Origin of the sequence: Lentzea sp., from assembly GCF_036380075.1 — a bacterium.
In the GTDB taxonomy this organism is placed as follows: Bacteria; Actinomycetota; Actinomycetes; order Mycobacteriales; family Pseudonocardiaceae; genus Lentzea.
In genome coordinates this window covers 1-103856 of sequence record NZ_DASVFL010000104.1, presented here as the reverse complement: position 1 = coordinate 103856, position 103856 = coordinate 1, and the positions used below count along the sequence as shown (strand labels likewise).

The 103856-nt window shown below is 72.3% G+C and carries 94 protein-coding genes and 1 pseudogene; 52 read left to right on the top strand and 43 right to left on the bottom strand.

Annotated elements, in window-relative coordinates; genetic code table 11:
- Together VF330_RS13140 and VF330_RS13135 are read left to right on the top strand one after the other, a co-directional pair.
- Window positions 1-256 (top strand): annotated as a pseudogene (locus VF330_RS13140) (MFS transporter); the annotation flags it as partial.
- Between the two features lie 26 nt (window positions 257-282).
- Complete coding sequence (locus VF330_RS13135) at window positions 283-468, top strand: hypothetical protein (RefSeq protein ID WP_330851732.1); 186 nt, start codon at window positions 283-285, stop codon at window positions 466-468.
- Between the two features lie 6 nt (window positions 469-474).
- On the opposite strand, the gene VF330_RS13130 is transcribed toward VF330_RS13135, so the two are convergent.
- The 3 genes from VF330_RS13130 to VF330_RS13120 all read right to left on the bottom strand — a co-directional run bounded on the left by VF330_RS13130 (window position 475) and on the right by VF330_RS13120 (window position 4069).
- Complete coding sequence (locus VF330_RS13130) at window positions 475-1083, bottom strand: RBBP9/YdeN family alpha/beta hydrolase (protein ID WP_330851840.1); 609 nt, start codon at window positions 1081-1083, stop codon at window positions 475-477.
- Window positions 1080-1592: a CGNR zinc finger domain-containing protein gene (locus tag VF330_RS13125; protein ID WP_330851839.1), complete on the bottom strand. Its 513-nt coding sequence runs from the start codon at window positions 1590-1592 to the stop codon at window positions 1080-1082. The genes VF330_RS13130 and VF330_RS13125 overlap by 4 nt, the downstream gene beginning before the upstream one ends.
- Window positions 1593-1660: 68 nt before the next feature.
- Window positions 1661-4069, bottom strand: coding sequence for a penicillin-binding protein (locus VF330_RS13120; RefSeq protein WP_330851838.1), 2409 nt, complete (start codon window positions 4067-4069; stop codon window positions 1661-1663).
- 233 nt (window positions 4070-4302) lie between these two features.
- Between VF330_RS13120 and VF330_RS13115 the strand changes: the two genes are divergently transcribed.
- The 5 genes from VF330_RS13115 to VF330_RS13095 all read left to right on the top strand — a co-directional run bounded on the left by VF330_RS13115 (window position 4303) and on the right by VF330_RS13095 (window position 7432).
- Window positions 4303-5037 carry a hypothetical protein gene (locus VF330_RS13115; protein WP_330851837.1) on the top strand — a complete coding sequence of 245 codons (735 nt, stop codon included), beginning with the start codon at window positions 4303-4305 and terminating at the stop codon, window positions 5035-5037.
- A gap of 71 nt (window positions 5038-5108) precedes the next feature.
- The gene (locus VF330_RS13110; protein ID WP_330851836.1) at window positions 5109-5564 is read left to right on the top strand and encodes a hypothetical protein; all 456 of its coding nucleotides are present in this window, start codon (window positions 5109-5111) and stop codon (window positions 5562-5564) included.
- Window positions 5561-6790, top strand: a complete 1230-nt coding sequence (locus VF330_RS13105; RefSeq protein ID WP_330851835.1) for an NRAMP family divalent metal transporter — start codon at window positions 5561-5563, stop codon at window positions 6788-6790. Before VF330_RS13110 ends, VF330_RS13105 begins: the two co-directional genes overlap by 4 nt.
- 2 nt (window positions 6791-6792) lie before the next feature.
- The gene (locus VF330_RS13100; protein WP_330851834.1) at window positions 6793-7167 is read left to right on the top strand and encodes a hypothetical protein; all 375 of its coding nucleotides are present in this window, start codon (window positions 6793-6795) and stop codon (window positions 7165-7167) included.
- The gene (locus tag VF330_RS13095; protein ID WP_330851833.1) at window positions 7154-7432 is read left to right on the top strand and encodes a PRC-barrel domain containing protein; all 279 of its coding nucleotides are present in this window, start codon (window positions 7154-7156) and stop codon (window positions 7430-7432) included. The genes VF330_RS13100 and VF330_RS13095 overlap by 14 nt, the downstream gene beginning before the upstream one ends.
- Window positions 7433-7484: 52 nt before the next feature.
- Here VF330_RS13095 and VF330_RS13090 read toward each other — a convergent pair whose 3' ends face one another.
- The 3 genes from VF330_RS13090 to VF330_RS13080 form a co-directional block, all read right to left on the bottom strand.
- Entirely contained in the window at window positions 7485-9083 is a 1599-nt protein-coding gene (locus VF330_RS13090) for a cellulase family glycosylhydrolase (RefSeq protein ID WP_330851832.1), read from the bottom strand.
- 118 nt (window positions 9084-9201) lie between these two features.
- Window positions 9202-10488, bottom strand: coding sequence for an ABC transporter substrate-binding protein (locus VF330_RS13085; RefSeq protein ID WP_414675372.1), 1287 nt, complete (start codon window positions 10486-10488; stop codon window positions 9202-9204).
- Window positions 10489-10798: 310 nt separating this feature from the next.
- A complete protein-coding gene (locus VF330_RS13080) occupies window positions 10799-11266 on the bottom strand; it encodes an SRPBCC family protein (RefSeq protein ID WP_330851831.1) in 468 nt (155 codons plus the stop codon).
- A 216-nt stretch (window positions 11267-11482) separates the two neighbouring features.
- Here VF330_RS13080 and VF330_RS13075 point away from each other — a divergent pair, with 216 nt between their 5' ends.
- Window positions 11483-11923 carry an ATP-binding protein gene (locus VF330_RS13075; protein ID WP_330851830.1) on the top strand — a complete coding sequence of 147 codons (441 nt, stop codon included), beginning with the start codon at window positions 11483-11485 and terminating at the stop codon, window positions 11921-11923.
- Here the strand turns inward: VF330_RS13075 and VF330_RS13070 are convergent.
- From VF330_RS13070 to VF330_RS13055, 4 genes are read right to left on the bottom strand one after another with little or no spacing between them, the layout of a single operon-like run.
- Complete coding sequence (locus VF330_RS13070) at window positions 11901-12269, bottom strand: STAS domain-containing protein (RefSeq protein ID WP_330851829.1); 369 nt, start codon at window positions 12267-12269, stop codon at window positions 11901-11903. The two genes, VF330_RS13075 and VF330_RS13070, sit on opposite strands and share 23 nt — an antisense overlap.
- A gap of 52 nt (window positions 12270-12321) precedes the next feature.
- A complete protein-coding gene (locus VF330_RS13065; RefSeq protein WP_330851828.1) occupies window positions 12322-12789 on the bottom strand; it encodes an ATP-binding protein in 468 nt (155 codons plus the stop codon).
- Window positions 12786-15104 carry a SpoIIE family protein phosphatase gene (locus VF330_RS13060; RefSeq protein WP_330851827.1) on the bottom strand — a complete coding sequence of 773 codons (2319 nt, stop codon included), beginning with the start codon at window positions 15102-15104 and terminating at the stop codon, window positions 12786-12788. Before VF330_RS13060 ends, VF330_RS13065 begins: the two co-directional genes overlap by 4 nt.
- Window positions 15074-19609, bottom strand: a complete 4536-nt coding sequence (locus VF330_RS13055) for a HAMP domain-containing protein (protein ID WP_330851826.1) — start codon at window positions 19607-19609, stop codon at window positions 15074-15076. Before VF330_RS13055 ends, VF330_RS13060 begins: the two co-directional genes overlap by 31 nt.
- Window positions 19610-19807: 198 nt before the next feature.
- On the opposite strand from VF330_RS13055, the gene VF330_RS13050 reads away from it, so the two are divergent.
- Entirely contained in the window at window positions 19808-20875 is a 1068-nt protein-coding gene (locus VF330_RS13050) for a tellurite resistance/C4-dicarboxylate transporter family protein (RefSeq protein ID WP_330851825.1), read from the top strand.
- 7 nt (window positions 20876-20882) lie between these two features.
- Here VF330_RS13050 and VF330_RS13045 read toward each other — a convergent pair whose 3' ends face one another.
- Window positions 20883-21491 (bottom strand): flavodoxin family protein, encoded by a 609-nt coding sequence (locus VF330_RS13045; protein WP_330851824.1) that lies wholly within the window; start codon window positions 21489-21491, stop codon window positions 20883-20885.
- A 198-nt stretch (window positions 21492-21689) separates the two neighbouring features.
- On the opposite strand from VF330_RS13045, the gene VF330_RS13040 reads away from it, so the two are divergent.
- Together VF330_RS13040 and VF330_RS13035 are read left to right on the top strand one after the other, a co-directional pair.
- Entirely contained in the window at window positions 21690-22979 is a 1290-nt protein-coding gene (locus VF330_RS13040; protein ID WP_330851823.1) for a GAF domain-containing protein, read from the top strand.
- Window positions 22980-23166: 187 nt separating this feature from the next.
- Window positions 23167-25443 (top strand): response regulator, encoded by a 2277-nt coding sequence (locus VF330_RS13035; protein WP_330851822.1) that lies wholly within the window; start codon window positions 23167-23169, stop codon window positions 25441-25443.
- On the opposite strand, the gene VF330_RS13030 is transcribed toward VF330_RS13035, so the two are convergent.
- The 3 genes from VF330_RS13030 to VF330_RS13020 all read right to left on the bottom strand — a co-directional run bounded on the left by VF330_RS13030 (window position 25440) and on the right by VF330_RS13020 (window position 27053).
- Window positions 25440-26339, bottom strand: coding sequence for an SMP-30/gluconolactonase/LRE family protein (locus VF330_RS13030; RefSeq protein ID WP_330851821.1), 900 nt, complete (start codon window positions 26337-26339; stop codon window positions 25440-25442). The two genes, VF330_RS13035 and VF330_RS13030, sit on opposite strands and share 4 nt — an antisense overlap.
- A gap of 86 nt (window positions 26340-26425) precedes the next feature.
- A complete protein-coding gene (locus VF330_RS13025) occupies window positions 26426-26737 on the bottom strand; it encodes a hypothetical protein (protein WP_330851820.1) in 312 nt (103 codons plus the stop codon).
- Window positions 26727-27053 carry a hypothetical protein gene (locus VF330_RS13020; RefSeq protein ID WP_330851819.1) on the bottom strand — a complete coding sequence of 109 codons (327 nt, stop codon included), beginning with the start codon at window positions 27051-27053 and terminating at the stop codon, window positions 26727-26729. Before VF330_RS13020 ends, VF330_RS13025 begins: the two co-directional genes overlap by 11 nt.
- Window positions 27054-27206: 153 nt before the next feature.
- Here VF330_RS13020 and VF330_RS13015 point away from each other — a divergent pair, with 153 nt between their 5' ends.
- Window positions 27207-27875, top strand: a complete 669-nt coding sequence (locus VF330_RS13015; protein ID WP_330851818.1) for a hypothetical protein — start codon at window positions 27207-27209, stop codon at window positions 27873-27875.
- A 24-nt stretch (window positions 27876-27899) separates the two neighbouring features.
- Here the strand turns inward: VF330_RS13015 and VF330_RS13010 are convergent, their stop codons facing one another.
- On the bottom strand, window positions 27900-28859 hold the full coding sequence (locus tag VF330_RS13010) for a superoxide dismutase (protein ID WP_330851817.1): 960 nt from the start codon (window positions 28857-28859) through the stop codon (window positions 27900-27902).
- A 155-nt stretch (window positions 28860-29014) separates the two neighbouring features.
- Between VF330_RS13010 and VF330_RS13005 the strand changes: the two genes are divergently transcribed.
- Window positions 29015-29908, top strand: coding sequence for a helix-turn-helix transcriptional regulator (locus VF330_RS13005; RefSeq protein WP_330851816.1), 894 nt, complete (start codon window positions 29015-29017; stop codon window positions 29906-29908).
- 370 nt (window positions 29909-30278) lie between these two features.
- A complete protein-coding gene (locus tag VF330_RS13000; RefSeq protein ID WP_330851815.1) occupies window positions 30279-31166 on the top strand; it encodes an ABC transporter substrate-binding protein in 888 nt (295 codons plus the stop codon).
- 37 nt (window positions 31167-31203) lie between these two features.
- On the opposite strand, the gene VF330_RS12995 is transcribed toward VF330_RS13000, so the two are convergent.
- Entirely contained in the window at window positions 31204-31467 is a 264-nt protein-coding gene (locus tag VF330_RS12995) for a hypothetical protein (protein WP_330851814.1), read from the bottom strand.
- A gap of 348 nt (window positions 31468-31815) precedes the next feature.
- Between VF330_RS12995 and VF330_RS12990 the strand changes: the two genes are divergently transcribed.
- On the top strand, window positions 31816-33822 hold the full coding sequence (locus VF330_RS12990) for a putative bifunctional diguanylate cyclase/phosphodiesterase (protein ID WP_330851813.1): 2007 nt from the start codon (window positions 31816-31818) through the stop codon (window positions 33820-33822).
- Here the strand turns inward: VF330_RS12990 and VF330_RS12985 are convergent.
- Window positions 33808-35025, bottom strand: a complete 1218-nt coding sequence (locus VF330_RS12985; RefSeq protein WP_330851812.1) for an FAD-dependent oxidoreductase — start codon at window positions 35023-35025, stop codon at window positions 33808-33810. The genes VF330_RS12990 and VF330_RS12985 overlap by 15 nt on opposite strands.
- A complete protein-coding gene (locus VF330_RS12980) occupies window positions 35022-35465 on the bottom strand; it encodes a nitroreductase/quinone reductase family protein (protein ID WP_330851811.1) in 444 nt (147 codons plus the stop codon). The genes VF330_RS12985 and VF330_RS12980 overlap by 4 nt, the downstream gene beginning before the upstream one ends.
- Before the next feature lie 46 nt (window positions 35466-35511).
- Here VF330_RS12980 and VF330_RS12975 point away from each other — a divergent pair, with 46 nt between their 5' ends.
- From VF330_RS12975 to VF330_RS12950, 6 genes are read left to right on the top strand one after another with little or no spacing between them, the layout of a single operon-like run.
- On the top strand, window positions 35512-35958 hold the full coding sequence (locus VF330_RS12975) for a MarR family winged helix-turn-helix transcriptional regulator (protein ID WP_330851810.1): 447 nt from the start codon (window positions 35512-35514) through the stop codon (window positions 35956-35958).
- Between the two features lie 42 nt (window positions 35959-36000).
- Window positions 36001-36537, top strand: a complete 537-nt coding sequence (locus VF330_RS12970; protein WP_330851809.1) for a hypothetical protein — start codon at window positions 36001-36003, stop codon at window positions 36535-36537.
- Window positions 36538-36593: 56 nt separating this feature from the next.
- A complete protein-coding gene (locus tag VF330_RS12965; protein ID WP_330851808.1) occupies window positions 36594-37928 on the top strand; it encodes an extracellular solute-binding protein in 1335 nt (444 codons plus the stop codon).
- Window positions 37928-38455 carry a sugar ABC transporter permease gene (locus VF330_RS12960; RefSeq protein ID WP_330851807.1) on the top strand — a complete coding sequence of 176 codons (528 nt, stop codon included), beginning with the start codon at window positions 37928-37930 and terminating at the stop codon, window positions 38453-38455. Before VF330_RS12965 ends, VF330_RS12960 begins: the two co-directional genes overlap by 1 nt.
- Window positions 38413-38823 (top strand): sugar ABC transporter permease, encoded by a 411-nt coding sequence (locus tag VF330_RS12955; protein ID WP_330851806.1) that lies wholly within the window; start codon window positions 38413-38415, stop codon window positions 38821-38823. Before VF330_RS12960 ends, VF330_RS12955 begins: the two co-directional genes overlap by 43 nt.
- Window positions 38820-39641, top strand: a complete 822-nt coding sequence (locus VF330_RS12950) for a carbohydrate ABC transporter permease (protein WP_330851805.1) — start codon at window positions 38820-38822, stop codon at window positions 39639-39641. The genes VF330_RS12955 and VF330_RS12950 overlap by 4 nt, the downstream gene beginning before the upstream one ends.
- Before the next feature lie 9 nt (window positions 39642-39650).
- On the opposite strand, the gene VF330_RS12945 is transcribed toward VF330_RS12950, so the two are convergent.
- The 5 genes from VF330_RS12945 to VF330_RS12925 all read right to left on the bottom strand — a co-directional run bounded on the left by VF330_RS12945 (window position 39651) and on the right by VF330_RS12925 (window position 43713).
- Complete coding sequence (locus tag VF330_RS12945) at window positions 39651-40016, bottom strand: DsrE family protein (RefSeq protein WP_330851804.1); 366 nt, start codon at window positions 40014-40016, stop codon at window positions 39651-39653.
- A 70-nt stretch (window positions 40017-40086) separates the two neighbouring features.
- A complete protein-coding gene (locus tag VF330_RS12940) occupies window positions 40087-41622 on the bottom strand; it encodes an HD domain-containing phosphohydrolase (protein ID WP_330851803.1) in 1536 nt (511 codons plus the stop codon).
- 27 nt (window positions 41623-41649) lie between these two features.
- Window positions 41650-42573 (bottom strand): DUF7669 domain-containing protein, encoded by a 924-nt coding sequence (locus VF330_RS12935; RefSeq protein WP_330851802.1) that lies wholly within the window; start codon window positions 42571-42573, stop codon window positions 41650-41652.
- Window positions 42574-42614: 41 nt separating this feature from the next.
- Entirely contained in the window at window positions 42615-43154 is a 540-nt protein-coding gene (locus tag VF330_RS12930) for a hypothetical protein (RefSeq protein ID WP_330851801.1), read from the bottom strand.
- Between the two features lies 1 nt (window position 43155).
- Window positions 43156-43713, bottom strand: a complete 558-nt coding sequence (locus tag VF330_RS12925; protein WP_330851800.1) for a TetR/AcrR family transcriptional regulator — start codon at window positions 43711-43713, stop codon at window positions 43156-43158.
- 109 nt (window positions 43714-43822) lie between these two features.
- Between VF330_RS12925 and VF330_RS12920 the strand changes: the two genes are divergently transcribed.
- Window positions 43823-44836 carry an NADP-dependent oxidoreductase gene (locus VF330_RS12920; RefSeq protein WP_330851799.1) on the top strand — a complete coding sequence of 338 codons (1014 nt, stop codon included), beginning with the start codon at window positions 43823-43825 and terminating at the stop codon, window positions 44834-44836.
- A 12-nt stretch (window positions 44837-44848) separates the two neighbouring features.
- On the opposite strand, the gene VF330_RS12915 is transcribed toward VF330_RS12920, so the two are convergent.
- A complete protein-coding gene (locus tag VF330_RS12915; RefSeq protein WP_330851798.1) occupies window positions 44849-45463 on the bottom strand; it encodes a TetR/AcrR family transcriptional regulator in 615 nt (204 codons plus the stop codon).
- 78 nt (window positions 45464-45541) lie between these two features.
- Here VF330_RS12915 and VF330_RS12910 point away from each other — a divergent pair, with 78 nt between their 5' ends.
- The gene (locus VF330_RS12910; protein WP_330851797.1) at window positions 45542-46459 is read left to right on the top strand and encodes a zinc-binding dehydrogenase; all 918 of its coding nucleotides are present in this window, start codon (window positions 45542-45544) and stop codon (window positions 46457-46459) included.
- A 7-nt stretch (window positions 46460-46466) separates the two neighbouring features.
- Here VF330_RS12910 and VF330_RS12905 read toward each other — a convergent pair whose 3' ends face one another.
- Window positions 46467-47048: a TetR/AcrR family transcriptional regulator gene (locus VF330_RS12905; protein ID WP_330851841.1), complete on the bottom strand. Its 582-nt coding sequence runs from the start codon at window positions 47046-47048 to the stop codon at window positions 46467-46469.
- 70 nt (window positions 47049-47118) lie between these two features.
- On the opposite strand from VF330_RS12905, the gene VF330_RS12900 reads away from it, so the two are divergent.
- Both VF330_RS12900 and VF330_RS12895 read left to right on the top strand, forming a co-directional pair.
- Window positions 47119-47943: a class I SAM-dependent methyltransferase gene (locus tag VF330_RS12900; protein WP_330851796.1), complete on the top strand. Its 825-nt coding sequence runs from the start codon at window positions 47119-47121 to the stop codon at window positions 47941-47943.
- A gap of 11 nt (window positions 47944-47954) precedes the next feature.
- The gene (locus tag VF330_RS12895) at window positions 47955-49061 is read left to right on the top strand and encodes a zinc-binding dehydrogenase (protein ID WP_330851795.1); all 1107 of its coding nucleotides are present in this window, start codon (window positions 47955-47957) and stop codon (window positions 49059-49061) included.
- Window positions 49062-49106: 45 nt separating this feature from the next.
- Here VF330_RS12895 and VF330_RS12890 read toward each other — a convergent pair whose 3' ends face one another.
- A complete protein-coding gene (locus tag VF330_RS12890) occupies window positions 49107-50654 on the bottom strand; it encodes a glycoside hydrolase family 76 protein (RefSeq protein ID WP_330851794.1) in 1548 nt (515 codons plus the stop codon).
- A gap of 501 nt (window positions 50655-51155) precedes the next feature.
- On the opposite strand from VF330_RS12890, the gene VF330_RS12885 reads away from it, so the two are divergent.
- Window positions 51156-52328, top strand: coding sequence for an AbfB domain-containing protein (locus tag VF330_RS12885; RefSeq protein WP_330851793.1), 1173 nt, complete (start codon window positions 51156-51158; stop codon window positions 52326-52328).
- A gap of 18 nt (window positions 52329-52346) precedes the next feature.
- On the opposite strand, the gene VF330_RS12880 is transcribed toward VF330_RS12885, so the two are convergent.
- Window positions 52347-53984, bottom strand: a complete 1638-nt coding sequence (locus VF330_RS12880) for a CocE/NonD family hydrolase (RefSeq protein ID WP_330851792.1) — start codon at window positions 53982-53984, stop codon at window positions 52347-52349.
- A 196-nt stretch (window positions 53985-54180) separates the two neighbouring features.
- Between VF330_RS12880 and VF330_RS12875 the strand changes: the two genes are divergently transcribed.
- Window positions 54181-55074 carry a DUF4082 domain-containing protein gene (locus VF330_RS12875; RefSeq protein ID WP_330851791.1) on the top strand — a complete coding sequence of 298 codons (894 nt, stop codon included), beginning with the start codon at window positions 54181-54183 and terminating at the stop codon, window positions 55072-55074.
- 46 nt (window positions 55075-55120) lie between these two features.
- On the opposite strand, the gene VF330_RS12870 is transcribed toward VF330_RS12875, so the two are convergent.
- From VF330_RS12870 to VF330_RS12860, 3 genes are all read right to left on the bottom strand, one after another.
- A complete protein-coding gene (locus VF330_RS12870) occupies window positions 55121-55933 on the bottom strand; it encodes a transporter substrate-binding domain-containing protein (RefSeq protein ID WP_330851790.1) in 813 nt (270 codons plus the stop codon).
- Entirely contained in the window at window positions 55926-56561 is a 636-nt protein-coding gene (locus VF330_RS12865) for a hypothetical protein (protein WP_330851789.1), read from the bottom strand. Before VF330_RS12865 ends, VF330_RS12870 begins: the two co-directional genes overlap by 8 nt.
- Before the next feature lie 144 nt (window positions 56562-56705).
- Window positions 56706-57170, bottom strand: a complete 465-nt coding sequence (locus VF330_RS12860; RefSeq protein ID WP_330851788.1) for a MarR family winged helix-turn-helix transcriptional regulator — start codon at window positions 57168-57170, stop codon at window positions 56706-56708.
- A 54-nt stretch (window positions 57171-57224) separates the two neighbouring features.
- On the opposite strand from VF330_RS12860, the gene VF330_RS12855 reads away from it, so the two are divergent.
- The 10 genes from VF330_RS12855 to chvE all read left to right on the top strand — a co-directional run bounded on the left by VF330_RS12855 (window position 57225) and on the right by chvE (window position 69900).
- Window positions 57225-58445: a multidrug effflux MFS transporter gene (locus VF330_RS12855; RefSeq protein ID WP_330851787.1), complete on the top strand. Its 1221-nt coding sequence runs from the start codon at window positions 57225-57227 to the stop codon at window positions 58443-58445.
- An 11-nt stretch (window positions 58446-58456) separates the two neighbouring features.
- Complete coding sequence (locus tag VF330_RS12850) at window positions 58457-59422, top strand: amidohydrolase family protein (RefSeq protein WP_330851786.1); 966 nt, start codon at window positions 58457-58459, stop codon at window positions 59420-59422.
- A gap of 102 nt (window positions 59423-59524) precedes the next feature.
- On the top strand, window positions 59525-59818 hold the full coding sequence (locus tag VF330_RS12845) for a DUF4342 domain-containing protein (protein ID WP_330851784.1): 294 nt from the start codon (window positions 59525-59527) through the stop codon (window positions 59816-59818).
- 380 nt (window positions 59819-60198) lie between these two features.
- On the top strand, window positions 60199-60327 hold the full coding sequence (locus tag VF330_RS12840) for a hypothetical protein (protein ID WP_330851783.1): 129 nt from the start codon (window positions 60199-60201) through the stop codon (window positions 60325-60327).
- A gap of 71 nt (window positions 60328-60398) precedes the next feature.
- Complete coding sequence (locus VF330_RS12835) at window positions 60399-63254, top strand: lantibiotic dehydratase (RefSeq protein WP_330851782.1); 2856 nt, start codon at window positions 60399-60401, stop codon at window positions 63252-63254.
- A complete protein-coding gene (locus tag VF330_RS12830; RefSeq protein ID WP_330851781.1) occupies window positions 63251-64480 on the top strand; it encodes a lanthionine synthetase C family protein in 1230 nt (409 codons plus the stop codon). The genes VF330_RS12835 and VF330_RS12830 overlap by 4 nt, the downstream gene beginning before the upstream one ends.
- The gene (locus tag VF330_RS12825; RefSeq protein WP_330851780.1) at window positions 64477-65667 is read left to right on the top strand and encodes an MFS transporter; all 1191 of its coding nucleotides are present in this window, start codon (window positions 64477-64479) and stop codon (window positions 65665-65667) included. The genes VF330_RS12830 and VF330_RS12825 overlap by 4 nt, the downstream gene beginning before the upstream one ends.
- A gap of 48 nt (window positions 65668-65715) precedes the next feature.
- Window positions 65716-66294 (top strand): TetR/AcrR family transcriptional regulator, encoded by a 579-nt coding sequence (locus VF330_RS12820; RefSeq protein WP_330851779.1) that lies wholly within the window; start codon window positions 65716-65718, stop codon window positions 66292-66294.
- A 10-nt stretch (window positions 66295-66304) separates the two neighbouring features.
- The gene (locus VF330_RS12815) at window positions 66305-68539 is read left to right on the top strand and encodes a molybdopterin-dependent oxidoreductase (protein ID WP_330851778.1); all 2235 of its coding nucleotides are present in this window, start codon (window positions 66305-66307) and stop codon (window positions 68537-68539) included.
- A 266-nt stretch (window positions 68540-68805) separates the two neighbouring features.
- Complete coding sequence (gene chvE, locus VF330_RS12810) at window positions 68806-69900, top strand: multiple monosaccharide ABC transporter substrate-binding protein (protein WP_330851777.1); 1095 nt, start codon at window positions 68806-68808, stop codon at window positions 69898-69900.
- 35 nt (window positions 69901-69935) lie between these two features.
- Here chvE and VF330_RS12805 read toward each other — a convergent pair whose 3' ends face one another.
- The 3 genes from VF330_RS12805 to VF330_RS12795 form a co-directional block, all read right to left on the bottom strand.
- Window positions 69936-70886 (bottom strand): acyltransferase domain-containing protein, encoded by a 951-nt coding sequence (locus VF330_RS12805; protein ID WP_330851776.1) that lies wholly within the window; start codon window positions 70884-70886, stop codon window positions 69936-69938.
- A gap of 13 nt (window positions 70887-70899) precedes the next feature.
- Window positions 70900-73158, bottom strand: a complete 2259-nt coding sequence (locus tag VF330_RS12800; RefSeq protein ID WP_330851775.1) for a hypothetical protein — start codon at window positions 73156-73158, stop codon at window positions 70900-70902.
- A 158-nt stretch (window positions 73159-73316) separates the two neighbouring features.
- Entirely contained in the window at window positions 73317-74357 is a 1041-nt protein-coding gene (locus VF330_RS12795; protein ID WP_330851774.1) for a LacI family DNA-binding transcriptional regulator, read from the bottom strand.
- 183 nt (window positions 74358-74540) lie between these two features.
- Between VF330_RS12795 and VF330_RS12790 the strand changes: the two genes are divergently transcribed.
- The 5 genes from VF330_RS12790 to VF330_RS12770 all read left to right on the top strand — a co-directional run bounded on the left by VF330_RS12790 (window position 74541) and on the right by VF330_RS12770 (window position 79880).
- Entirely contained in the window at window positions 74541-74750 is a 210-nt protein-coding gene (locus VF330_RS12790) for a DUF2795 domain-containing protein (protein WP_330851773.1), read from the top strand.
- 196 nt (window positions 74751-74946) lie between these two features.
- Entirely contained in the window at window positions 74947-76464 is a 1518-nt protein-coding gene (locus VF330_RS12785; RefSeq protein WP_330851772.1) for an FAD-dependent oxidoreductase, read from the top strand.
- On the top strand, window positions 76461-77291 hold the full coding sequence (locus VF330_RS12780) for a carotenoid biosynthesis protein (RefSeq protein WP_330851771.1): 831 nt from the start codon (window positions 76461-76463) through the stop codon (window positions 77289-77291). Before VF330_RS12785 ends, VF330_RS12780 begins: the two co-directional genes overlap by 4 nt.
- On the top strand, window positions 77273-78406 hold the full coding sequence (locus VF330_RS12775; protein ID WP_330851770.1) for a glycosyltransferase: 1134 nt from the start codon (window positions 77273-77275) through the stop codon (window positions 78404-78406). The genes VF330_RS12780 and VF330_RS12775 overlap by 19 nt, the downstream gene beginning before the upstream one ends.
- A 1-nt stretch (window position 78407) precedes the next feature.
- Window positions 78408-79880 (top strand): phytoene desaturase family protein, encoded by a 1473-nt coding sequence (locus tag VF330_RS12770; RefSeq protein WP_330851769.1) that lies wholly within the window; start codon window positions 78408-78410, stop codon window positions 79878-79880.
- On the opposite strand, the gene VF330_RS12765 is transcribed toward VF330_RS12770, so the two are convergent.
- Window positions 79842-80564: a CDP-alcohol phosphatidyltransferase family protein gene (locus tag VF330_RS12765; RefSeq protein WP_330851768.1), complete on the bottom strand. Its 723-nt coding sequence runs from the start codon at window positions 80562-80564 to the stop codon at window positions 79842-79844. The genes VF330_RS12770 and VF330_RS12765 overlap by 39 nt on opposite strands.
- 54 nt (window positions 80565-80618) lie before the next feature.
- Here VF330_RS12765 and VF330_RS12760 point away from each other — a divergent pair, with 54 nt between their 5' ends.
- From VF330_RS12760 to lnt, 8 genes are all read left to right on the top strand, one after another.
- Window positions 80619-81425 (top strand): YhjD/YihY/BrkB family envelope integrity protein, encoded by an 807-nt coding sequence (locus VF330_RS12760; protein WP_330851767.1) that lies wholly within the window; start codon window positions 80619-80621, stop codon window positions 81423-81425.
- Between the two features lie 21 nt (window positions 81426-81446).
- On the top strand, window positions 81447-82598 hold the full coding sequence (locus tag VF330_RS12755; protein WP_330851766.1) for a sensor histidine kinase: 1152 nt from the start codon (window positions 81447-81449) through the stop codon (window positions 82596-82598).
- On the top strand, window positions 82595-83254 hold the full coding sequence (locus VF330_RS12750) for a response regulator transcription factor (protein WP_330851765.1): 660 nt from the start codon (window positions 82595-82597) through the stop codon (window positions 83252-83254). Before VF330_RS12755 ends, VF330_RS12750 begins: the two co-directional genes overlap by 4 nt.
- A 139-nt stretch (window positions 83255-83393) precedes the next feature.
- Window positions 83394-84452, top strand: a complete 1059-nt coding sequence (locus VF330_RS12745; RefSeq protein ID WP_330851764.1) for a glycosyltransferase 87 family protein — start codon at window positions 83394-83396, stop codon at window positions 84450-84452.
- A gap of 49 nt (window positions 84453-84501) precedes the next feature.
- Entirely contained in the window at window positions 84502-84945 is a 444-nt protein-coding gene (locus VF330_RS12740; RefSeq protein ID WP_330851763.1) for a YdeI/OmpD-associated family protein, read from the top strand.
- Between the two features lie 132 nt (window positions 84946-85077).
- Window positions 85078-86643, top strand: a complete 1566-nt coding sequence (locus VF330_RS12735) for a sigma-70 family RNA polymerase sigma factor (protein WP_330851762.1) — start codon at window positions 85078-85080, stop codon at window positions 86641-86643.
- Between the two features lie 97 nt (window positions 86644-86740).
- Window positions 86741-88150, top strand: a complete 1410-nt coding sequence (gene mptB / locus VF330_RS12730) for a polyprenol phosphomannose-dependent alpha 1,6 mannosyltransferase MptB (protein ID WP_330851761.1) — start codon at window positions 86741-86743, stop codon at window positions 88148-88150.
- Window positions 88137-89615 carry an apolipoprotein N-acyltransferase gene (gene lnt / locus VF330_RS12725; protein WP_330851760.1) on the top strand — a complete coding sequence of 493 codons (1479 nt, stop codon included), beginning with the start codon at window positions 88137-88139 and terminating at the stop codon, window positions 89613-89615. The genes mptB and lnt overlap by 14 nt, the downstream gene beginning before the upstream one ends.
- On the opposite strand, the gene VF330_RS12720 is transcribed toward lnt, so the two are convergent.
- The 3 genes from VF330_RS12720 to VF330_RS12710 all read right to left on the bottom strand — a co-directional run bounded on the left by VF330_RS12720 (window position 89592) and on the right by VF330_RS12710 (window position 92703).
- Complete coding sequence (locus VF330_RS12720) at window positions 89592-90497, bottom strand: helix-turn-helix domain-containing protein (RefSeq protein ID WP_330851759.1); 906 nt, start codon at window positions 90495-90497, stop codon at window positions 89592-89594. The genes lnt and VF330_RS12720 overlap by 24 nt on opposite strands.
- Window positions 90498-90696: 199 nt before the next feature.
- Window positions 90697-91134, bottom strand: coding sequence for a peptidase inhibitor family I36 protein (locus tag VF330_RS12715; RefSeq protein ID WP_330851758.1), 438 nt, complete (start codon window positions 91132-91134; stop codon window positions 90697-90699).
- Between the two features lie 123 nt (window positions 91135-91257).
- Window positions 91258-92703 carry a phenylacetate--CoA ligase family protein gene (locus VF330_RS12710; RefSeq protein WP_330851757.1) on the bottom strand — a complete coding sequence of 482 codons (1446 nt, stop codon included), beginning with the start codon at window positions 92701-92703 and terminating at the stop codon, window positions 91258-91260.
- 100 nt (window positions 92704-92803) lie between these two features.
- Between VF330_RS12710 and VF330_RS12705 the strand changes: the two genes are divergently transcribed.
- A complete protein-coding gene (locus tag VF330_RS12705; RefSeq protein ID WP_330851756.1) occupies window positions 92804-93934 on the top strand; it encodes a glycosyltransferase in 1131 nt (376 codons plus the stop codon).
- On the opposite strand, the gene VF330_RS12700 is transcribed toward VF330_RS12705, so the two are convergent.
- The 6 genes from VF330_RS12700 to VF330_RS12675 are packed head-to-tail and all read right to left on the bottom strand — an operon-like array spanning window position 93906 to window position 101986.
- On the bottom strand, window positions 93906-95183 hold the full coding sequence (locus tag VF330_RS12700) for a cation:proton antiporter (protein WP_330851755.1): 1278 nt from the start codon (window positions 95181-95183) through the stop codon (window positions 93906-93908). The two genes, VF330_RS12705 and VF330_RS12700, sit on opposite strands and share 29 nt — an antisense overlap.
- Before the next feature lie 16 nt (window positions 95184-95199).
- A complete protein-coding gene (locus tag VF330_RS12695; protein ID WP_330851754.1) occupies window positions 95200-96495 on the bottom strand; it encodes a cytochrome P450 in 1296 nt (431 codons plus the stop codon).
- Window positions 96489-97484 (bottom strand): alpha-hydroxy acid oxidase, encoded by a 996-nt coding sequence (locus VF330_RS12690; protein ID WP_330851753.1) that lies wholly within the window; start codon window positions 97482-97484, stop codon window positions 96489-96491. The genes VF330_RS12695 and VF330_RS12690 overlap by 7 nt, the downstream gene beginning before the upstream one ends.
- A complete protein-coding gene (locus VF330_RS12685) occupies window positions 97481-99034 on the bottom strand; it encodes an NAD(P)-binding domain-containing protein (protein ID WP_330851752.1) in 1554 nt (517 codons plus the stop codon). Before VF330_RS12685 ends, VF330_RS12690 begins: the two co-directional genes overlap by 4 nt.
- Before the next feature lie 11 nt (window positions 99035-99045).
- On the bottom strand, window positions 99046-100455 hold the full coding sequence (locus tag VF330_RS12680; RefSeq protein ID WP_330851751.1) for a class I adenylate-forming enzyme family protein: 1410 nt from the start codon (window positions 100453-100455) through the stop codon (window positions 99046-99048).
- Complete coding sequence (locus VF330_RS12675) at window positions 100442-101986, bottom strand: NAD(P)-binding domain-containing protein (protein WP_330851750.1); 1545 nt, start codon at window positions 101984-101986, stop codon at window positions 100442-100444. The genes VF330_RS12680 and VF330_RS12675 overlap by 14 nt, the downstream gene beginning before the upstream one ends.
- A 63-nt stretch (window positions 101987-102049) precedes the next feature.
- Here VF330_RS12675 and VF330_RS12670 point away from each other — a divergent pair, with 63 nt between their 5' ends.
- A complete protein-coding gene (locus tag VF330_RS12670) occupies window positions 102050-103543 on the top strand; it encodes an aromatic amino acid ammonia-lyase (RefSeq protein WP_330851749.1) in 1494 nt (497 codons plus the stop codon).
- Window positions 103544-103856: the final 313 nt, after the last annotated feature.

Here is a 103856-nt window from a genome sequence, read left to right as displayed (position 1 = left end):
GGGCGCGTCGCTGGTCGTGGCGCTCTCGCTGATCAGCCTGCGCGGCCGCGGCCAGCACGGGACGACGCAGCTGTCCGGCATGGCCCAGTCGCTCGGCTACCTGCTCGCCGCGCTCGGACCGGTCGTCGCCGGACTGCTCGCCGAGCGCACCGGCACGTGGACGGCGTCGCTGCTCGTCGTGGGCGTGCTCGCCGTCGCCCAGGTCGCGGTGGCGGTCGCGGCGGGCCGTCCGCGGTCCGCTGTGGAACCGTCGTAGCGCCTCGCACCACTAGGCTGCGCGGTATGAGCAGGAAAGTGTTCGTCGGGCTCGGAGTCGTGCTGATCCTCCTCGGCGGTCTGTGGACCGCGCAGGGGCTGGGGTACGTCGGTGGCAGCTTCATGACCGGCCAGCAGCTGTGGACGACGATCGGGCTGATCTGCGTCTGCGCCGGTGTTCTGCTGCTGGTCCCGTGGCCCAAGCGCAGGTGACCGCCGTCAGGCGGGAGTGATGCCGCGCACCGGGACCGCGTCGTCCAGGCACCAGTCCAGGACGCCGGGCCACGGGCCGTAGCCGTCGCCGGGGGTGATGTGCCCGGCGCCGTCGAGGAAGTCGACCTCGATGCCGAGCTCCGCGCCCCACGCGGACGCCTCGACGGGCGTGTACGGGTCGGTGGTCGAGACGACCGCCCTCGTCGACTTGGTCGAGGCGGCGGCGATCCGCTCGGGGTCGAGATCGCGCGGGGAGAACTCCTCGTTGCGGTTCTCCGCCGTGAACGCCTGGTCGCCGAGCGGCGACACCAGCAGGACCCGGTGCACCCGCAGCTCCTCCGGCAACGACTGCGACGCCCGCAGCCACAGGGCGGTGCCGAGTGAATGGGCCACCACGACCCGTTCCCGGTCGCCGAGCTGCGCCAGCTCGGCGTGCAGCAGGTCCGTCCAGGTCTGCGGGGAAGGCTGGGACGGCGCCGGGAACTGCGGGTACAGCACCTGCTCGCCGCGCCCGCGCAGCGACTCGGCGAGCCACCACATCCAGTGCCCGCGGGGGCGGTGGTTGTCCAGGCCGTGCAGCAGCAGGAAGCGCCGGGACGGGGAGAAGTCGTTCATGCGGGTTTCCTCGGGGGTGTCGTTCGCTTGCGGCCGGCGTAGGTCCGGCTCTTGATCCGGTTCCCGCAGACGGCCATCGAGCACCACTTCGCGGTGCCCGGACGGCTGTGGTCGACGAGGAAGAGGTTGCACTCCGCGTTCGCGCACGCCCGCAGCCGGCCGGGCGCCTCCTGCTCGACCCGCGACCACGCGAGCGCGACCCGGACCGCCAGGCGGCGGTCCGGCGGTGTGGTGAGGGTCCACTCCAGACCGGTCGGCGTCGCTTCGGGAACGAGGGCGGCGCCGTCGAGCAGTGCGTTCAGCGTGCTCGTCGTGTCGTGCCCGCGGACCAGGTCCTGGAGGGCGTCGCGCACGCCCCGGAGGTGCTCGAGCTCGTCCGGGCTGCCGGTGCCGTCGAAGCGCCGGGCCAGCGCCCTTCCCGGGGCGCCCGCGAGCTGTTCGGTGCGGGTGCCGCCGACGACCGGGGCGCTGTTGAGCACGGCCAGCAGCAGGTCCTCGTCCTCGGTCACCAGCACCTCCTCCGCCCGGGGTGGGCTCACGTTACCGAGGCGCCAACCGGTAAACAAGCTCGTACCGGTCAGCCCGGCGACGGCGCAGAAGACGGCGCGGAAGACGGCGCGGACGACGGTTCCGGCGACGGAGGCGTGGGCGGGGGAGGCCCGCTGCTCACGGACAGCACGACCGGCGTGCCGCGGAAGGAGACGCCCTGCTGCGACTGCGCGACCACCGCACCCCGCGGCCTCGACGAGCTGACGGACACCGTCCGCACCTGGTAGCCCGCGTCGCGCACCATCGCCGCAGCCCTGGTGACCTCCGTGCCGACGACGTCGGGGACCCGCATGCGCGTGTCGCCGTGCAGGTAGCGGTCCTCGGCCCGCGGCAGCGGCTTCTCCGGCAGGCCGGCGTGGACCTTCACCATCGTGTCGAACCAGGTGGCGGCGGGGACGGTGCCGCCGTAGATGTTGCCCTCGGCGCACAGCCGGGGCGGTCCGGCGCCGATGCAGATGCCCTTCGGGGAAGTGCTGTCGTTGAACACCTGCACCGCACCCGCGTAGTCCGGCGTGGCCCCGATGTAGGCGGCGGACTTGTACTCCTCGGTCGTGCCGGTCTTGCCCATCATCGGCCGCGTCCAGCCGGCCTTGCGCGCCGCCGCCGCGGACGTGCCGATGCCCTTGGTGTCCTCGCTCAGCCCGACGGCGAGCGCGTTGGCGAGCTGCTCCGGCACCGCCTGGTCGCACGGGGTGCCGGTGAGCCGCACGGGCCTGCCGTCGCGGTCGAACACGCGCCGGATCGGCGTCGGTTCGCACCACGTGCCGCCGCTCATGATCGTCGCGGCGACGTTCGCGATCTCCAGCGTGCTCGACGGCGCGGGCCCGAGGGTGAAGGACGCGTTGGCGTTGCCGGCGTAGTACTCCGCCTGGGACACCCGCAGGTCCCTGGGCTGCTTCCGGCTCGGCTCCACCCCGGCGATGTTCGTGGCTATGGTCCGGCGCATGCCGAGCCGCGACGCCATGTCCACCGCGGCGTCGACGCCGGTCTTCTCCTCCAGCACCACGAACGCCGTGTTGGGCGAGGTGGCGAGCGCCTGCCGCAACGTCATCCGCGCGGGGTAGCGGTCGTTGTGGTTGGCCAGGCAGTACCAGCGGGTGTCCGGCTCGCCCGTCGCGGGGCACGCGGTGCCGCCGCCCTTGAACACCTTCGACGTGTAGGTGGTCGGCGACGGGATCACCGTGTCGACGCCGATCCCCTTCTCCAGCGCGGCGGCCGCGGTGAAGATCTTGTACACCGACCCGGTGCCGAACTTGTTCTCCACCCCGCTGGGCAGGTCGAACTGCGTCTGGAACCTCTCCGCGTCCAAGCCGTAGTCGCGGTTGGCCACCAACGCCACGACCTCGTGCCGGTCCTTGCCGGGCCGCACGACGGCCATGGTGTTCGCGACGCCGGGCGTGTTCTTCGGCGCCTGCGCCTCGACGGCCCGCTTGGCGTGCCCGGTGACCTCCGGGTCGAGCGTGGTCTCGATCCGGTAGCCACCGATCTTCAGCTCCTCCAGGCTGAACCCGGCCTCGGTCAGGTGCCGCACCAGGAACGAGCAGAAGAAGCCGTTCGCCGGACCCGCGCCGACGCATCCGGTCTGCAGTGGACGGACCGGCTTGCTCAGGCCGAGTGGCGCGAACTTGTGCCGCACCGCCTCGGCCCCGGACAGCTTCCCGTCCGCCACCATCGCGTCGATCACGACGTTGCGGCGTTCGAAGGCCTTCTCCGGCCTCGTCTCCGGGTCGAGGGCGGTCGGGCTGTTGACCATGCCGGCGAGCATCGCGGCCTGCGGGACGGTCAGCCGGTCCGGTGTGGTGCCGAAGTAGGCCTGCGCGGCGGCGGCGACGCCGAAGATCGTCGAGCCGAACGGCACGAGGTCGAGGTAGCGGGCGAGGATCTCGTCCTTGCCCAGCGCGGCTTCCAGCCCCACGGCGATGCGCGCCTCCCGCAGCTTCCGCGTGATGCTCTGCTCCTGCGCGGCGCGCTGCGCGCTCCTGTCGGTGCGCGCGAGCACGTGCACGAGGTAGTTCTTCACGTACTGCTGGGTCAGGGTCGACGCGCCCTGCTCCACCGATCCGCTGGCGTTGTTCCTGGCCGCAGCCCGCGCGGACGCCAGCCAGTCGACGCCGTGGTGGTCGTAGAAGCGGCGGTCCTCGATGGCCAGCAACGCGTTCTTCATGTGCGGCGAGATCTTGTCCGGAGGTGTCCGCACCCGGTACTGGTCGTACAGGTGGGCGATCGGCGTGCCGTTCTTGTCCGTCACCGTGGTCATCAACGGCGGGTCGGTGCCCATCATCGTCGCCAGGGTGGAGCTCACCTGGTCGCTCAGCTCGTTGGAGAGCGCTCCCAGCGACGCGGTGACGGGGAAGAGCATGCCCGCGAGCAACACCCCGGCGAGCAGGCAGAGCCCCGCCAGCCTGCCGGCGCAGGACGCGATCTTCGTGCGGTCCAAGGACGGACTCCCTCTGTCGATGCGGCTCCGGCCGGTTACCCGTCGACCGCGCCGTCAGTCGCCCGCTTCGGATGAACCCGAAGCCCGGAGTTCGTCACACACCGTGTGGTGCAACGAAGTTCGTCACCCGCCGGTGTCGGTGCAGCGTCCACATCGGACGAAGATTGGCCGACTTGCGGCGCACGCGTGTGTTGACCATCCGCGGCGGCGCGCGCGTTCGTATCGTGCTGGCTGTGGGATTCGAACAACCGGCTGGTCCGCAGCCTTCGGAGCTGGGCATCGAGATGCTGCCCGTGGCCTTGGCGGGGCTGCGCGCCGAACTCGGCGAGGCGCGCGCCCTCGCCCGCGAGCTGGCGGGGATGACGCCGGAGCAGGCCGACTGCTCGTGGTGCGACCAGCTCGAGGAGGAGTACCACGACGTCGGCGCCGCGCACGCGACGATGGTCCGGCAGCTGGTGCGGTGGCGCCGCGACCACCCGGACGCCCCGGGACTCGACGAGCTCGCCGCGCTCGTCGCCGAGGTCGAACCGGTCCGCCGGGCGCTGCTGCGGCAGTTCGCGCGGTTGCGGTGCGCCCGCGGCACCAGCGGGACCAGGGGCGTGGCCGGTCAGCCCGAGCCGGAGCTGGTCCGCGACGATCCGCGGTGGACGTTCTCGGACCTGCCGGGCCACGAACCCCGCGCCCTGCACCTCTGGCGCGAGGACGACACCCACCTCGTCGCGGTCGTCGCCGCCGAGTCGCCGGAGGGCGGGGTGTCCACGGTCGACGCGCGCGACGCCGTCGTGGCACGGCTGGAGTCGGAGCACCCGGACTGCCGGATCGAGCTCTTCGTGTGGACGCGCGGGTCCGTGCCGAGCGGTGACTCCTTCGAACGCGAGGCGCTGCTCGGGTTCGAACCGGTGCCGGCGCACGACGTGATCGACCGCCTCGGCGCCGGGCGGCACTACCGCTGCGGCTGCCAGGCCTGATCCGCGGATCGTCTGCCGACCGAGACCGGACGGCCGCGTTTGACGCGCCTTCGAGAGGGTAAGCGGGCCTCGTGCGAACACGTCGAGGGTGGGCGGTTCTGGTGGGGCTGGGCGCGGTGCTGCTGGCACTGGTGCTGATCGGCGTGCGGCCGCAGACGGACGACGGGTTCCGGTCCGCCGTCGAGACCGGCGTCCAGGACGCGGTGTCCTCGGTCGGCACCGCCCGGCTCGCGGGGCAGACCGCCTTGCGGGACGGCACGTTCGCTTCGTACGAGTCGACGGTCCTCGAGGACACCCGCGAGAGCGTGGCGACCGCGCTGTCGGACCTCGCCGAGCTGCCGGTCCCCGGTCAGGACTCCCAGAAGCTGCGGGACGAGGTGCTGCCGCTGCTGCAGGAGTCAGTCCGCCAGATCGGGGACCTCGGAACCGGCCTCGCCGAGGACGACCGGGCCACCGCGACGGAGGCCGTGGACGGGCTCGCCGGCACGGGGGAGAAGCTCGCGGCGGTGCTGGACGGCCTGCGGTGAAGCGGCTCCTGGCCGTCACCCTCGGCATCCTCACCGCCATCGGCGGCTTCGTCGACATCGGCGACCTGGTGGCGAACTCGGAGACCGGTGCCCGCTTCGGCATGCGGCTCGCGTGGGTCGTGGTGGTCGGTGTCATCGGCATCTGCGTCTACGCCGAGATGTCCGGCCGGGTCGCCGCCGTGAGCGGGCGGCCGGTGTTCGACCTCGTGCGGGAACGGCTCGGCCCGCGCGTCGCCCTGGCCAACCTCGCGGGTTCCTACCTCGTCACCCTGCTGACGCTCAGCGCGGAGATCGGCGGTGTCGCGCTCGCGATCCAGCTCGCGACCAGCGTGCACTACCTGCTGTGGGTGCCGATCGCGGCGTTCGTGCTGTGGGTCGTGCTGTGGCGGGTGAAGTTCGAGCCGATGGAACGCGTCTTCGGCCTGGCCGGTCTCGCCCTGGTGGTGTTCGTCGTGGCGTTCTTCGCGCTCGACCCGCCGTGGGAGCGGCTCGCGGACCAGGTGACGACGTTCGCGCCCCCACCCGCCGAGGACTGGGGCACCTACGGCTTCTTCGTCGTCGCCCTGTTCGCCGCGGCCATGACGCCGTACGAGGTGTTCTTCTTCTCCTCGGGTGCGGTGGAGGAGAGGTGGTCGCGCCGCGACCTCGCGACGGAGCGGGTGAACGTCTTCGTCGGCTTCCCGCTGGGCGGCCTGCTGTCGCTCGCGATCATGGCGTGCGCGGCGGTGGTCTACGAGCCGGCGGGCATCCGGGTGGACGCCCTGAGCCAGACCGCGCTGCCGGTCGCGATGGCGTTCGGCAAGCTCGGGCTCGCGGTCGTGATCCTCGGGTTCTTCGCGGCGACCTTCGGTGCCGCGCTGGAGACCGGCCTGTCGGCCGGGTACACCGTGGCGCAGTACTTCGGCTGGCAGTGGGGCAAGCTCGTGCGGCCGCGGCAGGCGGCCCGGTTCCACGTCGTGGTGCTGGTCAGCATCCTGCTCGGCGTCGCGCTGCTGCTCACCACCGCCGACCCGATCGCGATCACGGAGTACTCGCTGGTGTTCAGCGCGGTCGCGCTGCCGCTGACCTACCTGCCGATCCTGATCGTCGCCAACGACCGCGACTACCTCGGCGACCAGGTCAACGGCCGCTTCACCAACGCGCTGGGCGTGACGTACCTGGTGATCATCCTCGTGGCGGCGGTCGCGGCCGTGCCGCTGATGTTCCTGACCGGAATGGGAGGCTGAGCGTGCGGATCGACTTCGACCTGCTGGACCGCCAGATCGTCGACCTCGACGGCTACCTCGTCGGCAAGGCCGACGACGTCGAGCTCGGTGTCGGCGAGGACGGCAGGCCGTTCGTGGCCGCCGTCCTCGTGGGCCACCACGCGCTGGGCAGGCGCATCGGCGGGGTGCTGGGCCGGTGCATGGCCGCCGTCGCCCGGCGGCTGCACGCCACCGGCGACCCGCGGCCGCTGCGCATCCCGTTCGACCGGGTCGCCGAGGTCGGCAGCGCGCTGCGCCTCGACGTCCGGCACGAGCTGCTCGACACCCCCGCGTTGGAGCTGTGGTTGCGGGACAACGTGATCGGACGCATCCCGGGAGCCGATGATGCTGGCCGGTGACCTGCTCGGGCGCACCGTCCACGACCGCGAGGGCCGGCCGCTCGGCCGGGTGGCCGACCTGCTCACCGAGGTGGACGAGAACGGCAGGCACCGCGTCGTGAAGGTCCTCGTGACGCCGCGGTGGCGCGGCCGCCTGCTCGGGTTCGAACGGCCGGGCGGCCGGCCGCCGTGGGTGTTCGACCGGTTCTCCCGCGTGCTGCACCGCGGCACGCGGGAGGTCGGCTGGGACGAAGTCGACTGGTCGGCCGGGGACGGCTCGCGGTAGGCCGGGGTGCGCCGCCGTTCCCGGTGGCGCACCCCGGCCACTCGCGCTTGGGCTACGAGGTGCAGGCCGCCTGGTTGAGCGTCACGGCCGACGGGGTGCTCGCCGTGCCGGTGGCGGTGAACCCGAGCGACACGGACGCTCCCGCTGCCAGGGACGGGCTGTGCGACGGCGCGGTCACCGTGACCGTGCTGCCGCTCTGGGCGAAGGTGCCGTTCCAGCCGTTGGAGACGGTGGCACCGCTGAGGGTGAACGCGACCTTCCACGGGTTGGCGGCGCTCGTCGCGGTGTTGGTGACGGTCAGCGAGCCCTGGAAACCGCCCTGCCAGGAGTTGTCCAGCTTCCAGACCGCCTTGCAGGCACCGGTGCCGCCCCCGGTGGTGGTCGTGGTGGTAGTGGTCGTCGTGCCGGGACCGCCGCCGGCCGGGGGGATGAGGTAGGGCTGCAGGATGCTCTGCTTCGCCTGGTTGACCGTGGTCCAGTCGTCGCCGACGATGCCGCCGGTGTCACCGCTGTTGGGGTTCCACGACCAGTAGGTGAACGACATGCCGTTGACGCCGGTGCCGGTGTAGGCCATCAGGTTCTCCAGCCACACCTTGTCGACCGGGTTGGCCAGCGTCGTGCCGAACTCGCCCATCATGATCGGCGCGATGTTCTGCTTGTACAGGTAACCCCAGTACTTGTCCCAGATCGCGGGCATGTTGGCGGGGTAGTCCGGAGCGCTGAACCACGGCTGGTTGTAGACCGAGGTCGCGTACTCGTGCGGGGAGTACACCAGCCGGTTCGGCACGGACAGGCGCACCGGGAACTGGCCGGCCTTCGACAGGTTGCCGCCCCACCAGCCGCAGTCCTCGTCGTTGGACGGGTCGCCGTCCCAGACGTTCGACAGGCCGCCGCTCGGGCAGCTCACGCCCTCGACGAAGATCAGCCAGTTCGGCTGGACGCTCAGGATCGCGTTGCCCGCGCGTTCGGCGGCCAGCCGCCAGTCGCGGGCGGTGTCACCGCAGCCCCAGCACGAGCCGGCCGCGGCGGGGTTGGTGCCCTCGGCGTGCGGCTCGTTGTGCAGGTCGGCGCCGATGACCGTGGTGTTGCCCGCGTAGCGCTGGGCCAGGGTCTTCCAGTCGTTGATCCACGTCGTCTCCGGCACGCCCGCCGTGTACCAGAGGGCGGTCTGGCCGGCACTGGTCGGCCGGTGCCGGTCGAGGATGACGCGCATGCCCTTCTGGCCCGCGTAGTCGATCACCTTGTCGAGGATCTGCAGCGGCGACAGCCCGACCAGGTCGGGGTTGGTGTAGTCGTTGATGCCGGTCGCCTTGGCGTCGGGCTTCACCGAGTCGTTCGAGAACGGCACGCGCAGCGTGTTGTAGCCCAGCTGCGCCATCTGGTCGAGCTGCTGGCGCCACGTGCGGCTGGCCCACAGGCCGTGGAAGGTCTTGTTGTCGGTCTCCATGCCGAACCAGTTGATGCCGGTCAGCCGGACCGTGGCGTTCGTGCTGTCCAGGATCTTGTTCCCGCTGGTGTGCAGGTACCCGGTGCCCGTGCCGCCCGCCGCTGCCACGGCCGGGACCTGCCCGGCCGTGGCGATGGTGGCCACGCCGCTCGCGGCCACCACTGCCGCGACCAGCGCGCCGAAAAGCTTGTGCCGCCGCTTCATCCGCTCTCCTTCGGCCCTGAGTTCTGGGAGCGCTCCCAGAATCCAGACGGCCTCGGAGGGGGTCAAGCACGGCCCGGAAGCCGGTCCACTTTCGACGGTCGAATTCGAGTCGAACCGGTCACTTGGCCGCTTTCCGCGCCTCCTGGACGGCGGTGTTCCAGGCCTCCTCCTGGCGCTTGCCCTGCTCGACCGACTGCAGCGCCGGGCTGAACACGTTGTCCTGGAGCTGGCCGTCCGCGGGGCCCTTGTGCTGCGCGGCCTTGACCTTCTGCACCTGCGCGGCGAACAGCGCGCCCGCCTTGACGTTGTCGAAGTAGGTGTTCACGTGCTCCAGCAGCGCCCGGTTCTCGAGGGCGTCGATCTGGCTGGGGAACGTGCCCTTCGCCTGGAACGCTTTGATCTGCTGCTCCGGCGCGGTCAGCCAGGCGGCGAGCTCGGCGGCCTGCTTCGCGTTCTTGCTCTGCTTCGGCACGGTGAGGTACGAGCCGCCCCAGTTGCCGCCGCCGTCGGGGAACGCGTCGGTGACGGCCCACTTGCCGGCGTTCTCCGGCCCCGCCTGCGCCTCGATGACGCCGAGCATCCACGACGGACACGTCTTCGTGGCGAACCTGCCGAGCTTGAACCCGGTGTTCCACTCCGTGCTGAAGGCGGGCAGCTTCGCCGACTGTCCCTTCGCGACGGCCGCGGTCACGACGTTCCAGTCGGCGCGGATGGCCGGGTTGGAGTCGACGACGAGCTCGTCGGAGGCGTCGAAGTAGCCGACGTCGTGCTGGTTGTGCATGGCGTTGAAGATCTGCGCCGCGCTGTCGAACCACGCGACCCCCGGCACCTTCGCGACGAACTGGTCGCCCGCCGCGAAGTAGCTGTCCCAGGTGGTGAAGAGCCGCTTGACGGCGTCGGGGTCCGACGGCAGCCCGGCCTTGGCGAAGAGGTCCTTGCGGTAGCACATGGCCAGCGGGCCGATGTCCGTGCCGTAGCCGATCAGCCTGCCGTTCCTGGTGGTCGCGGCATCGGCCTTCCACTTCAGCCAACGGTCCGCCGTGACCTCTGCCGGCCCGATCTCCTTGAGGTCGTTGAACTGGTCGGCCTTCGCCATCACCTGGCTCAGGTAGCCCTCCTCGACCGCCTCGACGTCGGCGAGCCCCGCTCCCGCGCCCAGCTTGGTGAAGAGGTTCTGGTGGTGCGGGCCTCCCTGGCCCGTCTTGCGCTGCGTGATCTTGACGTCGGGGTGCTCGGCCTCGTACTGCGCGAACAGCTCCTCGTAGCCGAACTCGTTGAACGTGGCGATGGTCAGCTCGGTTCTGCCGTCGGCGGTCCGGTTCGCGGTTCCGGCGGTGCCGCAGGAAGCGACGGTGGCGGACACGGCGACGCAGACCACCACGGTGACCCAGTGGCGGGGACGCACGGTGAAAACTCCTCTGACGGCGGTGGCAAAGCTGGGAGCGCTCCCAGGCTTTGGGAGTCTCATATCGCCGCGCCGAGGTGTCAAGCAGCCTCGCCATGCAGGTCAGAAGGGTTGCGGAGCGTGTTCGGTCGGGAACGCTCCCAGTATGAAACGGCCGATTCGGCGCTTTGTCGAGTAGATTCTCGAGCGCCTCGGGCCCGTCGCCGGCGGGACGGCCGTGCCGGCCGGAGGTGCCGCGGTGCTCCCGGCCGAGAACAAGTCCCCACCTGGCATCGGCGGGAGCACCGCGGCGGTCAGTCCGCCCTCGTCGTCACGACTGGGCGGGCCGGTCGACGTCTCCGCGCCAACCACCGGTCTCGGTGCCGTCGTGGCTCTCGATGAACGTCTTGAAGCGGTCCAGGTCTCCCTGGACGCGGCGGTCGAGGATGCCGAGCTTGTCGGCGACGTTCTCGACGAACCCGTCCGGGTCGATGTCCATCTGTACCGTGACGCGGGTGTGGGCGTCGTCAAGGCGGTGCACGGTCACCACACCCGCGTGGTCGGGACCCGCGTCGGAACGCCAGGCGACCCGTTCGTCCGGGTGCTGCTCGGTGATCGTGGCGTCGAACTCGCGCTTGACCCCGGCGATGCTGACGGTCCAGCGGGTGTGCGTGTCGTCGAGCTGCTCGATCCGGTCGACGCCCTCCATGAACCGCGGGAACTCGGTGAACTGGGTCCACTGGTTGTAGACGCTGGTCACGTCGGCCTCGACGTCGACGGACTTGGTGATCGTGCTCATGACGTGCGACTCCCTGCTGTCGATGAACGTGGAGCGGGGTGACCGAAGCCGCGAGGTCGATCACCCGTCGATACAGCGGTACCCCGAAAATCGACTCAGAAACGACCCAGGGGTCTGACGCTCCCCACATCCCAGAGCAACGCCGACGTCTCCCGCCGCGTCTCCTACCGGTAGCGTGCGGGCAGCACGTTCAGCACGCACGAGCGGGAGCACTGGGTGACGACGGTCGACGAAGGCGCGGGCGCGGTGGTGCTCGACGTGCCCGTCGACGCGGCCATCGCGCTCTCGGCGGTGCGCGGGCACCTCTCCGCCGCCCTGCGCGACCTGGGCGAGGACCACCGCTACGACGTGCTGCTCGTCGTCACCGAGCTGGTGAACAACGTGCTCGACCACACGCCCGGCGCCGGCCACCTCCGCGTGCTGCGGCACGCGAGCCTGTGCGAGGTCACGATCGAGGTCGACGACTCGTCGCCGGTCGAACCCGTGCAAGGCCGGTCGCGGATCAGCGACACCCGCGGCCGCGGCATCGTGGTCGTCCACAACCTCGCCCGCGAGTGGGGCACCCGGCCCTGCGAGGGCGGCAAGACGGTCTTCGCCCTGGTGGCCTGCCCGGACGGGGGCGACGGGTGCGGGCTCAGCCCGTCCGCAACGACCTGACCGCCTCCGGCGCGCTGCCGAACACCCGCAGCGCGTCGTCGAGGCCGGTGAGTACCAGCGGGAGCGCGGCGGCCCTCGTCGACGCCACGACGCCGAACGGCACCTCCTGGCGGGCCGCGTCGCGGTCGATCTCCACGAGCACCGCGAGACCCGGTGAGCCGAGGAACTCCACCGCGAGGTCCACCACGAGCCCGGCCGGACGCGCGTCCAGCCGCGCCTGGAGAGCCGCCCGCACCTCCTCGGCGTTCACGAGGTCGACCTCGCCGGTCAGCGTGACCACGACGACCCCGTCCTCGACGGAGACCCGCGCCTGCGCGAGCTGCGGGCGTTCGAGGCTGTCGCTCATCGTCCACCTCCACCGACGCGGCTGACGTGTCCCGGCCGGGGACGGGACAACGCTACGACTCGCGCATCGGCCGCTCAAGCACCGCGCCGCACGACGGGCCGGCCGCCGCCGGGACGCACCGCAGCTCCGCCCACACCGTCTTGCCGCCGTCGCCGTGCGCGACGCCCCAGGCCGCGGCGAGCCGGTCGACCAGCACGATGCCGCGGCCCCGGAACTCGCCGATCCGCGACCGGCCGAGGACCGGCAGCCCGGGACCGGTGTCGTCGACCTCGCAGCGCACCACGCACGGGTGCAGGCCGACGTCCAGGCGCAGCCGGCGCGGACCCAGGCCGTGGTCGAACGCGTTGGAGACCAGCTCGCTGACCACGAGCAGGACGTCCTCGACGTCGTCACCGCGGATCCCCGCCAGGACCGGCCTGGAGAGGCTGCGGATCTCCGCGACGTTCCACGCGTAGTCGTCCAGGTCGACGCTGCGGGAACGGGCCCGGTGGCCGGGATCGCCGAGCGGCACTGCCCTCACGGCAGCTGGACGCCGACGACGCACGTGTCGTCGTCGGTGTCGGACTCGCTCTGGTCGAGCAGGTGGTCGAGGAGGTCGTCGAGACCCTCCCGGGGTTCGCCGGCCACCGCGCACAGGTGCTCCAGGCACTCGTCCAGCGGCAGGTTCCTGCGCTCCACCAGGCCGTCGGTGTAGAGCAGCAGCGTGTCTCCCGGTTCGAGCACGACCTCGCCCTCCGCGTAGGACGCCTCCGCGACCGCGCCGAGCATCATGCCCGGCAGCATCGGCAGCAGGTCGCCACGACCGTCCCTGATCAGCACCGGCGGCAGGTGGCCCGCACGCGCCCAGCGCAGCACGCGCGTGTGCGGGTCGTACAGCCCGCAGATCGCGGTGGCGAAGATGCTGTCGGCGAGGTGGTGCGCCACGAGGTTCAGCCACGTGAGCAGCTGGGCCGGGCCCGCGCCGGTGGCGGCGAGACCGCGCAGCGCGTTGCGCAGAACCACCATGCCCGTCGCGCCCTTGATGCCGTGGCCGGTGATGTCGCCGACGGACACCAGGATCTGCTTCGACGGCAGCACGACGGCGTCGTACCAGTCGCCGCCGACCAGCTCCTCCTGCGCGGCCGGCCGGTACCGCACGGCGACGCGGAGCCCGAACGCGTCGAGCGTCGGGTGCGTCGGCGGCATGATGACCTGCTGGAGCTGCAACGTCAGCTTGTTGTGCTCCGCCGCCTCCTGGGCGGTGATCGCCAGCTGGTCCTGCGTGGCCGACAGCGCCACCTCGGTCCAGTGCTGCGCCGACACGTCCTGGTAGGCGCCGCGGACGGCGAACAGCGCGCCGTGCGGGTCGAGCACGGGCTCGGCGATCACGCGGACGTGCCGGGTGACGCCGTCGGACCGTTGCAGGCGGAACGCCGCCGAGGCGTGCCGGTGGTCGTGCAGGACGGTCTGCACGAACCCGTTGAGCGCGAGCACGTCGTCCGGGTGGGCGTGCGCCGCGATCTGCGCCAGCGGCACGGGACCCGCGCCCGGCTCGCGGCCGAACAGCGAGTACAGCTGGCTGTTCCACACGACCGCGCCGGTCTGCTGGTCCTCCTCGAAGCCGCCCACGCGGCCCAGGCGCTGGGCGTGCTGCAGCAGGTTCGCCAAGCGGGCGGTCTCGTCCTGCACCCGCCACACCACGAGCACCAGCACGCCGTGCCGGGTGATGCTCACCCCGGCCGTCACCGGCAGCGACACCTCACCGATCAGCGCGGCGAGGTTCATGTGCTCGGTGCGGAACGGCTCACCGGTGGCGTGCACGTGCTCGACCTTGTCGAACAGGCTGCCCGCGGCCGCGGCCAGGGGATAGGCCTCCAGCAGGGTCTTGCCCGCGACCGCCGTCCGCGGCCTGCCCGCGAGGTCGACGAACCGGTTGTTGACGTGGTGCACGCGGAAGTCGGTGATCCGGCCCTCCGCCGACACCTCGGGGCCGAGGACGAGCGCCGGGTCGAGCAGCCCGTCGGCGAGGTCGACCAGCTCCGACGGCGCGGGGTGGTCGGCGACGCGGGCCGTCGCGGTGCCGTCGAGGGTGGCCGCGCACAGCTCGGCCAGCGCCTCCACCTGCTTCTGCACGCTCAGCGGCTGCGGTGCCAGCGCGGTGGGCCAGCAGATCTCCAGCACGCCGGTGATCCGGCCGCCGGTCCCCGCGGGAACGGTGACGCGGCCGGGCAGGTCGGCGCCGATGGACGGCAGTCCCGACTCGCGCAGGTCGGTGATCCACACCGCCTCCCGACCGGCCAGCGCGCGCCGGGCCGGTGTCGGCACGCCGGGCGGGACGTACCGCCAGCGGCTCGCCTCCCCGGTCGCGAACCCGGCGTGCCCGGCCAGCGTGAGCGAGGCGTCCCCGCCGGCCAGCCAGATCGCCACGGCGCCCGCGCCCAGCGGAGCCAGCGCGTGGTCGAACAACGACTGGGCGGCCGACTGGGTGTCGTCCGCGTGCAGCGCCGCGCTCTCCGCTGTCCGCAACCGGATCGCCGCGGTGGTGTCCGGCTCGCCACCCGGCCGCGGGGGAGCGGTGAGCTCGTCGCCGGAGACCTCGTTGACGATCTCCACGGCGAGCTCGACCTGCGTGGTGCCCGCGCGTTCCGCGAGCAGTGCGAGCTGTTCGGCCGCCTGCACGGGACCGCAGCGCAGGCGTTCGACGAGCACGCCCTTCGCGAGCTCCACCAGCGCGCGGCCGTCCGCGGCGGCCCTCTCCCGTTCGATCTCCGCCCGCAGGCGGGCGACGGTGCCCGCGAGCCTGCCGACGCCCACCTCGTCGGCGGTCACCTCGCCCGCATCCACCGGAGCACGCACGACACGAGGTCGTCGGCGTCGACCGGCTTGGTCACGTAGTCGTTGGCACCGGAGGCGATGCTCTTGTCGCGGTCGCCCGGCATCGCCTTCGCCGTCACGGCGATGATCGGCAGCTCGGCGTGGTCCGGCATGGCGCGGATCGCGGCCGTGGCGGTGTAGCCGTCCATCTCCGGCATCATCACGTCCATCAGGATCAGGTCGATCTCCGGGTGGCCGACCAGCGCCTCGATGCCCTCCCTGCCGTTCTCCGCGTGCAGCACCCGCACGTCGTGCAGCTCCAGGATGCTGCTGAGCGCGAAGAGGTTGCGGGCGTCGTCGTCGACGATCAGCACCGTCCGCCCGGCCAGCTGCCCGTTGACCTGGTGCGCGGCGGGCGGTCGCGGCTGTTCGTGGCGCACCAGCGGCAGCACGTCCTCCGGCCCGTCCGCGTTGAGGTGCAACGCGATCCGCTCCCGCAGCTCGTCCAGGCTGGACAGCAGCTCGAGCGGGCGCGTGCCGCTGCGGGCCTGCAGCTGCTGCTCGTAGTGCGGCGGCAGCCTGCGGTTGTTGTGCGCCAGCACGGGGATCGTGCGGGTGGCGGTGTCGCCGTCCAGCGCCTCCAGGAACCGCAGCGCGGCGCCGTCCGGCATGTCCAGCTCCAGCACCACGCAGTGGCACGGCTCGGTGGCCAGCGCCGCGGCGGCCTCCTCGCGGCCCACCGCCGTGACCACCTCCACCGGCCCGCGCGGGTCGTTGCTCGCGGACAGGTCGGTCACCGCGCTCTGGGCGACGAGCGACAGCAGGCCCTGCGGCCGTTCCTCGACGACCAGCAGCCTGCGCTGGTGGACGGGCGCGGGGGCGGCTTCCACGACCGGAGCGGCGGGCGCGGTGGCCTCGACCGCGGCCTGCACGGGCTCGGCGAAGTCCGCGCTGTGCACCGGCAGGTAGAGCGTGAAGGTGCTGCCCTTGCCCAGGGTGCTCTCGGCGGTGATCGAGCCGCCGAGCAGGTAGGCGATCTCGCGGCTGATCGACAGGCCCAGGCCGGTGCCGCCGTACTTGCGGCTGGTGGTGCCGTCGGCCTGCTGGAACGCCCCGAAGATCGACTCGAGCTGGTGCTCGGCGATGCCGATGCCGGTGTCGCTGACCCGGAACATGATCGCCTGGCCGTGCGCGCGCACCGCCGGCGGCAGCTCGTCGGGCTCGGCGACCCCGATGCGCAGCTCCACACCACCGGTCTCGGTGAACTTCACCGCGTTGGACAGCAGGTTGCGCAGCACCTGCTGCAGGCGCGTGTCGTCGGTGACCAGCTCCGGGGGAGTGCCCGGCGCCGCGCCGATCTGGAAGCCCAGCCCCTTCTGCGACGTCAGCGGCCGGAACGTCACCTCGACGTAGTCCAGCAGCTGCCGCAGCGAGACGCGTTCGGGCGTGATGTCCATCTTGCCCGCCTCGATCTTCGACAGGTCGAGGATGTCGTTGATCAGGCCCAGCAGGTCCGAGCCCGCGGAGTGGATGATCCCCGCGTACTCCACCTGCTTCGGCGTGAGGTTGCGGCTCGGGTTCTGCGCGAGCAGCTGGGCGAGGATCAGCAGGCTGTTGAGCGGCGTGCGCAGCTCGTGGCTCATGTTGGCCAGGAACTCCGACTTGTACTTCGATGCGAGCGCGAGCTCCCGCGCGCGGGTCTCCAGCTCCTGGCGCGCCTGCTCGATCTCCAGGTTCTTCGCCTCGATGTCGCGGTTCTGCGTGGCGAGCAGCGCCGCCTTCTCCTCCAGCTCGGCGTTGGAGCGCTGGAGCTCCTCCTGCCGCACCTGGAGCTCACCGGAGCGGGACTGCAGCTCGCTCGCGAGGCGCTGCGACTCGACCAGCAGCTCGTCGGTGCGGGCGTTGGCGACGATGGTGTTGACGTTGACGCCGATGGTCTCCATCAGCTGTTCGAGGAAGTCGCGGTGGATGTCGGTGAAGTGGTGCACCGAGGCCACCTCGATGACGCCGAGGACCTGCTCCTCCACGACGATCGGCAGCACGACGAGGTTCACCGGCGCGGTGCGGCCGAGCCCGGAGGTGATCGCGACGTAGTCCGCCGGCATCTCGTCCACGGCGATGGTGCGGCGGCTGCGCGCGGCCTGGCCGACCAGCGACTGCCCGAACCGGAAGACCGTCGGCCGCGAGCCGTCGTCGGGGTGGCCGTAGGAGCTGATCAGCCGCAGCTCCTGGCGGTCGTCGCCGTCGTCGGCGAGGTAAAAGGCGCCGAACTGCGCGGACACCAGCGGCGTCAGCTCGTCCATGATCAGCTCGGCGACCACGGCGAGGTCCCTGCGGCCCTGCATGAGCCCGGAGATGCGGGCCAGGTTCGACTTCAGCCAGTCCTGGTCCTGGTTGGCCTTGGTGGAGTCGCGCAACGACCCGACCATCGAGTTGATGTTGTCCTTGAGCTCCGCGACCTCGCCGGAGGCCTCGACGGTGATCGACCGGGTCAGGTCGCCCTCGGCGACGGCGCTCGTCACCTCGGCGATCGCGCGCACCTGCCGGGTCAGGTTCCCGGCCAGCTCGTTCACGTTCTCCGTCAGGCGCTTCCACGTGCCGGAGACGCCCTCGACCTCGGCCTGGCCGCCCAGGCGTCCCTCGCTGCCGACCTCGCGCGCCACGCGCGTCACCTCGGCGGCGAACGAGCTGAGCTGGTCGACCATCGTGTTGATCGTGGTCTTGAGCTCCAGGATCTCGCCGCGGGCGTCGACGTCGATCTTCTTGGTCAGGTCGCCCTGCGCGACGGCGGTGGTGACCTGGGCGATGTTGCGGACCTGGTTGGTCAGGTTGTTCGCCATGAAGTTGACGTTGTCGGTCAGGTCCTTCCACGTGCCCGCCACGTTCGGCACGCGCGCTTGCCCGCCGAGCATGCCCTCGGTGCCGACCTCGCGGGCCACGCGGGTGACCTCGTCGGCGAACGCGGACAGCGTGTCGACCATCGTGTTGATGACGCCCGCGAGCGCGGCGACCTCGCCCTTGGCCTCGACGGTGATCTTCTGGGACAGATCGCCGCGGGCGACCGCCGTGGCGACCTGGGCGATCGACCGCACCTGGTTCGTCAGGTTCGACGCCATGACGTTCACGTTGTCCGTCAGGTGCTTCCACGTGCCGGAGACGCCGCGCACCGTCGCCTGGCCGCCCAGGTTGCCCTCGGTGCCGACCTCCCGCGACACGCGGGTGACCTCGTCGGCGAAGCCGGACAGCTGGTCGACCATCGTGTTGATGGTCTCCTTGAGCTCCAGGATCTCGCCGCGCGCGTCGACGCGGATCTTCTGGCTCAGGTCGCCCCGCGCCACCGCCGTCGTCACCTGCGCGATCGACCGCACCTGCGCGGTCAGGTTGTCCGCCATGACGTTGACGGACTCGGTGAGGTCCTTCCACGTGCCGGACACGCCCTTGACGTCCGCCTGGCCGCCGAGGCGGCCGTCCGTGCCGACCTCGCGGGAGACGCGGGTGACCTCGTCGGCGAAGCTCGACAGCTGGTCGACCATCGTGTTGATGGTGTTCTTCAGTTCGAGGATCTCGCCGCGGGCGTTGACCGTGATCTTCTGGCTGAGGTCGCCGCGGGCGACCGCGGTGGCGACCTGGGCGATGGAGCGCACCTGCGCGGTCAGGTTGCCCGCCATGAAGTTCACCGAGTCGGTGAGGTCGCGCCAGGTGCCGGAGACGCCTTTGACGTCCGCCTGGCCGCCGAGCGCGCCCTCGGTGCCGACCTCGCGGGAGACGCGGGTGACCTCGTCGGCGAAGCTCGACAGCTGGTCGACCATCGTGTTGATGGTGTTCTTCAGTTCGAGGATCTCGCCCCGCGCGGTGACGGTGATCTTCTGGCTCAGGTCGCCGCGCGCGACGGCGGTGGTCACCTGGGCGATGTTGCGGACCTGGTCGGTCAGGTTGCCCGCCATGAAGTTCACGGAGTTCGTGAGGTCGAGCCACACGCCGCCGACGCCGGGCACCTCGGCCTGGCCGCCGAGCCGGCCCTCGCTGCCGACCTCGCGCGCCACGCGCGTCACCTCGTCGGCGAACGACGACAGCTGGTCGACCATCGTGTTGACGGTGTTCTTGAGCTCCAGGATCTCGCCGCGCGCGTCGACGTCGATCTTCTGGGACAGGTCGCCGCGCGCGACCGCGGTGGCGACCTGCGCGATGTCGCGGACCTGGCTGGTCAGGTTGCCCGCCATGGCGTTCACCGAGTCGGTGAGGTCCTTCCACGTGCCGGACACCCCCGGCACCTCGGCCTGGCCGCCGAGCCGCCCGTCCGTGCCGACCTCGCGCGCGACGCGGGTGACCTCGGAGGTGAACAGCGAGAGCTGGTCGACCATGCCGTTGAAGACCGTCGCGATCTCGCCGAGCAGCCCGTCGGAGTCGTCGGGCAGGCGAATGCCGAAGTCGCCGTCGCGCACCGCCGTGAGACCGGCGAGCAGCTGGCGCAGCTCCGGCTGGTCGGCGGCTCTTCGCGCGGCGTCCTGACCGGCCGGGGCTTCGACCGGTGCGCTCGTGCCACTCATTTCCAGGATCCTCCACAGCACCGCTGAACCACGTGGAGGTGGACACCTGTCTGCTCAAGCTCACCTCGGCGAACCCGGAGGAGGTTACTGGAACCGGTGCGGGCCGCGCGCGGGGCGGTGTGTCCACTGTGGACTGACGGTCGCGCGTCGGCCGGGGCGGCCGCGGGGCGAGGTGCGGCCCGGGTCCAAGATGGTCGAGTGGACCAGGGGGATCGAGTTCTTCGGCCGTCGGCAGCCGATCCGGTGCGGCGGCTCGCCCACGACGCGGTCGACCGGGTCCCGCCCGGCGCGGCGTCGTTCGTGATGGCCTCGGGCATCGTCGCGACCTCACTGCGCCAGCAGGGGTTCACGGCCGTGTCGTCCGCGCTGCTGGTGGTGGCGGTGGTGGGCCTGGTCGTCATCGTCGGCGTGCAGGTGGCCAGGCTGCTGAGCCGTCCGGCCGAGGTGGTGGGCGACGCGCGGAACCCCGGCAAGGGCTTCGGGTACCTCACGCTCGTCGCCGCGCTCGACGTCGTGACCGCCGCCCTGGTGCCGCACGGGTTCCCGGCCCTCGCCACCGCGACGCTCTCCGTCGCCGCGGTGCTGTGGCTGGTCCTGACCTACGGGGTGCCGGCGGCGCTGATGCTGCGCACGGCGCCGTCGCCGACTCCCGCCGACGTCGACGGCAGCTGGCTGCTGTGGGTCGTGGGCACCCAGTCGCTCGCGATCGCGGTGATGGCCGTCGGTCCCGGCGGCGCGGAGGTGACGGCCACGGTGGCGGTGGCGTTGTGGGGCGCGGGAACGGTCCTGTACGTCGTGCTCGCCGCGATCGTGCTGTCGCGGCTGCTGACCGCCCCCAACACCCGTCAGACGGTGACGCCCGCCTATTGGATCCTCACCGGCGCGACGGCGATCTCGGCCCTGGCGGCGGCGCGCGTCCTGTCGCTCCCGGCGGGTCCCGCGATCCTGGACGTCACGGCCGGGTTCGTCGCCGGGATGGCGATCGCCCTGTGGGCCTTCGGCACGTGGTGGTTCCCGCTGCTGGTCGTCCTGGGGGTGTGGCGGTACGTCGTGCAGCGCCGACCGGCCCGGTACGAGGCCGGGCTGTGGAGCATCGTCTTCCCGCTCGGCACGTACGCCGCGGCGTGCACGGCTCTCGGCGAGGCGGTGCGCCTGCCGTTCCTCAGGACCGCGGGGGCGGTGGCCACGATCGTCGCGGTGGCCGCCTGGGTCGCGACCACCGTGCTGATGGTGGTCGCGGCCCGCGGGTGGTTCCGCGCGCGCTGAGCCGCGGTCAGGACCCGGCCGGGTACTGGGCGGCGCGCAGCAGCCGGGCGAGGTGCGCGGCGTTGCGCGCCGCGGTGGCGTTGGTGGACTTGACCTCGTCCGGCGTCTCGTCCAGGTCGTTGAAGTCGACGGTCTGCATCGCCTGGCCGTTCCAGTAGGTGCAGCCCTGCGCCGGGATGGAGAAACCCGTGTCGTTGAGCGCCTGGAACAGGTCCGCCACGATCTTGTGGGCGCCGTCCTCGTTGCCCACCACGGCCGCCAGCGCGACCTTGCCGAACATGGCGGGCCTGCCCTCGTCGTCGGTCTCCGACAGCGCGGCGTCGAGCCGTTCGAGGACGCGGTGCGCGACGCTGGAGGCGTGCCCCATCCAGGTGGGCGTGGCGATGATCAGGATGTCGGCCCTGCCGACGGCCTCGCGCAGCGCGGGCCACGCGTCGCCGTCGCCCATGTCGGCCTCGACACCGGGCTTGACGTCGTGGTCCACCACGCGGATCGTCTCGCCGTCGACGCCGTGCTTCTTCAGCTCCGCCAGCAGCTGCGTGGCGATGAGGTCGCTGCTGGACGGGGCGGGGGACGGCTTCAGGCTGCAGACGAGAGCCAGGGCGGTCAGTGACACGGTGAACCTCCACAGTCGCGTGTGCCCTGCCGGAGGGGGCACCTCGGAGGGGGACCCCGTTTCGGCCGGCGTCAAACCTCGGTGGTCGAGTGCGACCCTTCCGGGCGGGTAGGCTTCCCGGCACTCGCGGTCGGCGAGGACTGGGAACAGCGTCCGAGGTCGAACAGCGAGCCGGTGACGCATGGCGAGAGGGTGGCCATGAGCGCATCTGGCGCGCACGGGCGGACCGCGGAGACGTCGCACGTGGCGGGCGCGGTCGCGGCCGAGGAGGACCTGCGCGCCCTGTTCGGGCGCTCCAGCGCCGTCTTCGCGACGGTCTCGGGTCCCGGCCACGTGGTGGAGAGGGCCAACCCGGCGTTCCACGCCGCCTTCGGCGTCGGCCGCACCGGTCTCGCGCTGGCGGACGTGCTGCCCGACGTGCGCGACCGCGGCTTCCTCGACCTGCTCGACGAGGTCCGCCGCACCGGCGAGGCCCGCACCGACCGCGACGTGCGGGTGGAACTGGGCAGCGGACCCCAGGCGCGGGAGGCGTTCTTCGACCTCACCTGCGAACCGCGCCGCGACGCCGCCGGCGACGTGCTCGGCGTGCGGGTGATCGGCGTGGAGACCACCAGCGTCAAGCACTCGCAGCGGCTGATGGCCGAGCACCGCGTCCTGCTGGAGCAGATCGCCCGGCAGGCGCCCCTGGCCGAGGTGCTCGACGGGATGGCCCGCTGCATCGAGGAACTGGTGCCGCGGGAGCTGTTCGTCTCGGTCCTGCTCGCCGACCCCGACGGCCTGCACCTGCGCCACGGCGCCGCCCCCAGCCTGCCCGCGTTCTACAACGAGGCCATCGACGGCATCGCGACCGGGGAGGGCGTCGGCTCGTGCGGCACGGCGGCCCACCGCCGCGAACCGGTGATCGTCACCGACATCGCCACCGACCCGTTCTGGGACGACTTCCGCGACCTGGCGGTGAAGGCGGGGCTCGGCGCCTGCTGGTCCACGCCGATCCTCGCCCGCGACGGCGGCCTGCTCGGCACCTTCGCGATGTACCACCGGGTCCCGCGCGTCCCGCAGGAGATCGACCTCGCGATCATCCGGGTGTTCGCCGGCACCGCGGCCCTGGCGATCGAACGCCACCACAACGAGCTGGCCAGGCAGGCGGCGGAGGCCCGCGCCGAGGCCGCCCGCGAGGCATTGGCCGAGACGGCGCGCGCGGAACGCGAACTGCGCGCCGAGGCCGAGCGCCGCGCCGACGCCGCCGCGGAGCTGGCCGCCCAGATGCGCGCCGCCGCGGCCGCGCACGCCCAGACCCCGCGCCCGGAGCGTTGCCAGCTGGGCGGCAGGACCGGGTGCGCCGCGCCGGCCGAGCTCAAGGTCGCCGACTCGTGGGGCGACGCGGCGTGGGGCTGTTCCCGGCACGTCGAGGAAGTGCTCATCCACGTGCCGTCGGTGTTCATCGCCGGTGAGGAGCTCGGCGGGCTGTCCGCCTACCTGAACCGCTGACCGCGTCCGGGTCCGCGCCGCCCCTGTCCTGCGCCGTCCGATGTGGACGATGAGGCGTCCGGGGCGCGGTCGCGATAGGATCACGCACCGGGTTGAGAACGCAGCCACACGATCTCGATGGCTGTGAACCCGCTCGGTGCTCCCTCTGCCCGGTTCCGCCACGGCAGCGGAAGGCGGGGTGGCGCACGTGGGCCTGTTCACCGGCGACGACGGGACCAGTGCGGCGCATCGCGACCGCGACTGGGCGGCGACGGCGCTGGGTCCGGTCGAGTCGTGGCCCGCGGAGCTGCGGGCCGCGGTGCGCACGGTGATGCCGTCGCAGATCCCGATGCTGCTGTGGTGGGGTCCCGGCCTGGTGCAGATCTTCAACCACGCCTACACCTCGGTGCTCGGCGAGAAGTTCCCGGCGGCGGTCGGGCAGCCCGCGACCGAGTGCTGGGCGGAGGTGTGGGACGAGCTCGCGCCGCTCGCCGGCCGGGCGCTGTCCGGCGTCTCCACGTACTCGGAGAAGCTCAACCTGTTCCTGCGCCGCCACGGCTACCTGGAGGAGACGTACTGGACGTTCTCCTACAGCCCGGTGCTCGCGGAGGACGGCACCGTCGCCGGCATCTTCGTGGCCACGACCGACGTCACGGCCCAGGTGCTCAGCGAACGCAGGCTGGAGTCGTTGCGGGGACTGGGAACCGTGACGATCGCCGAGGCGGACACCGCGGCCGACGTGTGCCGGGCCGCGGTCGAGGTGCTGCGCGGCAACCCCGCCGACGTGCCGGCCGCGCAGGTGCACCTGCGCGGCGCCGACGGGCGGCACCGGCTGGTCGCGGGCTACGGCGCGGCCGAGGTGCCGGACGAGACCGTGCGGCTCGCGGCGAAGACCGGCCTGACCCGGTACCTGCCCGGCGCGGTCGTGGCCCCGTTGCCCGACGGCGGCGTGCTGGTGCTCGGCCTGAGTCCGCGCCGGGCGTTCGACGAGCTGTACGCGACCTACGCCGACCTGGTCGTGGCCAAGGTCGCCGCGGTCGTCGGCGACGCGAACGCCTACGCCGCCGAACGCGCCCGCGCCGAGGCGCTCGCCGAGCTGGACGCCGCGAAGAACCGGCTGTTCCAGAACATCAGCCACGAGTTCCGCACGCCGCTGACCCTGCTGCTCGCGCCGCTGGGCGACCTGCTCGGCGACGAGGCGGTGGCGGGGGAGCGCCGCGAGACGCTGGCCGCCGCCCACCGGGCCGCGTTGCGCCTGGAACGGCTGGTGGACAACCTGCTCGACGTCGCGAGGGCGCAGTCCGGCCACCTCGACGCGCGGCCGGAACCGACCGACCTGGCCAAGCTGACCGAGGAGTGCGTCAGCATGTTCCGCGCCGCGGCCGAGGGTGCCGGTCTGGGCCTGACCGTCACCACCGACCCGGTCATGGCCGCCGTGGACCAGGAGATGTGGGCGCGGATCGGGCTGAACCTCGTGTCCAACGCGATCAAGTTCACCGACCGCGGCACCGTGGCCGTCACCCTCGCCCGCACCGGCGACCAGCTCGCGCTGACCGTCGCCGACACGGGCGTCGGCATCCCGCCCGGCGAGCAGGACCACGTGTTCGACCGCTTCCACCAGGTCGGCAGCGTCACCGGCCGCAGCCGCGAAGGCACCGGCATCGGTCTCGCGCTGGTGGCCGACCTGGCGCGGGCGATGGGCGGCGGTGTCGGCCTCACCAGCGCCGCGGGGCAGGGCAGCACGTTCACCGTCACCGTCCCGTTCGTGCCCGCCGACACCGCCCGGCCCGCCGGGGAACGGGTCGCGCGGCTCGGAGCGGCGTTCCTCGCCGAAGCGCGGCAGTGGGAACCGGTGCCCCCGCACCCCGGCGGCGGGCCGGGAGGCGAACGGCGGATCGTGCTCGTCGAGGACAACGCCGACATGCGCGACTACCTCGTCCGCCTGCTCACCGGCCAGGGCTGGGCGGTGGACCCCGCCGCCGACGCCGAGACCGCGCTGGACCGCATCCGGGCCGCGCGCCCGGACCTCGTGCTCACCGACGTGATGCTGCCCGGTCGCGACGGCCTGGAGCTGCTGCGCGACCTGCGCGGCGACTCGGCCCTGTCCCGCGTGCCGGTGATCCTGCTGACCGCCCGCGCCGGCTCGGAGTCCGCTGTGGACGGACTGGTGCACGGCGCGGACGACTACGTGGTGAAACCCTTCCACCCCAGCGAACTGGTCGCCCGCGTCCGCGTCCACCTGGAGCTGTCGCGGTTCCGCGAGTCGCTCATCGCCCAGGGCGAGCACGAGGCGGAGTCGCTGCGGACCGCGGTGGAGACCCGCGGCGAGATCGGCAGGGCGGTCGGCGTGCTGATGGCGACCCGCCGCTGGGACGCCGACACCGCGTTCCGGCACCTGGTCGGCCTTTCCCAGCACAGCAACACGAAGCTGCGCCACGTGGCCGAGGCGGTGCTCACCCGGTTCGCGGAGGACCTCGAAGCCTAGTGGTGTGGCCCGGAGAAGTTCACCCGCAGCGTGTACACCGAGCTCGACGCCGTGATGAACAGGTCGTTGCGCCGCGGCCCGCCGAAGGTCAGGTTCGAGCACACCTCGGGCACGGCCAGCTTGCCGATCCGCGTGCCGTCCGGAGCGAAGCAGTGCAGGCCGTCGTGCGCCGCCGCCCAGAGCCGGCCCGCGGCGTCGACGCGCAGGCCGTCGAACCCGCCGGAGTCGCTGGTCGCGAACACCTCGCCGCCGGCGAGCGCGCGGCCGTCCTCGACCCGGAAGACCCTGATGTGGCTGGGGTCCTGGCGGGTGTCGGCGATGTAGAGCAGCGACCCGTCCAGGGAGAACGCGAGCCCGTTCGGCCGGCAGAAGTCGTCGGCGACGACCGTCACCGAGCCGTCGGCGGGGTCGACGCGGTAGACGTGGCACCCGCCGATCTCGCTCTCGGCCTGGTGGCCCTCGTAGTCGCTGTCGATGCCGTAGCTCGGGTCGGTGAACCAGATCGCGCCGTCCGCGGACTCGACGACGTCGTTGGGGCTGTTGAACCTCTTGCCCCGGTACGTCTCGGCGAGCACGGTGGTCGAGCCGTCGTGCTCGGTGCGCGTCACGCGCCGGTTGCCGTGCTCGCAGCTGACGAGCCGACCCTGGCGGTCGACGGTGTGCCCGTTGTGGAACCCCGCCGGCTCCTTGAAGACGCCGACGACGTCGGTGAGCTCGTCCCAGCGCAGCACGCGGTCGTTCGGGATGTCGCTGAACACCAGGTAGCGCCCGGCGGGGAAGTAGGCGGGCCCCTCGGTCCACCGGCACCCGGTGTGCAGCCGCTGGATCCACTCGTCGCCGTTGACGCCGGCGAACCGGTCGTCCAGAACGAGGAACTCCGCCTTGACCTTGTCCACGACCGCCCCCTGACGTGCCGAACAGCATCTCGGTGAGATCGTCTCCCGGCACGGGGGGAACGGACAACCGGTGGACGCGCGGCGTCCTACTCGCGCAGCCTGAGCACGTGGAACGGGACGAGCTGGTCGGTCAGGTACACCTGCTGGGGACGTCCGTCGGCGTACCGCAGCTCGTAGTTGACGACCCCGAACCAGTCGCCGTCGACGCCGGGGAACCGCCCGTGCAGGCGGCCCTCGACCTCGCCGGTCAGGTCGAGCCCCGTCTCGATGACGCGCCGGGGTGCGCCGGGGAGGCGGGCGAACAGCCGGTCCAGCCGCACGCCGACCCTCGTGAGCACCGGTCTGCGGCCGTGGACGTCGTCGCCCTCCCAGGTGGTGAACGGGCTGTTAATCGCCATGTCCACCCGCTGTCACCGCGCGCTGCGCCCGGTGCAGCACGAGCTCGAGGTACCGCTCCTCGGACAGCTCGGCGCGGTCGGGAGCCGGCGCCGTCGCGGACAGCCGCCAGAAGTGGTCGGCGGTGTCGGTGGCGCAGGCCAGGCAGCTGATGTGGGCCTCGCCGTCCCGCACCACCGCCCGGAACCGGTTGTGGCCGAGCGTGTGCCGGCCGAGCTTGCACCGCGCGGGGAGCAGCGCGACGGGCCGTCCCGTCGAGTCGTGCGTGAAGGTGAGATGTCCGTCCATTAGGGACGGTTCGAGCAGCTGCCGATCCATAAGACGGGAATCTATCAGGACATTCGCACATGTGTTCGGTCGGACGCGTGCGGCGCACGGTCCGTCTTTCGCGTGAACCGGCCGGCTGCGCGAGTGATCACGCCGTCGGGTTGAATCCGTGTCGTCGGTCGCAGGACGAGGAGGAGCCCAGCCGTGTCGGACAGTTTCCTGGTGGCCGCCCGCATTCCCATGTCCCGCGAGGGGTTCGAGGCGTGGCTGACGACCCCGGTGGAGGGTCTGGCCGGGATCGCGAACCCTGAGGAGATGTTCGGCGGGTGGCTGTGGGACGGCCGGCGCGCTGATCATGAGTGGGAGTCGGTCGGCGACGGCACTCCCGGGGAGTACTTCGCCGGTCGGGTCGAAGACTCGTGCGCCGGCGACGAGGACTGCGGCGTCCTCCTGCACCGGGACGGAGCGCTGGAGGCGTACCTCTTCCACGTCGGGTATCCGGAGTGGAGCGTCCACATGGCACTGCTGATGCTCGCCGCGACCGGGCCTTTCCGGTCGGGGCAGGCCGAGGACACCGTGCTGTTCTGGGCCGAGACGGGTGCCAACCTCTGGCCGGCCGACGCGGACGGGTGGCTCGCCGTGCTGTCCGTCGGCGCGGACGGCTCGTGGTTCGTCGGCGAGCGTGACCTGACGGACGTGGTCGCCGGTCTCCGTCCGGCCGAGAGCCGGTTCTTCGAGCTGGTCGCACGGCTGGGGGACGAGTCGGAGGACTGGGACCGGGAGTCCGGCGAGGACTTCCGCACGGAGACGCCGCGCGACGCGTCCTTCACCGACCCCGCGGTGCTCGCGGCGGGCCGGCGCGACGACGTGTGACGTCCCGCCGGCCCGCTCGCGCGGTCAGAGCCCGACCCGCACCACCGTGAACGGCAGGTTCGGCTCGGCGATCTGGTACTGGAAGTTGACCACCAGCAGGTCGTCGCCGTCGAACGCCGCCGTCGACGGGACGTCCATGCCCCTGCCGTTGATCCGGCGCTGCACCCGTGCCCGCGAGTAGTCGTCGCTCAGCCGCAGGACGCTGATCTCGCCCTCGGGGTGGAAGAGGCTGGTGACGCTGTAGAGCAAGCCGTCGCGCAGCAGCAGTCCGTCGGAACCGATGTCGGTCACGCCGCCGAGGTCGACCGGGGTGATCGCGCCGGTCGCGGTGCCGATGCGGTGGAACGCCTGCGAGTTCGTGTCGGCCATCAGCACGTACCGGCCGTCCGGGGTGACGACGAGACCGTTGCCGTTGATGCCCTCCTCGTATTTCACCGGCGTGCCGGTGAAGTCGACGAAGGTCCGGAGCGGCTGGTCGACGTCACGGCTCGCCAGCTGCGCGGCGGTGATCCGGTAGAGCACGGGGCGGAACGAGTCGGTGACGTAGGCGTCGCCGTTCGGGGCGATGGCCACGTCGTTGACGAGACCGTCGCGGGCGCCGGAGTCGAAGACGTGCACCAGCTTCCCGGTCCGGGTGCTGTAGGCGAACACCTTGCCGGTGGCGCCGCCCGCCACGACCAGCAGGCCGCGGGTGATCTTCATGCCGACGGCGGTGGTGCGGCCGTCCCGGCCGCCGGGGAGGAAGACGCGCAGCCTCGGCTGGTCGACCCGGCCCCGCCAGATCGTGCCGTCGGTCGTCCCGCCGACGTAGAAGTAGGGCGTGCCGGGTTCCCGGACGATGCCCTCCGGGTAGGCCTTGTCGCCGGGGACGACGTAGCGGTCGACGGCGTGGTGGCCGTGGGCCTGGGCGGCGGGGGACGCGGAGAGGGCCAGCGCCGCGGTGAGGACGCCGCCGAGCAGGCGGCGGGCACGAGCAGAGGACACGGAGTGCTCCAGGTTCGGTTACCGGCTGGGAGAACGTCAGCCGGGCTGACGTGACCACCATGCAAACGCCCCCGTCGCGGACCCGGCAGGGCCGGCTTGTCGGGGGGAGAATCTCCACCCCCTCTCCGGCCGGAGGACGTTCCTACACTGGGGACATGAGCGACGACGTCCGGCGGCAGCCGGGGAACCGGGCCGACGTGCGGGAGTTCCTGGCGAGCAGGCGCGCCAGGATCACCCCGGACGAGGCCGGCCTCCCCGTCCACGGCCGGCGTCGCGTGCCGGGACTGCGCCGCGAGGAGGTCGCGCTGCTCGCGGGCGTGAGCGCCGACTGGTACACCCGCTTGGAGAAGGGCCACATCAGCGGCGTCTCCCGGCAGGTGCTCGACGCCGTCGCACGGGTCCTGCGGCTCGACGACGAGGAACGCGTCTACCTGTTCGACCTGGCCCACGCCGCCGAGCCGGCCCGCGCCGCGCGGACGGCCGAACCGCTGCTACCGGCGACCGTCCAATGGTTGCTGGACAGCATGACGTTGTCCGCGGCCATGGTCACCACCCGGCGCCAGGACGTCCTGGCGACCAACGCACTGGCCCGCGCGCTGTTCGCGCCGCTCTTCGCCAGCGCCACCACCGTCGAGAACGGGCAGGCGAACTTCATCCGCTACCACTTCCTCGACCCCGGCGCCCGCGACTTCTACGGCAACTGGAACGTCGTCGCCGACGTGCTCGCCGCGTCGCTGCGCACCGAGGCCGGTCGCCACCCGCACGACGTCCTGACACGGGAGCTGGTCGGCGAGCTGACGACCGCCAGCGCCGAGTTCCGCACGCGGTGGAACGCGCACGACGTCCTCCTCCACGCGCGGGGGACCAAGATCTTCCGCCACCCGGAGGCCGGGCGGATGAGCCTGAGCTACCACTCGGTGGATCTGCCGATCTCGGCCGCCGAGACGCGCCCCATGTGCGTCTGCACCGCCGAGCCGGGGTCCGCGGACGAGGAGAAGCTGACCCTGCTCGCCAGCTGGTCGGCACCGCGCACCCAGTTCGTCAGGTGACACACCGCGACGGGAATCGCGATTGCCGCCGTGTTTGCGTCTCAGCGTGGAATATCAGGGCATTAGGTCCTTGATGCTTTCCGATTTCGTTTTTCTGCCTTCTTGACTCGCGTGCGAGGATGCTCACGCAAAGCTCCCTGAACAATCTCCGGGCGCCGGTCGAGGAGGCGTCGAACGGCGGAGTTCCTTGCGCCGTCCGTCGCGATCAGTGTGCTTCGGAGCAGGCCTTTCCGCCACTCCGCCAGGAGAAGAACACATGATTGGCAGTCGTCGGGTCGCTGTTCTCCTGTCCATTGCCGCCGTACTCGCGGCGGTCTCCGGATGCAATTCGCTCGCGGCCGAAAAAGCTCCCGTCGCTCATTCCCCTGCCGTGCCCGAGAAAGCCAGGATCAAGGTCGGCGTGCTGTCCGTCGTGGACGTCGCGCCGCTGCAGATCGCGATCAGGAACGGGTACTTCCGCGCCGAAGGGCTCGAAGTCGAGACGGTCGTCGTCCAGGGCGGTGCCGCCGCCATCCCGAGCCTCGTCAAGGGCGGGCTCGACATCACCTTCGGCAACTGGGTGTCGTTCATCGCCGCCCAGGCCGAGGGGACCGCGAAGGCGGTCGGCGGCCTCAAGCTCATCAACGACGCCTACCAGGCGAAGCCCGGCATGTTCCTGGTCCTCGTCAAGGGCAACGGCTCGATCAGGACGATGCAGGACCTGGTCGGCAAGACCATCGCGATCAACACCCTCAACAACATCTCCGAGCTCACCACGAAGGCGGTGCTGGAGGCGAACAACATCGACCCGAGGCAGGTCACGCTCAAGGCCATGCCCATGCCCGACATGGAGGCGGCGATCGAACGCAACGTCGTCGACGCCGGGTTCATGAGCGAGCCGTTCATCACCAAGGCGCAGCGCAACTCCGGCCAGCTCGCGATCCTCGACGCGGCCTCGGGTCCCACCGACGGCATCCCGATCGCCGGCTACGGCACGACCGGCCGGTTCGCCCAGGAGAACCCGAACACGGTCGCGGCGTTCCAGCGCGCGATGGCCAAGGGGCAGCGCGACGCGTCGGACCGCGCCACGGTCCAGGCCCTGCTGCCCGAGTACGCCGGGGTGGACCGCGACACCGCGAAGCTGGTGCACCTCGGCCAGTTCCCCACCTCGCTCGACCCCACGCGGCTGCAGCGGGTGGCGACGCTGATGAAGACCTACGGGTTGCTGAGCGCCGATCTGGACGTGGCGCCGATGCTGGTCAGCAGCCCGGCCAAGTGACGGCCGGCGTCCACTGAGGACGGTGCGGGGAGGTCCGTCACATCCGGTCGAGCAGCCCGGCCACCTCGGCCGGGTGCGCGGCCGGGCCGGCGGACTCGGCCCCGTTGCTCCAGCCGAGGTCCTCGTGCCAGCGCAGCACCGGACCCCGGCCGGTGACCACCTGGCCCCGTTTCGGGCGGGTCGGCGAGAGCTCCAGGACGACCTGGGCCACGTCCAGCCCCTGTTCGGCCAGCCGGTCGACGACCTCGTCGAAGTACCGGGTGAGGGCGACCGGGGTTCTCGTCGCGCCGGTGTGCTGCACCGCGTGCCTCCTTCAGGCTGCTTGAACGCCAACACCTTCCGCTGAGCGGAGCAGTCCCTCCAGGGGCCGAGGTCCTCTTCCGGCAGGGACCTGCGGGCCGTCCGCGACCGGTGCCGTCCCGGTACCCGAACGGCGGTTGTACCGTGGACCTTCCTCCACAGATAGTGCAGTTTTCGTTGAGCTGGACAGCCGACCCACCTAGAACCCCTGGGGGCAACAGGCGTGGCACGTTCGCACCGTTCCAGTGCCACGGCATCGGGGCCGGTGGACGAGCCGGCGGTCCGCCCCGCCCGTGGTCCGCTGCGAGCGGTTCGATTGCTCACCAATGCTTTCGCGTGGTTCGGGGGTGTGGCGCTCGCCGCGAACCTGGTGTTCGCCGGGGACGGTGCCGTCCGCTTCGTGCTGGCCGCCGCGGTCGTGCTGGTGCTCGCCACGTGGTGGCGCCGGCCGCGGCACGACGGCTGGGCGGTCGCGGTCGTCGAAGGTGTCGTGACGGCGGGAGCGGCGCTGGTCCTGCCCGTCCCGCAGCCGGTGCTCGCGTTCCTGTTCGGCACCACCACGAGACGCGCGTTGCACGGCGGGTCCCGGCGGTACCCGGTCACGTCGCTGCCCGGTCTCGCCGGCTACGTGGGCGGGCTGGCCGTCTCGTTGTCCCGCGCGGAACGACCCGACCCGGACGTGCTGATGTCGGGGGTCATGCCCCTGCTGGGACTGGTGATCGGGACGTTCGCGCTGCACGAGACCGTGCGCGCCGTCCAGGCGCAGCGGGCCGCCCGCCGGACCGTGGACGCGCTGCTGCAGGCGACTCCGGTCGGACTCGCCCTCCTCGACGAGCACGGAACCCCGCGGCTGCACAACGCCCGCGCCCGCGAGCTGTTCGGCTGGGACGACGGCCCCGGCACGGTGCCCTGCCCGCACGGCGCGGGCCTCACCCGGTGCGGCGACGGGTGCGCGTCCGTGGACGGCCCGATCGAGGTCGAGCCGCGCGACGGCCTGGTGCTCGCCGTGCACACCGGACCCGTCGAGCAGGAGTCCGGTCCGGACCACACGGTGGTCGCCGCCGTGGACGTGAGCAAGCGGCGGCTGTGGGAGGAGGCGTTGCGCGACAGGGCGGAGCGCGACGAGCTCACCGGGCTGGCCAGCCGCGCGCACTTCCTGCACCTCGTGCAGGAGGCCGTGGAGCTCGGAGGCCCGGTCGGGCTCCTGGTCGTGGACCTGGACAGGTTCAAGGACGTCAACGACGCCGACGGGCACGAGGTGGGCGACCGGTACCTGAAGGCCGTGGCCGCCCGGCTGCGGTCCGCCCTGACCCCGCGTGCGATCGCGGGCCGGCTCGGCGGGGACGAGTTCGCCGTCCTCGCACCGGGTTTCGACGTCCGCGACACCGTGCGGCTGGCGAAGTCCGTGCTGTCGAAGCTGAACGACGCGCCGCGGCAGTTCGGGGCGAGCATCGGCGTCGCGGTCTGCCAGGGCGAGTCCGGCGCGGCCGACCTGCTGCGCGACGCGGACACCGCGATGTACGTGGCGAAGAGGGACGGCGGGAACCGCTTCCGCCTGTTCCGCCGCGAGATGGGGGAGCAGGCGCTCGCGCGGCAACGCGACAAGGCCGACCTGCGCACCGCCGTCGAGGAAGGCCAGCTGGTCGTGCACTACCAGCCGATCGTCGACCTCGCGACGGGCGCGGTGACGAGCGCCGAGGCGCTGGTGCGGTGGCAGCGTCCCGGCGTCGGACTGCTGGGACCGGACGCGTTCATCGGCCTGGCCGAGGAGACCGGTCTCATCGTGCCGCTCGGCGAGAACGTGCTCGAGACCGCGTGCCGCCAGGCCGTGTGCTGGCACGCCGAAGGGCGTGCGCTGGGGGTGACGGTGAACGTGTCCACGCGCGAGCTGTCGACACCCGGTTTCCTGCCGCGGCTGGAACGGGTGCTCGCCACGACCGGGCTGCAGCCGGGCCGGCTGACCGTCGAGGTGACCGAGAGCGTGTGGGCCGACGAACCGGCGATGCGGAGCCTGGTGGCGGTGCGGGACGCGGGTGTCCGCGTCGCGCTGGACGACTTCGGCACCGGCTACTCGTCGCTGGGCTACCTCCAGCGCTACCCGTTCGACGTCGTGAAGATCGACCGGACGTTCACCGGGGAGCTGGGCCACAACGGCCGCACCGAGGGCGTGATCCGGTGCATCATCGAGCTCGCCGACGTCCTCGGCGCCAGGACGGTCGCCGAGGGGATCGAGACGCCCGAGCAGGCGGACTGGCTGCGCGAGGCCGGGTGCGCCTACGCGCAGGGCTACCTGTTCGGCAAGCCCGCCGACGCGGACAGCTGGAACACCCAGCCGGCCGCGTCACCGGGCAGCTGACGTCTGCGGCAGCAGCTTCGGCGGCCGCGGCCCGTAGGCGTTGGACGAGGCCAGCACCCGTCGCACGCCCGGCAGCGCCGTCACGTACCTGAGCAGGGTCGGCGGTGAGATCGACCTGCCCTTCGCGCGGGCGCGGGCGACGCGCTGCTCGGTGCGGACCTGCTGCGCCTGCACGCGTTCGATCGACGGTTCGCGCTCCGTCTGGATCGCGGCGAGCACGTCAGAGGGCACCCGGCCGGCACGCAGCGCGGGCACGAGGTGGTTCGCCGCGGCGACGGCGTCCTGGACCGCCATGAGGATGCCGTTGCCGCCGACCGGCGAGATGACGTGGGCGGCGTCGCCGATCAGCAGCAGCCCCGGCCGCCACCACCGCTCGACGCGGGAGATGTCGACGGACAGCAGCGTGGTCTGCGAGAAGTCCTCCAGCAGGTGCACCCGGTCGGCCAGCCACGGCACCTGCCGGGCGACGAACCGGCGGATCGGCTCCACCCCGGCGTCGCGGGCGGCCGCGTACCCGCCCTTGGGCAGCGTGTAGCCGACCTGCCACCCGGCCGTGCCGGTGAGCAGTCCCACGTAGTGGTCGCGGCCGAAGAACAGGTCGACGTCGGCGTCCGGCGGGTCGGTGTCGTGCTGGGGGAGCCGGAACCACAGCAGGTCGGTGGTCGCGCCGAGCGACCGCGCCGGCAGCTCGGCGATCTTGCGCATCCGCGAGAAGCGGCCGTCGGAACCGACGACCAGGTCGGCGGGCAGGTCGTGGTGCCCCTCTCCGTCGCGGTAGCGGACGCCGCGCACGTCGCCGTCGTCGTCGGTCAGCAGGTCCGTGACGGTGCTGCCGGTCAGGATCCGGCAGCCCGGCAGCGCCGTCACCCGCTCGGCCAGGAAGGCCAGGAACCGGGCCTGCGGCATCAGGGCCACGTAGTTGAAGGGGGAGCGCAGCTTGCCGTAGTCGGCGGCGGTGATCGTCGCGCCGGGCACGTGGAAGCGGAAGTAGCGCGCCTTGTGGTGCGGCAGCGCGAGCAACGGCTCGGCGAGGCCGAGCTGGTCGAGCAGCTCCAGCGTGTAGGGGTGCAGCGAGTCGCCGCGGAAGTCGCGGTCGAAGTCGCGGTGCTTCTCCAGCAGCGTCACCGGGATCCCGGCCCGTCCCAGCAGGAGCGCGAGCACCATGCCGCCGGGGCCGCCGCCGGCGACCACGCAGCCGGTCACGAGCCACCGTCCAGGCGGAACACCGCCATCACGCCGAGATGGCGTTCGATCTCGGCCGTGGAGGAGCCCGGCGGCACGGGGAACGCCCGCAGCGCCCACGGCGTCTCGACCGCCGTCAGGTAGACCGACACCACCGCAGCGGCTTCCTCGCCGTTCACCTCGACGGCGTGCTCCGGCTGCCTTTCGCCGCCGGCGAGCAGCGCGCACCCGGCGTCCGCCAGCAGGTTGCGCACCCAGTCGCGCCGCCGGTCCGGGCAGACCAGGTAGTGGCGGCCGCCGACCCGGGTCAGGCCGAGCGGCGTCCGGCGCGGCTCACCCGTCACGCGTCCGCGCGTCTCCACGACCCGCAACGCATACCCGCCGTCGGCGACGGGCTGCGCGGGGGTGTCCAGGATCCGCGCGATCATCTGCGCGTTGAGCTCGCTAGAACTTCTAGTCATATCTCCGACCATACTTCTACCTAGAACTTCTAGCTACTATTGCGGTGTGAACCACGACCGGACGCGTGAGGTCGGCCTGGCGGTGCGGCGGATGTTGCAGGCGGGCCGGGAGATGCAGGCCGCGATGGCCCGCCGGCTCGGTGTGCGCATCACCGACGTGCAGGCCGTCGACCACGTCGTCTCGGCCGACTCTCCACTGGGCCCGGTCGAGCTGGGCGACCGCCTCGGCATCCGGTCCGCGTCCGCGACCGTGCTGGTCGACCGGCTGGTCGGCGCCGGGCACCTCACCCGCGCACCGGACCCGCGGGACAGGCGCCGGGTCGTGCTCGGTGCCACCGACCACGCCCGCGACGAGGTGCGGCGGGCGCTGACGCCGCTGCTGCACGACGTCGCCGCGATCACCGACCGCCTGGACGACGAGCAGGTGGCGACGGTGCTCGGGTTCCTGACCGACCTGACCGAGGCGCTGCGCGACTACGCGACCGACGACTGACCTCCGCGTGCACGCCGCCGGCCCGCGGGTACCGTGTCGGGCGTGGTGCAGGTCTTCATCCAACCCTCGTACGGCACTCCCGGAGCACGCCGGCACTGGGCCGACACCCTGACCCGCGCGGTGCCGTTCCACGACCTCGGCCTGAGCCGGGAGGACCTGACCGGCCTGACCGCCGCCCACCCGAGCGGCCGGACGCGCTTGTGGGGCACCACGGACAAGCACGACAAGCGCATGGACACCCTCGCTCCCGGTGACGTCGCGCTGCTCACCGGCCGCAAGCACGTGCTGGCCATCGGCGAGGTCGGGTACTCGTTCCGCGACCCGGACTTCGCCCGCCGGCTGTGGCGCCCGGAACCGGGGAAGTGCCTGTGGAGCAACGTCTACAGCTTCCGCGGGTACTGGCCGGTGCACGTCCCGTACGAGGAGATCTGGGCGTTGCCGGGGTTCTCGGCCGGCGACAACTTCATGGGGTTGCGCTTCCTCGCCCCGGAGAAGGCCGACGTCGTGCTGGCGCACATCGCCGAGGACCGCCGGAGCGCCCCCGCGGCCGAGGACGAGATCTGCCCTGCCGTCGTCTGACGGAACTCCTCCGGCCGCTGTCGTTTGGGTGCTCCTTGAGCGGGTAGTCGCGGCTCATGGGGGCATCGTCACTCGTCCGGCCAGGTGTGATCATCCCGCTGCTGGCGTTGCTCGTGGCGGGTTGCGGAGGTCTCGGACCGAGCGCCGCGGATCGGCCGAACACGCTCGTGACCACGGGCTTTGGGTTGCCCGACGAACACGCCACCGCGCGCGTGGACGTGTTCCGCCAACGACGTCCCGAGGTCGACCTCCGGATCAACGAGGGCGCGTTCGACGAGCAGCAGTTCCTCTCGGCCGTGGCGGCGGGCGACCCGCCGGACCTCGTGTACGCCGACCGGCGCAAGCTCGGCGGCTACGCGGCCAGGGGAGCGGTGCAGGACCTCGGGCCGTGCCTGCGGCGGCAGGGCGTCGACCTGAGCGGGTTCCGCGAGGCGGCGGTGCGGCAGGTGACCTACGAGAACGCGGTCTACGGCGTGCCCGACTTCTTCACCGTCCGGGTGCTGATCCTCAACAACCCGGTGCTGCGCCGGATGGGCGTCGACCCGGCCGCACTGTCCACAACGGACTGGCCCGCGCTCGCCGAGGTCGCTTCGAAGCTCTCGCTCGTGCGGGACGGCCGCATCGACCGGATCGGGTTCGACCCGCGCATGCCCGAGTTCCTGGCGTTGTGGAGCAAGGCCAACGGCGCCGACCTGGTCACCGGTGAACCGCACCTCGACGACCCGCGCGTCGTCGAGGCCGTCCGCTACACCGCCGGCCTCGTCCAGCGGCAGGGCGGCTGGGCCGCGTTCAAGGCGTTCCGCGACACGTTCGACTCCTTCGGCGCGGACAACGAGATCGTCACCGGCCAGGTCGCCGCGATGGTGATGGACTCCTGGTACGTCAACACCCTCGCCGCGAACTCGCCGGACGTCGACGTCACCGTCGCGCCGTTCACCGACCGCCGCGGCGAGCCGCTGACCGAGGCGGGCGGCCAGGCCTGGGCCATCCCGCAGGGCGCCCGCCACCCGGAACTGGCCTGCGAGTTCCTCACGACGATGACGGCGACGGACACCTGGGTCACCGCCGCGAAGGCGCGCCGCGACGCGCTCGCGAAGAAGGGGAAGCCCTACAGCGGCACGTTCACCGCGAACCGCGCCGCCGACGAGAAGATCTTCCGCGACGTCTACGACCCGCGCGGCATCCCCGTGCTGGAGAAGGGCGTTCGGGTGTTGCAGGCCGTGCAGGACAAGTCTTTCGCCCTCCCGCCGAACCCCGCCGCCAGCGACCTCGTGCGCTCGTGGGAGTCCGCCGTCAGCAGGGCGTTGCTCGGTGGTCAGTCCGCTCAGGAGGCGATGGCGCAGGCACAGCGCGAGGCGGACCGGGCGATCACCCGCGTGGGAGGGCGGTGATGGCGAACGCGCGCGAGGCACGTGCCGGCTGGGTGTTCGTGCTGCCGTGGGTGGCGGGGTTCCTGCTGCTGACGGCCGGGCCGATGCTCTACAGCCTGTACCTGTCGTTCTCGCACTACGACCTGCTCAAGCCGCCCCGCCCGGCCGGTCTGGAGAACTACCGGGAGATCTTCCAGGACGGCCGCGCCGCGACCGCGCTGGGCAACACCGTCTTCTTCACCCTGCTGCACGTGCCCGCGCAGATCGTGCTCGCGCTCGGCCTGGCGTCGTTGCTGCGCCGCGCCGGTCGGTCGGCCGGGTTCTTCCGCACCGTGCTGTTCCTGCCGACGATGACCCCGCCGGTCGCGCTCGCGGCCCTGTTCCTGTTGCTGCTCAACGGCCAGAACGGCGCGGTGAACGCCGCGCTGGGCTGGTTCGGGTTCACCGGACCGCAGTGGACGACCGACCCGGCCTGGATCAAGCCGGGGCTGGTGCTGATGAGCCTGTGGGGGTCGGCAGCACCGCCGTGCTGTACCTGGCGGCGCTGACCAGGGTGCCGGCGGAGCGGTACGAGGCGGCGCGGCTCGACGGCGCGTCCCCGTGGCGGCAGTTCTGGCACGTGACGCTGCCCGGCATCAGCGGCACCGTGTACTTCACGGTGGTCGTCAACACGATCGCGTCGCTGCAGGTGTTCACCGAGGCGTACACGATGTTCTTCGGCGCCCGCCCGTCCACGCCGGCGGAGGGCGACGCGGCGTTGTTCTACGTGATCTACCTGTTCCAGGAGGCGTTCGGCTCGCTGCGGATGGGCTACGCCTCGGCGCTCGCGTGGGTGCTGTTCCTGGTGATCGCCGCCATCACGGCGGTCCAGGTGCGGTTGTCGCGCGACTACGTGCACTACGAGGACAGGGCATGACCCGCCGCGCGCCCGTGGTGCTGGCGCTGGTCGCGGTCGGGGTGCTGTTCGCCTACCCGTTCTGGTGGCTGGTCAGCGCGTCGCTGAAGGACCGCGCGCACGTCTTCGACAACTCCCTGCTGCCCTCGCCGGTCAACCCCGCCAACTACACCGAGGTGTGGCGTGCCGTGCCGCTGCTGGCGTGGGTGGGCAACAGCGTGGCCGTCGGGGTCGCCGCCGCGGTGGCGGCGACCGTGTCGAGCGCCGTCGTCGCGTTCGGCTTCGCCCGCTTCCGGTTCCGCGGCCGGACCGTCCTCTTCGGACTCGTGCTCGCCACCATGATGCTGCCCGCCGCCGTGACGATGGTGCCGGTGTACCTGGAGTGGCACGCCGTCGGGCTCGCGACCACGCAGATCCCGTTGTGGGCGGGCAACCTCTTCGGCTCGGCGTTCTACGTGTTCCTGCTGCGCCAGTTCTTCCTGGGGTTGCCCGCCGAGGTCTTCGACGCGGCACGGGTCGACGGGGCCGGGCCGTGGCGGCAGTTCCGGTCGATCGCGCTGCCGCTCGCCCGGCCCGGGCTCGTCGTGGTGCTGGTGTTCGAGCTCAAGGCCGCGTGGACCGACCTGATCAGGCCGTTGATCTACCTGCGCGAGCCCGAGCTGTACACGTTGCCGCGCGGCCTGAAGGCGGTGCTCGACCGGTTCGGGCAGGGCGGTGAGGCGCAGTGGGAGCTCGTGATGGCCGCGAGCGTCGTCGCGACCGTGCCGATGGTGCTGCTGTTCCTGGTGGCGCAGCGGTACTTCGTGCGCGGGGTGGTGACCCAGCGCGTCGAGGAGTAGCCGCGGCCGTCAGTAGCTGAACGTCGTGGCGGGCTCGTCGCCGATCCACTGCCACATCGGCACGGTGCCGTTCAGCTCCGCGCCGGCCACGAGGTTCGCGGCGTCGAGCTGCTTGGCGTTGAAGCACAGCGGGCAGACGAAGTAGCGCCCGCCAGCCGCCTCGTAGCGCTTGACCAGGTCCGTCAACGGCGGGCAGCCGTCGCACGCGGTGCCCGCGACGGTGCCGGTGAGCGCGAGGCGCACCGCCTCCTTGGACAGGAACATCAGCGTCTCGCGGCCGGTCTCGGCGGCGCCGATCGCGACGAGGAACGCGACGGTCACCTTCTCCGCGTCCTCCAGGCCGGTCGACAGGCTGATGACGGCTTTGCTGGGCATGATCGGCTCCATCTCGTCGGGGAACAGCGACGGTAGGAGCGGACGGCGCCCGTGTCGTCGGGCATTCTCCCTACAGGTCGAGCGGGTCGAGCAGACCGGCGCGCAACGCGAACAGCGTCGCCGTGGACCGCGACGACGCCCCGGTCTTGGTGTAGATCCGCTCGATGTGCGTGCCCGCCGTCTTGCGCGAGATGCCGAGCCGGTCGGCGACCTCCCCGGTCTGCGCGCCGCGCGAGATCAGCACCAGCACCTCCACCTCGCGCGGGGTGAGCCCCGCCGGACCGGTGACGCGCCGCCGTCTCCCGCTGCCCGCGGCGGCGAGCACGGCCTCGACCGCGTCGCCGTCCAGCGCCGCGGCCCGGAGCGCACCGACGGCCTGCTTCTCGCTCAACGCCGCCCGGTGCGCCCGCGGTTCGAGCATCGCCCGGTACGCGCACGCCGCCGCCAGCACACGTCCGGTCAGCGGCACCGCGGCACCGGACACCCCGAGGTGGTAGCCACTGCCGTCCATGCGCTCGTGCGCCATCGCCGCGATCGCACCGGGCTTGGCCAGCGCCGCCGGACGGGCGAGAACCCTTTCCGTGTAATAGGAACTGAGCCGCACCCGTTCCCAGTCGGTGGCCGACAACGGCCCTGGCCGCTCCAGGATCGTGACCGGAACCCCGTGCAACCCGATGTCGTGCAGCAGCCCGGCGCGCCGGGTCGCGATCACGTCGCCCGTCGGCAGCCCCAGCGACCGCGCCGCCGCCCCGGCGAGCTCGGCAACGCCCCGCGAGTGCCCGGCCCGCGACGCGCACCGCAGGTCTGTGAAGTCGGCCAGCGCCTCCAGCGCCGAGTCGAGCTCGCCCTCCGTGAGCGGCCGCAGCCGCGGGAGGCCTATCTCGTTGCCCCCGTCCCCGTCGGACAACACTTCTTCGGCGTGCGCGACGAACGCGTCGACCACGTCAGGCGCGAACTGCCCACCCCGCCGCTCCTCGGCCACGCCGACCGCGTCCTCGATCCCCGCGTTGCGGTACCGGACCTCGACGACGTCGGCGAGGTGCACCAGCCGGACAGCCGGCGCGATGTCCGTGCCGCTGACCCCCTGCGGCACCCCGCGCCCGTCCCAGCGGGTGAAGAACTGCCGCAACGCCGTCACCACGTCGGGCCCCAGCCCGAGCCGCTCCGCCAGCGTGGACGTCGTGACGCAGTGCGACTGCATCCCTTGCACGACGTGCTGTCCGCCGCTGCCCACGATCGTCGCCGCCACCCGCACCCGGTGCCACAGGGGCCCACCCCGCCCGGCCCGCCGCAGGAAGAACCCGGCCCCGGCCGCCCCCGCCAGATCGGTCGCGTAGCTGTCCGCCCGGAACGCGATGTCGTCCCCGAACGACGCGGCCACCTCGGGCGAGTCCGCGATGCACCCGACCCACGCGAGCATCGAGACGTAGAACAACTCCCGCCGCTGGTCCTCCGGCACACCCATGCGCTCCGCGAGCCGCTCGGCGATCCGCCACGACCGCAGCACGTGCTCCATCGGCTGGCCCAGCCCCAGGTCGGTGGCCAGCGAGAACGCGGCCAGCAGCTCGGCCAGGTCGATGCCGGCGTCGCGGTCCGCTGCGTCCATCGGCGAAGGGTAGCTCCGCGGCACGGCTCAGCCCGTGACGAAGCGGTAGACGCCGCGGCCGACGCGTTCGAAGTCGTCGTAGGTGGTGGCGGCGTGGTCGGGGGCGTTGCGGCACAGGTGCGAGGTGACCATGGTGCGGATGGTCTGCTCCTTGTACCGGGTGTCCCGGCGCGCCATCTCGGTGAGCACCTCGGCGAGGGTGAACGTCGTCGCGCCGGACCTGGTGAGCACCGCCCTCGCGGCATCGAGGATCTCCTGGCGGGCGCCATTCCTGGGCATTCGCGGGCTGGGCGTCCGCGGGCTGGGCGTCCGCGGGCTGGGCGTCCGCACGGGCTCGGGAGTGTGCGTGAGTGGATCGACGAGGTAGACGTCCAGGCGCAGCTCGTCGTCGATGGGGATGACGGCGAGACGTGACGCCGTGACGTGGTGCCGCGCCAGGTCCGTGCCGATGCTCTGCAGTGCCGTGGCAGGCAGTCCGGCGATGGCGGCAGGGGCGAGCGTGACCGTGTCGGTGTCGAGGCGCAGTCCGTGGCGCCGAGCCGTGCCGGCCGCGTACCTGCGCAGGACGTCGTTCTCGACGTAGACGAAGATCCGGTCGACCTCGCCGGAGCAGGCGGCCAGCCGGTAGAAGTCCTTGAGGAGGTTGCCGAGCACCATCGTGCGCGGCGCGTTCGTGGCGTGCGGCTCCCGCGGGAACTTCAGCTCGATCAACGCCGCCGGCTCGGGCCACCCGACCGCCAGATCGACCCGCGCACCCTTCAACGCCGGATGCGGTGCCTCGAACCGCGCCTCTGCCGCGTCGACTCCGGCCGCCACCAGGGCTTTGGCGGTGGCGAACCGCACGACGTCCTCGGTGAGCACGCGGCGGAGCCCGGTCTCCAGGTGGCCGCGCAGCTCGGCGGCCACCGACGCCCACACCGCTCCGGACAGCCACGGGGATGCCTTCGTCACGCGGTTTATGTCGCCGGTGCCCGGCAGATCATTAGCCCACGTCACCAGTCCTCGTCGTCCGGCAGCGGCGTCCCGAACCACAACCGGACCCGATACCGCTCGAACCCACCGGGCTGAGCGTCCACGAGTTCCTGCTTCCGGCCGGCCAAGTCCTCGTGCCCCAGCACGTCCTGGCGCGCGGCCAACGCCCGCTCCCGTCCCTGGTGGACGACGTCAACGCCGTAAGCCCCCGGCCCTGCCGGCAGTGGCACGTCGAGCACGTCCCCGGTGGGGGAGCCGACCACGGCCAGTCCGCTCGGACACTCGAGCTGAAACTCCTGCGGCACCGACCACTCCGGCTCGTCGTCGCCGTCCTCCGGGCGCGCCGACCACGTCTGCAGCCGCACGGCGACCGGCAGCAGGTCCTGAGCGCAGCTGATGACCAGCTCGTACCCGGTCGAGGCCACCACGGCCGCCGCGGCTCGCGCGAGAGCCTCGTCCAGGCCCGCTCCGGCGTCGTTCTCCTGGTCCCGCACGGTCACGAGCCGGTAGCCCGGCACGGTCACCAGCTCGTGCCGGGCGAGCAACTCCGGACACGCCACCTCAGCCGGCCCACCGCTTCGTCACCACAGCGCTCATCACCAGGTCGAACAACCGCTCCGCCCGACCCTCCAACCCGGGTTGGTCGCGCAACCACACGAGCGACGACACCAGAGCGAACAAATCCGCGCCGTCCAGGTCGGTGCGAGCCTCGCCAGCCTCCTGCGCACGGGTCAGCAACCGCGCGCCGGACCCGCGCATCGCCACGCACGAGGTGTGCAGGGCCGAGTCCGGGTCCTCGATCGCCTGCATCATCGAGCCCACCACGCCGCGGTAGTTCGTGCAGAGCGCGATGAAGTCACGCAGCCACAGCACCAGGGCCTCGTCAGGTGGGCTGGTGGCCTCGACCTGCGCGGCACGGTCGGTCAGCTCGTCGAAGCCGGTGCGGAGCAGGGCTTCGAGCAGCGACTCGCGGGTGGGGAAGTGGCGTTGCAGGGTGGCCAGGCCGACGCCGGCCTTGCGGGCGATGTCGCGCATCGACGCGTCGGTGCCGTGCTCGGTGATGACGGTGCCGGCGACGGCCAGCAGGCGGTCGTGGTTGGCCTTCGCGTCCGCCCTCATCTGCGCTCCTTGCGTAACGGGTCACTGACTCATATATTCGGGTCAGTGACCCGGATAAGCGGGTCTGTGACTCGGTTAGAGCTTACCCGCTGGTGAACTGGAGAACGTTGTGCCTGCAGAGACCATGAACGCCATCCGCCTGCACGAGCAGGGCGGGCCCGAGGTGCTGCGGTACGAGGTGGCGCCCAAGCCCGTGCCGGGGACCGGTCAGCTGCTGGTCCGGGTGCGCGCGGTCGGCGTCAACCCGCCCGACTGGTACGCGCGGGAGGGGATGCCCGACCTGCCGGAGGAGCTGAAGCCGCCGGTCGCGCTGCCGCTGATCCCCGGCACGGACGTGTCGGGCGTCGTCGAGGAGGTCGGGGCCGGAGCCGAGGGCTTCGCCGTCGGCGACGAGGTGTTCGGGATGCTGAACTTCCCGAACACCTTGCAGGGCAGCGCCTACGCCGAGTACGTCACCGCGTCGGCCACCGACTTCGCGCACAAGCCGGCCGGTGTCAGCCACGAACACGCCGCCGCGGTGGCGATGTCGGGCCTCACGGCGTGGCAGTTCCTCATCGACCTCGGTCACGACGTCCCCTCGCCGTTCCAGGCGGTGCAGCACCGGCCGATGCCGTTCGGCGCCGGGAGCACGGTCGTGGTCAACGGTGCCGCCGGTGGCGTCGGGCACCTCGCGCTCCAGCTGGCCAAGTGGAAGGGCGCGCGGGTAATCGCTGTCGCGTCGGGTGCGCACGAGGAGTTCCTGCGGGACCTCGGCGCCGACGAGGTCGTCGACTACACCCGGCAGAACCCCGAGGACGTCGTCCGCGACGCCGACCTGGTGCTCGACTGCGTCGGCGGGCCCAGGAGCAGGCGGTTCCTCCAGGCGATCAAGCGAGGCGGTGCGCTCTACCCGGTGTACTTCGGCGAGTTCGACGACGAGGAGAACGCCCGGCTCGGCATCACGGTGACCTCCGCGCAGGTCCGGTCGAGCGGCGCCCAACTGGCCGGGATCGGCCGCCTGCTCGACGACGGCACGCTCCGCGTCGCGATCGACAGCACCTTCGCGCTGGCGGACGCTCGGTCAGCGCACGAGCGAGCCGCGCGCGGACACCTGCGGGGCAAGATCGTGCTGACCGTGGCGTGAGTCCGGGCCGGCTCACGAAGTAGCGGGCACGACCAGCGCGGTGGCCTCCGCCAGCGCCTGCACGTTGCGGCGCACCAGCTCGCGCAGACCCGCGGGCGTGGGCGCCGCGGCGAGGAGCCACTCCGCGCGCGCCAGGCGCCACCCCGACACCGCGGCCTCCAGCGCCAGGTCGAGGACGTGGTCCGGGGTGTGTTCCAGGCGGGGGCGGAGGTGCGCGCGGAACTGGCCCGCGGTCCGCGCGCACAGCTCGAGCCCCACCGCCTCGACGTGGGGGACCGAGTCGTGCAGCCGGGCGGCGAGGACGAACCGGCGGTGCCAGTCGTCGTCGTAGTGCGTGGTCGCCTCCGCGAGGGCTTCGCCGACGAGCTCGATGGCCGGGGCGGCGCGGGTGGAGCGGTCGAACAGGTCGATGGCCGTGGCGAACAGGTCGTCGTCCAGCGCGATGACGGCGTTCTCCTTGGCGGGGAAGAAGCGGAAGAAGGTGCGGCGCGAGACGTCCGCCCGTTCGGCGATGGCGTCGACGGTCGTGGCGTCGAAGCCGTTCTCCGTGCACAGGTCGAGGGTGGCGGCCACGATCGCGCCCCGCCGTTCCAGCTTCTTGCGCTCCCGCAGGCCCACCGCTTCCACGTCCGCACCCTAGCAAGAGTGGCATCCCGTGTCATATGGCACGTTGTGTCAGATGGCGCAGTGTGCCACTTTAGCGGCATGAGAGCGATCGTGGTGGAGGACAACGCGCCCGGCCGGATCCGGCTCGCGGACGTCGCCGAACCGGTTCCCGCGCCGAACGAGGCGCTGGTCCGCGTGAGCGCGGCATCGGTGAACCCCGGCGACCTGGGCGAGATCGACAACGCCCCGGCCGGCCTGGTGGTCGGCTGGGAGGCGGCCGGCGTGGTGGAACGGGAGGCCGCCGACGGCAGCGGTCCCGCGCGCGGCACGAGGGTGACCACCTTCTCCGCGGCCGGCGGCTGGGCGGAGCTGCGGGCCGTGCCCGCCGAGTGGCTGGCGCCCGTCCCCGACGAGGTCGGCTTCACCGACGCGGCCACCCTGCCGATCGCGGCGGGGTCGGCGTTGCGGGCGGTGCGCGAGATCGGACCGGTTCTCGGCCGGCGGGTGCTCGTGACCGGCGCGACCGGGGCGGTGGGCGCCTTCGCCGTGCAGCTCGGCGCTCTGGCGGGAGCCGAGGTCGTGGCGGTCACGCGGGACCCCGGCCAGGTCGACCGGCTCCGCCAGCTGGGGGCGAGCGAGGTCGTCGACCGCCCGTCGGCGGCGACGTCCCGAGTGGACGGTGTGATCGACAACGTGGGCGGCGACGCGCTCGTCGAGGCCTTCGGCATGTTGCGCGACAACGGTGTGCTGGTGAGCGTCGGCCGGGCGGCCCGCGCCGACGCGGTCCTGCGGCCGGACGACCTGCTGAGCCAGTGGGACCGGACGCGGCGCGACATCCGCACGTTCCTGCTCCTGCACGAGGATCGGCGCCTCGACCGCGACCTGGGTGTGCTGGCGCGCTGGGTCGCCGACGGCAGGCTCCGCACCCGGGTGGACCGGGTCGAGGACCTGGAGAGCGGCGTGGAGGTGATCGCCGGTCGCGAGTGGACCGGCAAGCTCGTGCTGCGCGTCTCCTAGGACGAGGTCACCGCAGGACGCCCGCCAGCACGGCGGTCACGACCTTCCGCACCGCCTCGGGTGCCTCGGGGCTGCCCTTGCGCTCGGTGAACTGGAGGTGCGCCGCGCCGATCAGGGTGGGGGCGAGCGTGTCCACGTCGGCGTCGGGCGCGATCCGGCCGAGGTCGCGCTCGGCCTGCAGGTAGTCCGCGACCAGGGCGGTGACCTCGCCGACGAGCGGCAGCCGGGCGGTGCCCGCCTCGCGCAGCCGCCTGCGCAGCTCGTCGCGCGCGATCACGAGGACCACGAGCGCGATCGCGACCGGGTCGAAGCCGCCGACCAGGGCGCCGGTCAGGTTGTCCGCGACGGTGCCCGACCCGGCGGCGTCCCGCAGCGGGCTCGTCCTGATCCCGGCGATGCGGTCGAGCACGAGCTCGGTGAGGAAGCCGTCGAAGTCGGTGAAGTACCGGTGCAGGACGCCCTTGGCGACCCCGGCCTCGGTGGTGACGGCCCTGCTGGTCAGCTCGCTGGCCCCGTCCCGCACCAGAACCCGCCCGGCGGCCTCGAAGAGCTGCTGCCGCGGGTCCCGCAGCGCCACGCCGGTCGGCACAGTGCTTTCTCCCATCGCTGTGAGCGAACACGGCTGCCTCTAGTGGGCAGCTGCCCACTAGAGTGGGCGCATGGTCACTATAACGCCGCCACCTGCACAGGAACCGCACCGGCACCGTCGCGTGGCGGAGTCGTTCGGGGTCGACCCCGCCCGGTACGACCGGACGCGGGCCGGCTACCCGGAGGCCGTGGTCGAGCGGATCGTCGCCGCAGCGCCCGGCGCCGAGTTCCTCGACGTCGGCTGCGGGACCGGCATCGAGGCCCGCCAGTTCCGCGCGGCCGGCTGCACGGTGCTCGGCGTCGAACCGGACGAGCGGATGGCCGGTTTCGCGCGCGGCGGGGGACTGGTGGTCGAGGTCGCGACGTTCGAGGACTGGAACCCGGCGGGCCGCACCTTCGACGCGGTCGTCTCCGGCACGGCCTGGCACTGGGTCGACCCCGTCGCGGGCGCGGCCCAGGCGGCACGGGTGCTGCGGCCCGGAGGCGTGCTGGCGCCGTTCGGGCACGTCTACCAGCTCCCGCCCGCCGTGGCGGACGCCCTCGCCACGGCCTACCGGCGCGCGGCTCCCGACTCGCCGCTGTTCGCCGCCACCCAGTCGGAGGTGTCCGTGCTGGACGCCTACGGCGGCCTGTACGAGCGGGCGGCGGACGGCATCCGCGAGGCGGGCGGGTTCGACGAGCCCGAACTGTGGCGCCACGACTGGGAACGCACCTACCGCCGCGACGACCTGCTGGACCTCGTGCCCACGTCAGGAGGCCTCACGATGCTGCCGCCCGACGCGCTGGCGGAGGTGCTGGCCGAGGTCGGCGCGGCGGTCGACGAGCTGGGCGGGACCGTCACGCTGCCGTACGCCACCTGGGGTCTGACCGCGACCCGGCGCGGAGCGGACGCCTAAGCTGCCTGACCGTGGGAGTGACGACGGTTTCCGCCGCAGTGATGTCCGCACCCGGCGAACGGGTCGAGGTGCGCTCGTTCGAACGGCCGCGGCTCGAACCGGGCGCCGTGCTGCTCAAGACCCTGGGCAGCGAGGTGTGCGGCACCGACACGCACCTGGCCAAGGGACAGCTGGCCGGGGTGCCGTACCCGATCATCCCCGGCCACGTCAGCGTCGGCGTCGTCGACGTGATCGGCCCCGGCGGCCCCGTGCTCGACGTGGACGGCGCCCCGCTCGCCGCGGGCCAGGTCGTGACGTTCCTGGACGTCTACGGCAACTGCGGCCGGTGCTGGTTCTGCACGGTCGGCCAGGCGACCACGCGCTGCCCGTCGCGCAAGGTCTACGGCGTCACGCTGTCCGCCGACGACGGCCTGCTCGGCGGGTGGTCCGAGTACGTCCACCTCCGTCCCGGCGTCCACGTCATCCCCCTCCCGCAGGAGCTGGAGTGGCGGGCGTTCCTGGCCGCCGGGTGCGGCATGCCGACCGCGCTGCACGCCACGACGCTCGCCGAGGTCGGCTTCGGTGACACCGTCCTGGTGCAGGGCGCGGGACCCGTCGGCCTGTCCGCCGCGGTGCTCGCGCAGCTCCGCGGCGCCGGCCAGGTGATCGTGGTCGGCGGACCCGAGGTCCGCCTGGCCGCCGCGAGGCACTTCGGCGCGGACGTCGTCATCGACATCGCCACCACCACGGAGGAAGAACGGCTCGCGACCGTTCTGGACCTCACCGGCGGCCGCGGCGCGGACGTCACCATCGAGGCCACCGGCGCCCCGGCGGCCGTCCCGGAGGGCATGCGCCTCACCAGGGACGCGGGCAGGTACGTGGTCGTCGGCCAGTACACCAACGCGGGCGACGCCACCTTCAACCCGCACCTCGACCTCAACCAGAAGCACCTCGAGGTCCGCGGGTGCTGGGGGAGCGACGTCGGGCACGTCTACCGGTCGGTCAAGGTGATGGCCAAGTACGCGGGGCAGTTCCCGTGGACCGACCTCATCAGCGGTGAGTACGACCTCGCCCACGCCCAGGACGCGCTGGACGACGTCGCGGCGCAACGGGTCGTGAAGGCGCTCATCGTTCCCTGAGCCGCCGGACGGCGGGCCGGGAGAGTCACCCGGCCCGCCGCCGCGTCAGCTCGCGGCGTTCATCAGGTCCACCGCACTGTGCTGCCGCGCCCCGTCACTGCGCTGGAACGGCCCCGCCCACGGCTGGTCGTACGAGTCCGCGCCGGACCGGTCCCGCGCGTAGGCGGTGTCGGCCTGCCGGCGCAGGTACGACGTGTACGGGTGGTCCGCCAGCTGCCTGTTCAACGCCGCCAGGCCCCGGACGTAGATGCCCTTGAACGACGGGACGTCGCCGCCACCGCCGTCGTCGAACAGGATGCCGCCGGGGTTGAGGAAGCCGCTGCCGGTCGAGGCGTCGGCGAGGCTGCGGGCCTTGGTGAGCAGGCTCGCGTCCCCGGTCGCCCGGTACAGCTCGGTCAGCGCCGCCAGCGGGACGCCCTGGTTGTAGCTCCACGGCGTCTGGTTGTTGTTGGCACAGGTCGAGGTCGTCAGCCCGTCGTTGACCAGACCGGAGCTGTTGATCATCTTGCTGTTCAGGAACCAGGTCCAGCCGGTGCGCGCGCGTTGCAGGTAGACGGTGTCGCCCGCGATCCTGTTGTGCAGCGCGGCGTTCAGCTGGACGTACAGCGAGTTCGCGATCGCGTTCTTGTAGCCCTTGCTGGAGCTCCACCAGATCCCGCCGCCGCAGACCGAGTCCCAGAACCTGTGGATGTGGTCGGCGCCCGCGCGGGCGGTGGTGAGGTACCGGCTGTCCCCGGTCAGGTCGTAGGCGGCCAGCCACGCGAGACCCCACCAGGCGACGTCGTCGTTGTAGTCGTTGATGAAGTTGCCCTGCCACGCCCGGATGTTGAGGTCGTAGGTGCGGGCGATGGCGTAGCGGTAGCTGCTCATGCCGGTCACCCGGATGTTGTCGATGACCGCGGTGAGCGCGTTCGCCGAGTTCCACCAGCCCGTCGTGTCGAACAGGCCGGTGCCGAGGTTGTAGCGCTCCATCAACGCCGTCGCCGCGGCCGTGCGGCGCTCACCGGCGTTCCACGTCGTGCGGTACCAGGCGGTGCACGCGATCGTGGACGACCCCGCCGGACGGCCGCAGGCCCGCAGCAGGCCGACGCCGAGCCCGGCCCAGTCGTCCACGTTGAACATCATCGTGCGCCACTCGCCGAAGCCCGCCGGGGCGGCGGTGTTGCCGAGCCGGGAGCCGGAGCCCCAGGTGACGCCGGCGTCGAACGAGCGGTCCAGCCACACCTCGTCGCCCTGCTGGGCCGCGGAGACCACGGCCCAGCCCATCGCGTCGGTGTCGTCGAACCGCAACGAGATCTGCCGTCCGCCGACGCCGACCGTCTGGGCCAGGCGGTTCGCGGGCGCGAGCGCGGGGTCGCGCGCGTCGCAGTACCGGTTGCAGATCACGGCCGCCGCGGCCGGTGGGGCGTTGCCGGTCGACGGCGGGTTCGTGGCAGGCGGCGTGGCGCTCGGACGGTGGCCGGAACGCCGGGACGACAGCGGCAGGGCGGGATCGCGGTCGTCGCAGTAGTAGTCGCAGGGGGCTGCCGGGCGGGCCGAAACCGACGGGCTCGCGTTGGATTCCGGCGGAACGGCGAGGACGGCGGCAGACATCACCAGGGACGCGAGAAGCGCAGCTCTCAGCACAGGACCTCCCGATGCAGGGTGGGCGGCCGGACCAGTCGTGAGAGCGCTCTCAGATTTCAGGCTAGGGAGCGGGAGTTTCCGGCGTCAACGCCCTGGACTGGCCAGATTTTTGTCAGAAACCCCCTGACTCCGGCCGAACCCGGTGCAGCGCAGACGCAGAAGTCCAACACGGACAAACGTTGGTTCTGTTGGCTGTTTCGATCAAGGAAGCGTGTTTGTGGTGTTTTGTGACACATTGTTTTCGGTTACGATCGAGTTCTCCACCAAACCGGGTGCGTACCGGCGGCACTTCGAGTCGAAGGTGTACATCGCCGCGGGCAACGCCGAGACCGGCTTCGACCGGCCGCAGACGCTCACGGCGGACAGCAGCTGGACCCTCGCGGCGCCTTGGGCGCCTTGGCAAACCGGCCGGGGGTCACCCCGGCCCCTTCCCCCGCACTGTCTCCTTCGGACGATCGGGAGCCCGGCATGTGGCGACGACGCGCGACGATCCTGACGACAGTTCTCCTGACCGGCCTGGGGGTGCTCGCGGCCGGGGGAGGGGCGGCCGCCGCCGAGAGCAACGGCGGCACGCGGATCCTGCCGCTCGGTGACTCGATCACCGACGGCTTCAACGTTCCCGGCGGCTACCGGATCACCCTGTGGCGTTCCCTGGCGAACGCGGGCCACCTCGCCGACTTCGCGGGCACCGGGTCCAACGGTCCCGCCGACCTGCCCGACCACGACCACGAGGGCCACAGCGGGTGGCGCATCGACCAGATCGACGCCATCGCCACCGGCGTCGTCCGCGACACCGCCCCGCGGACGGTGCTGCTGCACATCGGCACCAACGACGTCGTGCAGGACCACGACCTGCCCGGCGCACCGGCGCGGCTGAGCGCCCTGGTCGACCGCGTCCTGGCCGCGGCACCGAACGCCGACGTGTTCGTCTCGTCGATCATCCCGCTGTCCGACCCCGTCCGGGAGTCGAGGGCCGCCGCCTACAACGCCACCATCCCGGACATGGTGCGCGGCAAGGGACCGCGGGTCCACTTCGTCGACATGCACGCCGCCCTCACCACCGCCGACCTCGCCGACGGCGTGCACCCGACCCGCGGCGGCTACGACAAGATGGCCGCGCGCTGGGCCGGCGCGCTCGCCGCCGTGCCGGGAGCGGCGGGCGACGACGGCGCGCCCGTCACCCTGCCCGTCGGCCCGCGTTCGTTGCGCGTCACCACACCCGGCTACACGGACCGGTACGCACGGCACCGCAACTCCCTGGGCTACACCGAACACGTCGACGCGGCCAGTTCCGCCCTGCTCAAGTCCGACGCGACGTGGCGGGTCGTGCCCGGACTCGCCGGCGGCTGCCAGAGCCTGGAGTCGCGCAACTTCCCCGGTCACCACCTGCGGCACCAGAACGGCCGCGTGAAGATCAGCACCGACGACGGCACCGCCCTGACCCGCGGCGACGCCACGTGGTGCGCCCGCTCCGCACCGACCGGCGTGCGGCTGAGCTCGTGGAACTTCCCCGGCTCGTACCTGCGGCACGTCAACGGCGAGCTGTGGCTGGCGACGCCCGGCGGGCCGAACCCGCAGGACACCGCCGCCAGTCTCGTGCCCGACCTCGCGTGGTCGGCCGACGCGCCCTGGGCTCCCTGAGCGCGCCGGAACACCGGACTACTTCTGCGGCAGCACGATCGCCGAAGGGTGCTCGGCGTCGTGGAGCACCTCCACCCCGATCGGCCGGAGGTCGGCCGACGTGTGCACCGGGCCGCCGTCCCCGAGGTTGCGGGCGAAGCGCGGGAACGCCCCGCCCGACACCTGCACCCGGAGGCGGTGGCCGCGCCGGAACACGTGCGCGGTCGGGGACAGGTCGACGGTCACCTTCGTGACGCCGTCCGGCCGCACCCTCACCAGGTCGTCGCAGATGTTCACCGACCTGCCGCGGCCGTCGACGTCGCACAGCCGGACGAACAGGTCGCACGACGGGCGGTCCGCGCGCAGCCACACCTCGGCCGTGACCTCGCCGACCACCTCCACGTCGGCGTCCAGCACCTCCGAGGTGAACACCAGGACGTCCGCCCGCGCCTCCAGCTCCCGGTTGTCGACCGGTCCGGCGCCGCGGCTCTCCAGCTTCGGCCCGCCCACCGACGGCGTCGGGTCCGCCGGGTCGTAGGTGAACGCCGACGGAGGCGCCGCGGGACCGGGCTCGTCGCGGAGCGCGCCACCGGGCGCGAGGTACCGGCGCCGCGGGGTGTAACCGGTGGGCGGCCACTCGTCGAAGTCACGCCATTCGCCCACACCCATCACGAAGAGGCGCACCGGCGGCTTGCGCGGCGGCTCGGTGCCGCGGGCGTGGGCGGCGGCCCAGCCGATCGTGTCGCCGAGCACCGCGGCCATCCCGCCGAGGTGGGCGTGCCACCACGGTCCGACGGTCAGGTGCGCGTCGCGGCCGGCCGCCCTGAGCACCCGGAAGTCGCGCAGCTGGTCGGCCAGGAAGATGTCGTACCAGCCCGCGATGGAGCTGACCGGCACGGTCACGTCGCCGACGGCGGGGGAGTGGTCCTCGTTCTCCCAGTACGGGTCGTCCTGGTCGTGGTGCAGACATTCCTGGTAGAAGGGCCAGGTGCGGCCGAGCGCCGCGGTGTCGGCGTCGACGAGCGGCAGCGTGCGCATGGCCGCCTCGACGCGCTTGCGGCCGATGCCGAGCAGCGTGCGCCAGAGGTTCCCCGGCCGTTCCTGCGTCGCGGTGCTGACCGACCAGCCGAGCAGCGTCTCCAGCTCGATGCGGTCCGGCCGCAGGAACGCCAGCGCGAGCCGCGCCGACGTCACGTGCGGCACCATCGCCTTCACCTGGACGGGAGCCTCCGCGGCGACGGCCCACTGGGTGTAGCCGAGGTAGCTGCTCCCGGTCAGCACCACGTCGCCCGCCCACGGCCGGTCGGCGAGCCACCTCAAGGTCGACAGCCCGTCCTCGCGTTCGTGCCGCATGGCGCGGAAGTCGCCGTCGGAGCCGAACGTGCCGCGGCAGCTGACGGTCAGCACGTGCAGGCCCCGCTCGGCGAGCGCCCGCCCGTACAGCCAGTCCAGCGGTCCCGACCGGCCGTACGGCGTGCGCACGACGGCGGTGGGAGCACCGGTTCCGCGGGCGGGTGCCCAGTGGTTCGCCAGCAACGTCCTGCCGTCGTGGGTGGGGATCCGCAGGTCCCGTTCGACGGTGACGTCGCGGTCGGTGGCGGGAGGGAGCTTCAGCAGCCGTTGCGCGAGCAGGCCGGCCGCCTTGCCCGCGAGGTCGAAACGAGGTCGTGTGCCCACGGTGATCTTTCCTATCAGGACGGTGGCCGGACGGCGAGCGGTGGGCGCTCGTGCGAGTGGCCGGATGGACGGTCCGAGCCGCTGTTCGCCGTCATCGGCGCTGCGCTGATCGACGCACGGTGTAGCGGGGCGGTCATCTCGCGCGAGTCACCTTCGGGGGAGCAGTCCCCGTGGACACGATCGCGAGGAGACACGCATGTCCTGGAACGTCCCGCAGGCCCGGCTCAGACCGTTGCGGCACAAGGTGGTGGTGGCCGCCGCGGCGGTGCTGCTGTCGTTCTCCGGCACGGCCCACGCGGCGGACCCGCTGCCGCAGTCCCACCTCTACACGCCGTCGAACGGCGGGCACGTGGAGGTCGGGGAGTCGGTGGTGGTCTCGGGCGGCGGCTACGACGGCTACCGCCCCGACACGTTGCAGGACTACCAGGTGTCCGTGGACGGCGGCAGCACGTGGAGCTCCGGCTACCGCACCGCCACCGCGCCGCTCGGCGGCGAGACCGGTGTCGTGCAGGCCCTGTGGTCGTACGTGTTCACGCCGCAGGAGGCGGGCGTCTACACGATCGTCAGCCGGGTCAACACCGACACCCGGTTCGGTCAGGTCTCCGCGCCCAGGACGCTCTACGTCGGCGTGCCCGCGCCCGCTCCTGGTGTCTGCTACCAGTGCAGCTTCTACACCTACAGCCCTTCCTACGACGAGGCCGAGGGGCTGCGGGTGGAGCTCGGGCTGCGGTTCCGGGTCGACCTGCCGGGGTCGGTGACCAGGATCGTCACGTCGTGGAACTCCAACGAGGCCAGCCGGGTGCGGCTGTGGACCGGTGACGGCACCCTGCTGGCCGACCAGTACGTCTACGGTGCCTACGCGGCGCCGTTCGCGACGCCCGTGCCGGTGGTGCCGGGGCAGGAGTACGTCGCGTCGTTCACCTCGCACCGCGGCCACTACCGGATCACCGAGAACCTGTTCCCCGCCGCGGTGGTGCAGGCGCCGTTCGTGCTGCCCGCGCACGCCGGCGTCTACAGCTACGACGACGGGTTCCCCAGCCAGTCGTGGAACGACAGCCACTACTGGGTGTCGCCGGAGCTCCAGTCCTGACCGGCCCGGCGGACGTGGCCGAGCCGCCACGTCCGCCGTCTCCCGGCTACACGCAGGGGTCGAGCTGGCTGGGGTCCGGCTTGTGGTCGCCCACCGGCACGTCGGGCAGGTTCTGCTTGAACAGCGTGTACCAGGTGCCGTCCGAGATGAACTTGACGATCTTCGCGCGCACGGCCTCGCACTTGGCCCGGCTGCCCTTGGGCAGGCCGATGCCGTAGCGCTCCTCCTGGCCGAACACGATGTCCGGCGGGACGTGGACCTCCTTGTCGAGGTGCTGGATCCCGTAGAGGATCAGCTGGTCGGTCGAGAGGGCGTCGACCTTCCCCTCGCGCAGCAGCGTCCTGCACTCCTCGTAGGTGCTGACCTGGCGGATCGTCACCTGCACGCCGAGGTCGGCCGTCACCTGCTTCTCGGAGGTCGAGCCGGTGGTGACGCAGACGCTCTTCCCCAGCAGGTCCGCCGCCTTGTGGTAGCTGTCCCTGTCCTCGGACCGGACCATCACGCCCTGGTGGCTCACCATGTACGGGCCCGCGAAGTCGACCTTCTCGCGGCGCGGGTCGGTGATGGAGTAGGTCGCCACCACCAGGTTCACCAGGCCGTTCTGGAGCTGGCTCTCGCGGTTGCTCGCGAGGACGTCGACCGGCACCGAGGTGAACCCGAGCTGGTCGCCCAGCCAGTTCGCGAGGTCGAAGTCGAAACCGGTGTTGTAGCCCGCCTGATCCTTGAAACCCCAGCCGGGCGAGCTGGACGCCTGCCCCACGTAGGTGGTCTTTCCGAACAACGGCGGGGCGGGGGTGGAACAACCGGCGAGCAAAGCCGCGGCCACCAGCGCGGAAATCCGGAAGCGCGTCCTAGTCATGCAGCACCGCCTTGTCGATCCTCAAGCGCACCTCGCAGCGGGAATTCGCCGGGGAGTAGTGGAGGACCAGCTTGACCTCCGCTTTGCGCACCGCATCCGCCAGCGGGACGTCGGCGGCTTCGCCGGAACGCTTCTGCACCGGCGGTTGTTCCTTTCCGTCGACCACCGGAACGAACTCGACCTTGGCCGTGTGCACGCAGTCGCCCGTTTTCCTGGCATTGGTCAGCGACACGGTCAGGCTCACCCTCCGGCGCGCCGGCGGGGTGCCGGGAACGGTCAGCACCTGCTCGCTCCCGTCCGTCCACGTCTTGCCGGAGTCGTCGATCGCAGCCGTGAAGTCGATGTCCTTCATCTGCTGCCAGGCCGCGTAGGCGAGCCCGCCCGCGCCGAGCAGGGCGACCACGACGGCCGCGACGACGCTGTACCGGCGCCACGGCACACCTCGCGCCGAAATGGACGGGACGGAAGGCAGCACGTACAGCAGAACGGAAAGCGGCAACGCCACCGCGCTGGCAATCTGCCCGGCCTCGTCGAGCTCCAGGAAAACGACCGGGAACAACGACGCCGCGAGCAGCACGAAAGACAGCGCCGGACGCCATGCGGGTCTTTCCGGCGGTGGATCGGTCATCGGGTCACGCACTCTTCCCACTGGTTCCGCAGATGCGACGAACCTTTGTCGATCGGCGCCACCGGGCCGTTACCGAATGACAATCGAAGGGGAATGAGGTGGTCGATAATCCGCGATCCGGCCGAAACTCCCGGACTGCCGGGATCAGGCCTTTCCGGTGTTCTTCAGGCGTGCGAGCGCCTTCTCCGCCAGACCGGCCTCGATGCGCCGCAACGAGGCGATCATCGCGTCGGCCTCCTGCTCGCCGGACAGGACGCCGTCGAGCAGGTCGCTCCACACGTCGTTCAGCCGCCGCAGGTTCTCCTGGGCGCGGGCGGTCGGGTAGAGGCGGACGCGGCGGGCGTCCTCCCGGTCGGCCTCGCGGTGCACGAGGCCCTTCTGCTCCAGGCCCCGCAGCGCGCGGCTGAAGTTGCTGGAGATCTGCTGCGTGGCTTCGGCGGCGGCGCGGGCCGAGGTACCGGGGTGCCGGTCGATGTAGCGCATCACGGCGACGTCCAGCGGTGACCAGCGGTCCTCGCGCAGGCCCTCCTTGGCGGCGTGGATCTGGCGTCCGACCGCTGCGATGAGGTCGGCGAGCTCGAACAACCGCGACTTCTGCTCCTCGTCCACGTGCCCATGGTACTTTTCCTGTCGACTGATAGTTATCACTTGATAGGAGATGCGGTGACCGCGCCGTCTCGCAGCACCATCCCCGTGCCGCTCCTGCTCGTGCTCGCGCTGCTGGCGAGCGTGGCCCCGTTCGGCATCGACCTCTACCTGCCCGCGTTCCCGCGGATGGCCACCGACCTGGAGACGGGCGACACCGCCGTCCAGCTCACGCTCACGATGTTCCTGCTCGGCCTGGCCGCGGGACAGCTGGTCTTCGGGCCGATCTCGGACCGGTGGGGGCGGCGGGGGCCGTTGCTGGCGGGCTCGGCGGTGTTCGTGGCCGCCAGCGTGCTCGCGGCCGTCGCGCCCACGATCGGCGTCCTGCTGGTCGCGCGCCTGGTCCAGGGGCTGACCGCGGCGGCCGGCATGGTCATCGGCCGCGCGGTGATCGCCGACCTCGCCACCGGACGGGCCGCCGCGCGGGCGTTCAGCCTGATGATGATCGTCAGCGGGGTGGCGCCGGTGGTCGCGCCGCTGCTGGGCAGCCTGATGGTCGACGGGATCGGCTGGCGCGGGGTCCTGTTCGTCCTGGCGGGTCTCGCGGTCGCGATGCTCGCCGGGTCGGCGGTGGTCGTGCGCGAGACCCACCCGCGGGACCGGCGCGGCAGCGCGAAGGCCGGTGGCCTCGGCGCTCTGGGCCGGCGCGCGTACCTCACCGCCACGGCCACGTTCGTCTTCTCGTTCGCCGTGCTGATGGCCTACATCTCGGCGTCGCCCTTCCTCTACCAGGTCGTCATCGGGATGGGACCGGTCAGCTACGGCCTGCTGTTCGCGCTCAACGCACTCGGGCTGATCACCAGCAGCTCGGTCGCCTCCCGGCTGCTGCGCCGCAGCCACCCGCGCCGGGTCCTCACCATCGGCACCGCGTGGCTGCTCGGCGCCGCCGTGGTGCTGCTGGTGCCGGCGCTGCTGCCGATCAGCGCGGCCTGGCTGGTCGTGCCGATCTTCTTCGCGGTCGCCTCGCTCGGCTTCGTCCTCGGCCCGGCCACCGCACTGGCGCTCGACGCCGTGCCGGGAGCCGCCGGCACCGGCTCGGCCGTGCTCGGCGCCGCGCAGTTCGGCCTCGGCGCCGCCGTGTCCCCGCTGGTGAGCGTGGGCAGCGCCCACTCCGCGCTGCCGATGGCGGTCATCATCGCCGTCTTGGCGGCCGTCGCAGCCTGTGCCTCGCGGCTGATCGCCCCGCCCGACGACACCACCGTCCCCGACCGCGCGAGCTCGCTCGCCGGATCCCGCTGAAGGAGAACCGGATGCTGATCGGCATCGAGGAGCACTGGGTCCTGCCGGAGCTGACCGCCGCGCTCACGGCCCTGCCGGACCGCGACGAGAGCCTGGCGTTCAACGACATCGGCGACCACCGGCAGCGCCTGGAGGACCTGGGCGACGGCCGGATCGCGACCATGGACGCCCAGGGCATCGACGTGGCGGTGCTCGCCCAGACCCCTCCGGGCACCCAGGCGTTGCCCGCCGAAGACGCGGTGCGGCTCAGCCGGCTCGCGAACGACGTCGCCGCCGAGGCGGTCTCCCGCCACCCGGCGCGGTTCCGCGCGCTGTCGACGTTGCCGCTGTCCGCCCCGGACCGGGTCGCCGACGAGCTCCGGCGCGCCGCCGACCTCGGCCACGTGGGCACGATGGTCTACGGCAGGTCCGGCGACCTGCTCCTCGACGACCCGGCGTACGACGACTTCCTCGCCACCGCGGCGGCACTGCGCCAGCCGGTGTTCCTGCACCCGCAGCTGCCGTCCGCCGCGCTCCGCGACGCCTCCTACCGCGGCTTCGACCCCATGACCGACCTGGCCCTCGCCACGTTCGGCTGGGGCTGGCACCTCGACGCGGGCCTGGCGGCGTTGCGGCTGGTCCTGCGCGGCACCTTCGACCGGCACCCCGGCCTCCAGGTCGTGCTGGGACATTGGGGCGAGATGCTGTTGTTCTGGACCGACCGCGCGAACAGCCTCGCCCGCGTCGCCGGGCTGGAGCGCTCGGTGTCGGACTACCTCAGGTCGAACTTCCACATCACCACCTCGGGCATGCTCAACCCCGCACTGCTGCGGCACGCCCTGACGGTGACGACACCCGACCGCCTGATCTTCTCCACCGACTACCCGTTCCAGCACCCCGCCGCGGCCGAGATCAAGTCCTTTCTGGACGAGTTCGAGTCGGACGAGGACCGCGAGAAGTTCGCCTCCGGCAACGCGGCGGCGCTGTTCGGGATCTGAGGGTCGAATCAGGTGCGGGTCAGGGGGAAACCCTGATGGCACGGCGCCGCGACGCTGGCAGTCTGGATCTCGTCAAGGGGAAACCGCAGTTCTAGGGGAGTCATGAGCGAATCCAAGACCGAGCCCACCCGCACGACCGTCGACTCGGTGGTCGACGCCGTTCGCGGGCTGGTGAGCGAGGGCATCAACCGTCGGGTCGTCGTGCGCGACAGCAAGGACGACGTGGTGCTGGAGGTGCCGGTGGCTCTCGGAGTGGTGGCCGCGCTGGCCGCTCCGGTGGTCACCACGATCGGCGCCGGCGTCGCGCTGGTGGGCAAGTGCGAGATCAAACTGGAGGACCGCCGCCAGGCCGGTACCGCCCAGCCCGCGACGACCGTCGAGGCCGAGCGGATCTAGCCCGCGGGGGAGTGCGCGGCGCCGTCACCACACCGGTGACGGCGCCGCTCCGTTTTTCCGGGTTGTTCGGTGGCGGCGGAAATGCGTCGACTGTTTCGATAATACTTTAGGATGTGATGCGCATCACGTCTATCGCTGGTAATCGTGCAACTTGTTACCTGTTTCAAGATTGCTCGTCGTGTTCGCTGCCTGTGCCGATGACATGTCTGTCGGCCGACTGACCTGCTCGGCCGAAGAACTTTCGCGTGTCAATTGGCGGAAACGCGGTGTTGTCGGCGGTCCGGACAACGGCGCTACAGTGATTTCGCGGTGCCGCACATCGCAAAATTCCCGGAACACCCACGTCCGGATTCGTGTGTCGACAGCAAGGAGGAACCCTCATGCTTTCCGTGGACACCCAGGAACTGCTCGAGCTCGACGTGCAGGAGCTCGAACTGGCGGACGCGCCGGCGCCGGCACCCGGCCAGGCGATCCCGCCGCGCACGATCACCACCTGCGCGATCTGCTGACCGGCGGGCGGGCCCCGGTCCGCGGCCGCGGGGCCCGCCCACCCACGTCCGTCCTCCCCGGGGAGCCTGCCATGGACACCCGCTTCACCTCCTCGGACAGGTTCCTCCTGCGGGCTCCGGTCCTGTCCAGGCGGCACCTGCGCGCCGGTGCGGACGGCGTCGCGTCCCCGCTGGTGCGGGAGGCCGTCGCCGTCGCCAGTCCCGCGCTGAGCGAGGCGATGGGCAGGGCGCTCGCCGGGCACGAGCTGTCGGAGGCGGCGCGACGCCGCCTCCGGCACGCTCTCGCCCGGTACGAGCTGCGCATGGCGGGGCGCCCGACACCGTTCGGCCTCCTCGCCGGGGTGGCCGTCGGGTCCTTCGGCGACCACCTGGAAGCCGAGCTGGGCGGCGATCACCGCAGGCACGTGCACCCGGACCGCGCCTGGCTCGAGGGCTGGGCCGGTGAGCTGGAGGCCGATCCCGAGGTCCTGGTCCACCTGGAGGTCGCCGCGAACAACCTGTGCTCGCGGCACGGCGAGCGCCTCACCGCGGCGCGCGGAACGCGGCTGGCGAGCGTGCGCCGCACTGCGGTCGTCACCCGCGTGCTCGACCTCGCCGGACACCGGATCAAGGTCCGCGACCTCATCGACGCGGTTGCCGAGGAATTTGCGGGCGTGGACCGTTCCGGAATTCTCGATCTCGTTTCACAGCTGGTGCGCCTGCGTTTCCTGTGGACGACCCTGTCTCAATCGGAAAACCCCTTCGACCACCTCGCCCGGCTCGTCCCCGCCGAATCTCCGTCAAGACGCCGCGCGGAAATGATCGCCGAGTCCATCGACGCTTATCGCCGGGCGCCCCTCGGTGAGGGAGTCACCGAATTGACCGCCGTCCGGCGGGCAACCGGCGTCGACCACCCCGTGCACGTCGACTTGGAATTGGACGCCCGCATTCGTCTCCCGCACGACGTCGCACGGGAATTCGAACGCGCCGCCGACGTGCTGTGGCAGCTGTCCGCGCGGGACAACGCGCGGTCGCGTGACCTCGCGGAGTTCCACGGCCGGTTCCTGGAGCACTACGGCCTCGGCGAGCTCGTCCCCGTGCTGGACCTGCTCGACCCGGATGCGGGCATCGGGCCACCGGCGGGGTACGACCGGCCCTGGACTGCGGGACCCGCGGACGACGACCGGCAGTCGGTGCTCACCCGCCTGCTGGCCCGGGCGATGGCCGACGGCGTCACGGAGGTCGTGCTCGACGACGACCTGATCGGCCGGATCAGTCCATCGGGAGGCGATCCACCCACCACGGTCGAGCTGTTCGCCACGCTCAACGCCGCGTCGGCAGGCGCGCTGGAGCGCGGCGAGTTCGAGCTGGTCGTCAGTCCGCTGACCGGCACGCAGCAGGCCGGAGCGTCACTCGGCCGGTTCGGCCACCTGCCCGAGGTGCGCGACCTGCTCGGCGCGCTGGCCTCGCCGCGGTCCGACGACCGGGTGCCGGTGCAGCTCGTGCACCTCACCAACCATCCCCGCGACGCCAACCTGACGCGGGCTCCCCGGGTGCTGCGCCACGCGCTGAACATCGGTGTGCCCGGCGTGGCCGGAGGACTGGGACCGGCCGACATCGCGGTGGCGGCGGACGAACACCGGCTGCGGCTGTACTCGGTGTCGCTGGGCCGCGAGATCGTGCCGCGGGTGCTGCACGTGCTGGACATCGGCGCTGCGACGCCGGAGGTGGTGCGGTTCCTGTGGGACGTGTCGCTGATGGACGTGCGCACGCTGAAACCGTGGGACTGGGGCGGTCTGCGGGACGCGCCCTTCCTGCCCGCGGTCCGATGTGGACGCACGGTCCTCGCGCCCGCGCGCTGGCAGGTCACCGCGGCCGACGCCGGCACGGACGAGGCGCTGGCGGCCTGGCGGCGGAGGTGGCGGGTGCCGGGACGGGTGCGGCTGGCGCGGTTCGACCAGCAGCTGTGCCTCGACCTGACGGCGGGGGAGCACCGCGCGCTGCTGCGCGACGACCTGCGGAAGTCGGGCACCGCCGTGCTGGTGGAGGACCGCGCGCCCGGCCTGGAGCAGGGCTGGCTGCGCGGCCCGGACGGCGTCCACGAGGCCGAGCTGGTCGTCCCGCTGGTGGCGACCGGTCCCGCCAGCCGTCCGGTGCGGCCGCCCGCACCGCTGCGCGGAAGCCCGGCCGTCCACCTCCCGGGCGGTGAGTGGGTGTCCGCGCACATCCCGTGCTCCCCGCACCGGCAGGACGAGGTGCTGACCGGGCACCTGAGGCCCTGGCTGGCCGCGCTGGAGTCCGAAGTGGACCGTTGGTTCTTCGTGCGGTACCAGGCCGACGGCCAGCCGCCGCACATCAGGCTGCGGCTGCGCGGCGACGTGCTCCCGCGGCTGCGCGACCAGGTCGCGGCCCTGGTGGACGCGCGACTGGCCGGTGGGTTCTCGCTGCACCCGTACCGGCCCGAGGTCGAGCGGTACGGCGGCGAGCAGCTCATCGACCTCGCGGAACGGTTCTTCACCGCAGACAGCCGGCTCGCGTTGCGCAGGACGAGCACCGGACAGGACACCCTCGCGGTGGCCGCCGACGTCGTGGCGCTGGTCAGCTGCTTCCACGGCGGCGACTGGCCGTCGTGGCTGCTGGCGACGATCCCCAAGAAGGAGGCCACGCACCAGGCGTTCGTCCGGCGGCGTGCCGAGGCGCTCGCGGCGATCACGTTGGAACCCGTTGCCGCGGAACGGGAATGGGCCGAGCTGCTGACGCGGTACGGGAACAAGGCGGACGCGCTCGGGCCGGACGACTGGACGTCCGCGGGCGAGATCCTCCGCGCGCTGCTGCACCTGCACTGCAACCGCCGGCTCGGCGCCGACTTCGCGGCGGAGGCCGAGGTGTACGCCCTGGCACGGGGTGCGGTGCAGTCCCACGTGGACCGCGCGAGAGCCGTCCGGTGAGCGTCCGGGAGTGGCTGGACGAGTCCGTCCGCCTGCTCGGCGAGCCCGCCGGGGTGAGCCTGGGCGGCGGGGACTGGCCGCACCACCCGATGTCGCTGGCCGACGGGTACTGCGGGCTGGCCGTGCTGTTCGCCCGGCTCAGCGACGGGACGCCGGAACTGCGCAAGGCCGCCCACGGGCACCTGGCCGCGGCCGCGAGAGCGGGCAGGCCCCACGCCGAGGGCCTCTACGACGGCCTGCCGTCGCTCGGGTTCGCCGCGCGCAGCATCGCCAGGGCCGACGGCGACTACCGCGGCATGCTGACCCGGATCGACCCCCACGTGCTGCGGCTGGCCGAGAACGTGCTGCACGCCGAGGAGGCGCGTCTGCTCACCGGCGCGCCCGGCGCTCGAATGGCCTGCTACGACGTCACTTCAGGCCTGAGCGGGGTGGGCAGGTACCTGCTCGCGTGCGGTGCGCAGGCGCGCCCGGTGCTGGAGGAGGTCCTCGGGTACCTGGTGCGGCTGACCGACCCGGTGCGCGTGCGCGGCCACCGGGTGCCGGGGTGGTGGACGCCCGACCCGTCGCTGCTGGCCGATCCGGTGGCGCACCCCGGCGGCCACTTCAACCTCGGGATGGCGCACGGCGTCGCCGGACCGCTCGCGCTGCTGTCGTTGTGCCACGACCAAGACGTCGTCGTCGAGGGCCAAGCGGAGGCGGTGCACCGGATCGCCACCTGGCTGCTGTGCCGCCGCGGCGTCGACGAGCACGGCCCGTACTGGCCTGCGCTGGTGCCCTTCGGCCACGAGGTGGCGGGCACCGTCGACGGGCTGCCGCCGAGCCGGATCGCCTGGTGCTACGGGGCACCGGGTGTCGCTCGTGCCCTCCAGCTGGCGGCGGCCGCGCTGGACGAACCCGCATGGGCCGAGGAAGCGAAGTCGACGCTGAGAGCGGCGTTCCGGCGGCCGAGGGAGCAGTGGGGGATCCGCGACGCCTCGCTGTGCCACGGGTCCGCGGGCGTCCTGCACACCACCGCGCTCGTGCTGGGGCGGGACGCGGACGTGCTGCCGGAGCTGTGCGACCACCTGCTGGCCCAGCGCGACCGGCACACCGTGGTCACGGTGCCGCCGGACCGGCCCGGCTTCCTCGACGGCACGGCCGGAACCCTGCTGGCGCTGCACGACCACCTGACCGACGACCCGTCGCCGGCATCGCTGCCGTGGCACGCCGCGCTGGTCCTGGAGTGAGCACGCCGACGCGGACCGGCGGGCGGGTCGCGCTGCTGGCCGCGGCGACCACGATCTCGGCCGCGGGCAACGGGTTCGGCCGGATCGCGGTGACGTTCGGCGTGCTGGCGCTGCCGGGAGCCACCGCCGGGGGACTGGCCGCCGTGCTGGTGTGTCTGGTGGCGCCGCAGGTCCTGTTCGTGGTGTTCGGCGGTGTGGTCGCGGACCGGATGAGCCGGTCGCGGCTGCTCGTGCTGTCCGACGGGACGTCCGCGCTCGCCTGCTCCGCGCTCGCCGCCGGGCTGTGGTGGCAGGCACCGGTCCCGGCGCTGGCCGCCTGCGCCGTCCTGGCGGGGCTCGCGTCGGCCGTGGCCGGACCCGCGACCAGCGGACTGGTTCCCGAGGTCGTCACCGGCGACCGGCTGCGGCGGACGAACAGCCTGCTGACGACCGCGGCGAGGAGCGCCGACCTGGCGGGCACCGCGCTGGGCGGCACCGCCGTCGCGGTGCTCGGAGCGCCTTCAACGGTGCTGCTCAACGCCTCCAGCTTCGCCGCCAGTGCCGTGCTCCTCGCCCTGCTGCGCCTGCCCGCACGGGTGCGCGTCGAGGCGACGTCGCTGCTCGGAGACCTGCGGACGGGCTGGCGGGCGTTCGCGGGCCGGCAGTGGCTGTGGGCGACGGTGGCCGCGCTGTCGATCACGTCGGCGGCACTGGCCGCCACCATGGGGATCTTGGGCCCGTTGGTGGCTTTGAAGTCGTGGGACGGCGTGCAGTCCTGGTCGTTGGTCGCCGCGGCGAGCACGGCCGGGATGCTCTGCGGCGCCGCGGTGTCCGCTCGGGTGCGTCCCCGGAAGTCACTGGCGACCGGGCTGTTGCTGTTGCTGCTGCTCGTCGTCCCGCTGTCGCTGCTGGCGGCCGGTGCGCCGGTGTGGGTGGTCGCGGCGGCGATGTTCGGCGCGGGGATGGCCAACGACGTGTTCGGGGTCCTCTGGCATACGACGGTCCAGCGCGAGGTGCCGGAGGACGTGCTGGCCAGGGTCTCGTCGTACGACTGGCTGGGCACGATGGCGTTCGCGCCGGTGGGCGTGCTGGCCGCGGCGCCGCTGAGCACCGCGTTCGGCACGGCACCCGTCCTGGCCGGGTGCGCCCTCCTCGTGGCCGCGTCCGTGCTCGCCGCCCTGTCGTCATCGCAGGTGCGGAACCGCTGACAGCCGACTATGAACTCTGCCATACTCCCGAGTGACGGAGAGGCGGAGATGGGCGACCAGGACCGGCGGGGCACCAAGCAGCGAATGCTCGACAGCGCCGTGCTGCTGCTGCGGGAACGCGGCGCGGCCGGGGTGACGGTCGACGCGGTGCTGGCGCACAGCGGCGCGCCGCGCGGCTCCGTCTACCACCACTTCCCGGGCGGCCGGAACGAGATGGTGCTGGGCGCGGTGCGCCAGGCCGGCGACTACATCGCCACGATGGTCCGGGATTCGGCGGCCGAGGGCGACGTCCGGCGGATGGTCGAACGCCTCGTCGTCTTCTGGAAGCGCGCGCTGACCGGGACGGACTTCCGGGCCGGCTGTCCCGTCGCCGCGATGGCGATGGACAGCCGCGACATCGTCCCGGACGCCGGCGAGGTGGTCCGCGAGATCTTCGCGCAGTGGCAGACCAGCATCGCGGAAGCGTTGTCCGCCAGTGGTTTCGCCGCACCGCGGTCCCAGCGGCTGGCCACGCTGGTCGTGTCCTGCATCGAGGGAGCCGTCATCCTCTGCCGCGCGCACCGCGACCTGGGCCCGCTCGACGACGTGCTCACCGAGATCGCGCCCCTGCTCGACCGACGAGGCTAGGAGTCCGGCCATGTGGAAACCCAGCGCGTGCATCCTCTGCGAGTGCAACTGCGGTATCGAGGTCCTGGTCGGCGAGGACGGCCGGTCGTTCGACAAGATCCGCGGCGACAAGCTCCACCCCGCCTCGGCCGGCTACACCTGCAACAAGGCGCTGCGCCTGGACCTGCACCAGAACGGCGACACCGGCCGGATCACGCACCCGCTGCGGCGGCGGCCCGACGGCACGTTCGAGCAGATCGGCTGGGACACCGCGATCAGCGAGATCGCCGCGCGGCTGGGGGAGGTCCGCGACACCTTCGGCGGGGAGACGATCTTCTACTACGGCGGCGGCGGGCAGGGCAACCACCTCGGCGGCGCGTACTCGGCCGCCACCCTGGCCGCGTACGGCGCCCGCTACCGCTCGTCCGCGCTCGCGCAGGAGAAGACCGGCGAGTTCTGGGTGAGCGCCCGCATGCTCGGCAACATGACCCGCGCGGACTTCGAGCACTGCGAGGTCGCGCTGTTCGTCGGCAAGAACCCCTACCAGTCGCACGGCTTCCCGCGCGCCCGGTCGGTGCTCAAGGACATCGCCAAGGACCCGGCCAGGTCGATGGTCGTGATCGACCCCGTGCGGACCGAGACCGCGGAGCTCGCCGACTTCCACCTCCAGGTGCGGCCCGGCACCGACGTCTACCTGCTGACGGCGCTGGCCGCCGTGCTCGTGCAGGAGGACCTGGTCGCCACCGAGTGGCTCGCCGAGCACGCGGACGGCCTCGACGCCGTCACCACTGTCCTGCGCCGGGTACCGGTGAGCGACTACTGCGCGGTCGCCGACGTGGACGAGGCGCTCGTGCGGGCCGTCGCCGGCCGGATCGCCGCCGCCGAGTCGGTCGCCGTGTTCGAGGACCTCGGCGTCCAGATGAACCGCGACTCCACGCTCGTCAGCTACGTCGAGAAGCTGGTCTGGCTGCTCACCGGCAACTTCGGCCGGCGCGGCGGCCAGTACATCCCCTCCAGCCTCGTGCCGATCGGCCGCGACCGCGGGCACGCCGGCGACCAGGGACCGCGCAGCCCGGTCGCGGGCGCGCGGATCATCAGCGGCCTGGTGCCGTCGAACGTGATCGCGGAGGAGATCCTCACCGACCACCCGGCCCGCTACCGGGCGATGCTGGTCGAGAGCGCGAACCCCGCGCACTCCCTGGCCGACTCCGCCAGGATGCGCGAGGCGCTCGCCGCGCTGGAGCTCGTGGTCGTCATCGACATCGCCATGACCGAGACCGCGCGCCTGGCCGACTACGTGCTGCCCGCGCCGACCCAGTTCGAGAAGTTCGAGGCCACGTTCTTCAACTTCGACTTCCCGCGCAACGTCTTCCACCTGCGCCACCCCGTCGTGGCCGCCCCGGAGGGCGTGCTGCCCGAACCGGAGATCCACGCCCGGCTCGTCGAGGCGTCCGGTGCGCTGTCCGAAGAGGACTACGCACCCCTGCGCGCCGCCGCGGCCGCAGGGCGCCTCGAGTTCGCGCAGGCGTTCCTCGGGCTGCTCGCGGACCCGGCGAAGCGGCGGCTCGCGTCCGTCCTGCTGTACCGGACGCTCGGCCCGACGCTGCCGCACGACGCCTCGGCCGCCGCGGTGCTGTGGATGGCCGCGCACGAGTGCGCCCGCAAGAACCCCGCCGGTGTCGAGCGCGCCGGGCACGGGTCCGGGCTCGAAGCGGGGGAGCGGCTCTTCGACGCCATCGTCGACGGACCGCACGGCGTGCACATCACCGACGACGAGTACGACGCGTCGTGGCAGCGGATGACCGGCGACCGGATCCACCTCGACGTGCCGGAGCTGCTCGCCGCCGTCGACGCGTTGCGGGACCGGCCCGTGCCGCAGCAGGACCCGGACTGGCCGTTCGTGCTGTCCGCGGGCGAACGGCGCGCGTTCACCGCCAACACGATCATGCGCGACCCGAGCTGGCGGCGGCGCGACCCGGACGGCCGGCTGCGCATGAGCACCGCCGACGCGGCACGGCTGGGCGTGGCCACGGGCGACCGCGTCCGGCTCACCACCCGCCGCGGCAGCGCGGAGGTCTCCGTCGACACCACGGAGACCATGCGCCCCGGCCACATCTCGCTGCCCAACGGCCTCGGGCTCACGGTGCGGGAACGCACCGGCGTCGCCCCGAACGAGCTCACCGCCGCCGAGGACCGCGACGAGTGGGCCGGAACGCCCTGGCACAAGCACGTCCCGGCACGGCTGGAGCCGCTCGGACCGGCCTGAGCCAGGCGCCGAACGACTCGATCGCCTGGTTGCCGTGGCACCGTCCTCCTCGGCCCGTGTCCTCCCGGGACGGTGCATCCGCGCACGTATTCGCGCTTCGAATGGCCGAAAGCATCTTTTTCACATCGCGGCTTGATCCGCCCAAGTTCGCTTGTTAACGTCCACACCCGCTTGTGGCACGGATCACAGACGTCCGTGTCTTCGGCCTGCCTCGAGAACCGTGGCGACCGTCAACAACGACGTTGATCCGCGCGAGGAGCCGGGAAATGAGATCGCCGAGATTCGTGGTGCCCGTGGTCGTGCTGCTGGTGGCGGCGTGCGGTGCGCCCGCGGCCGGACAGCAGGTCAAGGCCCCCGACGGCGCGCTGGTGGGCGTCACGATGCCGACGACCACGTCCCAGCGCTGGATCAGCGACGGCGAGAACATCAAGCGCGACCTGGAGTCGCGGGGGCACCGGGTCGACCTCCAGTACGCGCAGAACGACGTGCCCACGCAGGTGAAGCAGATCGAGGACCAGATCGCCAAGGGCGCGAAGCTGCTGATCGTCGCCTCGGTGGACGGGTCGGCGCTGACGACGCCGTTGCAGCACGCGGCCGACGCCAGGATTCCCGTCATCGCCTACGACCGGCTGCTGCGCGGCAGCCCCAACGTCGACTACTACGCGACGTTCGAGAACTTCCGGGTCGGCGTCTACCAGGCCGAGTCGCTGCTGACCGGGCTGGGACTGCGCGCCGCCGACGGTGGCCCCGGCGCCGAGTCCGGCCCGTTCAACGTCGAGCTGTTCGCCGGCTCGGCCGACGACAACAACTCGGTGTTCTTCTTCAACGGCGCCATGTCCGTGCTCAAGCCGTACCTCGACGACGGCAAGCTCGTGGTGCGCAGCGGGCAGACGGACTTCCAGGCCGTCACGACCCTGCGCTGGGACGGGGAGACCGCCCGCAAGCGCATGGAGGAGATCCTCGGCACGACCTACAAGCGCAGCAAGGTCAACGGCGTGCTCTCGCCCTACGACGGCATCTCGCTCGGCGTCCTCACCGCGTTGCAGGCCGGCGGCTACGGCCCCAAGTTCCCGATCGTCACCGGTCAGGACGCCGAGCTCGGCTCCGTGAAGTCCATCCTCGCCGACCAGCAGTACTCGACGATCTACAAGGACACCCGCGAGCTGGCGACGGCCACCGCGTCGATGGCGGAGGCCGTGCTGAAGGACCGGACCCCGCCGCAGCTCAACAACCTCAACGACTACAACAACGGCGTCAAGGTCGTCCCGGCGTTCCTGCTGAACCCCGTGAGCGTCGACAAGACCAACTACCACAAGGTCCTCGTCGAGTCCGGCTACTACAGCGACGACCAGCTGCGCTGACCGTCTCTATTGCTTCAGTGTCAGCTGAAAAAAGGTCACTGGAGCGGAAACCGGCCACGCCGCCAGTGCCAGTGCCGACCGGCCTGGAGGTGGTCGACGACCGCGCGTTGCAGAACTGTGCGGCGCGGTAGCCGGTCGAGCGGCGTGGTGAGGGTCCGGAACACGAACCGCAGCACCTCGACGTCGGCGTCGATGCCCTCCGGCGCCTCGTAGGGCTCGACGTCGAACCGCCGCTGGAACCGGACGATGTTGGACTCGGCGGGCAGGTACTCGAGCAGCTGCGGGTCGAGCAGCCACGAGCCGCAGGCGAACGCCGTGTAGGGCTCGTCGGGGAAGTGGCGCGGGAAGAACGCGCGGGCCTCGGCGAGCGAGGCGTCGACGGCCTCTGGTGTCAGCGGTCCCGAGTCGGGGATGTGCAAGGACAGGGCGTCGCCGTCGCCGCGGTGGTGCTGGAGCCGGCCGAGCTCGTAGACGCCGCCGCGCCAGTGCAGCGTCAGCCAGCTCTGCATGACCGGCCAGCCCTCGCCGCGCATCCGCCGGTCGACGGCGAGGTTGCGGCCCAGGTCCGCGAGCGTCGCCCACGACACCGCCTCCGGGACGCCGTGGGCGCGGTGGTAGTCCAGGACGACGTCCAGCAGGGCGAGGTAGACGTAGACGTAGAGGTGCCGCCACGCGGGGTTGCGGTCGCGCGGCAGCTCCGGGCCCGGCACCAGCCACTGGTGGCCGCCGAGGTCCGCCCTGACCAGGGCGGTCGAGCGGTCCAGCAGCCACCGCAGCTCCGGTGTCCACAGTGGAGAGTCGGCGTCCGGCCAGCCCGCCATGACCTCGGCGGCGTCGTCCGGCGGCACGGCGAGCCGGTCGAGCAGTTCGGGCGCGGAAGCCTTGGCGGGCAACGGTGCCGACGGCCGGTCACCGGCGCGGCGGTGCACGCGTTCGACGTCGTCTACCGGTACCCCGAGCCGGGCTGCCATGTCCTCCAGGTCCACTCCGGCGACCCTACTAGGCGAGGCACTTCCAGCTGTACGGATCGGCGACGGCGGTGGTCCGGGAGAAGATGGCTTGCTCGTGCGGGTTCTGCCGTTGGCAGGCGTCGTCGAGGTCCATCGGCACCTGCGCGCCGGTTCCGGTGACGCAGCGCCAGTCGTAGGCGGTGGTCCCCGCGAGCACGGCTCCGTTCACCGCGCCGATCGACGTGCAGTAGCCGCGCAGGTCGAGGCCGCCCTTCTCGGCGAACACCGGCGGCCGGGCGAGCGTGACGGTGACGGAGGTGGTTCCCGCGGGCAGGACGACGGCTCCCTTGGCGTTGTCGACCGCGCCCGCGCTGGCACCGGCGATGTTCCCCTGGAACGCCGGCACCTCGAACCGCACGCCACCGGACGGGGTGGCGCCGGACAGGGTGAGGGTGACGGTCGCGCCGGACGCGGTGACGGCCGCTCCCATGCGCTGGCCGCCGGCGATCGGGTAGTTGCCGACGCTGGTGGTGGCGCCGTCGCGCAGCCATTGGTCCGGCAGGCCGCGGCCGACGACCACGGAGCCGTCGAGCTTCTCGGCGAGCAGCGAGTCCAGCAGCACCTTGGAGGCGTTGGCCTGGCCCCACATGTGCGGGCTCGACCCGCTGCCCGCGGTGCTGTGCGTGCCGGGGGACCAGTTGCTCGTGCCCACCGACTGGATGCCCTCCCACCAGGAGAAGGGTGCGCTCTGCGCGTTCTGCACGAGGTACTGGTAGCCGTAGATGCCCTCGGAGCGGTAGCGGGAGGACGCCAGGCCGGCCGACCCGTAGCCCGCGTTGTAGGCGCTGCTCACCCCGGGGTAGCCGCCGAAGGTGTGCTTCGGCAGGCCGGACAGGCGGCGGAAGCCGTTGTCGTAGGTCGCGTCGACCAGGTCGATCATCGGGCCGGTCGGCGTGGCGCCCCAGAGCTGCCCGTCCCACGCCCAGCGCCCGAACAGGAACATCGACGCCCAGTTGCCGTTGTTGGTCTGGCCGCAGACGTTGGCGCTGCTGTTCGGGACGTCCATCGCGCACGGCAGGTACGACAGGCCGTTGGCCGAGATGGTCGCGTTCAGCCGCGCGTTCACCGCGCGCAGGAGCGTGTCGTAGAACCGGCCGGCCCAGGACGCCTCCGCGGTCTCGCCGAGGGTTGTGGCGATGTACTTGTACGTCAGCAGGCCCAGGAGTGCGGACTGGTTGTCGACGGTCCAGTAGCCGGGCGCGTCCACCGCGTTGGTGGCCTTCATGATCCCGCCGGGACCGGTGGCGTCGGACTCGATCCGGTGCGCGGTCTGCCGGATCGTCGCGAAGTTGTCCCGGACGAACGCGGCGTCGCCGGTCTTGCGCAGGTAGACGGCCCACGGCCAGTTGTACTTCCAGGTCCCGTCCGGGTACATCCGGGTGACGTCGTTCGGGTCGTCCTGGGAGATCAGCGTCGGCAGGTAGTCCTTCGCCCTGTTCAGGTCACCGGCCTCCAGCAGCTGCACCAGCATGCCGACGAGGTCGTGGTTGAAGATCGCGTCGTAGCCGTTCTCGCCGACGTTGAGGCGGTTGCCGTCCTTGACGAGGTTCGTGGTGACGTACCCGGCGCGGTAGGCGTTCGCGAGCTGCGGGTCGGGCAGCTGGAGCTGCGCGATCTGGGCGAGCTTGCCGTCCCAGTGGGACTTCATGTGCGCGTAGTGGGTGTCGTAGCCGCCCGCGGCCACCAGCTCGGTCGCCGACGGCCAGGCGTAGCCCTGCCCGAACCGGTCGGACGCGATCACGTAGTCGAAGTCGGTGGTCTGCCCCGGCCGCACGGTGGTCGACGGGCGGGTGAGCGCGAGCGTGCCACCGGAGGGCGCGGGGTCGAGGACGTGGGCGACGGTGTCGTGGTTGACGACGCGGACCCGTGAGTAGATCGCGACGAAGTCCCGGCCGCCGATGGTCACCTTGTCACCGAAGTTCGTGATGGTGACGGTGCTGTTGTCCCGTTCGAACTGCGTGGTGAGCGCGGGGTAGAACCCTCCGGCGTTGAACCACTGCACTCGGGCGGGGTTGGTGTGGATCCCGAACCGCACCGTCGTGTTCGGTCCCGAGTGGACGTCGAAGCTGCCGTCCTTGTGTGTGAGGACGCCGTAGTAGTCGCCCTCCCAGCCGATGGAGGCGCTGTCGTGCTGCGTGACCGACGCGCGGGCGTCGCCGGAGCTCCACACCTGCGTGCCACCGGCGACGACGAGGGCCGCGGTGAGGGTCGTGGCGAGCCAGCGCCGCCTTCGGCTGTGCGTCTTCATGGTGGGCCTTCCCCTCCGAGCGCGCGCACCGGCGTGGACTTCGTCGCCGAATATGATCGTTAAAATTGGCGTGGACCAACCCAACCACAGGATTTCTCGCACTGTCAACGATCAGCGTGCGGGCGGCCAGTGGATCGATCCAACCGCGATTTGCGGGATCAGCTCCGGCGTCGTGAGGAGCCGCGGACGACGAGCTCCGGCGGCAGCAGCGCCGCCACCGCCCCGTCCTCGCCGCACAGGGCCTCGACGATCCGCCGCCCCACCTCGGGGATCGGCTGGCGGACGCTGGACAGGTCGAGGACCTCGGCCGAGGGGGTGTCGTCGTACCCGACCAGCGCCACGTCCCGGCCCGGCACCAGCCCGAGGTCGCGGACGGCCTGGAGTGCTCCGGCCGCCAGCGTGTCGGAGGCGGCGACCAGGGCGGTCGGCGCACCGGGCCGGTCGAGCAGGTCGCGGGCCAGGCGGGCGCCGCTGGTCCAGGTGTCCTCGCCGCGCACGTCGAGGCGGTGGCTGCCGGCCAGCAGGCCTTGGCGGTCCATGGCCGTCACCCAGCCGTGCGCGCGGTCGTCGCCGACCCGGTGGCCGTCCGGGAACCCGAGGAACCCGATCCGGTCGTGCCCGCCCTCCGCGAGGTGCTCGACGACGGCGGCGACCCCGGCCGCGTTGTCGACGTCCACCCAGCCCGTCGCGTCGGCGGCGCCGGAGAACCGGCCGAAGCACGCGAACGGCACCCCGGCGTCGAGCAGCACCGCGGGCCTCGGGTCGTCGGGAACCACGTTGTACAGCACCACGCCCTCGACCGACCCGGTGCGCACCAGCCGCACGCAGGTGGCCGCCTCGCTCTCCGCGTCGTCGGCGGCGAACAGCATCAGGTGCCGCCCGGCCGCCTGCCCGGCCTCGGCCAGCGCGTGCAGGAACACGTCGTGCAGGTGCGCGAGGGAGTGCGACGACACGGGCTCGATGCGGCACGCGATCATCCCGGCCGAGCTGGAGCGCAACGCCCGCGCCAGCCGGTTCGGCTGGAACCCCAGCTCCGCCACGGCCCGCCGCACGCGTTCCCGCGTCTGCTCGCGGACCTTCTCCGGGTAGTTCATCACGTTCGAGACGGTCTGCTTGGACACCCCGGCGGCCGCGGCGACGTCGGCGATCGTGACCGGGCCGGACCGGCGGGCAGCGGGTCTGGCGGGCGCTTTCGCCACTGCGGGCACTCCTGACGCCGACGGGCGCGCCGCACGGGCGGGACGCTCCGAGTTGAACGATAAAATCCGGCTGACCAGTCACATCGTACTCATGAGGCCCCGATCGGCTGGAGCACATCCGCGTTAGGCCCGGCGAAACGCGGGTAGTCAGTGCCCGTCAGGAGCCGAGCCATGAGGAGAACGATGAGCGACACGACCACAGTCGACCGGTTGCGCACGGTGCTGACCGACGTGTCCTACCCCGCGGACAAGGGGCAGCTGGTCGACCACGCGTCCCGCAACAACGCCGACGAGGACACCGTGCACGCGCTGCACTCCGTCCCGGAGCGCACGTACGGGTCCTTCGACGAGGTGCTCGACGTGGTCGCGGTCGACCAGAGCCGCGAAGCCTGACGTCCCTCCGCTCCCGTTGTGCAGACGGACCGCACTGCCCATACGGTCGGAGAAGGCGTGAGCACGGGATCGGCACCGGGGACCTCCGGTGCCGGTCCCGTCTTCTCGACCAGTCCCAGGACGTACTGATCGCGACTTCGCCCACGCGGCCGTCGCGGGGCGCAGCACGCCCCACAGCCGGAAAACGGGAGCACCGATGAAAGATCGCAAGGCGGTGCGGATCCCCGCGCCCGCGGGACGGCCGCGGCTCGACGGCGACGTGCCCGTCGTGGCGGTCGTGGGCGGCGGGATCGCCGGTCTGGCGGCGGCCACGCTGCTCGCGGAACGCGGTGCGCGAGTGGTGTTGTACGAACGCGAGAACTACCTCGGTGGACGGGTCGGCGGGTGGCGCACGCGGCTCGCCGACGGCAGCGAGGTCACCATGACCCGCGGCTTCCACGCGTTCTTCCGGCAGTACTACAACCTGCGCTCGTTGCTGAAGCGGGTCGACCCGGACGGCCGTGCCCTCACGGCCATGCCGGACTACCCGCTGTGGCACGCGCGCGGCGACCGCGACTCGTTCGCCGGCATGCCGACCACGGCGCCGTGGAACGTGCTGGCGTTCCTGCGGCGCAGCCCCACGTTCCGCTGGCGCGACCTGCCGGAGATGAACCCCGAGGCCGCCCTCAAGCTGCTGGACGTCTCCGTTCCCGGCGTCTACGACGACCTCGACGGCATCGACGCCGCCGCCTACCTCGACCGCGTCCGGTTCCCGGAAGCCGCGCACGCGCTGGCGTTCGAGGTGTTCTCCCGCAGCTTCTTCGCGCACCCGAGCGAGATGTCGGCTGCCGAGCTCGCGGTGATGTTCCACATCTACTTCCTCGGCTCGAACGAGGGACTGCTCTTCGACGTCGCGGCGGACCCGTTCCCGCACGGCCTGTGGGACCCGCTGGGCCAGCGCCTGCGCGAGCTGGGCGCCGACGTGCGCACGGGTGTGGGCGTCGAGTCGGTGGCGCGCGGCGAGGCCCGGCGTTTCGCGGTCACCACGGCCGACGGGGTGCTCGACGCCGACGCCGTGGTGCTCGCGGCGGACGTGCGCGGACTGCGCCGGATCGTGGAGACCTCGCCCGACCTCGGCGACGAGGACTGGCGGGCACGGGTGGCCGGACTGCGCACCGCGCCGCCGTTCCTGGTGTCGCGGTACTGGCTCGACCGGCCGGTCAAGCGGCCCGGTTTCATCGGCACCAGCGGCTACGACCTGCTCGACAACGTCAGCGTGCTCGACGACTACGAGCACGAGGCCAGGGCGTGGGCGGCGCGCACCGGCGGCTCGGTGGTGGAGCTGCACGGGTACGCGATCCCGTCCGATGTGGACGAAGGCGAGGCCAGGCGGCGGCTTTGGGAGCAGCTGACCGAGGTCTACCCGGAGACCAGGGGCGCCACCGTCGTCGACGAACGGCACGAGTGGCGCGAGGACTGCCCGCTGTTCCCGGCCGGCGGCTACGCGGACCGGCCGCGGGTAAGCACGCCCGACGACTTCCTGGTGCTGGCCGGGGACCTGGTGCGGATCGACCTGCCGGTGGCGCTGATGGAACGCGCGGCCACCACCGGTTTCGCCGCCGCCAACCGGCTGCTCGGCCGGTGGGGCGTCACGGGGACCGACCTCTGGACGGTTCCCGTCGAAGGCCGGGTGCCGCTGCTGCGCGCGGCCGCCCGGCGGCGGAGGACGGCGTGAGCGTCGACGCCGGGCCGGGCACCTCCGCCCGCCGCGGGGGAGTGCGGGCGCTGGCCGCGGTGGCGTGGGTCTTCGGCGCGCTCGTCGTGCTGGCGCAGATCGTCTACTCGATGACCGACCCGGACGAGCGGATCTTCACGACGGTCGCCTCGGTGGTCGCGTTCGCGGTGGCGTCGGTGTGCGACGCCCTCGCCCGGTTCGGGCCGCGCGCGGCCGCGTTGCTGGTGGCGGTCGCCGGGGGTGGCGGCCTGCTGGCCGAGACGATCGGTGTGCACACGGGCTTCCCGTTCGGCGAGTACCGCTACACGGGCACGCTCGGCCTGGAGGTCGTCGGAGTGCCGGCCGTCGTGCCGCTGGCGTGGGTGATGATGTGCTGGCCCGCGCTGCTCGTCGGCCGCGCGCTCGTGGCGCGGTCCGGTGTGGACCGTCCGTTCTGGCTGGTCGTCGGAGTCGGGGCGTGGGCACTGGCGTCGTGGGACGTGTTCCTCGACCCGCAGATGGTCGACGCCGGTCACTGGGTGTGGACGCACCCCACTCCCGGGCTTCCCGGCGTGGGCGGCGTCCCGTTGACGAACTACGCGGGCTGGCTGCTGGTCGCGGTGCTGATGATGGCCGCTCTGCACCGCGGTGTCGGACAGCCGCGGGTGTCCCGCGAGCTCGACCTGCGGGCCGGTCCGGCGCCGATGCTCTACCTGTGGACCTACGGGTCCTCGGTGTGGGCGCACGCGGCGTTCTTCGGGCGTCCCGTGGTGTCGCTGGTCGCCGGTGTGCTGATGGGACTGGTGGCGTTGCCGTTCGCGGTGGCGCTGTGGCGGGCGCATCGGTGAACCGGTTCCTCCACGCGGCGGTGCGCGGTGCCGCCGTCGGGTCCGTCGCGGCCGCAGCCCACGCGATCGTGAACGCCCGGCTGATGCGCGTTCCGGACGCCGACCCGCCCGAGTGCGGCGAAGCGGTGTCGGTCCTCGTGCCCGCACGGGACGAGGCACACCGCATCGCGCCGACCATCGAGTCGTTGCTGGCCCAGCGCGGTGTCCCCGGGCTGGAGGTCGTCGTGCTCGACGACGGCTCGACCGACGGCACCGCCGACGAGGTGCGCCGGGTCGCGGGCGGCGACGAACGGGTGCGCGTCGTCACGGGGACGCCGCCAACGGAAGGCGTTCCGGGCAAACCCCACGCCTGCGCCCAGCTCGCCCGGCTGGCTCGCGGCAGCGTCCTGGTGTTCGTGGACGCGGACGTCGTCCTCGCACCGCACGCCGTCGCCGCGGCCGTGGCGTTGTTGCGGGACAACGACTTCGACGTGGTGTCGCCGTTCCCGCGCCAGCTCGCCGACGGTGTGGGGGCCCGGCTCGTCCAGCCGCTGCTGCAGTGGTCGTGGCTGGTGTTCCTGCCGCTGCGCCTGGCGGAACGCTCGCCCAGGCCGTCGTTGTCCGCGGCCAACGGGCAGTTCCTGGTGGTGGACGCCGCCGCCTACGAGCGCAGCGGCGGGTTCGACGGGATCGCCACGGCGGTGCTCGACGACATCGCGTTGATGCGGGCGGTCAAACGCGGCGGCGGCCGCGGCGTGGTCGTCGACGGCAGCACGGTGGCGTCCTGCCGGATGTACGAGGACTGGGCCGAGGTCCGCGACGGCTACGAGAAGTCGCTGTGGTCGGCCACCGGCAGCCCGGCGGGCGCGGTGGCGTTGTCGCTCGTGCTCGCGTGGCTGTACGTCCTGCCGCCGGTCGCCGCGCTCGCGGGGTCGCGCGCCGGTGCCGTCGGCTACGCGGCCGGGGTGCTGACCAGGGTCGTGACCGCCCGGCACACCGGCGGACGCGGGTGGCCCGACGCCCTCGCGCACCCGGTGTCGGTGGGGGTGCTGCTCACGCTCGTCGCGCGGTCGTGGCGGGCCAAGCGGGCGGGGTCGTTGCGGTGGAAGGGCCGATCGTTGCGGGGGAGCAGCTGACATGGCACGGGTAGCGGTGATCGGCGCCGGCATGGGCGGCCTGGCGGCGGCCGCGCGGCTCGCGAAGGCCGGGCACGACGTCACGGTGTACGAACAGGCCGCGACACACGGCGGCAAGCTCGGCACCTTGCGGCGCGACGGGTTCACGTTCGACACCGGACCGTCGCTGCTGACGCTCCCGCACGTCTACCGCGACCTCTTCGCGGCCACCGGCGCTCCGCTCGACGACCTGGTGGACATCGTCCCGGTGGAGCCGACCTGCCGCTACCACTTCCCGGACGGCACCCGGCTCGACCTGCCGCACGCCGAGGACCGGGTGGAGGCGGCGCTGACCGACGCGTTCGGAGCCGAGGCCGCCCGGCAGTGGCGCGCGGTGCTCACCGATGCCGAACGGTTGTGGGACCTCGTGGGCGAACCGGTGCTGCAGAACCCGCTGGGCGGTGTCCGCGACCTGCTGCGCCGGTCCGCTAGCGTCCGCGACCTGATGGCCATCGCGCCGTGGCGGACGCTGCGCGGGGTGGGGGAGCGGCGGCTGAGCGACCCGCGGCTGCGCATGCTGCTCGACCGCTACGCCACCTACAGCGGGTCCGACCCCCGCCGGACGCCCGCGTTGATGACGGTGGTGCCGTTCATCGAGCAGCGGTTCGGCGGCTGGTACGTGCGCGGCGGGCTGCGCCGGCTCGGCGACGCCCTGTTCGGCCGCTGCACCGAGCTCGGCGTGCGCTTCCGGTTCAACGCCGCGGTCACCGCCGTCGAGTCGGGCGGCGGGGGAGTCACCGGAGTCCGCCTGCGGGACGGGGAACGGCGTCCCGCCGACGTCGTGGTGTCCGATGTGGACGCCGAACACCTCTACGGCGAGCTGCTCGCCGACCGGCGCTCGCGCCGTCCCCGCCGGATGCTGCGCGGGACCCAGCCGTCGCTGTCGGGGTTCGTGCTGCTGCTCGCGCTGCGGGGCAGGACACCGGACCCGGCGCACCACCGCGTGCTGTTCCCCGCCGACTACGACGACGAGTTCGACTCCATCTTCGGCCGCCACCCGCGTCCCGTGCCGGACCCGACGGTCTACGTGTGCGCACCGGACGACCCGGCCATCGCGCCGGACGGCGACGAGGCGTGGTTCGTGCTGGTCAACGCGCCACGGCAGGGAGACGTCGACTGGACCGCGCCCGGACTCGCCGACTCCTACGCGGACCGGGTGCTGCGGGTGATGGCCGAGCGCGGGCTCGACGTCCGGGACCGGGTGCGGTGGCGGGAGATCCGCACCCCGGCCGACTGGGAGCGGGACACCGGCGCGGTGGGCGGGTCGATCTACGGCTCGTCGTCGAACGGACCGCGGGCGGCGCTGCTGCGGCCCGCGAACCGCGCCCCGGTGCCGGGCCTGTTCCTCGTCGGCGGGTCGGCGCATCCGGGCGGCGGGCTGCCGCTCGTGGCGATGTCAGCGGGAATCGTCGCGAACCTGGTCGGACCGGCCTGACGCGAACGGTCCCGTCCACGGCCGGCCGGTGAGCGCGCGCCGGATGCCGGCCGCCAGCTGGCCGAACCCCACCACCGCGCACCCGGCCCACACCACGGCCGACACGGCGGCCCAGCCCCACCCGGTGACCGGCGTGCCACCGGGCGCCAGACCCGTTCCGGCACAGGCGATCGCGACGACGATCATCCTGGTGGGACGCTCGGCCACCGTGATCGCGCCCGCCGACGCCATGCCGACGGCCTGCGCCTTCGCCCGCGCGTACTCGTGCAGCAGCACCGTCACGCCGATGACCGCACACCACCACGCCTCGGCGCCGAGCACCAGGAGGACCAGCAGCAGCGACAGGTCGGACAGCCGGTCCGCGACCGCGTCCACCACCGCGCCCAGCGGCCGCACCTTGCCGGTCCGCAACGCGACCGCGCCGTCCAGCCCGTCGAGCACCCCCGTCGCCACCACCAGCAGCAACGCCAGCAGGGCCCACCGGCCACCGGCGCCGGCCGCGGCGACCGCACCGGCGGCCACCATCACCCCGGCCACCGACAGCACGTCGGGGTGCACCCGGTCGAGCGGCCGCGCCAGCGCGTGCACGAGCCGCAGCCAGCCGACGACGAGCCTGCTGCCGGACACGTCCTCCCCGTGCAGCCGGGACCAGCCGGCGACTGGGTTCGCCTCGTCACCGGTCATGCCTCCACCGTAGGCGGAGGGGTGATCCCGCGCAGGTTCGGGTACAGGGCGATCATGCACGTACTCCGCGCCGTGGCAGCGGCCACGTCGAGCGCGCTGCGCGGCCGGGACCTCCTGCTGTGGGCCGCGGGCCTGACGTTCTTCTCCGCCCTCGGCCTGGTGCCGCTGCTGCTGATCGCGTTGCGCGGCGTGGCGTTGTTGTTCGGTCCGGACCTCGTGGTCGACGGCGCGCGCACTGCGGGCGGTGCGCTGCCGCAGGCGCACGACCCGACCGCCGTGCTGGTGCAGCTGGCGGAGGCGGCGACGACCACGTCCTGGCCGTTGCTCGCCGCATCGCTGGTCCCCGCGACGCTCTACGGCGAGGGACTGCGCCGTGCGCTGGTGCAGGCGGCCGGGGAGGGCGTGACCAAGTGGACCGGGTGGGCAGGGCGGATCACGTTCCTGCCGGTGCTGCTGCTCGCACCGCTGCTGGTGGCGCTGCCGCTGGCGTTCGCCCCGCAGGTCGCCCGGCTCTACGACGCCGGCGGCTGGTCCGCCGTGCTGGGCGTCGTGCTGTCGTTCCACCTCGACCTGGTCCCGATCTGCGTGACCGTCGGCCTGGTGTTCGCCTTCGTCGGGCCGGTCGCCCTGCCGGTCAGGACGGTCGTGGGGGCCGCGCTCCTGCTCGGCGGGACGCTCACGGGCTTCCTGCACGGGTTCGTGGTGTTCCTCGCGATCCCGGTGGACTGGGCGATCCCGTACGGCGGCCTGGCCGTCCCCGGCGCGGTGGCGGCGATCGGGCTGTGGCTGTTCCTGCTGCACGGCCTGCTGTTGTTCGGCTACCGGATCACGTTGAGCACCCACGACGTCCTGCGGCGGTGACCGGCCCGCTACCGTGGACGTGTGGAAGGGCTGCGCGGCATCAGGTCAGCGGTGGCCCGCCGGATCACGGCGACGCACCTCATGGCGGTCGTGTGCTTCCTCCTCGCGATCGTCCCGACGTTCCTGTACCGCCCGGACGGCCTGCACGGGGTGAACCTGGCCTGCGGCGTGGCGACTGCGATACCGGTGCTGCTCGCGGCGCGGAACCTGATGGTGTCCTGGTTCCTCGCGGTGCTGCTGGTCCTCCTGCTTCCGCGTGTCTACGAAGGCCGCACCGGCCCCGAGCTGGAGTGGGGCTGGCCGTGGACCCTCGGCCTGACGGTCGCGGCCGGGTTCCTGCTCTACCGGGTCGCCCTGCGGCACGACGTCCCGGTGGTGGCGGTGGTCCTCGCGGTCACGTTCGCGGCGACCTGGCCGCGACTCGACGACTGGGGTGACGCGGGGTTGCCCGGCCTGCTCGCGGCCGGCGCGGTGGTGCTGGGCAACGCGGTCCGCCGGCGCCGCGAGGCGGACGACCTGCGCCACGCCGAGCAGACCCGGCTGGTCGCGCTGGAGGAACGCACCCGCATCGCCCGCGAGCTGCACGACGTCGTCAGCCACCACATGTCCGCGCTGGTCCTGCGTGCCGATGCCGTGCAGTACCGGCTGCCCGGCCTGGCGCCGGAGGTGCGCGAGGAGGTCGACGTGCTCCAGCGGCTGGCCCGCGACGGGCTGACCGAGATGCGGCGGATGCTCGTGGTGCTGCGCGACGGGGACGGCGACGGGACCGCGCCGCAACCCGGTCTGTCCGACGTGGACGACCTGGTGGCCCGGTTTCGCCAGGCCGGCGCGGAGATCACGCTGCGCGCGGACGCCGGACCGGTGCCCGCGGGTGTCGGGCTGTCGGCGTACCGGATCGTCCAGGAGGCGGTGAGCAACAGCGGGAGGCACGCGCCCGGCGGAGCGGTCTCGGTCGAGATCACCGAGAGCGGCGGCGTGCTGTGGGTGGACGTGCGCAACGCCGCCGCGACCCGGCCCGTGCTCGACGACGACCCCGCCCGTCCCCGGCACGGCCTGGCCGGCATGGCCGAACGGGTGCGCGTGCTCGGCGGCGAGCTCACCGCCGGACGCACCCCCGACGGCGGCTTCGAGGTGGTCGCGGAGCTGCCGCTGCACCGGGAGGACACCGCGTGACGATCAGGGTGCTGGTGGTCGACGACCAGGCGATGGTCCGGGAGAGCTTCCGCGTCGCCCTGGACAGCCAGCCCGACGTCGAGGTCGCCGGGGAGGCGGGCACCGGCGCCGAGGCGGTGGCGCTGGCCCGCGACCTCGCGCCCGACGTGGTGCTGATGGACGTGCGGATGCCCGTGATGGACGGGCTCCAGGCGACCCGCCACATCGTCGGGTCCGGCGACGCGCCGCCGAAGGTGCTGGTGCTGACCACGTTCGACCTCGACGAGCACGTCTACGGGGCGCTGCGCGCGGGCGCCAGCGGGTTCATGCTCAAGGACGCGCCGCTGTCCGACCTCATCAACGCCGTGCGCGTCGTCGCCGCGGGACACGCCCTGTTCGCCCCGTCGGTCACCCGGCGGCTGGTGGCGGCCTACGCCGACCGCGCGCCGGGGAAGCCGTCGGACGCGGCGTTGCGGCACCTCACCCCGCGCGAGGTGGAGGTGCTGCGGCTGATCGCCAGGGGACTGTCCAACGCGGAGATCGCGGGCGCGCTGACCATCGCCGAGCAGACCGCGAAGAGCCACGTGAGCCGCGTGCTGACCAAGCTCGGTCTGCGCGACCGGGCCCAGGCCGTGGTGCTGGCCTACGAGTGCGGCCTGGTGGTGCCCGCCGGGTAGTACCGGGGTACGGGCCCGGCCGGACCGGTACCGGCGGGGCACGGCAGGACACCACTCGGGCGGGACGTGGTCCGGCGCCATCGCTCCTAGCGTCGGCCTGGTGCTCAAATCAGCCCTTCCAGCTGCGGTTTTGTTCCTGGTGTCGGTTGTGTGGTGGATCTTCGGGCGACCGTTGGGAGTGGACAGCGGGGTGTACCGGGCGGGTGCGCTGGCGCTGCTCCACGGACAGCCGCTCTACGCCCCGCTGGCGGCCATCCCGGACTGGTCACCCGCCCTGCCGTTCACCTACCCGCCGATCGCCGCCGTGGTGTTCCTGCCCCTGGCCGCCCTGCCCGTGCAGCTGGCGTGGGGAGTGCTCGCGGCCGGGACGGTGACGGCGCTGGGCGCCTCGGTCCGGCTCGCCGGGGGAGCGGCGTGGTCGCTGCCGCTGCTGCTGTGCCTGGAACCGGTCTGGCGGACCGTCGGGCTGGGGCAGGTCAACGTGCTGCTGATGGCGCTGGTGCTGGTGGACGTCCTCGCGTTGCGCGGGTCCCGGTTCTCCGGGGTGCTGGTCGGCGTCGCCGCGGCGGTGAAGCTGACGCCGCTGGTCTTCGTGGCGCATCTGCTGGTGACCGGACGCCCCCGGGACGCGGCGAGGGCGCTGGCCGCGTTCGGCGGGCTCGCCGTCGCGGGACTGGTGCTCCTGCCCGGCGACGCGGTCCGGTACTGGACTTCGGAGATGCTGGGCGCGAACAAGGCGAGCGGCAACGCGTGGTGGGGCAACCAGTCGGTGAGCGGCCTGGTCCACCGCGCCGCGGACGGCTCTCCGGTGCTGCTTGCCGTGCTCGTCCTGATGGTGCTGGCCGTGGCGGCCTGCGTAGCGCGCGCCTTCCACCTGCGCGGCGACCCGGTGGCGGCGGTGCTGGTGACGGCGTTCGCCGGGCTGCTCGTCAGCCCGATCTCGTGGACGCACCACTGGGTGTGGGTGGCGCCGCTGTGCGCGGTCCTGCTCGCCCGGCGCCGGTTCGTCCTCGCTGCGGCGGTCGTGGTGCTGGGCACGGGATGGCTGTTCGCGCTGGTGCCGCGCGGCGAAGGGCAGGAGCTGCGGTGGACGCCGCTGGAGTCGGTGGCGGGCAACGCCTACGTGCTGGCCGGCCTGGCGGCGTTGGGAACGCTGGGCGTGGCACTGGTCCACGTCCGCCGGCCTGCGGTGCGGTGACCGCGTGCCTACCATCCCGGGTGGACTGTCGACCCCGGGAGGCCGGACCTTGGCGCGCCACACGTTCACCACGACCGTCGAGCTCGGCGGCAAGACCGCGACCGGCCTGCGCGTTCCGGCCGACGTCGTCGAGGCCCTCGGCCAGGGCAGGAAGCCGCAGGTGACGGTCACCATCGGTGGCCACACCTACCGCAGCACGGTCGCCGTGCGCGACGGCGTCTTCCTGCTGCCGCTCAGTGCCGCCAACCGGGAGGCCGCGGGTGTCGCCGCCGGCGACACCGTCGAGGTCGCGCTGGAACCGGACCTGGCCGAACGCACTGTCGAGGTGCCCGACGACCTCGCCGCGGCACTGGAGCAGAACCCGGCCGCCCGCGCCGCGTTCACCGCCCTGTCCTACAGCAACCAACGGCAACGGGCCGAGGCGGTGGCGGCGGCGAAACAGCCCGCGACGCGGGCGCGGCGGATCGAGAAGATCATCGCCGAGCTGTCCTGAGCCACGCCCGGCCCGCAGTGGCCACCGTCGCGTGTGACCTGGCTCACCAATTCGCCCTCTTTCTGTGACCTGACGTGAGACTCGCCGGTCTCCCCAGGGCGTACGGAAAGTCGTCGGGCGAAGGGTGCGGACGTGACGGGTCGGGAGTGGCTGGGGCAGGTGGACGCGGAGCAGGTCGAGGCCGCGCGGGCCGGTGATCGGGCGGCGCTCGACGCCGTGGTCGCGGCCTGCCTGCCGCTGGTCTACAACGTCGCCGGTCGGGCGCTGCACGCCGATGCCGACGTCGACGACGTGGTGCAGGAGACGATGGTCCGCGTGATCCGCGGCATCGACGCGCTGCGGGAGCCCGACCGGTTCCGGTCGTGGCTGGTGGCCGTCACGATCAACCAGGTGCGCGAGCACTACCGGCGCCGGGACATGGCGCCTGCGCCGCTGGAGGAGTACGACCGGGCCGATCCCGGCGCCGAGTTCGTCGAGGTCGCCCTCTCCCGGCTGCACTTCGCCCAGCAGCGGCGCGAGGTCGACGAGGCGGCGCGGTGGCTCGACCCCGCCGACCGCGAGCTGCTGGCACTGTGGACGCTCGAACGGGTCGGGCAGCTGACGCGGGCCGAGGTCACCGACGCGCTCGACCTCAACGCCCACGCCGTCACGGTGCGGGTCAGCCGCCTCAAGGGGCGGCTGGAGACGGTCCGGCACCTGGTGCGCGCGCTGTCGGTGGAGCCGAGGTGCGCGAACCTCGACCGGGCGGCGCAGGGCTGGAACGGCGAGCCGAGCCCGTTGTGGCGCAAGCGGCTCCTGCGGCACGTCGACGAGTGCGGCCGCTGCCGGCGCGGCGTGGACGACGCCATGCCGGTCGAACGGATCCTCACCGGCGCGGCACTGCTCACCGTCCCCGCCTCCTACCTGCCGCGACTGCTCGAGAACCTGGGCGACGTCACGCCCGTCGCGCACACCGCCGCCCACCTCGCCGAATCGACAGGACCGTTCGTGAAGCTCGCCGGGTTCGTCTCCACCAAGCCCCTGCTCGCCGCCGCGGGCGCCGCGGCCGTGTGCGCGGTGCTGGGAGTCACCGGCGTGCTGGTGCTGCGCCCGTCCGACCCGCCGGTCGTCGTGGCCATCCAGAGCACCAGCGTCACCTCGGCCACGGTCACCGGCTCGACCGAACCGCCCGTCTCCTCCGCCACCCCGTCGTCCGCCACGACAACTACCACCACCACCACGACGACGACCACGACCACGACGACCCCGACGCCGGAACCGGTGCGCGTGCCGACGCCCGAGGAACGCGTCCTCGCGCTGATCAACGACACCAGGGCCGGTGCCGGTCTGCCCGCGCTGACGGTCGACCCCGCGCTGGTCGCGGCCGCCGACCGCCACACCAGGGCGATGATGGCCAACGGCTGTGGTTTGTCGCACCAGTGCCCCGGCGAGAGCGGGCTCGGCGAACGCAGCACCGCGGCGGGCGTGAAGTGGTCGTCGGTCGCGGAGAACGTCGGCATGGGCGGACCGGTCAAGGACGCCGTCGACCCGATCTCCAAGATGGCGCTGGGCCTCACCCAGGGCATGATCGACGAGAAGCCCCCGAACGACGGCCACCGCAAGAACATCCTGAGCAGGTCGTCCACCCGCATCGGCATCGTGGTCGTCCGCGACGCCAAGGGAACCGTGTGGATGACGCACGACTTCGCCGGAAGTTGACCTACTCAGGTCGAAAAAAGATCATCCTCCAGGCGTACGTGGGAGCGCGACCGCAGGCGGACGCGCGCCGACCGCGAGGCACAGCAACCTCTGCACGGTGCAGACCGTCACCTACCGCTGGCCCGCCCAGGTCACCACCGACACCCCGGAACTGCTGCGCTGGACGGGGTTCGGCGGTGCGCTCCTGCTCACCGCCGGCGCGTGGGCCGCGAGAGGCACGGCGCTCGCGCTGGGCGCCGCGATCGCGGGTGCCGGACTGGTCGTGCTCACCTGGGCGCTGCTCGCCCGCACCGGGCCGGACGGGCAGTGGCTGCGGCGCACGCTCGCGTGGTGGTGCGCCCCGCTGCTGGTGGCGCCGCCGCTGTTCAGCGCCGACGTGTTCAGCTACCTCGCGCAGGGCGAGGTGGCCGCCAACGGCCTCGACCCCAACGTGATGAGCCCGGCGGCCGGCGCGAGCGCGGAGGCCGTGGCGCGGGTCGGCGTCTACTGGCGTGAGACGCCGTCGCCGTACGGGCCCCTGTTCAACACGATCGAACGCGCGATCGCCGAAGTCACCGGCGGCGACGCGACGGCGGGCATAGTCCTGTACCGCCTGGTCGCGGTGCTCGGCCTGCTGCTGGTGGTCTGGGCGGTGCCGAGGCTCGCGGCGATGGCGGGCGTCGAGGAGCGCACGGCGTTGTGGCTGGGCGTGCTGAACCCGTTGGTGCTCTGGCACCTCGTCGGCGGTGTCCACAACGACGCGTTGATGCTCGGCCTGATGCTCTCCGGCACGGTCATCGCGGTGCAGGCCCTGCCGGAGCTGAAGTGGTGGCCGTTCGCGGCCGGTGTCGTCCTCGTCGGACTGGGCGCGCAGGTCAAGCTGCCCGCCCTGGTCGCGCTCGCCGTCGTCGGCACGGCGCTGGCCCGCCGGCTGGGCGGAGGCCCGGTCCGGTTCCTGGCGGCGGGCACGGGCATGGTCGCCGCGGCGGCCGCGGTGTCGGCCGTGACGTCGCTCGCGGGCGGCACCGGGTTCGGCTGGCTGCAGGCGCTCGGGACGCCGTCGAAGATCAACAGCTGGATGGCGCCGACGAACTGGCCGGGCTTCCTGGCGGGTGCGGTGTCGGGGCCGCAAGCCGGTCAGGCGATGATTTCCTCGGCACGGATCGCGGGGCTCGTGCTGATCCTGTGCGGGCTGGCCGTGGTGGTGCACCGGCAGCTGCGCGGCGGGGTCTCCGAGGTGACGGCGCTGGGGATGATGATGAGCCTGATCGTGGTGCTGGGGCCGGTGATCCAGCCGTGGTACCTGCTGTGGGCCGTGCTGCCGCTGGCCGCGTGCCTGCCGGCGGGGAGGTGGCGCACTCGGGTCGCCGTGCTCGTGGGCGTGTTCGCGCTGCTGGTGCCGCCGCTCGCCGGTAACTTCACCGGCCGCGTGGCCGAGCTCGTGACGGCCTACGTCGTCGGGATCGCACTGGTCGGGGCCGCGTACCTCGTCCTGCGCCGGGCGCGGGTGTCCGTTGCGCAGGGCTGACCTCGGCCGCTACGGCGCGGCCGCGCTGGCGGGCGGCGCGCTGGCGCTGAGTTTCCCGCCGCGCACGGTCTGGTGGCTCGCCGTCCCGGCGTTCGTGGTGCTGTGGCTGGCGCTCAAGGACGTGCGCGGACGGCGTGCGGCCGGGCTCGGGTTCACCTTCGGGCTGGCGTTCTTCCTGCCGCACCTGTGGTGGATCCAGCACTTCCTCGGCGACGACTTCGGTCCCTGGCCGTGGCTCGTGCTCTCGGCGTTGATGGCGCTGTTCGTCTCCGCCGTCATGGCGCTGGTGCCATTGGTCGCACGTCTGCCGGGCGCTCCCGTGTGGGCGGCGTTGCTGTTCGTGCTCCAGGAGACCGCGCGTGGCCTGATCCCGTTCAACGGCTTCCCGTGGGGCCGCATCGCGTTCGGGCAGGTCGACGGTCCGTTCGCCCGGCTCGCCGTGGTCGGTGGCGCGCCGCTCGTGACGTTCGCCGTGGTCGTGACCGGGTTCGGGCTGGCCGCCTGGCTGCCGGGGATCCGCGAGTGGCGGCGGGGCTGGGCGCTGCTGCCCTTCGCGGCCGCGCTCGCCGTCGGCCCGCTGGTCGCGGTCGACGCGCAGAACGGGCAGCGCACCGTCGCGGTCGTGCAGGGCAACGCGCCGGACATCGGCCTCGACCTGCTGACCGCCGGTGACACCCTGCGCTCCAACCACCTGCGCAAGACCGCGGAGCTGGCCGCGCTGATCCGCGGCGGCTCGGTGCCGAAGCCCGACCTGGTCGTGTGGCCGGAGAGCGCCACCCGGACCCGCGATCGCGACCCGGTGCTCGACCGCGCCATCACCGACCTCGGCGTACCGACGCTCGTGAGCGCGCTGCGCGACAACCGGAACTCCGTCATCGCCTGGCAGCCCGGCACCGGAGCGGGCGAGTCGTACGCGAAGCAGGAGCTCGTGCCGTTCGCCGAGCACATCCCGCTGCGCGACCTCGCCCGGCTCGTGACGCCGTTCGCCGACCAGCCCGACCTGGAGGCGGGTACCGAACCGGGCGTGCTCGACATCGCCGGCACCCGCGTCGGCGTCGGCATCTGCTACGAGGTCGCCTACGACTACGTCCTGCGCGAGAGCGCCGCGGCGGGCGCCCAGCTGCTCGTCGTGCCGACGAACAACGCCTGGTACGGCCGCGGCGAGATGACCTACCAGCAGCTCGGCATGGCCCGGCTGCGGGCGATCGAGCACGGGCGCGCGGTCGTGGTCGCGGCGATCAGCGGGGTGAGCGCGGTGGTGCGCCCCGACGGCAGCGTCGTGCGGTCCACGGGGATGTTCACCGACGCCCTGATGGTCGACAGCGTGCCGCTGCGCACGGACGTGACGTTCGCGACGAGGTTCGGCGGCGCGATCCACGTCCTGCTCACGGGCGCGGCGGTCGCCGCGTGCGTGATCGGGCTGTGGTCGCGCCGCCGAGCCTCAGTTGTTGCCCAGCAGGGCTGATCCGAGCAACGTCCTCTGGTGCAGCACGGAGAGTCCCTGCCTCTCCGTGGTGAGCAGACCGGCCTCGCGCAGCACGGTCGTGTGCCGGCTGACCGACGAGGGCGAGGCCCCCAGCCGTTCCGCCAGCTCGGTCGTCGTCGCACCGGCACCGACGGCGGCCAGCACGGCCGACCGGGTGGTCCCGAGCAACGCCGCGAGCGCCCCCTCCTGACGGCGTCCGCTCGCGAGCTGCCGCTGCCACGTCCAGTCGTGGTGCAGCGGATAGACCACCGTGGGCGGCAGTCCGGGGTCGGCGAACGCGACGGGGGTGCCGCGGCAGAAGTACGACGGCACCAAGCGCAGCCCGCGCCCGTTGAGGTGCAGATCCCGGTCGCACGCGTACTGGACCTCCAGCACCGGCGCGCGCCAGTTCATCAACGGCCACATGCCCCGCAGCAGTGCGTCGACGTCGCCCGCGACGCCCGTCCTGTGCACGCGGTCGGTCTCGACCGCCTCTTCGATCATCGAGGTGTAGGGCTCGACGACGGCGCCGTGGTAGCGGGCCATCGCCTCGGTGAGCTCCAGCAGCGCCGCACCGTCGCCCGCGGCCACCGGACGGGTCCACGACGGAGTCGGACGGACGTCGTCCAGCAACCGGAACTCGTCTTTCAGCCGGTGACGCGGTGTCGACCGGATCGCGTCGAGCGCGCTCCCCAGCCCCAGCGAGCCCTCCGGCGGGGTGAGCAGGTCGGGGAAGTACGGCCCCAGCGGCGCGAGCACGGACCACATGCGCACGCCGGACCTGATCACGTCGCGGTCACCGTTGCGCCGGATGTCGCGCAACCACGGCTGCAGCATCAGGCCGCAGTCCAGTTCGGTCAGCCGCAGCCAGCTGAACACCATTTCCCAGAGCGGATCCACCCTTTCTGCTACCTGCGTACGCTCCAGATCCTTCGCGGAAAAATGGATGCGCAACACAGCAACCTCCCCAGGCCAGGTCACCGTGGATCACAATACTGGTCTTGTCACTCCGCCGAATTCCGCAACGAAAACCGGTTCCGGGGCTGGGGCCGGGGAACCGGTTTCCGCGCGTCAACTGTGATCAGCCGCAGGAGCCGCTGGTCCACTGGTGCGACCGCACCTGGTAGGTGCCGGCGAGGTCACCCTTCTGCCCCTGCTTCGTGCAGCCGATGCGGTTGTTGTACCCGGTGTTGCGGTAGAACACGACGCCCTTGGCGGAGGACGTCCCGCGGTTGTAGACGGACTTGACCTCCTTGGTCGTCGCCCACGAGCACTTGATGGTGCCCGACGTCCAGTCGGAGTCGGCGACGTCCCACATGCACCTGCTGCCGGTCCCGCCGAAGCCGGTCCAGAAGCAGACGTTGCCGGTGTTGCAGTCCCAGGCGGCGAGCGCCTGGCCCGTCTCGGAGTCGGTGGCGGCGGCGCTCACCGCGGCGGTCTGCGCACCCGGTGCCGCTGCCTGCGCGCTCGGGGCAGCGAGCCCCGCGACCACCAGCACCACGAGCGGCAGCAATGCCATCAAAAAACGCCGAACGAACCTCAAGGATTCCTCCCACCCCAGTCAATGAATTCGGCCGGGGCCAACTCTAAGCAGGAAGAGGAAGTCCGGAAAAGCTATTGCTCCGTGGCGCAAAACCGCATTTCACGATCGTCGGGTGTACCTGTGTTTCACGCCGGCCGGGAAGTGCTCCGGATCGCCGTGCGGCCGCAGCACGACCTCGGGCAGCTGCCGCTCCGCCGGGACGTAGTGCGCGTACTCGCTGTTGAGCCGGAGCAGCTGCTCGCGAATCGACTCGGCGACCGCCGCCGCGTCCGCCGTCCTGCCCGGCGCGGTCTCGACGGTGACGCGCAGGACCCGGTCGCGGTCGGCGTCCTCGACCGACTCGATCACGAACTTGCCCGTCACGGTGTCGCTGATCCCGGGCTGTTCCAGCCCGACGGTCACGTTCTCCGGGTATACGTTCGCGCCGAAGAACGACACGGTGAACAGCGACCGGCCGAACAGGAACACGAACGGCAGCTCCGGTCCTGGCGGGGGAGTGAAGCCGTGCCCGGCGCAGAACGCGAGCAGCTCGTCGTGCGCGAAGATCCCGCCCTCGTCGGCGATCCGGTAGCGCACCAGCGGAATCCCGCCGTCGGCGGTGAACACGAGCGTGCCGTCGTGCACCTCGAAGAACCGGCTCGCCGGGTCGTACTGCACCAGCGTCGGCAGCCGCGAGTCACCGAAGACCTCGCGCGCGAGGCCGGGCCGCGACGCGAGGAACCGGCGAATTCCCACCGACAGCGCGGTTTCGTTGCCGAGCACTCCGGAATCGGCTGTGCCGTAAAGAGACGCGACGTCCGTGAGCGGGTCGGGAATTCCGGCCCGCTGCGACACGAGATCGCGCCATTGCTCGCTGAACACCTCGCCGGCGAGCACCAGTTTGATCGACTTCGCCGCCCAGTCGACGCCCTCCGCGACCCCGGTGTCGACCACGTCCTTGACGAACGGCGGATAACCCAGCAGCACGACCTGCTCGAAGTGCGGCGCCAGCTCCGGCAGCACCCGCAGGATCTCCGCCTTGTTGTTGCCCGGTGCCACCACGGTGATCGGGCACCCCTTGGCGGCGAGGTGTCGCACGCACGCCTGCGTGAAGAGCCCGCCGACCCACGTGCCGAGCGGGAAGCACACGACGGCGAGCGTGGGGCGTTCGTCCGCGTGGAACCCGTCGACGAGGACCTGCTCGAACCGGCGTGCGACGTGCAGCTCGTCCTCCAGCGCCCGCGGCCAGATCGTCGGCCGGCCGCTCGACCCCGACGACACGGCGATCATGTCGCAGCCCGTCAGGTCGCCGCCGCGGCACAGCTCCGGCAACGGGTACCGCTCGTGGTAGTTCTGCTTGTCGAGCAGCGGCAGCCGCTGGAAGTCCTCGGACGTCGTCACGCTCGCGGGGTCGATCCTGTTCTCGCGCAACAGCTTCCCGTAGGCGGGCACGGTGGAGGCGGTGCGCCGGAACAGGTCGAGCACCCAGCTCTGCGGCTTCGGCCTCGTGGGTGCGAAGAAGTCGTCGAACGCCTGACGCACGCGGGCCTGTCGGCTGCTGTCCATGCTCCAGAGCCTATTCATCGGGCTGCACACTGAACTCTATAATTTCAGTGTTGACCAAAAGAAACCCTCCGCAGTAGTGAAGATCGTTAGAGTCGCGGGGGTGCGCATCCTCTTCTCGTGCCGCCCGGCCTACGGCCACCTGTTCCCGTTGGTCCCGCTCGCCAGGGCGGCCGGGGAGGCCGGCCACGACGTCGTGTTCGCGACCGGCCTGGGCTTCGTCGACCGCGTCCGCGCACTGGGGTTCGAGGCGCACGCGGCGGGGATCTCGGTGGCGGAGGCCGAGACCGAGGCGCGCACGCGGCACCCCGGCGCGGACGTCGTCACCGTGCTGGTCGCGATGTTCGCCGACGTACTGCCCAGGGCGACGCTCGCCGGGCTCGCGCCGCTGCTGCCGCGGGTCCGGCCGGACCTGGTGGTCTACGAGCAGAGCGACGTCGGCGCCGCCAAGGCCGCGCGCGACGCCGGGATCCCGTTCGTGTCGCACGTGATCGGCCGCTCGATGCCGCCGGAGGTCCAGGCGGCGGCGGCGGAGCACATGGCGTGGCTGTGGGACGAGCAGCCGGCCGACCTGATGCTGGGCGACGCCGTGATCGACCTCTGGCCGGACACCGTCCGCGACCCCCAGGTCCTGAAGGTGTCCACGGTCATCCGGCAGCGCCCGGCACCGTTCGACCTCGACGTGCCGATGCCGGAGATCCCGTCCGGGAGGCCGCTGGTCTACCTGACCCTCGGCACGGTGGCGTTCGTCAACACGGCTGTGCTCCGGGCCGCCGTCGAGGGCTTGGCCAGGCTCCCGGTGCACGTCCTGGTCGCGGTGGGTCCCGGCGACCCCGCGCTGCTGGGCGAGGTGCCGGGCAACGTGACCGTCGCGGCGTTCGTGCCGCAGGCGAGCGTGCTGCGCCGGGCCGCGCTCGTGGTGCACCACGGCGGCACCGGCACCACGCTCGGGTCGCTGGCCACCGGGCTGCCGCAGCTCGTGCTGCCGCAGCTCGTGCTGCCGCAGGGCGCCGACCAGTTCGTCAACGCCGACGTGCTCGTGGAGACCGGAGCCGGGGCGAAGCTCGTCGGGCCGGAGGTCACCGCGGACGCGGTCGAGACCGCGGCCCGGCGGCTGCTCGGCGACGACGCGGCGAAGCGGGTGGCGCTGACGGCGGCGGCCGAGATCGCGGACATGCCGGACCCGGCCGCCGTCGTCCAGCGGCTCACGGAACTGGTGCGGGGGAGGGCTTGACGTTCGCCTGCGCCTCCAGGTGGTCGGGCAGCGACGCCCGGTAGATCGGCATCGCGGCGGCCGTGGTGACGATCGCGACCGCGACGAGGATCGCGAACATCTCCGGCGTCACCAGGTCGTAGGCCAGTCCGATGTTGATGAAGATCAGGATCATCAGGCCGCGGGCGTTCATCAGGCCGCCGACGGCGGAGGCGTAGCGCCACGAGTAGCCCTGCGCCTTCACGACCAAGCCGCAGCCGACGTACTTGCCGACGAACGCGACCAGCATGATCGCGGCCAGCTGGAACCACAGGGCGCCGCCGGAGCCGAAGCCGTCCACGCGGGTGTTGAGGCCGCTGAACGCGAAGAACACCGGCAGCAGCAGGATGGAGTTCAGGTCGGTCAGCTTCGTCTCGAGCTCCTGGCGCACGACCGGCGACTTCGGCATCGCGAGGCCGGTGATGAACCCGCCGAACACCGAGAAGACGCCGATCCAGTCGGTGTACCAGCCGGACAGCAGCACGATGAACAGGATCAGTGCCATCATGTCGCGGCTGAGCTTGCCGTCGCGTTCCGCGCGCTCGCCGAGCTTGGCGAGCCACTTGCGGCCCACGGTCAGCATGAGCGTCGCGAAGATCGCCGCGCCCAGGATCGTCTTCAGCGCGCCGGACGGGCTGCCGGACGCGCCGACGGCGATGATCAGCGCGAGGAACGCCCACGCCACCGCGTCGTCGATCGCCGCGGCGACCAGGGTGAGGCCGCCGATCGGGGTGTTGGCGATGCCGCGCTCCTGCAGGATGCGCGCCAGCATGGGGAAGGCGGTGATGGACAGGGCGCCGCCGATGAACAGCATGAACACCCACATGCTCGTCCCCTCGGGGCTGAGCGAGTCGTAGAAGACGACCGCCGCGCCGGCGCCGAGCAGGAACGTGGGCACGATGCCGGACACGGCGAGCACCCCGGCCTTGCGGGCGTTGGCCCCCGTCGTCAGCTTGTGGTCCAAAGAGGACCCGACGAGGAACATGTAGAACGTCAGGCCGATCGTGCTCAGCACGTACAGGGTGCTCTTGACGTCGGCGGGGAAGAGCTGGGCCTGCACGCCGGGCGCGACGGCGCCGAACAGCGCGGGGCCGAGCAGGACGCCGGCGACCATCTCGCCCACCACCCTGGGCTGCCGGACCAGCAGGGCGAGGCGCCCGCACAGCGTGGTCGCGGCGAGCACGACCGCGAGCGCGGCGAAGACCTGCAACGCGAAGTGGATCTGGTTCACGGGTGATCTCCTGGGGTCAGTGCCGGACCGGGCAGCCCTGCGTGTCGTGCGTGTCGAAGTAGGTGCCCGCGGGCCGGAGCCGGTGGGCGTGCAGCACCATCGCGGTGCCGAGCACGAGCTGGACGACGCTGCGGCCCACGTCCTCCCAGCGGTCGCGCACGCGCAGGAACGCGAGCCGGAGCCGCGGCGGCGGGCCGTGGCGGACGAGCAGGCACGGCCCGCGGCTGGGCAGCGACCGGGTGTGCGTGACCGAGGAGTGCAGCGTGACGCGGCGCAGGACCTCCCGTGCGGACGCGCGCATCAGGACGGGGGAGACCCGCCAGGCCGGACACGGGCGGTTGGTGGCGACGCCGAACGGGATGTGGTGCTCGTGGCGGGCCGCCGTGCCCTCCCACCGGGAGGGGTCGAACACGTCGGGGTCGGGGTAGCCGGTGGCGTGGTAGTCGGGGTAGCTGAAGCACAGCACCGAACCCGCGGGGAACGAGACGCCGTCGTCGAGCACGATGTCGGCGGTGGTGATGCGGTGGGCGATGCCGAACAGCGGGTAGAGCCGGAAGGTCTCGTCGAGGACGTGGGCGAAGTACCGGTCGTCACCCGCGCGGCCGGCCACCTCGGGGTGCTGGGCGAGCGCGAGCAGCAGGTGGGCCATCGCCTCGGACATCTGCACGACGGCGGTGTTGAAGTAGGTGCCCTGCAGGTAGTGGACCTGCTCGGTCTCGGACAGCGTCGCGGGCAGCGGGTGCCGGACGTCGGCGAGCCGTGCGCGCAGGTAGCGGGTGAGGCGGGCGCGGCGGGCGGGGTGGCGCAAGCTCGTGCACTTCAACGAGGTCACGACGTCGGTGGCGTGCGCGACGATCAGGTCGCGGGCGTGGCGCGGGCACGGTTCGCCGAAGACGAGCTCGTGGAAGTACTCGGCCCACACCGGCATCATCAGCTCGCGCAGCCGCACCGAGGTGACCCGTCCGGTGAGGACCTCGTCCAGCACCTTGGCGGTGCAGCGGGTAGCGGCGGCGGACAGTTCGGCGCTCGGCCCGGCGAGGAAGGCGCGGGTGGTGCGGGCGACGTCGTCGTAGCGCGGCCCGGCCTCCAGGTGTTCCTGGTGCACCTCGGGTCCGGGGGCGAGCCAGTACCAGAACAGGTCCGAGAGCCCGGCGCCCCTGCTGCGGCCGTTGGCGGCGGGGTGGCCGTAGAGCTCCTGGAAGCGGTCGGGGCCGACCTGGTCGTTGGGGAACGTGATGGCGTTGTCGCCGTTGACCTTCTCGAACACCTTGGCGCGCAACGCGACCACCCGCGCGGGCAGCCGGCTCAGCACCGCGCCACCACCATGTCGCGGGTCAGCTCGCCGCCGCACATCGTGAGGACGTGCCGGAACTCGTCGTGCAGGACGTCGAGCACCCGCCGCACGCCGGCCTCGCCGTCCGCCGCCAGTCCCCACAGCACGGGCCTGCCGATCCCCGCGGCCGACGCGCCCAGCGCCAGTGCGAGGGCGATGTCGCCGCCGCTGCGCACGCCGCCGTCGAGCACGACCGGCACTCGTCCGGCCACGGCGTCGACGACGGCGGGCAACGCGTCGAGCGCGGCGGGCACGAGGTCGAGCTGGCGGCCGCCGTGGTTGGACACGAAGATCCCCGCGACCCCCTGCTCGACGGCGATGACCGCGTCGGCCGGGTGGAGGATCCCCTTGACCCACACCGGGAGCGACGTCATCCCGCGCAGCCGGCCGAGGTGCTCCCACGACACCTCGGCCGACATCGCGATGTCCAGGAGCCCCCGGCCGGCGAGGTCGCGCATGTTCTCCGCGGCGAGACCGGCGGGCAGGTCGTGGAAGCCGTGCTCGATGTCGCGCCGGTGCCGGCCGAACACGGGGGAGTCGGCCGTGACGACCAGTGCGGCGCAGCCCGCCCGTTCGGCCCGCCGCACCAGCGCTTCGGTGACGGCCATGTCGGGCTGCACGTACAGCTGGAACCACACCGGCCCGCGTGAGGCCGCCACGACGTCGGCGATCGGCACGGTGGACGCCATGCTGGACACCACGACCGTGTCGCCGGCTCCCCGTGCGGTGGCCAGCTCGCCGTCGGGGTGCGCGAGCTTGTGGAACGCCGTCGGGGAGACGACCACCGGCAGGTCGGTCCGGATCTCGCCTCCTCGCAGCACCCGCGGCAGCAGGGCGCGGCGCCGGAACGCGGCCTCGTTCTCGGCGAGCACGACCTCGTCCCCGACCCCACCCGCGAAGAAGTCGTAGTGGACTTCGTCGAGCACCGCGCGGGCCTTGTCGTGCAGCTCCGCGAGCACGGGGTTCACCGGCGGGTGCCGAGGAACGCCCGCAGCGGTGCCTTGTGCACCTGCTCGCTGTCCCACTCGTTCTCGAGGTTCTCGGTGACGTGGTGCTCGCCCAGCAGCTCCCCGCCGCGGAAGTGGCGGACGACCGGGTGCAGGTAGCGGCCGTCGAGCCCGCTGGTGTCCTGCTGGGAGTTGCGGCCCGCGGTGATGTCGAACGGGTTGACCTTGTCGTGGTCGGCCCCGTACTCCAGCGTGACCGTCAGGTACGACTCGACGTCGCCGAAGTCGCCGCGCGCCACGGCCTCGTGCAGGTGTGCGACCGGCACCTCCTCCACGTAGCGGGCGGTCCCGTCCGGCGCGACGAGCACGGCGTCGGCGAGGAACGCGAACAGCTGCCACAGCGCGGAGGTCCGGTTGACCCGCTCGATGACGGCCTCGGTCACGTCGGCGACGGCGACGTGCCGGCTCGGCCAGTCGACGCCGTGGTAGCGCTGCTCGGCGATGCGGTGCAGTGCGCGCACCCCGTACCGGAAGCCGTGGATGAACCCGCTGGTCGACTTCTTGAAGTCCCTGGCCTGCGTGATCGTGCCCGCGAAGAACAGGTCCGGCACGTTCGCCGACTCCCACGCCGCCGTCTGGTCGGGGAAGCGGTCCTTGATCGTCAGCTGGGGCCGGCACTCCTCGGCGAAGATCGAGGCGTCGAACCGGAACCCGGTGGCGAGGATGACCCGGTCGTAGCGGATCTCCTTGATCACCTCGTTGACGCGCTGGAAGCTGACCTTCACGAGGTAGTCGTCGCCGTCGCGGCGGATGCCGGCGATGTGCCCGTCCAGCACCGCGTTCTGCGACTTGAGCTGGTAGGTGTCGAGGAAGTTGTTGTTCACCGCCCGCAGGTGCCCGACGAAGTGCGTCTGCCAGGCCAGCTTCAACGAGCCGGGGCCCGCGACGTGGATGACCGACGCGGTCTCGACGAGGGCGTCGGCGGTCTCGAACGCCGAGTTGCCGCGCCCGATGATCAGCACCTTCTTGCCGACGAAGTCCTGCGGGTCCACCGAGACGTCGTAGTAGTGCTCGGCGTGTTCGGCGCCCTCGATGTCCGGCACGTGCGGCTGCGACACACCGGTCGCGACGATGACCCGTTTCGCGCGGTAGGTGCTGCCGTGCTGGTCGCGCACCACGAAGTCGTCGGGCCGCGTCACCGACACGACCCTGGTGTCGTAGCGGATCGGCAGGTCGTTCTTCACGGCGAAGTCGCCGAGGTAGCGGACCATGTCGTCGGCGTTCGGGAAGTAGCGCGGGGTGTAGGTCGTGAACAGCAGGTCGGGGTCGTCGGACAGCAACGAGTTCCAGTCGACGCGCAGGTTCAGCTCGGGGTCGTCCCAGCCGGTGTGGATCTTGTTGATGGAGATCAGCTGGCGGTGCCGGGGGAAGCGGGTGAAGAACGTCCCCGCCGCCGCACCGGCCTCCAGCACGATGTGGTCGCGCCCGGACTGCTTGAGCAGGTAGGACGCCTGCAGCCCCGCCGGACCGGCGCCGATCACGAGACACTCCGTCGAAACCTCGCTGGACACGGTCTCTCTCCTCACGCGGTCAACTGGCGTTTGTCGGGCTTGCCGCTCGGCGCGACAGGGATCTCGGCGATGGCGGTGACGCGCACGGGCGCGCAGGCGGCGCCCAGCCGCGCGGTGACGAGCGCGCGCAGCTCGTCGAGCTCGGGGACGCGGTCCGACTTCGGGACGACGAACGCGTGCACGGCCTCGCCGGTCTCGTCGTCCGGCACCGCGACGACGTAGGCCTCGGCGACGTCCGGGTGTTCGGCGACGGCGTGCTCGATGGGGCCGATGTAGTGCAGGTTCGCGTTGACGATGACGACGTCGCGGGCGCGGCCGGTCAGGACGAGGTTGCCGTCGTCGTCGAACCGGCCGAGGTCGCGGGTGCGGACCCAGCCGTCGACGAAGACCTCGGCGGACTCCCGCGGGGCGCCCCAGTAGGAGCTCGCCTGCGCGGGGGTGCGGACGAACAGCTCGCCGTCGCGGATCTCCACGTCCGTCGGCGGTGTCCCGACGGTGCCGGGCGGGTCGGACGGCCCGGCCATCGAGATCATGCCGGTCTCGGTCTGGCCGTAGCCGTGGAACAGCACCGGTCCCAGCACGTCGAGCGCCTCGCGGTGCCGTTCCGCGGTCAGCGGCGACCCCGACACCAGCAACGCCCGCAGCGTCGACAGGTCGGCGGGAGCGGACTTCTGCGCGGCGACCAGCTTGGCCAGGCCGGGCACGGTGATCACGCGGGCCGTCGCGCGCAGCCGGGTGATCGCGTCGGCGGGGTCGCCGGCGGCGACGACCGTGCCTCCCGCGGTGAGCGTGAGGACGGCGTACTCGAACATCACGTAGCTCGACAGCGTCCCGAACACGAGGTAGCGGCCGAGCCGGGGAGCCAGGTCCCTGATCACGGGCGGCCACGCGTCCGGGCGCACGTTCCAGGCGTTCGAGATCGAGGCGTAGGTCTGGGCGCACGCCTTGGGCGCGCCGGTGCTGCCACTGGTGTGGATCAGGCGGGCGACGTCGTCCGGGCGTCCCTCGCACCGCAGCGGCGCGGGGGAGTGCGCGAGCAGCGCGGCGACGTCGAGGCGGGGCAGCGTCGCGACCGGCTCGCCGTCCTCCGCGTCCGTCACCACCGCGGCGATGTCGAGGCCGAGCAGGTGCCGGACCTGGGCGTCGGTCAGCCCCGGCCGCACCCCCACCACCCGCGCGCCCACCGCGTGCGCCGCCAGGATCGTCGCGAACGCCTCCGGGGTCACGCCGAGCAGCAACGCCAGCCCGTCGCCGGGCCCGAGTCCCTTCGCGCGCAGCCCGGCCGCGACCCGCGCGACCAGGTCGAGCATCTCCGCGCCGGTCACCACGCGGGTGCCGTGCTCGAACACCGGCCGGTCCGCGGCGGCGCCGAGCACGTCGAGCACCGCGCGCGGGAACGGCTCGGTGTCACGCGCCGGCAAGGCATTCCTTCACGAACACGACCAGCGGCTGCTGGTGCACCTCCGGCAGGTCCCAGTCGTTCTCGAGGTTCTCCGCCAGGTGGTGCGTCGAGGTGAGCACGCCGTGGCGGTAGTAGCGCACCACCGGGTGCAGGTAGCTCGCGTCGGCCGCGTTGACGGCGTCGTTCTCCGCCACGCGCGGGACGGTGATGTCGAACGGGTCCACGGTGTCGTGGTCCGGCCCGTACTCCAGCGTCGCGACGAACCGGTGCTCGGCCGGCCCCAGCCCGCCGTCGGCGACGAAGGCGACCGGCACCTCCTGCTCGTAGCGCGCGCTCTCGCCGTCGACGGACACGACGTCGCCGACGACCGCGAACTGCTGCCACAGGCACGAGGACGTGTTGACCCTGGCGATCACCGCGTCGCCGATGGCCTCCGGGGACAGCTCCAGCTCGGTCGCGGGCCACGGGGTGTCGTGGTGGCGGGCGCCGAGGACGCGGTGCAGCGCGCGGGCGCCGTAGCGGAAGCCGTGGATGAAGCCGCTGGTCGACTTCTTGAAGTCGCGCGACTGCGTGATCGTGCCCGCGAAGTACAGGCCGGGGACGTTCGTCGACTCGAACGCGGACGTCAGCTGCGGGAACCGGTCCTTGATGACCAGCGCCGGTGTCGCGCTGTCGTCGAAGATCGAGGCGTCGAACCGGAAACCGGTGCACGCGATGATCCGGTCGTACTCCAGCTCGCGCAGCTTCTCGACCGTGCGCGCGTACCGGAACTGGATCCGGAAACCGCCTTCCGGTCGCGGCTCGATGCGCTCGACCGTGCCGTCGAGCACCGCGTTCTCGCTCTTGAGCTGGTAGGTGTCGAGGAAGTTGTTGTTCACCGCCCGCAGGTGCCCGACGTAGTGGGTCTGCCAGGCGAGCTTCACCGAGTGCGGCCCGGCGACGTGGATGACGGCCGCGTTCTCGACCAGCGCGTCGGCGGTCTCGAAGCCCGAGTTGCCCTTGCCGATCACGAGCACCCGCTGCCCGGTGAACGAGCTGGGGTCGGTGTCGAAGGTGTCGTAGCGCTCGGCGTGCTCGATGCCCGGGATCGGCGGCACGTAGAGCTGCGAGACGCCCGTGGCCACCACGACGTGTTTGGCCTGCCAGGTCTCGCCGCCGCGGTCCTGGACGGTGAACCCGTCGTCGTCGCGGGAGATCCGCGTGACATCGATGTCGTAGTGCACCTCCAGGCCGTCGGCGACGTCCTGGAAGTAGCGCACGATGTCGTCGGCGTCGGGGAAGTACCGCGGGGAGTAGCGGGTGAACAGCAGGTCGGGGTCGTCGAGCAGCAGCGAGTTCCAGTCCATCCGCATCCGGCGTTCCGGGTCGGTGGAGCCGGTGTGGACCTTGTTGATGGAGATGAGCTTGCGGTGCCTCGGGTACCGGGTGAAGAACGTGCCGGCCCCGCTGCCGCGCTCGAGGACGGCGTAGTCGCGACCGTCCCGCTCGAGCAGTGCGGCGAGCTGCAAACCGGCCGGTCCCGCGCCGATGATCAGGTAGTCGTACGCCATGGCCGGTGAAGCTACCCACGCGATCTCAGAACTCTCTGAGATCGCCTGCCTACCGTCCGACCCGTGACGACGACCGCTTCAGACACGTCCGTGGACCTGGGTTCGCCGCTGACCGTCCCGCAGCTCCTGCGCGCCGCGGCGCCGGTGGAGGTGCTGGCAGGCTCCGCCGTCGAGGACAGGGTGGCGCGGGGCCGCGCGTACCTGGGAACGCTGTACGACGACGACCGCCCGGTGTACGGCTTGAAGACCGGCTTCGGTGCCCTGGTGGGCTACGCGGGCCGTTCCTCCGGCGCCGACCAGTGCGACAACACCCTCGCACACCTCGGCGCGGGCCAGGGCCCCGACCTCCCGCCGGCCGTCGCGCGGGCCGCGCTGCTGGTCCGCACCTGGTCGCTGGCCCAGGGCCTGTCCGGCGTCTCCGCGCACGTCGTGTCGGGCCTGGCCGCGATGTTCGCGACGACGTTCGTGCCCGCCATCCCCCGCTACGGCTCGGTCGGCGCCAGCGGCGACCTGATCCCGCTCGCCTACGCCGCCCAGGCGTTGCGCGGCCGCGGCCACGCCTACCTCGACGGCACCCGCCTGCCCGCCTCCGAGGCACTGGCCGCCGCGGGGCTGTCCCCGCTGGAGCTCGACGGCCGCGACGCGCTCGCCCTGGTCAACGGCACGTCCGTCACCACCGCCGCCACCGCGCTGGCCCTGTCGTCCGTGCGGGACTCCCACCGCGCCCTGACCGACCTGACGTGCCTGCTGGTGGACGTCCTCGGCGCCGACCCCGGCTTCGTCGACGCCCGCCTGATCTCCGCCTTCGGCCACCCCGGCGCCGCGGCGGTGGGCACGTCGATGCGCTCGATGCTGACGGGGTGCGTCCCCAGCGGTTCCCGCGCGTTGCAGGAGCCCTACAGCATCCGCTGCTCACCCCAGTTGCTCGGCGCCGCCGAGGACGCCCTGCGCTACGCCGACGGCGTGGTCGCCGCGGACCTCGGGGGAGTGAGCGACAACCCGCTGTTCTTCCCGGACGACGACCTCGTGGCCCACGGCGGCAACTTCTTCGGCCAGCCCGCCGCCTACGCCGCCGACGTCCTGGCGATGGTGACCGCGTCCCTGGGCAACCTCGCCGAACGCCAGCTCGACCTCCTGGTAGACCCGGCCCGCAACACCGGCCTGCCCCCGATGCTCGCCGCCGGTCCCGGCCGGCAGCACGGCCTGCAGGGCGTGCAGCTCGCCACCACCGCGTTCATCGCGGAGATCCGCCGCAACGTGCTGCCCGCCAGCACCCAGAGCCTCCCGACCAACCTGCACAACCAGGACGTCGTGCCGTTCGGCACCCAGGCGGCGCTGCGCGCCTACGACCTCGCCGACCTGCTGCGCCTGCTGTGCGGCTCGCTGGCCCTGGGCCTGCGGCAGGCCGTGCACGTGGGCGCCCGCCGCCCGACCGCACCCCGGTGCGCGGCACTGTTCGACGCGCTGGCGGCGGCGATCGAGCCGGTGGACCCGGACCGCCCGCTGGACGAGGACGTGCGGGTGGCGGCGGAGGTGGTGGTCGCGCGCGGCTGGTGAGGCGGCCGCATACCGACGCGGGGCCACCCCGGCCTTGGCGCAGGTCGAGCCACCGGAACTGTCAGACCAGCTCGGTAAGTTGGGTCGCGGGGGATCCTGACGGCAAGGGGACCCCTGCGCCAGCACGCCCTGCCGGTGCCACCCGCGTGGTGAGCCGAGTCCGTGCCAGGCCGCGCCGCAGCGCGGTGCGTTCAGTCGCCCGGTGCGCTCGACCCGGCGGTGCGCTCAACGCCGCAGCGTGCTCAACGCCGCAGCGCGGGTCGGTCCCGCGGTGAGTTCAACCCCGCAACGCGGGTTGGTCCCGTGGTGCGCT

What these genes read in the sequence shown, in the direction of transcription:
- VF330_RS13135 (WP_330851732.1), top strand. Translation starts at nt 283, where the DNA reads ATGAGCAGGAAAGTGTTCGTCGGGCTCGGAGTCGTGCTGATCCTCCTC.
- VF330_RS13130 (WP_330851840.1), bottom strand. Translation starts at nt 1,083, where the DNA reads ATGAACGACTTCTCCCCGTCCCGGCGCTTCCTGCTGCTGCACGGCCTG.
- VF330_RS13095 (WP_330851833.1), top strand. Translation starts at nt 7,154, where the DNA reads ATGCTGGCCGGTGACCTGCTCGGGCGCACCGTCCACGACCGCGAGGGC.
- VF330_RS13090 (WP_330851832.1), bottom strand. Translation starts at nt 9,083, where the DNA reads ATGAAGCGGCGGCACAAGCTTTTCGGCGCGCTGGTCGCGGCAGTGGTG.
- VF330_RS13080 (WP_330851831.1), bottom strand. Translation starts at nt 11,266, where the DNA reads ATGAGCACGATCACCAAGTCCGTCGACGTCGAGGCCGACGTGACCAGC.
- VF330_RS13070 (WP_330851829.1), bottom strand. Translation starts at nt 12,269, where the DNA reads ATGAGCGACAGCCTCGAACGCCCGCAGCTCGCGCAGGCGCGGGTCTCC.
- VF330_RS13055 (WP_330851826.1), bottom strand. Translation starts at nt 19,609, where the DNA reads ATGAGTGGCACGAGCGCACCGGTCGAAGCCCCGGCCGGTCAGGACGCC.
- VF330_RS13040 (WP_330851823.1), top strand. Translation starts at nt 21,690, where the DNA reads ATGAGCGCATCTGGCGCGCACGGGCGGACCGCGGAGACGTCGCACGTG.
- VF330_RS13025 (WP_330851820.1), bottom strand. Translation starts at nt 26,737, where the DNA reads ATGGCGATTAACAGCCCGTTCACCACCTGGGAGGGCGACGACGTCCAC.
- VF330_RS13020 (WP_330851819.1), bottom strand. Translation starts at nt 27,053, where the DNA reads ATGGATCGGCAGCTGCTCGAACCGTCCCTAATGGACGGACATCTCACC.
- VF330_RS13005 (WP_330851816.1), top strand. Translation starts at nt 29,015, where the DNA reads ATGAGCGACGACGTCCGGCGGCAGCCGGGGAACCGGGCCGACGTGCGG.
- VF330_RS12980 (WP_330851811.1), bottom strand. Translation starts at nt 35,465, where the DNA reads ATGACTAGAAGTTCTAGCGAGCTCAACGCGCAGATGATCGCGCGGATC.
- VF330_RS12965 (WP_330851808.1), top strand. Translation starts at nt 36,594, where the DNA reads ATGGGGGCATCGTCACTCGTCCGGCCAGGTGTGATCATCCCGCTGCTG.
- VF330_RS12960 (WP_330851807.1), top strand. Translation starts at nt 37,928, where the DNA reads ATGGCGAACGCGCGCGAGGCACGTGCCGGCTGGGTGTTCGTGCTGCCG.
- VF330_RS12950 (WP_330851805.1), top strand. Translation starts at nt 38,820, where the DNA reads ATGACCCGCCGCGCGCCCGTGGTGCTGGCGCTGGTCGCGGTCGGGGTG.
- VF330_RS12945 (WP_330851804.1), bottom strand. Translation starts at nt 40,016, where the DNA reads ATGCCCAGCAAAGCCGTCATCAGCCTGTCGACCGGCCTGGAGGACGCG.
- VF330_RS12940 (WP_330851803.1), bottom strand. Translation starts at nt 41,622, where the DNA reads ATGGACGCAGCGGACCGCGACGCCGGCATCGACCTGGCCGAGCTGCTG.
- VF330_RS12925 (WP_330851800.1), bottom strand. Translation starts at nt 43,713, where the DNA reads ATGAGGGCGGACGCGAAGGCCAACCACGACCGCCTGCTGGCCGTCGCC.
- VF330_RS12910 (WP_330851797.1), top strand. Translation starts at nt 45,542, where the DNA reads ATGAGAGCGATCGTGGTGGAGGACAACGCGCCCGGCCGGATCCGGCTC.
- VF330_RS12900 (WP_330851796.1), top strand. Translation starts at nt 47,119, where the DNA reads ATGGTCACTATAACGCCGCCACCTGCACAGGAACCGCACCGGCACCGT.
- VF330_RS12890 (WP_330851794.1), bottom strand. Translation starts at nt 50,654, where the DNA reads ATGTCTGCCGCCGTCCTCGCCGTTCCGCCGGAATCCAACGCGAGCCCG.
- VF330_RS12885 (WP_330851793.1), top strand. Translation starts at nt 51,156, where the DNA reads ATGTGGCGACGACGCGCGACGATCCTGACGACAGTTCTCCTGACCGGC.
- VF330_RS12875 (WP_330851791.1), top strand. Translation starts at nt 54,181, where the DNA reads ATGTCCTGGAACGTCCCGCAGGCCCGGCTCAGACCGTTGCGGCACAAG.
- VF330_RS12870 (WP_330851790.1), bottom strand. Translation starts at nt 55,933, where the DNA reads ATGACTAGGACGCGCTTCCGGATTTCCGCGCTGGTGGCCGCGGCTTTG.
- VF330_RS12865 (WP_330851789.1), bottom strand. Translation starts at nt 56,561, where the DNA reads ATGACCGATCCACCGCCGGAAAGACCCGCATGGCGTCCGGCGCTGTCT.
- VF330_RS12850 (WP_330851786.1), top strand. Translation starts at nt 58,457, where the DNA reads ATGCTGATCGGCATCGAGGAGCACTGGGTCCTGCCGGAGCTGACCGCC.
- VF330_RS12845 (WP_330851784.1), top strand. Translation starts at nt 59,525, where the DNA reads ATGAGCGAATCCAAGACCGAGCCCACCCGCACGACCGTCGACTCGGTG.
- VF330_RS12840 (WP_330851783.1), top strand. Translation starts at nt 60,199, where the DNA reads ATGCTTTCCGTGGACACCCAGGAACTGCTCGAGCTCGACGTGCAGGAG.
- VF330_RS12835 (WP_330851782.1), top strand. Translation starts at nt 60,399, where the DNA reads ATGGACACCCGCTTCACCTCCTCGGACAGGTTCCTCCTGCGGGCTCCG.
- VF330_RS12820 (WP_330851779.1), top strand. Translation starts at nt 65,716, where the DNA reads ATGGGCGACCAGGACCGGCGGGGCACCAAGCAGCGAATGCTCGACAGC.
- VF330_RS12815 (WP_330851778.1), top strand. Translation starts at nt 66,305, where the DNA reads ATGTGGAAACCCAGCGCGTGCATCCTCTGCGAGTGCAACTGCGGTATC.
- chvE (WP_330851777.1), top strand. Translation starts at nt 68,806, where the DNA reads ATGAGATCGCCGAGATTCGTGGTGCCCGTGGTCGTGCTGCTGGTGGCG.
- VF330_RS12800 (WP_330851775.1), bottom strand. Translation starts at nt 73,158, where the DNA reads ATGAAGACGCACAGCCGAAGGCGGCGCTGGCTCGCCACGACCCTCACC.
- VF330_RS12790 (WP_330851773.1), top strand. Translation starts at nt 74,541, where the DNA reads ATGAGCGACACGACCACAGTCGACCGGTTGCGCACGGTGCTGACCGAC.
- VF330_RS12785 (WP_330851772.1), top strand. Translation starts at nt 74,947, where the DNA reads ATGAAAGATCGCAAGGCGGTGCGGATCCCCGCGCCCGCGGGACGGCCG.
- VF330_RS12770 (WP_330851769.1), top strand. Translation starts at nt 78,408, where the DNA reads ATGGCACGGGTAGCGGTGATCGGCGCCGGCATGGGCGGCCTGGCGGCG.
- VF330_RS12765 (WP_330851768.1), bottom strand. Translation starts at nt 80,564, where the DNA reads ATGACCGGTGACGAGGCGAACCCAGTCGCCGGCTGGTCCCGGCTGCAC.
- VF330_RS12760 (WP_330851767.1), top strand. Translation starts at nt 80,619, where the DNA reads ATGCACGTACTCCGCGCCGTGGCAGCGGCCACGTCGAGCGCGCTGCGC.
- VF330_RS12720 (WP_330851759.1), bottom strand. Translation starts at nt 90,497, where the DNA reads ATGGTGTTCAGCTGGCTGCGGCTGACCGAACTGGACTGCGGCCTGATG.
- VF330_RS12715 (WP_330851758.1), bottom strand. Translation starts at nt 91,134, where the DNA reads ATGGCATTGCTGCCGCTCGTGGTGCTGGTGGTCGCGGGGCTCGCTGCC.
- VF330_RS12710 (WP_330851757.1), bottom strand. Translation starts at nt 92,703, where the DNA reads ATGGACAGCAGCCGACAGGCCCGCGTGCGTCAGGCGTTCGACGACTTC.
- VF330_RS12675 (WP_330851750.1), bottom strand. Translation starts at nt 101,986, where the DNA reads ATGGCGTACGACTACCTGATCATCGGCGCGGGACCGGCCGGTTTGCAG.